Annotated in this window: 99 protein-coding genes and 1 tRNA gene (2 of these 100 cut by a window edge); 54 read left to right on the top strand and 46 right to left on the bottom strand. The window is 72.0% G+C overall.

Translation table 11 applies throughout. The annotated features are described in order from the left end of the window. The 4 genes from trpB to lgt form a co-directional block, all read left to right on the top strand. Positions 1-1,072, top strand: partial view of a tryptophan synthase subunit beta gene (gene trpB, locus ACZ3I3_RS03480; protein WP_467362183.1) — the 3' portion only. It extends 215 nt beyond the left edge of the window; only the last 1,072 of its 1,287 coding nucleotides appear in the window; its start codon lies beyond the left edge, outside the window; the stop codon is at positions 1,070-1,072. Next, a complete protein-coding gene (trpA, locus tag ACZ3I3_RS03475) occupies positions 1,069-1,887 on the top strand; it encodes a tryptophan synthase subunit alpha (RefSeq protein ID WP_467362181.1) in 819 nt (272 codons plus the stop codon). The genes trpB and trpA overlap by 4 nt, the downstream gene beginning before the upstream one ends. An 86-nt stretch (positions 1,888-1,973) precedes the next feature. Beyond that, positions 1,974-2,750: a DsbA family protein gene (locus tag ACZ3I3_RS03470; RefSeq protein ID WP_467362180.1), complete on the top strand. Its 777-nt coding sequence runs from the start codon at positions 1,974-1,976 to the stop codon at positions 2,748-2,750. Positions 2,751-2,834: 84 nt separating this feature from the next. Then, positions 2,835-3,785 (top strand): prolipoprotein diacylglyceryl transferase, encoded by a 951-nt coding sequence (lgt, locus tag ACZ3I3_RS03465; RefSeq protein WP_467362178.1) that lies wholly within the window; start codon positions 2,835-2,837, stop codon positions 3,783-3,785. A 58-nt stretch (positions 3,786-3,843) separates the two neighbouring features. On the opposite strand, the gene ACZ3I3_RS03460 is transcribed toward lgt, so the two are convergent. The 6 genes from ACZ3I3_RS03460 to ACZ3I3_RS03435 are packed head-to-tail and all read right to left on the bottom strand — an operon-like array spanning position 3,844 to position 10,776. After that, positions 3,844-4,665 (bottom strand): HpcH/HpaI aldolase/citrate lyase family protein, encoded by an 822-nt coding sequence (locus ACZ3I3_RS03460; protein WP_467362176.1) that lies wholly within the window; start codon positions 4,663-4,665, stop codon positions 3,844-3,846. Beyond that, complete coding sequence (locus ACZ3I3_RS03455) at positions 4,662-5,849, bottom strand: CaiB/BaiF CoA transferase family protein (protein ID WP_467362175.1); 1,188 nt, start codon at positions 5,847-5,849, stop codon at positions 4,662-4,664. Before ACZ3I3_RS03455 ends, ACZ3I3_RS03460 begins: the two co-directional genes overlap by 4 nt. Then, complete coding sequence (locus ACZ3I3_RS03450) at positions 5,846-7,303, bottom strand: ADP-ribosylglycohydrolase family protein (RefSeq protein WP_467362174.1); 1,458 nt, start codon at positions 7,301-7,303, stop codon at positions 5,846-5,848. Before ACZ3I3_RS03450 ends, ACZ3I3_RS03455 begins: the two co-directional genes overlap by 4 nt. Further along, positions 7,291-8,460 carry an ADP-ribosylglycohydrolase family protein gene (locus ACZ3I3_RS03445; protein ID WP_467362172.1) on the bottom strand — a complete coding sequence of 390 codons (1,170 nt, stop codon included), beginning with the start codon at positions 8,458-8,460 and terminating at the stop codon, positions 7,291-7,293. Before ACZ3I3_RS03445 ends, ACZ3I3_RS03450 begins: the two co-directional genes overlap by 13 nt. Before the next feature lie 7 nt (positions 8,461-8,467). Continuing rightward, positions 8,468-9,718, bottom strand: a complete 1,251-nt coding sequence (locus tag ACZ3I3_RS03440; RefSeq protein ID WP_467362171.1) for an ADP-ribosylglycohydrolase family protein — start codon at positions 9,716-9,718, stop codon at positions 8,468-8,470. Further along, positions 9,715-10,776: an ADP-ribosylglycohydrolase family protein gene (locus ACZ3I3_RS03435; RefSeq protein ID WP_467362170.1), complete on the bottom strand. Its 1,062-nt coding sequence runs from the start codon at positions 10,774-10,776 to the stop codon at positions 9,715-9,717. Before ACZ3I3_RS03435 ends, ACZ3I3_RS03440 begins: the two co-directional genes overlap by 4 nt. Positions 10,777-11,004: 228 nt before the next feature. Between ACZ3I3_RS03435 and ACZ3I3_RS03430 the strand changes: the two genes are divergently transcribed. The 3 genes from ACZ3I3_RS03430 (at position 11,005) to ACZ3I3_RS03420 (ending at position 18,181) form a co-directional block, all read left to right on the top strand. Then, positions 11,005-11,736, top strand: a complete 732-nt coding sequence (locus ACZ3I3_RS03430) for a VIT1/CCC1 transporter family protein (protein ID WP_467362168.1) — start codon at positions 11,005-11,007, stop codon at positions 11,734-11,736. Positions 11,737-12,117: 381 nt separating this feature from the next. Further along, positions 12,118-16,725, top strand: a complete 4,608-nt coding sequence (gene gltB / locus ACZ3I3_RS03425) for a glutamate synthase large subunit (RefSeq protein WP_467362715.1) — start codon at positions 12,118-12,120, stop codon at positions 16,723-16,725. Next, complete coding sequence (locus ACZ3I3_RS03420) at positions 16,718-18,181, top strand: glutamate synthase subunit beta (protein ID WP_467362167.1); 1,464 nt, start codon at positions 16,718-16,720, stop codon at positions 18,179-18,181. Before gltB ends, ACZ3I3_RS03420 begins: the two co-directional genes overlap by 8 nt. A gap of 133 nt (positions 18,182-18,314) precedes the next feature. Here the strand turns inward: ACZ3I3_RS03420 and ACZ3I3_RS03415 are convergent, their stop codons facing one another. The 4 genes from ACZ3I3_RS03415 to ACZ3I3_RS03400 all read right to left on the bottom strand — a co-directional run bounded on the left by ACZ3I3_RS03415 (position 18,315) and on the right by ACZ3I3_RS03400 (position 26,498). Next, on the bottom strand, positions 18,315-19,214 hold the full coding sequence (locus tag ACZ3I3_RS03415) for a chitosanase (RefSeq protein ID WP_467362166.1): 900 nt from the start codon (positions 19,212-19,214) through the stop codon (positions 18,315-18,317). A gap of 246 nt (positions 19,215-19,460) precedes the next feature. Further along, positions 19,461-20,429: an ABC transporter ATP-binding protein gene (locus ACZ3I3_RS03410; RefSeq protein WP_467362165.1), complete on the bottom strand. Its 969-nt coding sequence runs from the start codon at positions 20,427-20,429 to the stop codon at positions 19,461-19,463. After that, the gene (locus ACZ3I3_RS03405; protein ID WP_467362164.1) at positions 20,426-23,161 is read right to left on the bottom strand and encodes an ABC transporter permease; all 2,736 of its coding nucleotides are present in this window, start codon (positions 23,159-23,161) and stop codon (positions 20,426-20,428) included. Before ACZ3I3_RS03405 ends, ACZ3I3_RS03410 begins: the two co-directional genes overlap by 4 nt. A gap of 1 nt (position 23,162) precedes the next feature. Beyond that, positions 23,163-26,498, bottom strand: a complete 3,336-nt coding sequence (locus tag ACZ3I3_RS03400; RefSeq protein WP_467362163.1) for an FtsX-like permease family protein — start codon at positions 26,496-26,498, stop codon at positions 23,163-23,165. A gap of 138 nt (positions 26,499-26,636) precedes the next feature. Between ACZ3I3_RS03400 and ACZ3I3_RS03395 the strand changes: the two genes are divergently transcribed. The 3 genes from ACZ3I3_RS03395 to qcrB all read left to right on the top strand — a co-directional run bounded on the left by ACZ3I3_RS03395 (position 26,637) and on the right by qcrB (position 29,884). After that, a complete protein-coding gene (locus tag ACZ3I3_RS03395; protein WP_467362161.1) occupies positions 26,637-27,368 on the top strand; it encodes an ABC transporter ATP-binding protein in 732 nt (243 codons plus the stop codon). Positions 27,369-27,380: 12 nt separating this feature from the next. Then, positions 27,381-28,115, top strand: a complete 735-nt coding sequence (locus ACZ3I3_RS03390) for a vWA domain-containing protein (protein ID WP_467362159.1) — start codon at positions 27,381-27,383, stop codon at positions 28,113-28,115. Between the two features lie 110 nt (positions 28,116-28,225). Next, complete coding sequence (gene qcrB / locus ACZ3I3_RS03385; RefSeq protein WP_467362157.1) at positions 28,226-29,884, top strand: cytochrome bc1 complex cytochrome b subunit; 1,659 nt, start codon at positions 28,226-28,228, stop codon at positions 29,882-29,884. Here qcrB and ACZ3I3_RS03380 read toward each other — a convergent pair. Both ACZ3I3_RS03380 and ACZ3I3_RS03375 read right to left on the bottom strand, forming a co-directional pair. Beyond that, the gene (locus tag ACZ3I3_RS03380) at positions 29,856-30,857 is read right to left on the bottom strand and encodes an acyl-CoA dehydrogenase family protein (protein ID WP_467362155.1); all 1,002 of its coding nucleotides are present in this window, start codon (positions 30,855-30,857) and stop codon (positions 29,856-29,858) included. The two genes, qcrB and ACZ3I3_RS03380, sit on opposite strands and share 29 nt — an antisense overlap. Continuing rightward, positions 30,857-31,996 (bottom strand): acyl-CoA dehydrogenase family protein, encoded by a 1,140-nt coding sequence (locus tag ACZ3I3_RS03375; RefSeq protein ID WP_467362154.1) that lies wholly within the window; start codon positions 31,994-31,996, stop codon positions 30,857-30,859. The genes ACZ3I3_RS03380 and ACZ3I3_RS03375 overlap by 1 nt, the downstream gene beginning before the upstream one ends. A gap of 68 nt (positions 31,997-32,064) precedes the next feature. Between ACZ3I3_RS03375 and ACZ3I3_RS03370 the strand changes: the two genes are divergently transcribed. Genes ACZ3I3_RS03370 through ACZ3I3_RS03360 form a run of 3 tightly spaced genes read left to right on the top strand, consistent with a single transcriptional unit; the run spans position 32,065 to position 34,668 of the window. Then, the gene (locus ACZ3I3_RS03370; protein ID WP_467362153.1) at positions 32,065-32,847 is read left to right on the top strand and encodes an SDR family oxidoreductase; all 783 of its coding nucleotides are present in this window, start codon (positions 32,065-32,067) and stop codon (positions 32,845-32,847) included. Between the two features lie 13 nt (positions 32,848-32,860). Continuing rightward, on the top strand, positions 32,861-33,487 hold the full coding sequence (locus tag ACZ3I3_RS03365; RefSeq protein ID WP_467362151.1) for a TetR/AcrR family transcriptional regulator: 627 nt from the start codon (positions 32,861-32,863) through the stop codon (positions 33,485-33,487). 23 nt (positions 33,488-33,510) lie between these two features. Then, positions 33,511-34,668: an acetyl-CoA C-acetyltransferase gene (locus tag ACZ3I3_RS03360; protein ID WP_467362149.1), complete on the top strand. Its 1,158-nt coding sequence runs from the start codon at positions 33,511-33,513 to the stop codon at positions 34,666-34,668. On the opposite strand, the gene ACZ3I3_RS03355 is transcribed toward ACZ3I3_RS03360, so the two are convergent. The 4 genes from ACZ3I3_RS03355 to ACZ3I3_RS03340 are packed head-to-tail and all read right to left on the bottom strand — an operon-like array spanning position 34,652 to position 38,000. Continuing rightward, positions 34,652-35,701, bottom strand: coding sequence for an NAD(P)H-dependent flavin oxidoreductase (locus tag ACZ3I3_RS03355; protein WP_467362714.1), 1,050 nt, complete (start codon positions 35,699-35,701; stop codon positions 34,652-34,654). The genes ACZ3I3_RS03360 and ACZ3I3_RS03355 overlap by 17 nt on opposite strands. Then, the gene (locus tag ACZ3I3_RS03350; RefSeq protein WP_467362147.1) at positions 35,701-36,420 is read right to left on the bottom strand and encodes a CoA-transferase subunit beta; all 720 of its coding nucleotides are present in this window, start codon (positions 36,418-36,420) and stop codon (positions 35,701-35,703) included. Before ACZ3I3_RS03350 ends, ACZ3I3_RS03355 begins: the two co-directional genes overlap by 1 nt. After that, positions 36,417-37,253: a CoA transferase subunit A gene (locus ACZ3I3_RS03345; protein WP_467362146.1), complete on the bottom strand. Its 837-nt coding sequence runs from the start codon at positions 37,251-37,253 to the stop codon at positions 36,417-36,419. Before ACZ3I3_RS03345 ends, ACZ3I3_RS03350 begins: the two co-directional genes overlap by 4 nt. Then, positions 37,254-38,000 carry an enoyl-CoA hydratase family protein gene (locus ACZ3I3_RS03340; protein ID WP_467362144.1) on the bottom strand — a complete coding sequence of 249 codons (747 nt, stop codon included), beginning with the start codon at positions 37,998-38,000 and terminating at the stop codon, positions 37,254-37,256. 54 nt (positions 38,001-38,054) lie between these two features. On the opposite strand from ACZ3I3_RS03340, the gene ACZ3I3_RS03335 reads away from it, so the two are divergent. Beyond that, entirely contained in the window at positions 38,055-38,795 is a 741-nt protein-coding gene (locus tag ACZ3I3_RS03335) for an SDR family oxidoreductase (protein WP_467362143.1), read from the top strand. 69 nt (positions 38,796-38,864) lie between these two features. Then, positions 38,865-39,800, top strand: coding sequence for an SDR family oxidoreductase (locus ACZ3I3_RS03330; protein ID WP_467362142.1), 936 nt, complete (start codon positions 38,865-38,867; stop codon positions 39,798-39,800). A 101-nt stretch (positions 39,801-39,901) separates the two neighbouring features. Here the strand turns inward: ACZ3I3_RS03330 and ACZ3I3_RS03325 are convergent, their stop codons facing one another. Next, positions 39,902-40,789: a hypothetical protein gene (locus ACZ3I3_RS03325; RefSeq protein ID WP_467362141.1), complete on the bottom strand. Its 888-nt coding sequence runs from the start codon at positions 40,787-40,789 to the stop codon at positions 39,902-39,904. A gap of 121 nt (positions 40,790-40,910) precedes the next feature. Between ACZ3I3_RS03325 and ACZ3I3_RS03320 the strand changes: the two genes are divergently transcribed. From ACZ3I3_RS03320 to ACZ3I3_RS03290, 7 genes are all read left to right on the top strand, one after another. Further along, the gene (locus ACZ3I3_RS03320; protein WP_467362139.1) at positions 40,911-41,369 is read left to right on the top strand and encodes a GNAT family N-acetyltransferase; all 459 of its coding nucleotides are present in this window, start codon (positions 40,911-40,913) and stop codon (positions 41,367-41,369) included. A gap of 62 nt (positions 41,370-41,431) precedes the next feature. Next, positions 41,432-41,782: a chorismate mutase gene (locus ACZ3I3_RS03315; protein ID WP_399410021.1), complete on the top strand. Its 351-nt coding sequence runs from the start codon at positions 41,432-41,434 to the stop codon at positions 41,780-41,782. Between the two features lie 143 nt (positions 41,783-41,925). After that, positions 41,926-42,561, top strand: a complete 636-nt coding sequence (locus tag ACZ3I3_RS03310) for a response regulator (RefSeq protein ID WP_467362138.1) — start codon at positions 41,926-41,928, stop codon at positions 42,559-42,561. Positions 42,562-42,629: 68 nt separating this feature from the next. Next, positions 42,630-45,125, top strand: coding sequence for an aminopeptidase N (gene pepN, locus ACZ3I3_RS03305; protein WP_467362136.1), 2,496 nt, complete (start codon positions 42,630-42,632; stop codon positions 45,123-45,125). Between the two features lie 114 nt (positions 45,126-45,239). Then, positions 45,240-46,073 (top strand): NAD(P)H-binding protein, encoded by an 834-nt coding sequence (locus ACZ3I3_RS03300; RefSeq protein ID WP_467362134.1) that lies wholly within the window; start codon positions 45,240-45,242, stop codon positions 46,071-46,073. A gap of 134 nt (positions 46,074-46,207) precedes the next feature. Then, on the top strand, positions 46,208-47,614 hold the full coding sequence (locus ACZ3I3_RS03295) for a pyridoxal phosphate-dependent decarboxylase family protein (protein ID WP_467362133.1): 1,407 nt from the start codon (positions 46,208-46,210) through the stop codon (positions 47,612-47,614). Further along, positions 47,611-49,074 carry a lysine N(6)-hydroxylase/L-ornithine N(5)-oxygenase family protein gene (locus ACZ3I3_RS03290; protein WP_467362132.1) on the top strand — a complete coding sequence of 488 codons (1,464 nt, stop codon included), beginning with the start codon at positions 47,611-47,613 and terminating at the stop codon, positions 49,072-49,074. The genes ACZ3I3_RS03295 and ACZ3I3_RS03290 overlap by 4 nt, the downstream gene beginning before the upstream one ends. 13 nt (positions 49,075-49,087) lie before the next feature. Here the strand turns inward: ACZ3I3_RS03290 and ACZ3I3_RS03285 are convergent, their stop codons facing one another. After that, positions 49,088-50,884: a bifunctional metallophosphatase/5'-nucleotidase gene (locus ACZ3I3_RS03285; protein WP_467362130.1), complete on the bottom strand. Its 1,797-nt coding sequence runs from the start codon at positions 50,882-50,884 to the stop codon at positions 49,088-49,090. A 162-nt stretch (positions 50,885-51,046) separates the two neighbouring features. Here ACZ3I3_RS03285 and ACZ3I3_RS03280 point away from each other — a divergent pair, with 162 nt between their 5' ends. Together ACZ3I3_RS03280 and pyk are read left to right on the top strand one after the other, a co-directional pair. Continuing rightward, the gene (locus ACZ3I3_RS03280) at positions 51,047-51,766 is read left to right on the top strand and encodes an SIMPL domain-containing protein (protein WP_467362128.1); all 720 of its coding nucleotides are present in this window, start codon (positions 51,047-51,049) and stop codon (positions 51,764-51,766) included. A 168-nt stretch (positions 51,767-51,934) separates the two neighbouring features. Further along, a complete protein-coding gene (gene pyk, locus ACZ3I3_RS03275; protein WP_467362126.1) occupies positions 51,935-53,371 on the top strand; it encodes a pyruvate kinase in 1,437 nt (478 codons plus the stop codon). Between the two features lie 7 nt (positions 53,372-53,378). Here pyk and ACZ3I3_RS03270 read toward each other — a convergent pair whose 3' ends face one another. After that, positions 53,379-54,125, bottom strand: a complete 747-nt coding sequence (locus tag ACZ3I3_RS03270) for a helix-turn-helix domain-containing protein (protein WP_467362124.1) — start codon at positions 54,123-54,125, stop codon at positions 53,379-53,381. Positions 54,126-54,232: 107 nt separating this feature from the next. Then, a tRNA-Leu gene (locus tag ACZ3I3_RS03265) sits at positions 54,233-54,307 on the bottom strand. 102 nt (positions 54,308-54,409) lie between these two features. Here ACZ3I3_RS03265 and ACZ3I3_RS03260 point away from each other — a divergent pair. After that, complete coding sequence (locus ACZ3I3_RS03260; RefSeq protein ID WP_037668151.1) at positions 54,410-55,066, top strand: ANTAR domain-containing response regulator; 657 nt, start codon at positions 54,410-54,412, stop codon at positions 55,064-55,066. Between the two features lie 81 nt (positions 55,067-55,147). Here ACZ3I3_RS03260 and ACZ3I3_RS03255 read toward each other — a convergent pair whose 3' ends face one another. The 8 genes from ACZ3I3_RS03255 to ACZ3I3_RS03220 all read right to left on the bottom strand — a co-directional run bounded on the left by ACZ3I3_RS03255 (position 55,148) and on the right by ACZ3I3_RS03220 (position 65,450). Beyond that, positions 55,148-55,864, bottom strand: coding sequence for an ABC transporter ATP-binding protein (locus ACZ3I3_RS03255; protein ID WP_467362122.1), 717 nt, complete (start codon positions 55,862-55,864; stop codon positions 55,148-55,150). Further along, a complete protein-coding gene (locus ACZ3I3_RS03250) occupies positions 55,861-56,733 on the bottom strand; it encodes an ABC transporter ATP-binding protein (protein ID WP_467362120.1) in 873 nt (290 codons plus the stop codon). The genes ACZ3I3_RS03255 and ACZ3I3_RS03250 overlap by 4 nt, the downstream gene beginning before the upstream one ends. Positions 56,734-56,738: 5 nt before the next feature. Further along, on the bottom strand, positions 56,739-58,553 hold the full coding sequence (locus ACZ3I3_RS03245; protein ID WP_467362118.1) for a branched-chain amino acid ABC transporter permease: 1,815 nt from the start codon (positions 58,551-58,553) through the stop codon (positions 56,739-56,741). A gap of 4 nt (positions 58,554-58,557) precedes the next feature. Beyond that, positions 58,558-59,487, bottom strand: coding sequence for a branched-chain amino acid ABC transporter permease (locus ACZ3I3_RS03240; protein ID WP_467362117.1), 930 nt, complete (start codon positions 59,485-59,487; stop codon positions 58,558-58,560). A 138-nt stretch (positions 59,488-59,625) separates the two neighbouring features. After that, positions 59,626-60,858 carry a branched-chain amino acid ABC transporter substrate-binding protein gene (locus tag ACZ3I3_RS03235; protein WP_467362712.1) on the bottom strand — a complete coding sequence of 411 codons (1,233 nt, stop codon included), beginning with the start codon at positions 60,856-60,858 and terminating at the stop codon, positions 59,626-59,628. A 776-nt stretch (positions 60,859-61,634) separates the two neighbouring features. Further along, positions 61,635-62,507: a trypsin-like serine protease gene (locus tag ACZ3I3_RS03230; protein WP_467362115.1), complete on the bottom strand. Its 873-nt coding sequence runs from the start codon at positions 62,505-62,507 to the stop codon at positions 61,635-61,637. Positions 62,508-62,624: 117 nt separating this feature from the next. Continuing rightward, complete coding sequence (locus ACZ3I3_RS03225) at positions 62,625-63,113, bottom strand: PaaI family thioesterase (protein ID WP_467362113.1); 489 nt, start codon at positions 63,111-63,113, stop codon at positions 62,625-62,627. A 57-nt stretch (positions 63,114-63,170) separates the two neighbouring features. Beyond that, the gene (locus tag ACZ3I3_RS03220) at positions 63,171-65,450 is read right to left on the bottom strand and encodes an FdhF/YdeP family oxidoreductase (RefSeq protein WP_467362112.1); all 2,280 of its coding nucleotides are present in this window, start codon (positions 65,448-65,450) and stop codon (positions 63,171-63,173) included. A gap of 274 nt (positions 65,451-65,724) precedes the next feature. Between ACZ3I3_RS03220 and polA the strand changes: the two genes are divergently transcribed. Together polA and ACZ3I3_RS03210 are read left to right on the top strand one after the other, a co-directional pair. Further along, positions 65,725-68,451, top strand: coding sequence for a DNA polymerase I (polA, locus tag ACZ3I3_RS03215; protein WP_467362110.1), 2,727 nt, complete (start codon positions 65,725-65,727; stop codon positions 68,449-68,451). A gap of 354 nt (positions 68,452-68,805) precedes the next feature. After that, positions 68,806-69,393 carry a hypothetical protein gene (locus tag ACZ3I3_RS03210; RefSeq protein ID WP_467362108.1) on the top strand — a complete coding sequence of 196 codons (588 nt, stop codon included), beginning with the start codon at positions 68,806-68,808 and terminating at the stop codon, positions 69,391-69,393. Here the strand turns inward: ACZ3I3_RS03210 and ACZ3I3_RS03205 are convergent. Further along, entirely contained in the window at positions 69,305-70,168 is an 864-nt protein-coding gene (locus tag ACZ3I3_RS03205; protein WP_467362107.1) for a DUF4184 family protein, read from the bottom strand. The genes ACZ3I3_RS03210 and ACZ3I3_RS03205 overlap by 89 nt on opposite strands. 317 nt (positions 70,169-70,485) lie before the next feature. On the opposite strand from ACZ3I3_RS03205, the gene ACZ3I3_RS03200 reads away from it, so the two are divergent. The 3 genes from ACZ3I3_RS03200 to pgfA all read left to right on the top strand — a co-directional run bounded on the left by ACZ3I3_RS03200 (position 70,486) and on the right by pgfA (position 73,537). Then, positions 70,486-72,246 carry a lytic transglycosylase domain-containing protein gene (locus tag ACZ3I3_RS03200; RefSeq protein WP_467362105.1) on the top strand — a complete coding sequence of 587 codons (1,761 nt, stop codon included), beginning with the start codon at positions 70,486-70,488 and terminating at the stop codon, positions 72,244-72,246. 138 nt (positions 72,247-72,384) lie between these two features. Further along, a complete protein-coding gene (locus ACZ3I3_RS03195; protein WP_356923094.1) occupies positions 72,385-72,519 on the top strand; it encodes an SPW_0924 family protein in 135 nt (44 codons plus the stop codon). 25 nt (positions 72,520-72,544) lie between these two features. Then, complete coding sequence (pgfA, locus tag ACZ3I3_RS03190) at positions 72,545-73,537, top strand: cell envelope lipid trafficking protein PgfA (protein ID WP_467362103.1); 993 nt, start codon at positions 72,545-72,547, stop codon at positions 73,535-73,537. A 12-nt stretch (positions 73,538-73,549) separates the two neighbouring features. Here pgfA and hrpB read toward each other — a convergent pair whose 3' ends face one another. Together hrpB and ACZ3I3_RS03180 are read right to left on the bottom strand one after the other, a co-directional pair. Further along, positions 73,550-76,090: an ATP-dependent helicase HrpB gene (gene hrpB / locus ACZ3I3_RS03185; RefSeq protein WP_467362102.1), complete on the bottom strand. Its 2,541-nt coding sequence runs from the start codon at positions 76,088-76,090 to the stop codon at positions 73,550-73,552. Positions 76,091-76,094: 4 nt separating this feature from the next. Continuing rightward, the gene (locus ACZ3I3_RS03180) at positions 76,095-76,904 is read right to left on the bottom strand and encodes a class I SAM-dependent methyltransferase (protein WP_467362710.1); all 810 of its coding nucleotides are present in this window, start codon (positions 76,902-76,904) and stop codon (positions 76,095-76,097) included. Positions 76,905-77,269: 365 nt separating this feature from the next. On the opposite strand from ACZ3I3_RS03180, the gene rpsA reads away from it, so the two are divergent. The 4 genes from rpsA (at position 77,270) to ACZ3I3_RS03160 (ending at position 81,044) form a co-directional block, all read left to right on the top strand. Next, complete coding sequence (gene rpsA / locus ACZ3I3_RS03175) at positions 77,270-78,769, top strand: 30S ribosomal protein S1 (protein ID WP_467362100.1); 1,500 nt, start codon at positions 77,270-77,272, stop codon at positions 78,767-78,769. 173 nt (positions 78,770-78,942) lie between these two features. Then, positions 78,943-79,881, top strand: a complete 939-nt coding sequence (locus ACZ3I3_RS03170; RefSeq protein WP_467362098.1) for a PAC2 family protein — start codon at positions 78,943-78,945, stop codon at positions 79,879-79,881. Positions 79,882-79,992: 111 nt separating this feature from the next. Further along, on the top strand, positions 79,993-80,613 hold the full coding sequence (coaE, locus tag ACZ3I3_RS03165; protein WP_467362096.1) for a dephospho-CoA kinase: 621 nt from the start codon (positions 79,993-79,995) through the stop codon (positions 80,611-80,613). 50 nt (positions 80,614-80,663) lie between these two features. Continuing rightward, positions 80,664-81,044, top strand: a complete 381-nt coding sequence (locus ACZ3I3_RS03160) for a tetratricopeptide repeat protein (protein WP_467362094.1) — start codon at positions 80,664-80,666, stop codon at positions 81,042-81,044. 39 nt (positions 81,045-81,083) lie between these two features. On the opposite strand, the gene ACZ3I3_RS03155 is transcribed toward ACZ3I3_RS03160, so the two are convergent. After that, positions 81,084-81,347, bottom strand: coding sequence for a DUF6343 family protein (locus tag ACZ3I3_RS03155; protein WP_399410075.1), 264 nt, complete (start codon positions 81,345-81,347; stop codon positions 81,084-81,086). 161 nt (positions 81,348-81,508) lie between these two features. On the opposite strand from ACZ3I3_RS03155, the gene ACZ3I3_RS03150 reads away from it, so the two are divergent. The 3 genes from ACZ3I3_RS03150 (at position 81,509) to ACZ3I3_RS03140 (ending at position 83,839) form a co-directional block, all read left to right on the top strand. Continuing rightward, positions 81,509-82,207 carry a class I SAM-dependent methyltransferase gene (locus ACZ3I3_RS03150; protein ID WP_467362092.1) on the top strand — a complete coding sequence of 233 codons (699 nt, stop codon included), beginning with the start codon at positions 81,509-81,511 and terminating at the stop codon, positions 82,205-82,207. Next, positions 82,200-83,261 (top strand): protein kinase family protein, encoded by a 1,062-nt coding sequence (locus ACZ3I3_RS03145; protein WP_467362091.1) that lies wholly within the window; start codon positions 82,200-82,202, stop codon positions 83,259-83,261. The genes ACZ3I3_RS03150 and ACZ3I3_RS03145 overlap by 8 nt, the downstream gene beginning before the upstream one ends. Positions 83,262-83,374: 113 nt before the next feature. Continuing rightward, entirely contained in the window at positions 83,375-83,839 is a 465-nt protein-coding gene (locus ACZ3I3_RS03140; protein ID WP_467362089.1) for a DoxX family protein, read from the top strand. Positions 83,840-83,856: 17 nt separating this feature from the next. Here ACZ3I3_RS03140 and ACZ3I3_RS03135 read toward each other — a convergent pair whose 3' ends face one another. Then, complete coding sequence (locus ACZ3I3_RS03135) at positions 83,857-84,507, bottom strand: RNA-binding S4 domain-containing protein (RefSeq protein ID WP_467362087.1); 651 nt, start codon at positions 84,505-84,507, stop codon at positions 83,857-83,859. Positions 84,508-84,641: 134 nt separating this feature from the next. Here ACZ3I3_RS03135 and ACZ3I3_RS03130 point away from each other — a divergent pair, with 134 nt between their 5' ends. Genes ACZ3I3_RS03130 through ACZ3I3_RS03120 form a run of 3 tightly spaced genes read left to right on the top strand, consistent with a single transcriptional unit; the run spans position 84,642 to position 87,385 of the window. Then, positions 84,642-85,304 carry an ArsR/SmtB family transcription factor gene (locus ACZ3I3_RS03130; RefSeq protein WP_467362085.1) on the top strand — a complete coding sequence of 221 codons (663 nt, stop codon included), beginning with the start codon at positions 84,642-84,644 and terminating at the stop codon, positions 85,302-85,304. After that, a complete protein-coding gene (locus tag ACZ3I3_RS03125; protein WP_467362084.1) occupies positions 85,301-86,629 on the top strand; it encodes an MFS transporter in 1,329 nt (442 codons plus the stop codon). The genes ACZ3I3_RS03130 and ACZ3I3_RS03125 overlap by 4 nt, the downstream gene beginning before the upstream one ends. A gap of 51 nt (positions 86,630-86,680) precedes the next feature. Then, positions 86,681-87,385: a uracil-DNA glycosylase gene (locus tag ACZ3I3_RS03120; RefSeq protein ID WP_467362083.1), complete on the top strand. Its 705-nt coding sequence runs from the start codon at positions 86,681-86,683 to the stop codon at positions 87,383-87,385. Here the strand turns inward: ACZ3I3_RS03120 and ACZ3I3_RS03115 are convergent. Further along, entirely contained in the window at positions 87,382-88,095 is a 714-nt protein-coding gene (locus ACZ3I3_RS03115) for a GntR family transcriptional regulator (RefSeq protein WP_467362082.1), read from the bottom strand. The genes ACZ3I3_RS03120 and ACZ3I3_RS03115 overlap by 4 nt on opposite strands. 154 nt (positions 88,096-88,249) lie before the next feature. On the opposite strand from ACZ3I3_RS03115, the gene ACZ3I3_RS03110 reads away from it, so the two are divergent. Beyond that, positions 88,250-89,713 (top strand): NCS1 family nucleobase:cation symporter-1, encoded by a 1,464-nt coding sequence (locus tag ACZ3I3_RS03110; protein ID WP_467362081.1) that lies wholly within the window; start codon positions 88,250-88,252, stop codon positions 89,711-89,713. A gap of 5 nt (positions 89,714-89,718) precedes the next feature. Next, positions 89,719-90,441, top strand: a complete 723-nt coding sequence (locus tag ACZ3I3_RS03105; protein WP_467362079.1) for an aspartate/glutamate racemase family protein — start codon at positions 89,719-89,721, stop codon at positions 90,439-90,441. A gap of 22 nt (positions 90,442-90,463) precedes the next feature. Here the strand turns inward: ACZ3I3_RS03105 and ACZ3I3_RS03100 are convergent, their stop codons facing one another. Both ACZ3I3_RS03100 and ACZ3I3_RS03095 read right to left on the bottom strand, forming a co-directional pair. Continuing rightward, positions 90,464-91,072 (bottom strand): gamma carbonic anhydrase family protein, encoded by a 609-nt coding sequence (locus tag ACZ3I3_RS03100; protein WP_467362078.1) that lies wholly within the window; start codon positions 91,070-91,072, stop codon positions 90,464-90,466. Positions 91,073-91,089: 17 nt separating this feature from the next. Beyond that, positions 91,090-91,503: a RidA family protein gene (locus tag ACZ3I3_RS03095; RefSeq protein WP_467362076.1), complete on the bottom strand. Its 414-nt coding sequence runs from the start codon at positions 91,501-91,503 to the stop codon at positions 91,090-91,092. Between the two features lie 166 nt (positions 91,504-91,669). On the opposite strand from ACZ3I3_RS03095, the gene ACZ3I3_RS03090 reads away from it, so the two are divergent. Further along, positions 91,670-92,449: a nucleotidyltransferase family protein gene (locus ACZ3I3_RS03090; protein WP_467362074.1), complete on the top strand. Its 780-nt coding sequence runs from the start codon at positions 91,670-91,672 to the stop codon at positions 92,447-92,449. Positions 92,450-92,642: 193 nt separating this feature from the next. Beyond that, complete coding sequence (locus ACZ3I3_RS03085) at positions 92,643-94,730, top strand: FUSC family protein (protein ID WP_467362072.1); 2,088 nt, start codon at positions 92,643-92,645, stop codon at positions 94,728-94,730. Between the two features lie 49 nt (positions 94,731-94,779). On the opposite strand, the gene ACZ3I3_RS03080 is transcribed toward ACZ3I3_RS03085, so the two are convergent. Further along, complete coding sequence (locus ACZ3I3_RS03080) at positions 94,780-95,742, bottom strand: endonuclease/exonuclease/phosphatase family protein (RefSeq protein WP_467362071.1); 963 nt, start codon at positions 95,740-95,742, stop codon at positions 94,780-94,782. A 46-nt stretch (positions 95,743-95,788) separates the two neighbouring features. Between ACZ3I3_RS03080 and ACZ3I3_RS03075 the strand changes: the two genes are divergently transcribed. From ACZ3I3_RS03075 to ACZ3I3_RS03065, 3 genes are all read left to right on the top strand, one after another. Beyond that, entirely contained in the window at positions 95,789-97,153 is a 1,365-nt protein-coding gene (locus ACZ3I3_RS03075) for an amidohydrolase (protein ID WP_467362069.1), read from the top strand. A 146-nt stretch (positions 97,154-97,299) separates the two neighbouring features. Then, positions 97,300-97,989, top strand: a complete 690-nt coding sequence (locus tag ACZ3I3_RS03070) for a DUF899 domain-containing protein (protein WP_467362067.1) — start codon at positions 97,300-97,302, stop codon at positions 97,987-97,989. Positions 97,990-98,144: 155 nt separating this feature from the next. Continuing rightward, positions 98,145-98,327 (top strand): hypothetical protein, encoded by a 183-nt coding sequence (locus tag ACZ3I3_RS03065; protein ID WP_037674458.1) that lies wholly within the window; start codon positions 98,145-98,147, stop codon positions 98,325-98,327. A 23-nt stretch (positions 98,328-98,350) separates the two neighbouring features. Here ACZ3I3_RS03065 and ACZ3I3_RS03060 read toward each other — a convergent pair whose 3' ends face one another. From ACZ3I3_RS03060 to ACZ3I3_RS03050, 3 genes are all read right to left on the bottom strand, one after another. Continuing rightward, entirely contained in the window at positions 98,351-100,267 is a 1,917-nt protein-coding gene (locus tag ACZ3I3_RS03060; protein WP_467362708.1) for an ABC transporter ATP-binding protein, read from the bottom strand. A gap of 359 nt (positions 100,268-100,626) precedes the next feature. Continuing rightward, positions 100,627-101,061 carry a hypothetical protein gene (locus tag ACZ3I3_RS03055; RefSeq protein WP_467362065.1) on the bottom strand — a complete coding sequence of 145 codons (435 nt, stop codon included), beginning with the start codon at positions 101,059-101,061 and terminating at the stop codon, positions 100,627-100,629. Then, entirely contained in the window at positions 101,058-101,771 is a 714-nt protein-coding gene (locus ACZ3I3_RS03050; RefSeq protein WP_467362063.1) for an ATP-binding protein, read from the bottom strand. Before ACZ3I3_RS03050 ends, ACZ3I3_RS03055 begins: the two co-directional genes overlap by 4 nt. 217 nt (positions 101,772-101,988) lie before the next feature. Here ACZ3I3_RS03050 and ACZ3I3_RS03045 point away from each other — a divergent pair, with 217 nt between their 5' ends. The 3 genes from ACZ3I3_RS03045 (at position 101,989) to ACZ3I3_RS03035 (ending at position 104,025) form a co-directional block, all read left to right on the top strand. Beyond that, the gene (locus ACZ3I3_RS03045; protein WP_467362061.1) at positions 101,989-102,849 is read left to right on the top strand and encodes a helix-turn-helix domain-containing protein; all 861 of its coding nucleotides are present in this window, start codon (positions 101,989-101,991) and stop codon (positions 102,847-102,849) included. After that, positions 102,850-103,104: a DUF397 domain-containing protein gene (locus ACZ3I3_RS03040; protein ID WP_020277664.1), complete on the top strand. Its 255-nt coding sequence runs from the start codon at positions 102,850-102,852 to the stop codon at positions 103,102-103,104. It begins immediately after the preceding gene. Between the two features lie 108 nt (positions 103,105-103,212). Beyond that, a complete protein-coding gene (locus ACZ3I3_RS03035; protein WP_467362059.1) occupies positions 103,213-104,025 on the top strand; it encodes an SAM-dependent methyltransferase in 813 nt (270 codons plus the stop codon). Between the two features lie 74 nt (positions 104,026-104,099). Here ACZ3I3_RS03035 and pdxR read toward each other — a convergent pair whose 3' ends face one another. Further along, on the bottom strand, positions 104,100-105,512 hold the full coding sequence (gene pdxR, locus ACZ3I3_RS03030; protein ID WP_467362057.1) for a MocR-like pyridoxine biosynthesis transcription factor PdxR: 1,413 nt from the start codon (positions 105,510-105,512) through the stop codon (positions 104,100-104,102). Between the two features lie 47 nt (positions 105,513-105,559). Here pdxR and ACZ3I3_RS03025 point away from each other — a divergent pair, with 47 nt between their 5' ends. Then, positions 105,560-106,045 (top strand): carboxymuconolactone decarboxylase family protein, encoded by a 486-nt coding sequence (locus tag ACZ3I3_RS03025; protein ID WP_467362055.1) that lies wholly within the window; start codon positions 105,560-105,562, stop codon positions 106,043-106,045. 54 nt (positions 106,046-106,099) lie between these two features. Here ACZ3I3_RS03025 and ACZ3I3_RS03020 read toward each other — a convergent pair whose 3' ends face one another. The 3 genes from ACZ3I3_RS03020 to ACZ3I3_RS03010 all read right to left on the bottom strand — a co-directional run bounded on the left by ACZ3I3_RS03020 (position 106,100) and on the right by ACZ3I3_RS03010 (position 109,171). Next, positions 106,100-107,590 (bottom strand): glutamate synthase subunit beta, encoded by a 1,491-nt coding sequence (locus ACZ3I3_RS03020; RefSeq protein WP_467362053.1) that lies wholly within the window; start codon positions 107,588-107,590, stop codon positions 106,100-106,102. Positions 107,591-107,755: 165 nt separating this feature from the next. Further along, positions 107,756-108,235 (bottom strand): anthrone oxygenase family protein, encoded by a 480-nt coding sequence (locus tag ACZ3I3_RS03015; RefSeq protein ID WP_467362052.1) that lies wholly within the window; start codon positions 108,233-108,235, stop codon positions 107,756-107,758. 231 nt (positions 108,236-108,466) lie between these two features. Then, positions 108,467-109,171: a DUF2293 domain-containing protein gene (locus tag ACZ3I3_RS03010; RefSeq protein WP_467362706.1), complete on the bottom strand. Its 705-nt coding sequence runs from the start codon at positions 109,169-109,171 to the stop codon at positions 108,467-108,469. Between the two features lie 171 nt (positions 109,172-109,342). On the opposite strand from ACZ3I3_RS03010, the gene ACZ3I3_RS03005 reads away from it, so the two are divergent. Further along, positions 109,343-109,975 (top strand): nucleoside/nucleotide kinase family protein, encoded by a 633-nt coding sequence (locus ACZ3I3_RS03005; protein ID WP_467362051.1) that lies wholly within the window; start codon positions 109,343-109,345, stop codon positions 109,973-109,975. Between the two features lie 138 nt (positions 109,976-110,113). After that, complete coding sequence (locus ACZ3I3_RS03000) at positions 110,114-110,542, top strand: CBS domain-containing protein (protein ID WP_467362049.1); 429 nt, start codon at positions 110,114-110,116, stop codon at positions 110,540-110,542. A 42-nt stretch (positions 110,543-110,584) separates the two neighbouring features. Here ACZ3I3_RS03000 and corA read toward each other — a convergent pair whose 3' ends face one another. Next, complete coding sequence (gene corA, locus ACZ3I3_RS02995) at positions 110,585-111,712, bottom strand: magnesium/cobalt transporter CorA (RefSeq protein WP_467362047.1); 1,128 nt, start codon at positions 111,710-111,712, stop codon at positions 110,585-110,587. A 265-nt stretch (positions 111,713-111,977) separates the two neighbouring features. On the opposite strand from corA, the gene ACZ3I3_RS02990 reads away from it, so the two are divergent. Continuing rightward, positions 111,978-112,772 (top strand): methyltransferase domain-containing protein, encoded by a 795-nt coding sequence (locus tag ACZ3I3_RS02990; protein WP_467362046.1) that lies wholly within the window; start codon positions 111,978-111,980, stop codon positions 112,770-112,772. Between the two features lie 26 nt (positions 112,773-112,798). Here the strand turns inward: ACZ3I3_RS02990 and ACZ3I3_RS02985 are convergent, their stop codons facing one another. After that, positions 112,799-113,105 carry the 3' end of a carbohydrate kinase family protein gene (locus tag ACZ3I3_RS02985; RefSeq protein WP_467362044.1) on the bottom strand. Its footprint extends 659 nt past the window's final position, so only the last 307 of its 966 coding nucleotides appear in the window; its start codon lies off the right edge, out of view; the stop codon is at positions 112,799-112,801.

The following is a 113,105-nucleotide window of genomic DNA, read 5'->3' as shown; positions in this document are numbered from 1 at the left end:
CGAAGTGCCCCGGTTCGCCGAGCACGCCGGCGGTGCCCGGGTCTTCCTGAAGCGGGAAGACCTCAACCACACCGGCTCCCACAAGATCAACAACGTCCTCGGCCAGGCCCTGCTCACCAAGCGCATGGGCAAGACCCGGGTCATCGCCGAGACGGGCGCCGGCCAGCACGGCGTCGCCACGGCCACGGCCTGCGCCCTCTTCGGCCTCGAGTGCACGATCTACATGGGCGAGATCGACACCCAGCGCCAGGCCCTCAACGTGGCCCGCATGCGCATGCTCGGCGCCGAGGTCATCGCCGTGAAGTCCGGCAGCCGCACGCTGAAGGACGCGATCAACGAGGCGTTCCGTGACTGGGTCGCCAACGTCGACCACACGCACTACCTCTTCGGCACGGTCGCCGGACCGCACCCCTTCCCGGCGATGGTCCGCGACTTCCACCGCGTCATCGGCGTGGAGACCCGCCGCCAGCTCCTGGAGCGCGCGGGCCGGCTCCCCGACGCGGCCGTCGCCTGCGTCGGCGGCGGCTCCAACGCCATCGGCCTCTTCCACGCCTTCATCCCGGACGAGTCCGTTCGCCTCATCGGCTGCGAGCCGGCCGGGCACGGCGTCGACACCGGCGAGCACGCGGCGACCCTGACCGCCGGCGAGCCCGGCATCCTGCACGGCTCCCGCAGTTACGTCCTCCAGGACGACGAGGGCCAGATCACCGAGCCGTACTCGATCTCGGCCGGTCTGGACTACCCCGGCATCGGCCCCGAGCACTCCTACCTCAAGGACTCCGGCCGCGGTGAGTACCGCGCGGTCACTGACGACGCGGCCATGCAGGCCCTGCACCTGCTGTCCCGTACCGAGGGCATCATCCCGGCCATCGAGAGCGCCCACGCGCTGGCCGGTGCCCTGGAGGTCGGCAAGGAGCTGGGCAAGGACGGGCTGATCGTGGTCAACCTGTCCGGCCGCGGCGACAAGGACATGGACACCGCCGCGCGCTACTTCGGCCTGTACGACACCGACGCCGAGGTCGCCGCCGACACGGACACCGACACCGCGGAGATCGAGGGGGACGCCAAGTGAGCGGGAACATTCAGCTGCTGAGCGACACCCTCGCCGCGGCGAAGTCCGAGGGCCGGTCCGCGCTCATCGCCTACCTCCCGGCCGGGTTCCCGACCGTGGACGGCGGCATCGAGGCGATCAAGGCCGTCCTGGACGGCGGCGCCGACGTCGTCGAGGTCGGTCTGCCGCACAGCGACCCCGTCCTCGACGGGCCCGTCATCCAGACCGCCGACGACATCGCCCTGCGCGGCGGCGTGAAGATCGCCGACGTGATGCGCACGGTCCGCGAGGCCCACGCGGCCACCGGCAAGCCGGTGCTCGTCATGACGTACTGGAACCCCATCGACCGCTACGGCGTCGAGCGGTTCACCGCCGAGCTCGCCGAGGCGGGCGGCGCCGGGTGCATCCTGCCCGACCTGCCCGTGCAGGAGTCGGCGCTGTGGAGGGAGCACGCGGAGAAGCACGGCCTGGCCACCGTCTTCGTCGTCGCCCCCAGCAGCAAGGACCAGCGGCTCGCGCAGATCACCGCGGCGGGCAGCGGCTTCGTCTACGCCGCGTCCCTCATGGGCGTCACCGGCACCCGTGCGTCGGTCAGCTCGCAGGCCGAGGACCTGGTGGCACGCACCCGGGCCACCGGCACGGACCTGCCGGTCTGCGTCGGCCTCGGCGTCTCCAACGCCAACCAGGCCGCCGAGGTCGCCGGCTTCGCCGACGGCGTGATCGTCGGCTCCGCCTTCGTCAAGGCCATGCTGGACGCCCCGGACGACGCGGCCGGTGTCGAGGCCGTGCGCTCGCTCGCGGGCGACCTGGCCAAGGGCGTGCGCCGACAGGCGTAGGAAAGCCGGAAGTCATACAGGTCCCTCGTACGGGTGGACCTGGGGCCGGGGAGGCGCGGTGCGCCTCCCCGGTTCGTTTCCGGGGTGTGAGCGAGAAGAACCGTGAGGGAAAGCGCACCGCCCGGGAGAAGATGGCGGTCGAGCGTGAGAAGCAGAAGTCCGCTGAGAAGCGCCGGCGCGCGCTGATCGTGGGCGGGGCCGTCGTCGCCGTCCTGGGACTCGCGGCGGTGATCGGCGTCGTCGCGGCCAACGCCGGCAAGGACGATGACAGCGAGGCCTCGGGCCCGGTCGTGGCCCCCTCGGGAGCGCAGGGCAAGGACGGCCTGGCGATCCCGGTCGGCAAGGACAGCGCCAAGTCCACGCTCACGGTGTGGGAGGACTTCCGCTGCCCGGCCTGCAAGTCCTTCGAGACGGCGTACCGGCCGGTGATCCACGAGCTGACGAACGCCGGCCAGTTGAAGACCGAGTACCACCTGGTCACCCTCATCGACGGCAACATGGGCGGCAGCGGCTCCCGCAACGCGGCCAACGCCGCGGCCTGCGCCCAGGACGCCGGGAAGTTCCCCGCGTACCACGACGTGCTCTTCGACAACCAGCCCCAGGAGGTCGACGACGCCTACGCCAGGAACGCCAAGCTGATCGAGCTGGCCGGCAAGGTCGACGGCCTGGACACCCCCGCCTTCCGCAAGTGCGTCGAGGACGGCAAGCACAACGGCTGGGTCGCCAAGTCCCACCAGGCCTTCAACAAGGGCGGCTTCTCCGGCACGCCGACCGTGCTGTTCGACGGCAAGAACATCTACCAGGACCGGACGATGACCCCGGCGAAGCTGAAGCAGATGGTGCTGGAGAAGAACAAGGGGTGAAGGCTTTTCTCACCTGCCTGTTATGGACCCGTAGCCGGGCTGCCTGCCGCGGCCCGGGTCCGGCACGGTAGCGTCGACCTTGCCATGGAACTTGCCTTCATTCCCAGCCCGTCACGCGGGGTGCTGTATCTCGGCCCCATTCCGCTGCGCGGCTACGCGTTCTGCATCATCATCGGCGTCTTCGTTGCCGTCTGGCTCGGCAACAAGCGCTGGATCGCCCGGGGCGGGCGGGCCGGCACGGTGGCCGACATCGCGGTCTGGGCCGTGCCCTTCGGCCTCGTGGGCGGTCGGCTCTACCACGTGATCACGGACTACGAGCTGTACTTCAGCGAGGGCCGTGACTGGGTGGACGCCTTCAAGATCTGGGAGGGCGGTCTCGGCATCTGGGGCGCGATCGCGCTGGGCGCGGTCGGCGCGTGGATCGGCTGCCGGCGCCGGGGCATCCCGCTGCCCGCGTACGCCGACGCCATCGCACCCGGCATCGCCCTCGCCCAGGCGATCGGCCGCTGGGGCAACTGGTTCAACCAGGAGCTGTACGGCAAGCCCACCGACCTGCCCTGGGCCCTGGAGATCACGTCCTCCGCGGACGGGCGGGTGCCGGGCACGTACCACCCGACGTTCCTGTACGAGTCGCTGTGGTGCATCGGTGTCGCGGTCCTGGTGATCTGGGCGGACCGCCGCTTCCGGCTGGGACACGGCCGGGCGTTCGCGCTGTACGTCGCCGCGTACTGCACGGGCCGGGCGTGGATCGAGTACATGCGGGTCGACGACGCCCACCACATCCTGGGTCTCCGGCTGAACGTGTGGACCGCGATGCTCGTGTTCCTGCTCGCGGTGATCTACCTCGTGCTGTCGTCGAAGAAGCGGCCGGGCCGGGAAGCCGTGGTGGAGCCGGGTGCCTCCGGCGGTGAAGCCGACGGTGACGGCGAGTCCGTCGCCGAGGGCAAGGAAGGCGAGTCCGTCGGCGAGGGCGAGGACGACGAGTCCAAGGCCGACGAGGCCAATGACGAGGCCGGTTCGGCGAAGAAGACCTGACGATCAGCCGCACTGCATCGAGGGGTGTCCGGAGATGTCCGGGCACCCCTCGATGCGTCTAGTGGCGGCGAAGCAGGGACAGGGTGCGCTGGGCCGCCGCCACCACCGCCGTGTCGATGAAGCGGCCGTTCGGGAGGGCCTGGGCGCCCTGTTCCGTCGCCGCCGCCTTGACGATCGTCTCCGCCTGCTCGATCTCCTCCTCGGTGGGGAGGAAGGCCCGCTCGATGACCGGGAGCTGGCGGGGGTGGATCGCGGCGCGGCCCAGGAAGCCCAGGGCGCGGCCGTGGGCGCAGGAGGCGGCCAGCCCCTCCAGGTCACGGACGTCCGGGTGGACCGACTGGGCCGGCGGCGGCAGGCCCGCGGCCCGGGCTGCCACGATCACCCGGGAGCGGGACCAGTCGAGCCCCTCGTCGTCACATCCGCCCAGGTCGGCCCGGAGGTCCGCCTCCCCGAGCGCGATGCCCCGCAGGGACGGGTGGGCCGTGGCGACGGCGTACGCCTGTTCCACGCCGAGGGCCGTCTCCAGGAGGGCGTACAGGGGCAGCCCGGTGGGGACGGCGTGCTGGGCGATCCGGACGACCTCGGCGGGTGAGCCGATCTTGGGGAGGCGCAGGGCGCAGAGGCCGGGAGCCGGGGCGACGGCGGCGAGGTCCTGCCCGGACCAGGGGCTGTCCAGGGCGTTGACGCGGACGTGGACCGGGACCGGCGGCAGCTCGGTGAGCAGCTCGGCGGTGGCGGCACGGGCGTACGCCTTCCGGTCGGGGGCGACCGCGTCCTCCAGGTCGACGACGACGATGTCGGCGCCGGAGATGAGGGCCTTGGCGACCACGTGGGGGCGGTCGCCGGGGGCGTAGAGCCAGGTGAGGGGGAACGCCGTCACAGGGCGCCCTCCGCGCGCAGCGCCGTGAGGTCGGCCGGGGTGAGGCCCAGTTCGGTGAGGACCTCGTCGGTGTCGGCGCCGTGCGGGCGGCCGGCCCAGCGGATCGCGCCGGGCGTGGCGGAGAGCCGGAAGAGGACGTTCTGCATGCGCAGGGGGCCCAGCTCCGGGTCGTCGACGGTGGTGATGGTGTTCAGGGCCTGGTACTGCGGGTCCGCCATCACGTCGCGGACGTCCTGGACCGGGGCCACCGCCGCCTCGGCCTTCTCGAAGGCCGCCAGGACGTCCGTGCGGGTGCGTGCGGCGATCCAGGAGCCGACCGCCTCGTCCAGGACGTCGGCGTGGCGGGCGCGGTCGGCGCCCGTGGCGAACCACGGCTCGTCGATCAGTTCCGGGCGGCCCACCAGGTGCATCACGCGTTCCGCGACCGACTGGGCCGATGTCGAGACGGCGACCCAGGTGCCGTCCGCGGTGCGGTAGACGCCGCGCGGGGCGTTGTTGGGGGAGCGGTTGCCGGTGCGGGGCTGGACGTGGCCGAGCTGGTCGTACCAGAGGGGCTGGGGGCCGAGCGCGGCCAGAATCGGTTCGATCAGGGCCATGTCGACGACCTGGCCCTCGCCGGTGCGGTCGCGGGCGGCGAGCGCCGTCATCACCGCGTACGCCGTCGTCAGGCCCGCGATGGAGTCGGCCAGGCCGAACGGCGGGAGCGTCGGGGGCGCGTCCGGTTCGCCGGTGATCGCGGCGAAGCCGCTCATCGCCTCGGCGAGGGTGCCGAAGCCGGGGCGGTGGGCGTAGGGGCCGAACTGGCCGAAGCCGGTGACGCGGGCCAGGACCAGGCGGGGGTTGGCGGCCGACAGCTCCGGCCAGCCCAGGTCCCACTTCTCCAGGGTGCCGGGGCGGAAGTTCTCGATGATCACGTCGGCGCCGGCGGCGAGGCGCAGGAGGGTGGTGCGGCCGCCGGGCTTCGACAGGTCGAGGGTGATGGTGCGCTTGTTGCGGCCGAGCATCTTCCACCACAGGCCCACGCCGTCCTTCGACGGGCCGTGGCCGCGGGACGGGTCCGGTTTCGACGGGTGCTCGACCTTGACGACCTCCGCGCCGAAGTCGCCGAGCAGCGTGGCGGCGAGCGGGCCGGCGAAGAGGGTGGCGAGGTCCAGGACGCGGAGGCCGGTGAGGGGCGCGGTCATGAGCGGTGGGTCTCCCGGTGGGTGAGGTGGGCGAGGGTGTCGAAGCCGATGCCGTTGAAGTCGCCGATGGAAGTGGCCAGGCGGTTCTTGAGCGGGGCCGTCCAGCGGTCGGGGAGCGCCGCGGGGTCTCCGGCCAGCAGGCCGGCGATGCTGCCGGCGGTCGCGCCGCCCGAGTCGGTGTCCCAGCCGCCGCTCACCGCGCGGCAGATGGAGCCGGGGAAGTCGCCGTTCGCGTGGGTGAGGGCGGCGGCGATCAGGGCGGTGTTGGGGACGGCGTGCACCCAGTGGTGGGTGGCGGCGTGGGTGGCGTGCAGTGCGTCGACGACCGTGTCGAAGTCGTCGTGCTCCCGGGCCAGTTGGATGGCGTGGTGGACGGCTCGGGCGAGGCGGGAGCGGGGCGGGACGACGGTGAGGCCGGTGCGCAGGCAGGTGTGGACGTCGTGTTCGCCTGTCGCGGCGGTCGCGATGGTGGCCGCGGTGAACATCGCCGCGTAGACGCCGTTGGCGGTGTGGGTGAGGGTGGCGTCGCGGTGGGCCTGTTCCGCTGCGGCGGCCGGGTCGCCGGGGTTGGTCCAGCCGTGGACGTCGGCACGGATCAGGGCGCCGATCCATTCGCGGAACGGGTTGCGGTGGCGGGCGGTGTGCGGGGGTTCCAGGCCGGTGAGGAGGTTGCGGTAGGCGATGCGTTCGGCGGTGAAGGTGCGGCCGGCGGGGAGTTCGTCGAGCCAGGTGCGGGCCACGTCCGTGGTGGTGAAGGACTTGCCGTGGCGTTGCAGGAGGATCAGGTTGAGGAGGGGGTAGTTGAGGTCGTCGTCCTCGGGCATGCCGTCGATGTTCTCGGCGAGGGAGGTTTTCGCCGAGCGGCGGTTCCAGGGATGCTTCTGGAGGAGGTCTTCGGGGACGCCTCGGGCTGTGAAGTAGGTGGTGAGGGGCCAGTTGCCGGTGGCCTTGGCTAGTTGGCGGATGGCTTCAAGGGGGAGCTTTTCGACTGGTTTGCCTAGGAGGCAGCCGACGGCACGGCCGAGCCAGGCGGATTCCAGGTGCGACTGTGTTGTGGCTGAGCGGGGGTGGGTCGCGCAACCCGGCGCTGACGTGGTGCCGTCCGCGCCCACCCGTGCCGCCCCAGCGGCACGACTGCCCGCGGGGTACGGACTTCGGCTGCCCACAGGCGGTGGCCACTCCGGGCAAAGCGACCTGATCCTCTTCAGGTCCGTTGGCTCGTCGTCCGCCAAGGAGCTGGGGAGGTCTGCCAGTTCGTCCAGGAGGTCTTCTGCCAGCTGGCGTAGGTAGCGGGAGGCGGGGGACGGGGACGCTCCCGCTGCGAGAGGGGCGTCCGGGCCGCCTGCTGCTCTCCAGCGGGCCGCGATCGCTTTCGGCTCGCGGCCGTCCTGGGTCGCCTGGCGGAGTTCGTGGCCGAGCAGGTCCTCCGGCTGGACCCAGGTCAGGCGGAGCATTCCGGGCCTCCGAGGGATGCGACGGCCTGTTCGTGGGTGCGGCGGCGGGCGGTGTCCCGGGTGAAGATCTCGCGGGTGACGGCCGTGAGGGTCATGGCCGGTTCCCAGAGGTCCAGGCGGCTGGCCTCCGCGACCGTCTTGGCCCAGTCCTGGGGGACCGGCGAGCCCAGGGCGCCTGCCAGGGCGCCGGCCATCGTGGCGATGGAATCGCAGTCGCGGCCGTAGTTCACGGCGCCCAGGACCGCGTGCCGGTAGTCGCCCCGGGCCACGAGCAACATGCCCAGGGCCACGGGGAGCTCCTCGATCGCGTGGAGGCGGGAGGGGCGGCGTGCGCCGAGGGACGGGGCGCGGTAGTCGGGGCCGACCGTGTCGTAGGGGGCGACCGCCTCGCGCAGGGGAGCCAGTGCCGACTCGAAGTCCGTGTGGCGGGAGGCCTCCTCGCAGACCCGCTCGATCGCCGTGCGCGTGCCGTCCTTCGCCAGGGCGAGGCAGGTCGAGACGACCGAGTCCGGGGTGGCTCCCGGGGTGCACGCCGCCGCGACCGCCGCCGCCAGGACGCCCGCCGCCTCACGGCCGTACGACGACTGGTGCGCGCCGGCGATGTCGAGGGCCTCGGCGTAGGCCTCCCGCGGGTTGGCGGCGTTGACCAGGCCGACCGGGGACATGTACATCGCCGCACCGCAGTTGACGATGTTGCCGGTGCCGGCCTCGCGCGGGTCGGCGTGGCCGTAATGGATCCTCGTCACCAGCCACTTCTCCGCCAGGAAGACGCGGTGCAGGGGGAGTGCCTCGCTCTCCAGTTCCGGGATCCAGCGGGGCTCGGTCATCAGGTCGGGGACGAGGTGGTCGGCGATCGCGTAGGCGTCGAGGTGGTCGCGGACCCGGGCGTAGACGCGGATCAGGGCGTGCGTCATCAAGGTGTCGTCGGTGACGTGGCCGTCGCCCTTGTGGTACGGGGCGAGGGGGCGGGCGGTGCGCCAGTCGTCGCCGTGCCAGGGGCCGACGATGCCGTGGACGCGGCCGCCGTGGCGTTCCAGGATCTGCTCGGGCGAGTAGCCCTCGACGGGGCCGCCGAGGGCGTCGCCGACGGCCGCGCCGACCAGGGCTCCGGTGATCCGCTCGTCCAGGGTGGCGTTTTGGTGTGGTTTGGGCTTCATGGCCGCATCATCCACCGGGGCGTGCCGGTTGCGCGGCTTCCAGGAGTTCGGCGAGTTCCACGAGGTCCGTGCCGGTGAGGCGGGGGAGGACGCAGCCGGAGAGGGTGCGGCAGGTCTCCCGCCAGGAGGCGGGGATCGAGGCGCCGCCGCCCAGCGCGCCGGTGAGGGCGCCCGCCAGGGCCGGGGCGGAGTCCGCGACGCGGGACAGGCAGGCCGCGGCGGGGATCGCCTCCGCGATGCGGCCGCGGGCCGCGGTGGCCAGGGCGAGGGCGACCGGGACCGTTTCGGCGGCGGCGATGCCGTAGCTGTAGACATGGTCGACGATCTGGTGTTCCAGGGGCGGGACGAGGGCGAAGGCGCTGTCCGCGTCGGCCGCGAGGTGCAGTGCGTGCCGGGCGTTGCGGCCGATCTCCGTCTCCTCGGGAAGTTCTGCGAGCGCCGCCGTGACGCAGGCGGCGACGTTCGCGCCGGCCAGGGCGAGGGCGAGCGCCGCCGCCATGGCGCGGGCGCCGTGCACGCCGTCGCCGTCCTGGGTGTAGCGGGCGTCGAACTCGGCGAGGTCGGCGGCGCGCCGGGGATCGCCGGGGTGGGCCACGGCCAGGACGCACGCTCGGACGCAGGCGGCGTCGTCGAAGTAGTGCGGGTTGTCGTGGCCGGTGGCGGGCGGGCGCAGGCCGGTGGCGAGGTTGCCGAGGCCGGCGCGGACGGAGATGCGGGCGCGCAGGGGGAGGACGGCGGATTCGATCTCGGGCGCACGGTTCGCTGCGGCGGCCACCTCGCAGGCGATGGCGTTCCACGTGAGGTCGATCGCGGCGCGGATGCGGCGGTCTCGGCTGAGGTCGTTCAGGACGGTGTCGTCGCCGGCGCGGAGGAGGGCCTCCGCGGCGAAGGCGGCCCATTCGGCGTCGTCGGAGGGGCCGAGGCGGAGGGGTTCCGGGGGCTGGTTCAGGGCGATGGGGACGGGGAGGGTGGTCGTGGCGTTGTGTTCGGCGAAGGTGTCCAGTTCGCGGGTGAGGCGGCGGGTCCAGTCGGGCATGCGGGCGGCTCTGTGGCGGGCCGCGGGCCAGCCGGCGGCGTCGCCTGCGGCGAGTCCGAGCAGGAGGCCTTCGGCCTTTTCGTCTCCCACCCGCGCACCGCCCGTAACTGTCACCTGAGGGGTCCTGGTCTCCCGTGGGGCCACATCGCCGTCGGCGGCTGCGAGTGGTCCCTCCGGGGCCGCAGCGCCGGCCGCTGTCGCCGGTTCGTGCGGCGGCGTCATGCGGGGGCCTCCGTTCCGTCGCCCGCCAGGGCGAAGTCCGTCGGCACCGGCTTCTCGTTGCGTACCGCCGGTGTCAGCAGATCCGCCACGTCCAGGACGTGGTAGCCGGCCATCGCCGGCAGGCACCGGCCGCGGACCGGGCCGATGGGGGTCGTCCAGGCCTCCGGGATCGCCGAGACTCCCCGGGTCGCGCCCGCCAGGGCACCCGCGACCGCCGCCGTCGTGTCCGCGTCGCGGCCCATGTTCACCGCCGTCAGGACGGACTGTTCGAAGTCGCCGTCGGCTGCCGCGTACGCGCCGAAGGCGAGGGCGACCGCCTCGGGGGCGAGGTCGGTCCAGGGGTAGCCGCCGATGACGACCGCGGAGCGGACCGCGCGTTCGCCGCGGTGGGCCACCGCCACCGCGCGGCGCAGGCAGCGGGCCGTCCAGGAGTCGTCGGGCACGACGGCGAGGGCGGCGGCCACGACCGCGATCGGCTGGGCGCCCGCCATCGCCGCCGCCACACCCGCCGCCACCGCCTGGCCGCCGTGGATGCCCTCGCCGTCATGGCTCACCGAGCCGTCGATCGCCACCAGCCGGGCCGCCTCCGCCGGGCGGCCGGGCGCGAACACCCCGAAGGGGGCCGCGCGCATGGCCAGACCGTCGCTCCAGGCGTGCCGGTGCTGGGCGGAGATGGGGGCTGCCAGGCCCCGGCGGAGGTTCTCCAGTGTGCCGCGTTCGCTGAAGCCGGCGCCCCGGAAGGGGCCCTCGTCGCGGTCGGCGATCCACTCGTGCCAGGCCGCCTCCACGTGCGCGGGGGTCAGTGCCGAGCCGTGCCGGGCCAGGAGGAGGCCCGAGAAGATCGCGTACTCGGTGTCGTCCGTGCCGGCGGGGTGCTCGGCGACGTAGCCGGTGATGCGGCCCCAGCGCGCGCGGATCTCCGAGGGCTTCAGGTTCTCGGCCGGGGCGCCGAGCGCGTCCCCGACGGCCAGGCCCAGCAGGGCGCCCCGTGCCCGTGCACGGAGTTCGGTGGCGCCCCCGGGCGCCGGGGCTGAGGGGATGCAGGCGATCGATGCCATACGGGATGTGTCCCACTCCGGCGACCACCCCGAGCCTCGGGAGCCTCAGCATCACCCGGTCGACATCTGTGCAAGATCATCATCAAGTGAGCACTGAAGGGTAAAACCGCAGGTTAGCGCAGCCTTTCCTTGCTGGCGGCACCGGAATTCACGGCGTACTTTGTGTGTTGTAAAAATCTGGAACTCGTCCAGAGAAGCTTGGTTCGGTAAGGGGATCGGGGACTTTTCATGGCCATCATCGAGACCGAGGCGGCGCTGCACGAGGCGCACCGGGACAACCACACCCACCGGGACGTCAACGGCGGCTGGCTGCGTCCCGCGGTGTTCGGTGCGATGGACGGCCTCGTCTCCAACCTGGCCCTGATGACCGGTGTCGCGGGCGGCTCGGTCAGCCAGCACACCGTCGTCCTCACCGGACTCGCGGGCCTGGCCGCCGGAGCCTTCTCCATGGCCGCCGGTGAGTACACCTCCGTCGCCTCGCAGCGCGAGCTGGTCGAGGCCGAACTGGACGTGGAGCGGCGCGAGCTGCGCAAGCACCCGCAGTGCGAGGAGGCCGAGCTCGCCGCGCTCTACCGGGCGCGCGGGGTCGAGCCCCGGCTGGCCGACGAGGTCGCCCGGCAGCTGTCGAAGGACCCCGAGCAGGCGCTGGAGATCCACGCCCGGGAGGAACTGGGCATCGACCCCGGCGATCTGCCCTCGCCCACCGTGGCCGCGGTGTCGAGCTTCGGCTCCTTCGCGCTCGGCGCGCTGATCCCGGTCCTGCCCTATCTTCTGGGTGCGAGCAGCCTCTGGCCGGCCGTGCTGCTGGCGCTGCTCGGGCTCTTCCTGTGCGGCGCCGTGGTGGCCAAGGTGACGGCACGGACCTGGTGGTACAGCGGGCTGCGCCAGCTGTTCCTGGGAGGTGCGGCGGCCGGTGTGACGTACGCCCTGGGCAGCTTGTTCGGAACGGCCGTAGGATAGCTCGGCTCGGACTTATGCGAGGGACCGTATAAGTAGCCGTTACTTGCTGGTTTCGAACGCGCAATCACCGGGCATGAGCCGTAAGCGCTGCGGGCAACGACGCCTGTGGCCGCGCTCAGCGGGGTGGGCGAAGACGCCTGTCCCGCCTCCGGGCCCGACGGGCATCGATCTCACCCGGTCGTTCCGTACAGGCCCCCCATAGCTTCCACCGCCGGTGCGGTACCCCCGCCGCGAGCCGCCGGTGTCCGCATGTTGGAACGGGTTATCCCGGTACCCGAGAACCGCTCCATCATGTAACCTGCACGAAATTTTGCGATCACGCGAGGGCCAACGTCGTCCCTCGGCACTTGCACATGCCACATGACGACGACGGGAGAGCCGATGCGTACGCCGCGCCAGCCGTCCCAGCATTCCGCGAATGGCCAGAACTGGTCCTTCATGGATGCTCGCCCTGCTGCGCAGGGTATGTACGACCCCCGCAACGAGCACGACGCCTGTGGCGTCGGCTTCGTCGCCACCCTTACCGGCGAGGCGTCCCACACCCTGGTGGACCAGGCCCTGACCGTCCTGCGCAACCTCGAACACCGCGGTGCCACCGGCTCCGAGCCCGACTCCGGCGACGGCGCCGGCATCCTGTCGCAGGTCCCGGACGCCTTCTTCCGTGACGTGGCCGGATTCGACCTGCCCGAGGCCGGTGCCTACGCCGTCGGCACCGCCTTCCTGCCGGAGGACTCCGCCGCCGACGCCGTCTCGCAGATCGAGACGATCGCGGCCGAGGAGGGCCTGACCGTCCTCGGCTGGCGCGAGGTGCCGGTCGCTCCCCAGCTGCTGGGTGCCACCGCCCGGTCGACCATGCCGGTCTTCCGCCAGATCTTCGTCAGCGACGGCGCCGCCGTGCCCGCCACGGGCATCGCCCTCGACCGCAAGGCCTTCGTGCTGCGCAAGCGCGCCGAGCGCGAGGCCGGCGTGTACTTCCCGTCGCTGTCGGCCCGCACGATCGTCTACAAGGGCATGCTGACCACCGGCCAGCTGGAGCCCTTCTTCCCGGACCTGTCCGACCGCCGTTTCGCCTCCGCGATCGCGCTCGTGCACTCCCGGTTCTCGACGAACACCTTCCCGTCGTGGCCGCTGGCCCACCCGTACCGCTTCGTCGCGCACAACGGTGAGATCAACACCGTCAAGGGCAACCGCAACTGGATGGTCGCCCGCGAGTCGCAGCTCGTCTCGGACCTGTTCGGGTCCGACGAGAAGGCCATAGAGCGGATCTTCCCGGTCTGCACGCCGGACGCCTCCGACTCCGCCTCCTTCGACGAGGTCCTCGAACTCCTGCACCTGGGCGGCCGTTCCCTGCCGCACTCCGTGCTGATGATGATCCCGGAGGCGTGGGAGAACCACGACTCCATGGACCCGACGCGGCGCGCTTTCTACCAGTTCCACTCCAACCTGATGGAGCCCTGGGACGGCCCGGCCTGTGTCACCTTCACCGACGGCCAGCAGGTCGGCGCTGTCCTCGACCGCAACGGCCTGCGCCCCGGGCGTTACTGGGTCACCGACGACGGCCTCGTCGTCCTCGGCTCCGAGGTCGGCGTCCTGGACATCGACCCGGCCAAGGTCGTCCGCAAGGGCCGCCTCCAGCCCGGCCGCATGTTCCTCGTCGACACCGCCGAGCACCGCATCATCGAGGACGACGAGATCAAGGCCCAGCTCGCCGCCGAGCAGCCGTACGCGGAGTGGCTGGAGGCCGGCGAGATCGAGCTCTCCGACCTGCCCGAGCGCGAGCACATCGTCCACACCCACGCCTCGGTCACCCGCCGCCAGCAGACCTTCGGCTACACCGAGGAGGAGCTGCGCGTCCTCGTCGCGCCGATGGCCAAGGCCGGTGCCGAGCCCATCGGCTCGATGGGCACCGACTCGCCGATCGCCGCGCTGTCGGACCGCCCGCGCCTGCTCTTCGACTACTTCACCCAGCTGTTCGCGCAGGTCACCAACCCGCCGCTGGACGCCATCCGCGAGGAGCTCGTCACCTCGCTGCGCTCCTCGCTGGGCCCGCAGGGCAACCTGCTCGACCCGAGCGCGGCCTCCTGCCGCAGCGTCGTGCTGCCCTTCCCGGTCATCGACAACGACGAGCTGGCCAAGCTCATCCACATCAACGCCGACGGCGACATGCCCGGCTTCAAGGCCGCGACCCTGTCCGGCCTGTACCGGGTGCACGGCGGCGGTGACGCTCTGGCCGCGCGGATCGACGAGATCTGCGCCGAGGCCGACGCCGCGATCGAGAACGGCGCCCGGCTGATCGTCCTGTCGGACCGCCACTCGGACGCCGAGCACGCGCCGATCCCCTCGCTGCTGCTCACCGCGGCCGTCCACCACCACCTCATCCGCACCAAGCAGCGCACCCAGGTGGGCCTGCTGGTCGAGGCCGGTGACGTCCGCGAGGTCCACCACGTCGCCCTGCTCATCGGCTACGGCGCCGCCGCCGTCAACCCGTACCTGGCGATGGAGTCCGTCGAGGACCTGGTCCGCGCCGGAACCTTCCTGCCCGGCATCGAGTCCGAGAAGGCCATCCGCAACCTCATCTACGCCCTCGGCAAGGGCGTGCTGAAGGTCATGTCCAAGATGGGCATCTCGACCGTCGCCTCCTACCGCGGCGCCCAGGTCTTCGAGGCCGTCGGCCTCGACGAGACCTTCGTCGAGAAGTACTTCAACGGCACGGCCACCAAGATCGGCGGCGTCGGCCTCGACGTCATCGCCAAGGAGGTCGCCGCCCGGCACGCCAAGGCCTACCCGGCCTCCGGCATCGCCCCGGCGCACCGCGCGCTCGACATAGGCGGCGAGTACCAGTGGCGCCGCGAGGGCGAGCCGCACCTGTTCGACCCGGAGACGGTCTTCCGCCTCCAGCACTCCACGCGCTCCGGCAAGTACGACATCTTCAAGAAGTACACCGAGCGCGTGAACGAGCAGTCCGAGCGGCTGATGACGCTGCGCGGCCTGTTCGGCTTCAAGTCGGACCGGCAGCCGATCTCCATCGACGAGGTCGAGCCGGTCTCCGAGATCGTCAAGCGGTTCTCCACGGGCGCCATGTCGTACGGCTCCATCTCGCAGGAGGCGCACGAGACCCTCGCCATCGCCATGAACCAGCTGGGCGGCAAGTCCAACACCGGTGAGGGCGGCGAGGACCCGGAGCGTCTGTACGACCCGGCCCGCCGGTCGTCCATCAAGCAGGTCGCCTCCGGCCGCTTCGGTGTGACCTCCGAGTACCTGGTCAACTCCGACGACATCCAGATCAAGATGGCCCAGGGCGCCAAGCCCGGCGAGGGCGGCCAGCTGCCCGGCCACAAGGTCTACCCGTGGGTCGCCAAGACGCGGCACTCGACGCCGGGCGTCGGCCTCATCTCGCCGCCCCCGCACCACGACATCTACTCCATCGAGGACCTGGCCCAGCTGATCCACGACCTGAAGAACGCGAACCCGCAGGCGCGGATTCACGTCAAGCTGGTCTCCGAGGTCGGCGTCGGCACGGTCGCCGCGGGTGTCTCCAAGGCGCACGCGGACGTCGTCCTCATCTCCGGCCACGACGGCGGCACCGGCGCCTCGCCGCTGACCTCGCTGAAGCACGCCGGCGGTCCCTGGGAGCTCGGCCTCGCCGAGACCCAGCAGACGCTGCTGCTCAACGGCCTGCGCGACCGCATCGTCGTGCAGACCGACGGCCAGCTCAAGACCGGCCGCGACGTGGTCATCGCCGCGCTGCTCGGCGCCGAGGAGTTCGGTTTCGCGACCGCGCCGCTCGTCGTCTCCGGCTGCGTCATGATGCGCGTCTGCCACCTGGACACCTGCCCGGTCGGCATCGCCACGCAGAACCCGGTGCTGCGCGAGCGGTACACCGGCAAGGCCGAGTACGTCGTGAACTTCTTCCAGTACATCGCCCAGGAGGTCCGCGAGATCCTGGCGGAGCTGGGCTTCCGCTCCATCGAAGAGGCCGTCGGCCACGCCGAGACCCTCGACGTCACGCGGGCCGTCGACCACTGGAAGGCGCAGGGCCTGGACCTGGCACCGCTCTTCCACGTGCCCGAGCTGCCCGAGGGCGCGGTCCGCCATCAGCTGATCGCCCAGGACCACGGCCTGGAGAAGGCGCTCGACAACCAGCTGATCAAGCTGGCCGCGGACGCCCTGTCCGCCTCGGACGCCACCGAGGCCCAGCCGGTCCGCGCGCAGGTGCAGATCCGCAACATCAACCGCACGGTCGGCACCATGCTCGGCCACGAGGTGACGAAGAAGTTCGGTGGCGCGGGCCTGCCCGACGACACCATCGACATCACCTTCACCGGCTCCGCCGGCCAGTCCTTCGGCGCGTTCGTGCCGCGCGGTGTCACGCTGCGCCTGGAGGGCGACGCCAACGACTACGTCGGCAAGGGCCTCTCCGGCGGCCGGATCGTGGTCCGCCCGGACCGCGCGGCCGACCACCTCGCCGAGTACAGCGTCATCGCCGGCAACACCATCGGCTACGGCGCCACCGGCGGCGAGATGTTCCTGCGCGGCAAGGTCGGCGAGCGGTTCTGCGTCCGCAACTCCGGTGCGACGGTCGTCTCCGAGGGCGTGGGCGACCACGGCTGCGAGTACATGACCGGTGGTCACGCGGTGGTGCTCGGCGAGACGGGCCGCAACTTCGCGGCCGGTATGTCCGGCGGTATCGCGTACGTCATCGACCTGGACCCCGACAACGTCAACGTCGGCAACCTGGACGCGGTCCAGGCACTGGACGACACCGACAAGCAGTGGCTGCACGACGTGGTCCGCCGCCACCAGGAGGAGACGGGCTCCACCGTCGCCGAGAAGCTCCTGGCCGAGTGGGACACCGCCGTCGAGCGCTTCAGCAAGATCATCCCCAGCACGTACCAGGCAGTGCTCGCCGCCAAGGACGCCGCCGAGCGAGCCGGTCTCTCCGAGACCGAGACCCACGAGAAGATGATGGAGGCGGCGATCAATGGCTGACCCGAAGGGCTTCCTGAACCACGGGCGCGAGGTCGCCAAGTCCCGCCCCGTCGAGGAGCGCGTCAAGGACTGGAACGAGGTCTACGTCCCCGGCTCCCTGCTGCCGATCATCAGCAAGCAGGCCAGCCGGTGCATGGACTGCGGCATCCCGTTCTGCCACAACGGCTGCCCGCTGGGGAACCTGATCCCCGAGTGGAACGACTACGCCTACCGCGAGGACTGGGCCGCCGCCTCGGAGCGCCTGCACGCGACGAACAACTTCCCGGAGTTCACGGGCCGCCTGTGCCCCGCTCCCTGTGAGTCGGCGTGTGTGCTCGGCATCAACCAGCCGCCGGTCACCATCAAGAACGTCGAGGTCTCGATCATCGACAAGGCGTGGGAGACCGGGGACGTCGCCCCACAGATCCCCGAGCGCCTGTCCGGCAAGACCGTCGCGGTCGTCGGCTCGGGCCCGGCCGGTCTGGCCGCCGCCCAGCAGCTGACCCGGGCCGGTCACACGGTCGCCGTCTACGAGCGCGCGGACCGCATCGGAGGCCTCCTCCGGTACGGCATCCCCGAGTTCAAGATGGAGAAGCGGCACATCAACCGCCGTATCGAGCAGATGCGCGCGGAGGGCACCCGCTTCCGCACGGGCATCGAGATCGGCCGCGACCTGAAGGCCACGGACCTGAAGAAGCGCTACGACGCGGTCGTCCTGGCCGTCGGCGCCACCACGGCCCGTGACCTGTCGGTGCCCGGCCGCGAGCTCAAGGGCATCTACCAGGCCATGGAGTACCTGCCGCTGGCCAACAAGGTGCAGGAGGGCGACTACGTGGCGCCCCCGATCTCGGCCGAGGGCAAGCACGTCGTGGTCATCGGCGGCGGCGACACCGGCGCGGACTGCGTCGGCACCGCCCACCGCCAGGGCGCGGCCTCCGTCACGCAGCTGGAGATCATGCCCCGCCCGAACGACGACCGGCACCCGGTCAACCAGCCCTGGCCGACCTTCCCGATGCTCTACAAGGTCACGTCGGCCCACGAGGAGGGCGGCGAGCGCGTCTACTCGGTCTCGACGACCCACTTCGAGGGCGACGAGGACGGCAACGTCCAGTGGCTGCACCTCACCGAGGTGGAGTTCATCGACGGCCGGCTGACCCCGAAGCCGGGCACGGAGCGCAAGATCCCCGCCCAGCTGGTCACTCTCGCCATGGGCTTCACCGGCACCGACCGGGAGAACGGCCTGGTCGAGCAGTTCGGCCTGGAGCTCGACGAGCGCGGCAACATCGCCCGTGACGAGGACTACCAGACCAACGTGCCGGGCGTGTTCGTCGCCGGTGACGCGGGCCGCGGCCAGTCGCTCATCGTGTGGGCGATCGCCGAGGGCCGCTCGGCGGCGCGCGGGGTGGACCGCCACCTCACGGGCGCCAGCGACCTGCACGCGCCGATCCGCCCGACGGACCGGGCCCTGATGGTCTGACCGCACCGCACAAGACGTCCCGCACAACGGCGTGCGGAACACCGACAGCGCCTGCCCAACAGTCCCCGACCGGACGACCGGGCAGGCGCTGTCGCCTTCCCCGGCCGGCCACGGCACCCTGTACGGGCCAGGGTCACGGCACCTTGTACGTGTCCCCGTACACGGCCCACTCCAGCGGCGTCTCGAGACGCAGGTTGCCCTCGTTCAGGAAACGGCGCTGGGCGGTGTCGACGCGGCTGGTGTCCGTGCGCTCGGCGGCCATGGCGGTGCGCCGGATGTCGAGGAAGGCGTCCAGGTACGCCTTCTCGCTACCGCCCTCGGCCGGTGTGTCCGCCACGCGCAGCGCGCGTTCCCGCAGGCCGTAGAAGCCCTCGGGGCCGGCGTCGGGGCCGTGGAAGATCAGAGCGTCGTAGTAGACGAACTGGCCGAGCGTGCCCAGGCCGTCCAGCTTGGCGAGGCGGACCGCCGGGTCGAAGGAGAAACGGTCACGGTGCTCGTCCTGGGCCCTGCGGAAGGCCGGGAGTTTCGCCTCCGCCTTCCAGGCCGCGGTGAAGCCGGGGTCCAGGCCCTCGTGGGAATCCGTGCCGTCGACCTCGCGCAGGGCCGGCAGGTAGCGGGCCAGCCCGTTGTCCGGGTGGGTCTCGGTGTAGCGCTCGACAAGGGCGAGCAGGTCGTGGGTGCCGGTGCAGAAGCCGGCGATCCCTGCGGTGTAGCCCCGCCCGTCCTCCAGGTCCTCGATGGAGCCGTAGAGGGCGCGCCAGTTCAGCGTCGACTGCTGGGCGCTCGCCACGATCCGCTGCGCCAGCTCCTTCTTCTCCGGGGCGGCCAGGCCCGCGGGCAGCCCGGCGATCACCTTCTCGTCCTCCGCCCGCTCCTTCTCGGCCCGGTCCTTGGCCTCGTCCCGGGCCGCCTGGGCGGCGGACACGGAGGGCTTCGCCGTGGGCTCGGCGGAGTCCGTGGGTGCGAGGAAGTAGGCCAACGCCGTGGCGGCCACGGGAACGGCGAAGAAGAACGCCACACCGGCACGCTTCACTGGGATCACCCTGCCTGTCCGCTCCGTCACGTTCCCGCCCTGGCCGCCTGGAGCACCAGCGGCCCGACGTACGCCCCCGCCCGCACCGGCGCGCGGCGCCGGTCCGGGGGCGCGTAAGCGTACGCCAGCCTCCGCGCGCGTCCACCGGCAGGTCGCCGGGGCATACCTTCGGCATCGACGGACGCCGAGCCGTACGACCGGCCGGTGGGCGAGTTCCCGAAGGGGCTCGTGGCCGCCCGGGCGTCCTCAGCCGTTCCCGTTCCCGTTCTTGTCCGGCCACACCTGGATGTGGTCCTCCTCCAGCTCCAGCAGCACCCGGTCCGCCATGCCCAGGGCCGTCGTGTACTCGGCCGGCAGCTGGAGGCGTCCCGCGCGGTCGAGCATGGCGTACTCCCGGGCCACCAGGGACTCCTGGCCCGCCTCGTCGACCTCCGTGCGGCGCAGCACCTCCGTCGAGGTGCGGCCGTCGCGGATCGCGACCGTGCGGCGGACCTCGCCGGCGACCGCCTGGTCGTGCGTGACGATGACGACCGTCGTGCCCAGCTCCTCGTTGGCCCGGCGGAACGCGGCGAAGACCTGCTGCCCGGTCGCCGAGTCCAGCTCGCCGGTCGGCTCGTCGGCGAGCAGCACGGCGGGGGCGTTGGCCAGGGCGACGGCGATCGCGACGCGCTGCTGCTGGCCCCCGGACATCTGCCGCGGGCGCCGGTCCCGGCAGTCGGCGACGCCGAGCATGGCCAGCAGGTCGTCCGCCCGTCCGGCCCGCTTCCGGCGCGATCCGCCCGCCAGCTGCATGGGCAGGACGACGTTCTGCGCCGCTGTCAGATACGGCAGCAGATTGCGTGCCGTCTGCTGCCAGACAAAGCCGACCACTTCACGCCGGTAACGCAACCGCGCCTTCGCGTCCATCGTCAGCAGATCACGGCCCGCGACCTTCGCCGAACCAGCGGTCGGGACGTCCAGGCCGGCGAGGATGTTCATCAGCGTCGACTTGCCGCTGCCGGACGCCCCCACCAGCGCCATCAGCTCGCCTTCCCGCACCAGGAGATCGAGGCCCTGGAGCGCCTGCACCTCCACGGCGTCCCGGCCACCGCGCTTGGCGAAGATCCGCACCAGCCGGTCGCAGGCGATCAGGGCGTCGTGCCCGTACGCGGGCCGGTCGCGGTGCCGCGCCGCCCGCCGCTCCAGTTCCGCGAGCGACTCCGTCGTACCGCTCATCGCATGTCTCCTGCCCTGAGGTGAGTGACCGGTGTCCGGCGCCCCGCCAACCAGACCTGCGTGACGGCCACCGCCCCGGTCAGCAGCACCGCGCCCGCGGCGGGCAGGGCCAGCGACCACAGGTCGGCCCGCAGCGCGGCACCCTGCGGCGCCGTGACGCCGGACGCGCCGGCCAGAGCGAGCCGGTCCAGGTCGATGCCGGGGGCGAGCAGGCCTGTCGTGGCCCAGCCGACGGCCATGCCCCCGCCGGCCGCGAGCAGCGCCAGGGGCAGCGCCTCCAGGCCGAGCAGGTGACGCCCCTGGCGGGTCGTCAGGCCCAGGGTGCGCAGCCGGGCCAGCAGCGCGGCCCGTTCCGGCGCGGACCGCAGCAGGCCGAGCACCAGGGCGAGCACGGCGTAGCCCGCGCCCGCGAGGACGGCCCAGACGTAGATCCGTTCGGCGCCCGCCTGCAACGGCGAGTCGGACAGCGCCGCGCGTACCTCGCCGCGCAGTGTCACGGAGAGGTTCGACCCGGCGCCGCGCACGGCAGCCCGCAGCGCCTTCGCGTCGAGCCCGGTACCCGAGGCCAGCAGGGTCGTGGGGCCGCCGGAGCCCTTCAGACCCGCCGCGTCGACCAGCAGGAACTCGCCCTCGGGGACGGCCGGGGTGCGAGGGCGCACGGCGGTGATCCGCACCGTGACCGCTCCGCCGTCCGTCACGATCCGGCGCGGCACCCGCCCGAGCCGCTCGGCGACCTCGGGCGAAGCGACGGCGTCCAGCACCCCGCCCCCGGCTCCCAACCGGTCGGCCGCGAACCCCCCGAGACCCATCCGCCGGGCCAACTCCGCGTAGCTCTCCGGCTCGACGCCGACCACGGTCAGCGACCGTGTCTCGTCGGACGCGCGCTCCGAGGCGAACTCGAACCCCACGGCCGTGACCTGCCGTACGCCCGCCACCTCCCGGACCACCCGCGCCAGCCCCGCCGGGAGCGGTTTCGCGCCGGTCGTGTCGATCCGCGCGTCCGCGCCCGCCTCCAGCAGCGCGGCCCGGTCCCGGGCGCCGGCGACGCCCTCCAGCACGGACCCCCCGAACGCGGCGGTCGTCAGGGCCGTCAGCAGGGCGAGCAGCGGCAGCGCGGCGACCGCCGCCGGTGAGCGGCCCGCGCGGGCCAGCGACAGGAACCCGACCACGCCGCGCAGCCGCCCGGCAGGGCCGGCGGCCCACCGCAGGGGCAGCGGGTACAGCCGTACGAGGACCAGCGCGGCGACCAGCCCGACGAGCACCGGGGCGGCACTCACCAGCAGATCGCCCGCCCCGTCCGTGCCGCGGCGGCGCAACGCCGCCACCGAGCCGACGGCCAGCACCAGCAAGGTCAGTTCGGCGACCGTGCGGCGCCCGCCGGGCCTGGCGTCGGCGAGGTCGTCGCGTTCCTGGTGCGCCCGCGGCCTGCGATGGGCCACGACCGCGCGGACCGGCAACGCGGCACAGGCCAGCAGCGCCACGGCGCCCGCCCCGATCACGGTGGGCAGCGCCCGGGCCTCGTCCACGAGGAGCACCGCGAGCAGCAGACCGCAGGCCGCCGCGGGCACCGCCGGCACCGCGGTCTCGGCCAGCAGCCGCCCGGCGATGCCGCCCAGGGAGCCGCCCCTGGCCCGCAGCAGGGCGAGTTCGGCGTCACGGCGGGCGGCTGCGACACCGGCGCTCATGACCAACACGACGACGGCGATCGCGGAGATCCCGAAGGCCGCGACGGCGACCACGGGCGTGATCGCGTCCCGGGTCTGCGTGTAGGAGCCGACGACCTGCTCCAGGTCCGTGGACAGTTGCGCCGTCGGGCCGGCGGCCCCGCGCATCCGCACCAACGCGGGTCCGCCCTCGAGGGACGCGACCGCGTCGACGAGCGCCGAGGTGTCCCCCGCGGTGAGCCGCCCGGTCGCGGGCGCGAACCGCCAGTACTTCTCCGGCTCGCCCACACCGCCGAGCAGCGCGGGTGCGGCCCCGGGTGCCAGCAGGACGCCCGCCTCCCAGTAGTACCGCGGCGGACGGCTGCCCGTGGAGGCCAGGCCCGGTATGCGCAGGACCGGTTCGGCGGACCAGTAACTCCCCTGCGGATGCCGGGGTTCGAGAACGCCGGTGATCCGTACGGTCAGTGGCCCCTCCAGGAAACCGGCCAGGGTGAGCGTGGAGCCGGCCCGCAGCCGCAGCGCGCGGGCGGTCGCGGCGGTCACGGCGCCCTCCACCACCCTGGTGTCCACGGTCACCGGTGCGCCGGAGGCGGGCAACCGGCCCTGCCGCACGGTGGCGTGGCCGGCCGCTCCCGACTGCGCGAGCAGCGTGAACCTGGGCGGCAGCCCGTCGGGCCGGGGCAGCGACGCGTCCAGTGCCTCCAGGCTCTTCCCGGTCCGCACTCCGTACGCCGACTCGGCCCGGTCCGCCCGCAGCGGTGCGGGCAGCAGGGCCCGCGCCCGGCCGTCGACCGCCGCGAGCGCCTCCGGCCGCACCGCGTCCGCACGGGCCCGATCCGGCCGTGCGAGGCCGGGCTGCGGAGCCTTCAGCTCCAGCACGGTGGTCTCGGGGGAGGCGGTGGCGAGGGCCTCGCGCAGCCCGTCCGTCTCGTACGCCTCGACGGCCCGGGGCAGGACGGCCGCGAGGAACGCCGTGACCAGCACCAGCACGGCGAAGGCGACGGTGGACACGGGCGCGGTCCGCAGCCGGGTCCGCACCCAGGGCGCGCCCTGTGCGTTCGGCGGCATCTCAGTCCTCCCCCTGGTGGCGGAGCGCGGCCACCGGCTCGGCACGGCGCAGCGCCGACGCGGCGGTGATCAGCAGGAGCGGGGCGGCCACCCCCGCCAGGAGCAGGGCCACCCGGGGCACCGGGAGCTCGACCAGGACGGGCGGGACCGGACGCGCGGCATCGGAGGTCAGCACGATCAGCGGGACGACGGCCCGGGTCAGGACGGTGCCGAGACCGAGCCCGGCGAGCAGTCCGGCGCCGATGAGCAGACTCTGCTCCGTCGCGACCAGCCGGGCGAGATCACGCCGGGGCGTCCCCAGGGCGCGCAGCACCGCGAACTCCGCGGACCGCTCCCGCCGCGCACCGGCGGCGCTCACCGCGAAACCCCCGGCGGCCAGGGCCGCGGCGGCCACCGCCACGGCCGTCAGCGCCGAGCGCGGTCCGGCGCCGAGCGGATCCCGCAGCAACTCGGCCGCGGTCTCGTCCCGCACCAGCACCTGCTGCGGCCCGAGGTCGGGGCGCGCCCGCAGCGCGGCGGCGACCTCGGCGGCCTTGCCGGAGGCGGCGCTCACCCACCACTCGGTGGGGGTGAGCGGCGCGCTGCCCCGCTGCGCCAGCACGGCGTCGACGGCCCGCAGATCGAGCAGCAGCGCCCCGCCGGCCATGGCCTCTCCGTCCAGGCCGGTGGCGGTGGTCGGCAGCTCATCGACGGCCCGTACGATCCGCACCCGCAACTGCTCCCCGGACAGCGGTACGTCGATGGTGTCGCCGGGCCGGGCTCCCGCCGCCCGCAGGAAGTCCCGGGTGGCGACGGCCGAGAGGCTCCGCGGCGCCTCGGCCCCGGCGGTGTCGACGCGGACGGTGCAGATCGGCGCGGTGCCGGTGCTCTCGTCGGCGTCGGCACCGGTGCCGTACGACACGGTCAGCGGCGTGGTCCCCGACACGGTGGGCTTCGCGGCCGTACGGGCGACGACGGTGCCGTTCTCCGTCACGGTCCGGCCGCCCCGCCAACGTGTTCCGGAGGGCACGGGGACGGTCCGCGCGGAGCCGTCGCGGCCGGTGGCGAGCAGCCGTTCGACGGTGAACCGGTGCTGTTCGGGCCGGCCGACGGGAGAGGTGTCGTCGAGCTGCAGTCCGGTGAGGCGCAACGGTCCGGCCGGGGAGGCGCGGCGGCCGGTCGCCGTCCTGTCCAGTTCGAGCGTGACCCGGTGGACCCGGCCGTCCACCGGGACGTTCCCGGCGCCCAGCCGGTACGTGATGCCGTACCGGTCCTCCACGGCCGCCGTGACCAGGGGCGCGCGCTCGGAGGGAGAGCGTCCCGTCCGGGTCCGCGTGTCGGTGATCCGGACGTCGAGGGCGAGCCGCCGGGTGTCGCCGGGAAGCCGCACCGCCCGGTGTTCGTCCAGCGCGGGCGGTGCCAGTGCCCGCAGCAGCTTCGCCGGGGGCTCGTCGGCGAGATCGCCGCGCATCAGCATCCCGTCCACGGCGCGGGACGTGTCCAGGGCGAGGACTGTCGCGTCGCGGTCGCCGGAGAGGCCGAGGGCGCTGCGGTGCCCGGGAGCGGCGTCCCGGGCCCCACGCAGCGCGGAGTAGAAGCCGGTCTGCCCGGGGCTGCCCGGCCTGGGGTCGAGGACCCGTACGGCGGCGCCCGTCCGGAAGTCGGCCTGGTCGTGCTGCGACCGGTCCCAGGACGCGCCGTGCCCGATCGCCAGCATCCCGGTCGTCACGGCGATGACCAGCAGCAGCACCGGGCCCGCCCCGCGCAGCGGGCGCCGGCTGAACTGCCACCCCGCCAGCGCCGCCGGCAGCCCGCGCCCGCTCGCGGACCGCCGCTCCGCGAGACGGGCCGCGAGCGGCAGCAGACGCAGTGTCAGGACCGTGCCCGCCAGCAGCGCCAGCGCGGGCGCCCCGACCAGCAGCGGATCGATGCCCAGCTCCCCGGCCCGGTCCCGGCTGAGCACCCCGCCGCCGGCCGCTTCGGTCTGCCGGTCGAGCTGCCAGTACGCCACGCCCGCGATCAGCAGCAGCCCGACATCGGCTCCCGCGCGCACGGGCGCGGCCGACGTGGCGGCCCGGACGCGCCGCAGCCGTACCGGTGCGCTCGCCGTCGCCGCCAGCGCGGGCACCACGACCGCCGCCGCGCAGGCCGCCGCCACGCCGCCCGCGACCAGCCAGACCCCGTTCGCCGGGACGGCGTCGAGCCGCAGCCCGATCCCGTCGAGCGAGGACCACCGGGCCAGCAGCCCGGCCAGCGGGCCGGACAGCAGCGCGGCACAGACCGCGGCCGGTACCGCCAGCAGCAGCGCCTCCAGCGCGGCGAGTCCCGCGATCCCGCCGCGTGATCCGCCTCTGGCCCGCAGCAGCTCGGTCTCGCCCGCCCGTTCGGTGTCCAGCAGCCGGGCCACCAGCAGCAGCGCGTACCCGGCGAGCAGCACCAGCTGCACGGAGACGACCATCAGGGTGGACCGGGACACCAGCAGAGCCCGCCCGGCCCGGTCGAGCGTCTCGGGCAGCCCGGTGCGCACGTCCGCGTCACCGCCGAGCGCCGGGTCCTGGCGCAGCGCCCCGGCCGCGCGCAGGGCCGCCGCGCGGAGCGCGCCGATGCCGTCGGTGGTGAAGGTCCGGTAGTCGGCCGTCGCCACCCAGCCGGTGCCGTCCTCGGAGGTGCGGCCGGAGGCGAGTACCGACGCGTCGGCCAGCAGCGGCCCGTACGTGGTGAAGGCGACGGTGCGCACGCCCTGTCCGCCGAGTGCGTCCGCCTGCCAGTACGGATCGGAGCTGTCGGCCGCCCGGTACACGCCGGTCACCCGTATGCGGACCGGCTCGCCGCCCAGCCGGTCGGTGAGCGTGAGGTGCGCCCCGGGACGCAGCTTCAGCCGGCCGGCGGCCGCCTCGGGCAGGGCGACCGGCACGACGGCCGTGCGGGACGGCGGTGCGGCGCCCGGCAGCGTGCCCGAGACCAGCGTGATCCGGGACCGGTCGAGGGCGGCGAAGTGCGTGAGGTCGGGCTCTCCGGCGCGGGCGTCGGCGTCCTGGAGGGAACGGGGCAGCGCGTACGGCCCGGACCGCTCCAGCGTCCGCACGGCCACCGGCAGTCCGCCGAACGCGTCCCGCGCCCCGCGTTCCACGGCCCGCCGCGCCACGTCCCGCCGTGCCCGGGGCACATCCGCCTCGACGACGAGGGAGGCCGAGGCCGCGGCCCGGCCGCCCAGGGTGCCGCGCAGCGCCGCGTCCCCGACGGAGCCCGAGAAGGCGGTCAGGGCGGCGAGCACCGAGGTGGTCAGGAGGACGGCGAACAGGGCGGCCGTGAGGAGCAGCCGATGCGCACGCAGGCGCAGCAGCAGTAAGCCGGTCACTCTTCCCCCACCCGATGGCCGAACCTCTGTTCTCCCAACTCGGCATGCATATCACGGAGTTATCTGCCCGGCACATGAGTTCGAGCGCGGGTTGTCCCGCTCTTGACCGCCCGGACCGGTTCCGTATGGGATGCGGTGATGACCGAGAACACCAGCCCGGGGCCCGGTGCCGCCCTCGCCGACGACGCGGCCGGCGAGCCGATGCTGCGGGTGGAGGACCTGCACCACTCCTACGGCACGGGTGCGGCGACCGTGCACGCGCTGCGCGGGGTCTCCTTCGCCGTCCGGCGCGGCGAACTGGTCGCCCTCAAAGGCCGTTCGGGCTCCGGCAAGACGACGCTGCTCCATGTGATCGGCGGCCTCGACTCCCCGCAGCGCGGGCGGGCCGTCGTGGACGGCACGGACCTGTCGGCGCTGAGCGAGAGCGAGCTGCTGGAGCTGCGCCGCGACCGGATCGGTTTCGTCTTCCAGTCCTTCGGCCTCATCCCCATCCTCACCGCCGCCGAGAACGTGGGCGTACCGCTGCGGCTGCGCCGGACCGAGCCGCGCGAACGCGAGGAGCGGGTGGCGCTGCTGCTGGCCCTGGTGGGCCTCGCCGGCCACGAGACGCAGCGTCCCGCCGAACTCTCGGGCGGGCAGCAGCAGCGGGTCGCCATCGCCCGGGCCCTCGCCAACCGCCCGGCCCTGCTCATCGCGGACGAGCCGACCGGCCAGCTCGACGCCGCCACCGGCCTGGCGGTGATGGAACTGCTGCGGGCCGTGGTCCGCAGCGAAGGCGTCACGGTCCTCGTCGCCACCCACGACCCCCAACTCCTCGGCCTGGCCGACAGGGTGCTGGAACTGAGCGACGGAGTGGTCGTCGAGGAGTGAGAGGCTGGGGCCATGGCCGCGATCAGTCTGAGCAAGGTCCAGGAGACCGCCCCCGCGCTGGTGAACCTCTACAAGAGCGCCGGGGTCTCCCTCACGAAGCACGGCCTGGACGGGGTGCGGGCCGCGGTCTACCTCGTGGTCGACTACTCCGGCTCGATGAAGCCGTACTACAAGGACGGCAGCGTGCAGGCGCTCGCCGACCGGGTGCTCGGGCTGTCGGCGCACCTCGACGACGACGGCACCGTGCCGGTGGTGTTCTTCTCCACCGACGTCGACGCCGAGACCGAGATCGCGCTGGCCGGCCACCAGGGGCGGATCGACCGGATCGTGGCCGGGCTCGGGCACATGGGGAAGACCAGCTACCACCTGGCCATGGATGCCGTCATCGACCACTACGTCGACAGCGGGGCCAGCGAGCCGGCCCTCGTGGTCTTCCAGACCGACGGCGGGCCCATCAACAAGCTCGCCGCGGAGCGGTACCTGTGCAAGGCGGCGAAGCTGCCGCTGTTCTGGCAGTTCATCGGCTTCGGCGACCCGGGCAGCAAGCAGTTCGACTTCCTGCGCAGGCTCGACGAGCTGCCCGTGCCGGGCAAGCGGGTCGTCGACAACGCCGGGTTCTTCCACGCGGGCGAGGACCCGCGGAGGGTCTCGGACGCCGAGCTGTACGACCGGCTGGTGGCCGAGTTCCCGCAGTGGCTCGCGGCCGCCAGGGCCCAGGGGATCGTCCGGGGTCCTGACACGCCTTAGCTTGCCCGGCCCAACCGACCCGCCGCTTGGCCCAATCGCCCGTACGCCCCATTTGCGTGGCCGCGCTGTCGTGCCACGCTGGGAAGGATCCGACGGGGAGGCGACGACGTATGGGCGACGACGGCGCACGACGGGTGTACGGGACGGCTTCCGCTCGCCGGACGCCTCCGGCCGGCAAGGGCGAGAAGCTCGCCGACTGGGCGGACGGGCGGCTCGGGCTCTACGGGCTGGCCAGGGCCAACATGCGCAAGGTCTTCCCGGACCACTGGTCCTTCATGCTGGGCGAGGTCACCCTCTACAGCTTCATCGTCCTGATCCTCACCGGCGTCTACCTCACCCTGTTCTTCGAGCCGAGCATGCAGGAGGTCGTCTACCAGGGCTCCTACACGGAGCTCAACGGCGTGCTCATGAGCAGGGCGTTCGAGTCGACCCTGGACATCAGCTTCGACGTGCGCGGCGGGCTGCTCATGCGGCAGATCCACCACTGGGCGGCGCTGGTCTTCATCACCGGCATGATGGTGCACATGATGCGGGTGTTCTTCACGGGCGCCTTCCGCAAGCCGCGCGAGCTCAACTGGGTGTTCGGCTGGACCCTGCTGATGCTCGGCATCATCACCGGCCTGACCGGCTACTCCCTCCCGGACGACCTGCTGTCCGGCACCGGCCTGCGCTTCGCGCACGGCGCGATCCTGTCGATCCCGATCGTCGGGACGTACGTGGCGTTCTTCCTCTTCGGCGGGGAGTTCCCGGGCGACGACATCATCTCGCGCCTCTTCCCGGTCCATGTGCTGCTGCTGCCCGGGATCATGCTGGGTCTGGTGACCGTCCATCTGATCCTGGTCTTCTACCACAAGCACACCCAGTTCCCGGGGCCCGGGCGCAAGGAGCGGTCGGTCGTCGGGATGCCCTTCCTGCCGGTTTACATGGCCAAGGCGGGCGGCTTCTTCTTCCTCGTCTTCGGCGTCCTGACCATCATGGGCGCGATCGCCCAGATCAACCCCGTGTGGGCTTTCGGCCCCTACCGCCCCGACCTGGTCACCACCGGCGCCCAGCCCGACTGGTACCTCGGGTTCTCGGAGGGGCTGATCCGGGTGATGCCGGGATGGGAGATCAACTTGTGGGGACACACGCTGGTGCTCGGCGTGTTCATCCCGTTCGCGCTCTTCCCGCTGGTCATGCTCGCCATCGGCGTCTACCCCTTCATCGAGGCGTGGATCACCGGCGACAAGCGCGAGCACCACATCCTGGACCGGCCGCGCAACGCGCCCGTGCGCACCGGTCTGGGCGTGGCCTGGCTGACCCTGTACGCGGTGCTGCTGATCGGCGGCGGCAACGACATCGTGGCCACGCATCTGCATCTGTCCATCAACGTGATCACCTGGTTCGTGCGGATCGGCGCCTTCGTGCTGCCGGTCGTCGCCTTCATCGTCACGAAGAAGATCTGCATGGGCCTGCAGCGCCGCGACCGCGCCAAGGTGCTGCACGGCAGGGAGACCGGCACCATCAGGCGGCTGCCGAACGGCGAGTACATCGAGGTGCACGAGCCCCTCTCGCAGGCGGAGCTGTTCACCCTCACCCAGCACGAGCAGCGCCCGCCCTACGAGATGGGGCCCCTGGTCGACGCGGGCGGCGTCCGCCGCAAGGTCAAGCGGTCCGAGCGGCTGCGGGCCCGGCTCGCCAAGGCGATGTTCGGGCCGGACGCGCGGATCGAGAAGCCGACGGTGGAGGAGTACCGGCAGATCACCAGCGGCGATCACCAGCCGCACTGACGACCAGGGCCCGGCACGCGTCGGGATCGCCCCAGGCGGTGCGCAGGGCCCGGGCCTTGGTCAGCCACAGCGACAGGTGGCACTCCGCCGTGTAGCCGATCGCGCCGTGCAGTTGCAGCGCTGTGCGGGCGGTGCCGTACGCCGCCTCGCACGCGGCGGCCTTGGCGGCGGCGACCTCGGCCGGCCGCATGCTCAGGGCGGCTCCGAAGACCAGCGGGCGTGCGAACTCCAGGGCGATCTTCGCGTCGGCCAGCCGGTGTTTGACCGCCTGGAACGAGCCGACGGGCACCCCGAACTGGCGGCGCCGTTTCACGTGGGCGACGGTCTGGTCGAGGAGTGCCAGGCCCACGCCCAGCGCCTGGGCGGCCGTGGCGAGACGGGCCCAGGCGAGGGCCTGTTCCGTGAGGGGCCCGGGCAGGAGGAGTTCGCCGCCGGGGGTGAGGGGTGTGAGGCGGCGGGCCGGATCGAGGGAGGGCCGGACGGGGCCGTGGCCGGGGGAGAGGCGGATGCCGTCGGGGGAACAGGAGAGGCGGAGAGCGGCGGCGTCGCCGTCGAGGGCGTACGCCGTCTCGGTTTCCGCCTTCGCGGTTCCCGCCTTCCCGGTCCCAACCGTCGCGATCGTCCCGCCCGAAGCCAGCGCCGGCAGTAGTCGCTTGGCGGTGTCCGGGTCCGCGCTGCTGAGGAGCACCGCCGCCGTGACCGTCTCGACCAGGGGTCCCGGTGCCGCGTGGCGGCCCAGTTCGACGAAGGCGACGGCCAGTTCCACCGGACGCGGCCCCAGCCCGCCGTCGTACGTCTCCGGAACCGCCAGCGCGAACACGCCCGCCTCCGCGACACGGGACCACAGCGCCCGCCCGCTCGCATGGTCGCCCCGGCTCCAGTCCCGCACCACCGTCGGTGTGTCCGCCGCCGTCAGCAGGGCGTCCAGCGAGGCTGCGAAGGCGCGCTGCTCGGCGTCCAGGAGGAAGCGCATCAGCGGCGTCCCTTCGGCAGTCCGAGCAGGCGCTCGGCGATGATGTCGCGCTGGATCTCGTTCGTCCCCGCGTAGACGGGACCGGCCAGGGAGAAGACGTAGCGCTCGGCCCAGTCCGTGTCGGCGAGCTCGCCCTCCTCGCCCAGGAGGTCGAGGGCCGTCTCGTGCAGCGCGATGTCGTACTCCGACCAGAAGACCTTGTTCAGGCTGGACTCGGGGCCGATCGACGCGCCGTCCAGGAAGCGGGAGGCGGCGGCGTAGGTGAACAGCTGGTAGGCGCGGGCGCCGATCAACGCGTCGGCAACGCGGTCCCGGGTGTTCTCCGGGCTGCCCTGTGCCCGCCAGAGCCGGTGGAGCCGGTCGGCGGCGGCAAGGAAGCGGCCGGGGGAGCGCAGCATCAGACCGCGTTCGTTGCCCGCCGTCGACATCGCGATCCGCCAGCCCTGGCCGGGCTCGCCGATCACGTCCTCGTCGGGCACGAACACCTCGTCCAGGAACAGCTCCGCGAAGGCCGGCTTGCCGTCGAGGCGGGCGATGGGGCGGACGGTCACGCCGGGGGCGCGCAGGCCGAACATCACGTACGTAAGGCCCCGGTGGGGCTTCGGCACGTCCGGGTCGCTGCGGAACAGGCCGAAGGCGCGGTCGGCGAAGGCGGCCCGGGACGACCAGGTCTTCTGCCCGGTCAGCAGCCAGCCGCCGTCGGTGCGCACGGCCTTCGAGCGCAGGGACGCCAGGTCCGAGCCCGCCTCCGGCTCCGACCAGGCCTGGGCCCAGACCACCTCCGCGGTGGCCATGGAGGGCAGCACCCGGGCTCGCTGCTCCTGCGTGCCGTGATCGAAGAGCGTCGGGGCGAGCAGGTGGATGCCGTTCTGGCCGACTCTGCCGGGCGCCCCCGCCGCGTAGTACTCCTCCTCGAACAGCAGCCACTGGACCAGCGTGGCGTCCCGGCCGCCGTACTCCCTCGGCCAGTTCACCACCGACCAGCCGTCCGCGGCCAGCTCCGCCTCCCAGGCGCGGTGGGCGGCGAAGCCTTCCTCGGTCTCCAGGGAGGGGAGCGGCTCGGACGGCACGTGAGCGCGCAGCCAGGCGCGGGCCTCGGCGCGGAACGCCTCGTCGGCGGGGGAGAGGGTGAGATCCACGACCGGCGTCCTCCTTCCCTCACCGACGGGGCTTCCCTAACAAGTGTTTGGTAGGTTAGCGTGCTGCCATGAAAAACGTCGAGGCGCCGACGAGGGTTCCCGGACACGGGCTGCTCGACGGGCGCACGGCCGTCATCACCGCGGCGGCGGGCGCGGGGATCGGCGGGGCGACCGCCCGTCGCTTCCTGGAGGAAGGCGCCCGCGTACTGATCAGCGACGCCCACCCGCGCCGGCTGAAGGAGCACGAGGCGGAGCTGGCCCGTCGGTTCGAGGGCGCGGTGGCGTCCGCCGTGTGCGATGTCACCGACGAGGCGCAGGTGCGGGCGCTGTTCGACACCGCCGTCCAGGAGCACGGCCGGCTCGACGTGGTCGTCAACAACGCGGGCCTCGGCGGGACCGCGCCGCTCGTCGACATGACCGACGAGCAGTGGTCGAAGGTCCTCGACGTGACCTTGAACGGCACCTTCAGGTGCACCCGGGCCGCCCTGCGCCGGATGCGGGACACCGGCGGCGTGATCGTCAACAACGCCTCCGTCGTCGGCTGGCGCGCCCAGGCCGGACAGGCGCACTACGCGGCCGCGAAAGCGGGCGTGATGGCCCTGACCCGGTGCGCCGCCATGGAGGCCGCCGCGTACGGGGTGCGGATCAACGCGGTGTCGCCGAGCCTCGCCATGCATCCCCACCTCGCGAAGGTGACGAGCCCCGGCCTGCTGGAGGAACTGACGGCCCGCGAGGCCTTCGGGCGGCACGCCGAGCTCTGGGAGGTGGCCAACGTGATCGTGTTCCTGGCGTCGGAGTACTCCTCGTACATGACGGGCGAGGTCGTCTCCGTCAGCAGCCAGCACCCCTAGGACAATGGACAGCGTGCCGACCAAGAAGAAGCCCCAGGTGACAGCCCCCGAGTCCGCCGCCGCCCCGGACCGCCGCAGCGAACTCCTCGGCACCGCCGCCGAGGTCTTCGCCGAACAGGGCTACAACGCCACCACCGTCCGCAAGATCGCGGACCACGCGGGAATGCTCGCGGGCAGCCTCTACTACCACTTCGACTCCAAGGAGTCGATGCTGGAGGAGATCCTGCGCACCTTCCTCGACGAGCTCTGGGACGGCTACGACACCGTCCTGGGCGCCGGACTCGGGCCCCGCGAGACGCTCGAGGCCCTGGTCACCGAGTCGTTCCGGGAGATCGACCGGCATCGCGCGGCCGTCGCGATCTACCAGAAGGAGAGCAAGCAGTTGGTGGCGCAGGAGCGGTTCGCGTTCCTCGCCGAGTCGCAGCGCAGATTCGAGAAGGCGTGGCTGTCCACCCTGGAGCGCGGCGTCGCCGAGCGGGCCTTCCGCGCCGACCTCGACGTCCGGCTCACCTACCGGTTCGTGCGCGACACGGTGTGGGTGGCCGCGTCCTGGTACCGGCCGGGCGGCCAGCACAGCCCGGACGAGATCGCCCGGCAGTACCTGTCGATGGTGCTGGACGGGATCGCCGTACGCGAATAGCCCTTTGATGTGAGGGAGTTGCCATGGCCGAGGCCTACATCGTCGAAGCGGTCCGCACGCCCGTCGGACGGCGCGGGGGAGGGCTGAGCACGGTCCATCCGGCCGACCTCGGCGCGCATGCGCTGAAAGAGCTGATGACCCGCTCGGGCGTCGACCCGGCCGCCGTGGAGGACGTCGTCCTCGGCTGTCTGGACGCGGTGGGGCCGCAGGCCGGTGACATCGCGCGGACCTGCTGGCTGGCGGCCGGGCTGCCCGAGGAGGTGCCGGGCGTGACCGTCGACCGGCAGTGCGGTTCCTCGCAGCAGGCCGTGCACTTCGCCGCGCAGGCCGTGCTGTCCGGCACCCAGGACCTGGTGGTCGCCGGCGGGGTGCAGAACATGTCGATGATCCCCATCGCCTTCGCCACCCGGCAGGCCGCCGAGCCGCTCGGGCTGACCCAGGGGCCGTTCGCGGGCAGCGCCGGCTGGCGGGCGCGGTACGGGGACAAGCCCGTCAACCAGTTCGCGGGCGCCGAGATGATCGCCGCGAAGTGGGGGATCAGCAGGCAGGACCAGGAGGAGTTCGCCCTGCGGTCCCATCAGCGGGCGGTGCGGGCGATCGATGAGGGCCGCTTCGACCGCGAGACCGTGCCGTACGGGGACGTCACCACCGACGAGGGCCCGCGCCGGGACACCTCCCTGGAGAAGATGGCCGGGCTCAAACCCGTCATCGACGGCGGCACCATCACCGCCGCCTGTTCCTCGCAGGTCTCCGACGGGGCGGCGGCGATGCTGCTGGCCTCCGAGCGGGCCGTGCGCGACCACGGGCTCACCCCCCGCGCACGCGTGCACCACCTCTCGGTGCGCGGCGAGGACCCCATCCGCATGCTCACCGCCCCGATCCCGGCCACCGCCCACGCCCTGAAGAAGACCGGCATGACCATCGACGACATCGACCTCGTCGAGATCAACGAGGCCTTCGCCCCGGTCGTCCTGGCCTGGCTGAAGGAGACCGGCGCGGACCCGGAGAAGGTCAACGTCAACGGCGGTGCCATCGCGCTGGGCCATCCGCTCGGGGCGACCGGCGTGAAGCTGATGACGACCCTGCTGCACGAACTGGAGCGCACCGGCGGCCGGTTCGGGCTGCAGACCATGTGCGAGGGCGGCGGACAGGCCAATGTGACGATCATCGAGAGGCTGTGAGACGCCTGCGGGTGTCCTCGGCCTCCTTCATGATCCGCTCCACCAGCTCCGCGCACGAGGGCAGGTCGTCGATCACCCCGGCGACCTGCCCGGACGCCATCACGCCCAGGTCCGTACGGCCGTCCACCATGGACGCCTTGAGCAGCATCGGCGTGTTCGCGGCGAGCAGGACCTGGCTCCAGGTCAGGTCCTTGCCGTGCCGGAGGGCGAGGCCGTCGCGGACCATGCGACGCCAGGTGAGGCCGGTCAGCCGCCGGAAGCGGGACGCCCTGCGCGTCGCGTGGAACAGGGCCCGCACACGGCCCGAGTGCTCCAGCGCGTCCACCAGGTCCGTCCGCAGCATGCGGTGCGGAAGCCCGTCCACCGCCCTGGTGACCGTCACGTCCCGCACTGTCGCCGCCAGATACCGCGCCTTCACCGCCTCCGGCACCGTCGAGTCCGAGGTGAGCAGGAACCGCGTGCCCATGGCGACGCCCGCCGCCCCGTATGCCAGCGCCGCGACCAGTCCCCGCCCGTCGAAGAACCCGCCCGCCGCTACGACCGGCAGGTCCACGGCATCGACGACCTGCGGCAACAGCACCGTCGTGGCCACCTCGCCGGTGTGCCCGCCGCCCTCCGCGCCCTGCACGAGCACCGCGTCCGCGCCCCACGCCGCGACCTTCTCGGCATGCCGCCGCGCCCCCACCGTCGGCATGACCACCACACCGGCCTCCTTGAGCTCGCCGATCAGCTCCCGGGAGGGGGCCAGGGCGAAGGAGGCGACCCGGACGCCCTCCTCGATCAGGATCCGCACCCGCTCCCCGGCGTCCGCCGCGTCGGCGCGCAGGTTCACCCCGAACGGCGCGTCGGTACGGGCCCGGACCTCCCGGACGGCCGCGCGCAACCGGTCGAGCGTCATCGTCGCGGAGGCCAGGATGCCCAGAGCGCCCGCGTTCGCCGTGGCGGAGACCAGACGCGGCCCCGCCACCCAGCCCATCCCGGTCTGCACGATGGGGTGGCGGACACCGGTCAGCCGGGTCAGCGCCGTCTCCATCACGCGGCGACCTCCCTGGTGCGTGTGCCGGCCGGGTCGACGACCTCGCGGATCAGCCGGAGCTCCTCGGCGGTCGGCTCGCGGGTCGGCGGCACCTCGCCGGGGACGGCCAGCTCGAAGCCCGTCGCCTCCCTGACCTGCTCCACCGTGACACCCGGGTGCAGCGACGCCAGCCGCATCGAGCGGTCGGGGGTGGCGAAGTCGAAGACACCCAGGTCGGAGACGACCCGCGCGATGCGGTGGTGAGGGGCCCCGGCCGCATGGTCGTACCCGACTCCGCAGACCATGTCGACCCGCTCGACGAAGACCCGCCGGGAGTGCCGCGGGATCCAGTAACTGGTCGGATGGTTGAGGGTGTTGACCGGTGCGCCGCGCACCCCGAGCAGCTGCCGCCGCGGCCGCTCCCAGTCGCCGATGCACGAGATGTTCTGGTTGCCGAACCGGTCGATCTGGCTCGCACCCATCATCACGTGCCGTCGGCCGCCCGTGACCAGGGCCAGATGCTGCCGGTACGGCAGCCAGCCCTCCGTCGTCCCGTCCGGGCGGACCAGCAGCGCCTCGCCGTCGGTCAGCAGCAGGTCCGGCGCGAAGGTGAGCCGGGCGAGCCGGGCACCCACGGAGGGGATCAGCCCCATGGGGCTCGCGAGCACCTCACCTGCGCCCCGCCAGGCCTCGGCGCACGCGATCACGCAGTACTCCGCGCGGGTCACATCCGTCATATCCCCTCCCTGACGGCCGACCGGTACGCCTGCTCGTCCCCGGCGAGGAAGCGGGCCGCGAACTGAGGCCAGGGCGTCGTCGCGTACGTCTTCTGGAACGCCTCGTCCCGGCCGTAGTCGGGCGCGCAGGACGTGAAGTGCGCCCCGTTCGGCGCCTCCACGACGCCTGTCACCGTGTGCCGCTTGACCAGCAGGGTCTGCGGCGGGGCCGCCTTCGTCAGCTCGGCCGTGTCGACGACCCGTTCGCAGCTGACGTACGCCGTGTCCGCCGCCTCGCAGAACAGGTCGTCGAAGTACGGGTCCGGGCCCAGGTACTGCCCGTTGCCCAGCCGGTCGGCGCGGTTCACGTGCACCAGGGCCGCGTCGAGGCGCAGGGCGGGCATCGCCACGAACGTCTCCCCGTCCTCGTACGGCGAAGTGACCGTCCGCAGACCGGGGTTGACCCGCATCACGTCCGAGCCGAGGCCGGCCCGCACGGGCAGGAACGGCAGCCGGTGCGCCGCCGCGCGCAGGCCCCACAGGAACATCGCCTCGTCGACCTCCGTCAGTGCGAAGGCGCCCCGCTCGCGGGCCGCGCGGTAGTGCGGCTCCAGGGGGATCGAATCGAGGGTGACGAAGGCCGTGACCAGCTTCCGGATCCGCCCGGCGGCGGCCAGCATGCCGACGTCCGGGCCGCCGTACGAGACGATCGTGAGATCGGTGATCCGGGACCGGAGCAGTGCTCTCACCAGGGCCATCGGCTTGCGGCGGGAGCCCCAGCCGCCGATGCCGAGGGTCATGCCGCTGGACAGGCGGGACACGGCCTCGTCGGCCGTCATCGTCTTGTCACTCACCTACGTCCTCTCCTTCCCGAAGCCGGCGCGCACCTGCTGGGCCACCCCGCTGAGCCCCGCCTCGAAGGTGAAGCCCTGCTCGAAGCGGTAGCTGCGGCGCACGTCGACCGGGTCGATGCCGTTGAGGGCGGCCTTGGCCAGGCGCAGCAGCCGCCCGTCCTTGGCGGCGATCTCGCGGGCCAGTTCCAGGGCCGCCGGGCGCAGTTCGTCGCGCGGCACCACCCGCCACACCGAGCCGTGCGCGTGCAGTTCCGCCGCGCTCGCCGTGCGCGCCGTGTAGTACAGCGCCCGCATCAGGTGCTGGGGGACCAGCCGGGCCAGATGCGTGGCCGCGCCCAGGGCGCCGCGGTCCAGCTCCGGCAGGCCGAAGCGGGCGTCCTCGCTGGCCACGATCGCGTCCGCGTTCCCCACCAGGCCGATGCCGCCGCCCAGGCAGAAGCCCTGCACGGCCGCCACGACCGGCACCTCACACTCGTACACCGCCGCGAAGGCCTCCGCGCAGCCGCTGTTCGCGCCGAGCAGCGCCCCGTGCCCGCCGTCCGCCTGGATCTCCTTGATGTCCACGCCCGCGTTGAACCCCCGCCCCTCGGCCGTCAGCACCACGCACCGCACCTCCGGGTCGCGCCCGGCCGCGCGGACCGCGTCGGCCAGGGCGAACCAGCCGGCCACCGGCAGGGCGTTCACCGGCGGGAAGTCGACCGTGACGACGGCTATGCCCTTTTCCCCGCACGAGGTGGAGACACCCATGGCCGCATCAGCTACCTTTCCACCAAACGTTTGTTAGGTGGAAGGTAGCAGCGAATGGAGCTGGACGGGAAGGTCGCCGTCGTCACGGGCGGGACCCGGGGCGTCGGTGCCGGCATCGCGCGTGCCTTCGCTCGGGCCGGCGCCGAGGTCGTGGTCTGCGCCCGCCGCCCGCCACAAGTCCCGCTGCCCGGGACGGAGTTCAGGACGCTGGACGTCCGGGACGCCGAGGCCGTCCGGCGCCTGTGCGGCGAGCTGCCCCGGCTGGACGTCCTCGTCAACAACGCGGGCGGCAGCCCCCACCGCCCGCTCACCCACGCCGACGCCGACCGGCACGCGCGCGTGGTGGAGCTCAACCTCGTGGCTCCGCTGACCGTGTCCCTCGCCGCGTACGAGCACCTCCGGCGGGCCAGGGGCTCGATCGTCATGATCGGCAGCGTCAGCGGAGGCCGCCCCTCCCCGGGCACCGCCGCCTACGGCGCCGCCAAGGCGGGCCTGGAGAGCCTCGCCCGCTCGATGGCCGTGGAGTGGGCGCCCGACATCCGGGTCAACACCCTCGTCGTCGGCATGGTCCGCACCGAACTGTCCCACCTCCACTACGGCGACCAGGACGGCGTCGCCGCCGTCGCCCGCACCGTCCCGCTCGGCCGTCTCGCGGAGCCGTCCGACGTCGGCCGGGCCGCGGTCTTCCTCGCCTCGGACGCCGCCGCCTACATCAGCGGGGCGAGCCTGCTCGTCCACGGGGGCGGGGAGCGCCCCGCGTTCCTGGACGCCTCGACCGTCACCAAGGAGACCTGACATGAGAGGAGACCTGACATGAGAGGAGACCTGACTTGAGAGGAGAACTGGGATGAGAGGAGAACTGGGATGAGCGGAATCTGCGACGGCCGGGTCGTCGTCGTCACCGGCGCGGGCCGGGGCCTCGGCCGCGCCCACGCCCTCGCGTTCGCCGCCGAGGGCGCGCGGCTCGTCGTCAACGACCTCGGCGTCGGCCTCGACGGCACGCCCGGAGCCGACGGGACGCCAGACCCGGACCCGGGCCCGGGCAGCCCGGCCGCCCGCGTCGCCGAGGAGATCCGCGCGGCGGGCGGCGAGGCCGTGGCGCACGGCGGCGACATCGCCACGACCGAGGGCGCCGCCTCCCTCGTCCGGACGGCCCTGGAGATGTACGGCCGGCTCGACACGCTCGTCAACAACGCGGGCTTCCTGCGCGACCGGATGCTGGTCAACCTCGACGAGGACGACTTCGACGCCGTCGTACGCGTCCACCTCAAGGGCCACTTCCTCCCCCTGCGGCACGCCGCCGCGCACTGGCGGTCCGAGGCCAAGGCGGGCCGCCCGCCCGGGGCGCGGATCGTCAACACCAGCAGCGGAGCCGGCCTGCTGGGCTCGGTCGGACAGGGCAACTACAGCGCCGCCAAGGCCGGGATCGTCGCCCTGACCCTGGTCGCGGCGGCCGAACTGCGCCGCTACGGCGTCCAGGTCAACGCGATCGCCCCCGCCGCCCGGACCCGTATGACGGAGCGGACCTTCGCCGAAACCATGGCGGCGCCCGGCTCGGGCTTCGACGCGATGGCCCCGGAGAACGTCTCGCCCCTGGTCGTCTGGCTCGGCTCGGACGCGAGCGCCGGGGTCACGGGCCGGGTCTTCGAGACCGAGGGCGGCCGGATCACGGTGATGGAGGGCTGGCGCCCGGGCCCGAGCGCGGACAAGGGGCAACGGTGGGATCCGGCGGAGGCGGGGGAGGCGGCCCGGAAACTCCTGGCGGAGGCGGGCGAGCCGGGGCGCGTGTACGGGGCGTAGGAGGACTGGCGAGCGATCCTTTTCCCACATCGGCGCACACCGCCGCGGCGCGTACGCCTATGTGTCGCACACCTATGTGTCGCAAACCTCATGTCGCACACCTACGTGTCGCACTCCAGCACGCTCCGGCACAACGCACACCGCGCCCGGACGCGCCCCCGCACCGGCACCCTGATCCGCTGATGACAGGTCGGGCAGGGAAACGACACCCGCAGCCGCCCGCCCCCGTCCGGCGTGAACGAGTACCGCACACCCTGCTGCGGCGGCCCGGTCTGCGCATGCCGCCGGTCGTGCGCGTACCGCCGTCGCCCCGCCCACCCGGCCGCGGTCAACGGCGGCTGCTGCTCATCGCGTCGGGCCAGCTCCCGCCCCTTCACGTACGCCGTGTACGCCTGCGGACTGGTGAACCACACCGACGGGTCCTCCCCGAAGAGCAGCGCGCGCTTGGCCAGCACGTACCCGAACTCCTCCGGTGTGAGATACCCCAGCTTCTGGGACGACGCCCGGTCCTCCCGGTACGCGTCCAGCAGCAGCCAGCCCGCGCCCAGATACGTCGTCGCCGTGTCCGTGAGGATCTCGTTGTCCCGGACGCCGGGAAAAGACAGGTCGAGGCGGTGCAGGTACACGTGCATCACTTCGTGCGCCAGCGCCGCCCCGATGTCCCGCCGATGCGTACGGAACCGGTCGTTCAATTCCACGAAGTACTCCGGCCCGGCCGCCAGCTCGACATTCGCCGCATGCCGCATCTCCCGGAAGCTCACGATCAGCCGGGCGTCCGGCAGCCGGTAGTGCCGCACCAGCTCGTGCGCCACCCGCTGCGCCCCCAGATACAGGTCGTCGGTGTCGCAGAACGCCACGTCGGCGGGGAGCACACTCGTCGCGAACGTCTGGATCGTGTCGTACGACAGCCGCTTGTACAGCGCCGTGATCGCGGCCCGCACCGTCTCCAGATGCGGGTAGCCGTGCTCGACCGGCCCGTCGTTCGCCACGCGTCACCCCCAAGACGCCCTGAACCCGCTTCCACTGTACGAAAGTGTGCGGGCCACGAGGCCGCCCCGCCGCCGCGAAAACCGGTCGTCACGGCCCCGGGCCGCTGGCAGAATCCGGGCCGTGACCGGTGAACAGCACTCCGTCGCCACCTCCGTCCAGGTGGGCGGCCAGGACGACGCACTCGAGAAGCGGCTCGACGAGGAGCTGACCGCCTTCAACACCGCCGCCGTAGACGGCGTGACCACCGAGCCTCTCTCCGTCCACGTCACCGACGAGGCCGGCGACCTGATCGGCGGGCTCACCGCCTGGACCTGGGGCAGCCTGTGCTCCGTGGATCTGCTCTGGGTGCGCGCGGACCAGCGGCACGCCGGCTGGGGCGGCCGGCTGATGCGCGCCGCTGAGGAAGAGGCCGTCCGGCGCGGCTGCACGGACATGGTCGTCTCCACGTACAGCTTCCAGGCGCCCGGCTTCTACCCGCGGCTCGGCTTCCGGGAACGGGCGCGTATCGAGGGCGTGCCCGGCGGACACCAGGACGTCTGTTTCCACAAGCGGCTGGGCGGCGCCTCCCCGAGCGGCTGAGCGGCGCCGAGTCGTGAGACGGCCCGCGGCCGCCGGGCGTGCGCCCTTTAGGCTGACCTGCCATGACCACCAGCAACACCGGCACCGGTGACGTCGACCCTGCCGTCGTCACGGAACTCGCCCGCCTGCGCGACAGCATCGACAACATCGACGCGGCCGTCGTCCACATGCTCGCCGAGCGCTTCAAGTGCACCCAGCAGGTCGGCCACCTCAAGGCCCGGCACCAGCTGCCGCCCGCCGACCCGGCCCGAGAGGCCCGCCAGATCGCCCGGCTGCGCTCGCTCGCCGAGAACGCCAAACTGGACCCGGCCTTCGCGGAGAAGTTCCTGAACTTCATCGTCGCGGAGGTCATCCGCCACCACGAGCGCATCGCGGACGAGGCGCTCAACGGATCGGCCCCCGGCCGCGACTGACCTCTCACGACCACCCCCGGGGGGAGTGACACCGCGCCCCGCGCGCGGCATGCTGCGCTGTGCACAGCAAGTCAGCCGACCAGTACTGCGCGTCAGTGTCCGGGACTTACTCTGGATCCTCCACGAGGGAGGGGCGTCGGGCCATGCCGTCGGATACCAGGATCCTCATCGTCGACGATCATGAGGACACGCTGTACGCGCTGGAGAGCGCCCTGGCCCCGCTGGGCTACCGGCTCGGCCGGGCCACCAGCGGCGACGAGGCGCTCAAGGAGGTGCTGCGCGGCCAGGTCGGCCTGCTCCTGCTCGACGTGCGCATGCCCGGCGTCAGCGGACTGGAGGTGGTGCGCTACATGCGACGCGTCGAACAGACCCAGCACATCCCGGTCATCCTGCTCACCGGCTTCGGCCCCGACCAGGAACTGACCACCGCCGCCTTCGGCCTCGGCGTCGCCGACCTCGTCATGAAGCCCGTGGACCCCTGGGCCCTGCGCACCAAGGTCCGCTACCTCTACGACGCCCACCAGCACCACCTCGCCCTGGAACAGGAGGTGCGCCGGCTGCGCGCCCAGGTCCGGGAGCACACCGAGACCGCCGCACGCCCCGAGCGGCCCGCCCTGGCGCGTACCGAGAGCGCCGCACGCCCCGAGCGGCCCGCCCTGGCGCGCACCGAGACCGCCGCACACCCCCAACGGCCCGCCCTGCCCCACCCCGACGTGCGCGTGCCGCCCCAGCGGCCCTCGGGGGCGCACGCCGGGGAGCTCGAAAAGGACCGCACCTGAGACCGGACATCGGTCGCATACCGATCCGCCACTGTGCCATGCCGGTGCCATCAGGCAGCATGTCCTGCATGTCCGTACTGACGCGCGACGAAGCGCAGACCCGAGCAGGGCTCCTCGACGTCCACCGCTACACGATCGAACTCGACCTGACCACCGGGGACGAGACGTTCGACTCCCGCACTCTGATCAGGTTCGGCGCCCGCACGGACGGCGACACCTTCGTCGAGATCAAGCCCGCCGAGCTGCGCTCCGTCACCCTCGACGGACAGCCCCTGGACCCGGAAAGCCTTGACGGCAACCGGCTGCCCCTGAAGAACCTCACCGCCGGCGACCACGAACTGCGCGTGCACGCGCACATGCGCTACTCCCGCACCGGCGAGGGCATGCACCGCTTCACCGACCCCACCGACGGCGAGACCTACGTCTACACCCAGCTGTTCATGGAGGACGTCCAGCGCGTCTTCGCCGCCTTCGACCAGCCCGACCTCAAGGCCGTCTTCGAACTGTCGGTGCGGGCCCCGCAGGACTGGACCGTCCTCGCCAACGGCATCACCGAGCACACCGGCGACGGCCTCTGGCAGGCCGCCGCCACGCCGCTGATCTCCACCTACCTCGTCGCCGTCGCCGCCGGCCCCTGGCACTCCGTGCGCACCGAGCACCGCGGCCTGCCCTTCGGCCTGCACTGCCGCCGCTCACTGGCCCCCTACCTGGACACCGACGCCGACGAACTCCTCGACGTCACACGCGCCTGCTTCGACCGCTACCACGAGAAGTTCGACGAGCCCTACCCCTTCGACTCCTACGACCAGGCCTTCGTCCCCGAGTTCAACGCGGGCGCCATGGAGAACCCCGGACTGGTCACCTTCCGCGACGAGTTCGTCTACCGCTCCGCTGTCACCGACACCGAGCGGCAGACCCGCGCCATGGTCATCGCCCACGAGATGGCCCACATGTGGTTCGGCGACCTCGTCACCCTCAAGTGGTGGGACGACATCTGGCTGAACGAGTCCTTCGCCGAGTACATGGGCTACCAGACCCTCACCGAGGCCACCCGCTTCACCGATACGTGGACCGACTTCGGCATCAACCGCAAGGCCTGGGGCTACGACGCCGACCAGCGGCCCTCCACCCACCCCGTCGCCCCCGAGGCCGTCGACGACACCGCCTCCGCGCTGCTCAACTTCGACGGCATCTCCTACGCCAAGGGCGCCAGCGCACTGCGGCAGCTGGTCACCTGGCTCGGCGAGAAGGACTTCCTGGCCGGCATCAACACCCACTTCGCCCGTCACAAGTTCGGCAACGCCACCCTCGCCGACTTCATCGACTCCCTCGCCGGCGCCACCGAACGCGACGTCCACGCCTGGGCCGACGCCTGGCTGCGCACCACCGGCGTCGACACCCTCACCCCGACCATCGCCCCCGGCGAGAACGGCACCTGCGCCCTCACCGTCGACCGCACCGGCAGCCGCCCGCACCGCATCGCCGCCGGCCTGTACGACCGGGACCTCGGCGACGACGGCAGGCAGCTCGTCCTGCGCGAACGCCTCCACCTGGACCTCCCGCAGACCGACGCCCACCCCATCGGCAAGCGCCCCGCGCTGCTCCTCCTCAACGACGGCGACCTCAGCTACGCCAAGGTCCGCTTCGACCCCGAGTCCTTCGAGACCATCCGCAAGGACCTCGCCGGCCTGCCGGAACCGCTCACCCGCGCGGTCGTCTGGAACGCCCTGCGCGACGCCGTCCGCGACGGCGAACTGGCGCCCGCCGCCTACCTGGAGACCGCCCGCGCCCACCTCCCGCTGGAGACCGACCTCGCGATCGTCCAGGGCGTGCTCGCCTTCGCGTCCACGTACATCACCGACCGCTACGTCACGCCCGAGGAGCGGCCCGCCGCGCTCGCCACGCTCGCCGAGCTGTGCCGCGACCTCATCCGCCGCACCGAGGACGGCGACAACCCCGGCCTGCGCCTGATCGCCGTACGCCACCGCATCGACGTCACCGCCCACCCCGACACCATCGCCGCCTGGCTCGCTGACGGCACCGTGCCCGGCGGCCCGGAGCTCGACCCCGAGCTGCGCTGGCGCGTCCTGGGCCGGCTCGCCGTCCTCGGCGCCACCGACGAGGCCGCCATCGCCGCCGAACTGGAACGCGACCCGAGCGCCACCGGCCTGGAAGGCGCCACCCGCTGCCGGGCCGCCCTGCCCGACCCGGACGCCAAGGCCCGCGCCTGGGAGTCCATGTTCGGCTCCGACGACCTGTCCAACTACCTGTTCACCGCCACCGCCCAGGGCTTCTGGCAGCCCGAACAGGCCGACCTGGTCCGCGCGTACGTGCCGCGCTACTACACCGACGCGGTCGCCCTCGCCGACCGCCGCGGCCCCGCCATCGCCGAAGCCGCCGGCCGCTGGGCCTTCCCCGCCGACGTCGTCGACCCGGAGAACCTCCGCCTCGGCGAGGAGTGCCTGCGTCAGGCCGACCCGATCCCGGCGCTGCGCCGCAAGCTCGCCGACCAACTCGACGACCTGGCACGGGCGTTGCGGGTCCGCCAAGGACAGGAGGTCTAGGACCGGTGACGTAGGGCGCGGGCGGGCCGGCTGGTCCCTTTCGACGATGCGGCGGGCCGGCCTCCCTTCATAGCCTCGGGCGGACAAGGACGATCAAGCCCCGAGGAGCCCTTCGTGATCGCAGTGACCGGTCCCACCGGAAACGTCGGCCGCGCCCTGGTCGAACGCCTCGTCGCCGCCGGACGGCCCGTGCGGGCGCTCACCCGCGACCCGCAACGGGCCCGCCTGCCCGCGGGCGCCGAGGCGATACGGCTCAGCCTCGACGAGCCGGCCGCCCAGTTCGAGGGCGCGACCAAGCTGTTCCTGTACGTCCAGGCGGGCGGCGACCGCACCGCCGGCCTCCTGGCCGCGGCCCGTGCCGCCGGAGTGCGTCACGTGGTCCTGCTGTCCTCCGGGATCATCGGCTCGGGCGCCGACGAGAACCACCCCATCCACGTCATGCACGCCACCGCCGAGCAGCAGGTCCGCGACAGCGGCCTGGAGTGGACCTTCCTGCGCCCCAACGCGTTCGCCGCCAACGCCTTCCAGTGGGCCGGGCAGATCCGCACCGGCGACACCGTCCGGGGCGTCTTCGCCGACGGACGGACCGCCCCCGTCCACGAGGACGACATCGCCGCCGTCGCCGAACGCGCCCTCCTCGACGACGGCCACGAGGGCGCGGCCCACCGCCTCACCGGGCCCGAGGCGATCACCAACGCCCAGCAGGTCGCGGCGATCGGCCGGGCCCTCGGCCGCGAGCTGCGCTTCACCGAGATCCCGCCCGACGAGGCGGGCCCCGAACTGTTCCCGCACGTCCCGCCGGACATACTGCGGGCCCTGATGGACTCCTTCGCCGCGACGGTCGGCACACCGCCCGAAATCACCGGCACGGTAGGGGAGATCACCGGCCGGCCGGCCCGACCCTTCGCGGCTTGGGCCGAGGACCACGTGGACGACTTCAAGGGCTGAGGGGCCGCAACCCTGCCACAGGCTTTCCCGTCGGGAGGCACCTCCATCCGGTTTTCCCGTACGGAGGTACCTCCATCCGGGTCCGGTCGTTGGGCTTTCCGGGCGCGTCGCCCCCGCTCCCCGGAGGAACGCCCATGAGCACGCCACCCCTCGCCTCAGGCCCCGAAGGCCCGCGCGCCCTGCGGCCGTTGCTCGACACCGTGCTCCAAGCGCTGGACGAGGGCACCCGGGCGCGTGGCGGACCGCTGCCGACGGGCGGGCCGGAGGCGGTCGCGGCGCGGATGCGGGAGGCCGTGGGGGAGGTGCTCCCCGACCACGGCGACCCGCACGCCCCGCGCACCCTGGTCCACGCGTTCGCCGAAGGCGCCGCCGACCCGGCCCACCCCCTGTGCGCCGCCCACCTCCACTGCCCGCCCCTGGCCGTCGCCACAGCGGCCGACCTCGCCGCCTCCGCCCTCAACCCCTCCCTCGACTCCTGGGACCAGGCCCCGGCGGCATCGGAACTGGAGCTGCTGGTGGCTGAGGCACTGGCCAGGGAGATCTACGGGCCCGGGCACACCCCGGGCACCGCCCCCGACTCCTTGATCACCACCGGCGGCACCGAGTCCAACCAGCTCGCCCTCCTCCTCGCACGGGAGGCGTACGGCGGATCCGTACGGCTCGTGTGCGGGACCAACGCCCATCACTCACTGGCCCGGGCCGCCTGGCTGCTCGGACTGCCCGACCCCGCCGTCCTGCCCGCCCCGGCCGGCACGCTCCACCCCGCCGCACTCGACGAGGCCCTCTCCCGCCTGCCCGGCCCCCTGCTCGTCGCCGCCACCGCCGGCACCACCGACGCCGGACTCATCGACCCCCTGCCCGAGATCGCCGCCCGCTGCGCGGCCCACGGCGCCCGGCTGCACATCGACGCCGCCTACGGCGGAGGCCTCCTCTTCAGCGACCGCCACCGCCCCCGGCTCACCGGACTCGACACCGCCGACACCGTCACCCTCGACCTGCACAAACTCGGCTGGCAGCCGGTCGCCGCCGGCCTCCTGGCCGTCAAGGACCCCCGCGACCTCACCGCCCTGCGGCACCGCGCCGACTACCTCAACGCCGCCGACGACACCGAAGCCGGCCTGCCTGACCTGCTCGGCCGGTCCCTGCGCACCACCCGCCGCCCCGACGTCCTCAAACTCGCCGTCACCCTCAAGACCCTCGGCCGCAGCGGCCTCGCCGCACTCGTCGACCAGGTCTGCGCCCGGGCCCGCGAATTCGCCGCCCTCGTCGACGAGCACCCCGGCTTCGAACTGCACGCCCGGCCCGTCATCAGCACCGTCCTGTTCCGGCCCGCCGGCGCCACCGACGACACCGTGGCCGCCGTACGCCGAGCACTCCTCACCGACGGCCGCGCCGTCCTCGGCCGGGCCCGCCTCGACGGCCGGCTCTGGCTCAAGGCCACCCTCCTCAACCCCGCCACCGGGCCCGCCGACCTCGCCGCACTGCTGCACCTCGTGGCAGCACGGCAAGCGACACTCGTGGAAGGACACACCCCCCGATGAACCCCGTGCCGAGTCCCCAGCCGCACGACGAGCCGAACCCCGCCCCGGCCACCCCGCACCCGCACCACGAGCCCGACGCCCCCCGCGACCTGGTCGGCATCGGCATCGGCCCGTTCAACCTGTCCCTCGCCGCGCTCGCCCACCCGCTCGGCGAACTCGACACCGTCTTCTACGAACAGCGCCCCGCCTTCGGCTGGCACTCCGGCCTGCTCATCGACGGCGCGACCATCCAGGTGCCGTTCCTCGCCGACCTGGTGAGCCTCGCCGACCCCACCAGCCCCTGGACCTTCCTCAACTACCTCAGGTCCCGCGAGCGGCTGTTCCCCTTCTACTTCGCCGAGCGCTTCCACATCCAGCGCGCCGAGTACGACGCCTACTGCCGCTGGGTCTGCGACAACCTCCCGGGCCTGCACTTCGGCCACCAGGTCGACGCCGTCCGCTGGAACCCCGAACGGGACCTCTTCGAGGTCGACTTCACCCAGCTCGACGCCGACGGAGAAGCCGAGGCCCTCGGCCGCACCTACACGCACAACGTCGTCCTCGGTATCGGCACCGAACCCTACGTCCCCGACCCCCTCAAGCCCCTCGTCGAGGCCCCCGGCGTACCCGTCGTGCACGCCGCCGACTACCTCGACCACCGCGCGGACCTCCTCGCCGCCGGGCACGTCACAGTCGTGGGCATCGGACAGACCGGCGCCGAGATCTTCCTCGACCTGCTGCGGGGCAGGCCCGCCGGACGCGAGAAGCTCCACTGGCTCGGCCGCACCGAGGCCTTCGCGCCCATGGAGTACTCCAAGCTCGGCCTGGAGCACTTCACCCCCGACCACACCCGCTACTTCCACGCCCTGCCCGAGCCCGCCCGCGACCGGCTCCTCGCCGGTCAGTGGCAGCTGCACCAGGGCATCGACACCGCCACCATCGCCGCCATCCACGACGAGCTGTACCGCCGCACCCTGCACGGCGGCTGGCCCGACGCCGTCCTCACCCCCGGCGTCCACGTCCGCACCGCCGGCCGCGTCGCCACGACCAAAGTGGAACTGCACCTGGAACACGCCCGGCAGGACAGCCGCTCCCGCCTCACCACCGACGCCGTCGTCCTCGCCACCGGCTACCGCGAACGCCCCCTCGACCGCATCCTGGCCGGCCTCGACCCCTACATGCGCCGCGACAGCCGGGAGCGACCGCGCATCGACGAGGACTACCGCCTCGTCCTCGACCCGTCCGTCACCGGCACGGTGTACGTCCAGAACGCCGAGACCCACACACACGGCGTCGGCACCCCGGACCTCGGCCTCGCCGCCTGGCGCAGCGCCATCATCCTCAACTCCCTGACGAGCAGGGAGGCCTACACGCTCCCGCGCCGCACCGCCTTCACCACCTTCGGCCTCACACAGCGGCAGCAGGTCCCGCCGCCCCGGGAGGCACCGGCACTGACGCCGCTCGTCGACGACCGAAGGTGACGAAGCACCCGGCTCAGAAGACGGGCGTGCCGTTCCGCGTCAGCTTCCAGTCCACCGCCGCGAACCCGGCCGGATCGATGGACCCCTTCGCCTTCACCCAGGCGATCATGGTGTTGCGGATCTCCTCCGAGTTCGACCACAGCACCGGGGCCGCGGCGACGTGCGGGAAGTTGCCGCCTCCGTTGGCCCGGTAGTTGTTCACCGCGAACACGAACTTCGCGTCGTCCGCGAGCGGCTGACCCTCGAACCGCACGTCCGTCACCCGCGAACCGGCCGGCTTCGCGATGTCGATCTCGTACGAAAGCCCGCTCACCACGTCGTAGTTGTAGTCCGGCGTGCCGTTCGCGTTCGTCAGCTTCGCCGGATCCACCGGGGCGTCCGGCGCCGTCTGCACGAAGTAGTTCGCCGAGAACTCCAGGTACGCCTTCATCTGCGCACCCGTCATCAGACGCGCCTCCAGCGTGTTCTCGAAGACGTACAGACCCGCCACGTCCCGGATCGTCACCTCGCCCGCCGGAATCCGGGCGGACCGCGAGAAGCACGCCGCCTGCGACAGCACCGGCAGCGCGGCGTGCTCCGTACCCGCCAGCGCCTGCTTCACCGTGTCCGCCTGGATGTGATTGATCAGATCGATGATCGGCACGTCCTTGTACGGCGCCTCGGCCGACGTCATCTCCGCCGCGTTCGTGCCGATGACCTGGTTGACGTACGCCACGACCTTCTCGTGCTCGTCCGCCAGCAGCCGGACGATCTTCGGGTCCTCCTCCACCGTGTTGGAGTTCAGCACCCGCGCGCCCACCTTCTCGACCGTCCAGCGGCCCTTGGCCCACACCAGCTCGAAGTCGAAGAGCGTCAGCCGCTGACCCCACTTCAGCGGCTCGGACAGCACGACCTGCTTGCCCGTCTTCTTGTTCGTCACGAAGTACTCGGGGATCTCCGTGTGCGCGTGCCCGACCAGGATCGCGTCGATGCCCGGCACCTGCTCGGCCACCAGCCCGGCCGCGTTCTCGATGTACGGCAGCTGGTCACCGTAGGACGACGTCCCCGACGAACCGCTGTGCGCCGACACGATGACGACGTCCGCGCCCATCGACCGCAGCTTCGGCACCCACTTCGCCGCCTGCTCCTCCAGACCCGGGAACGTCATCTTCCCCTGCACGTTCGCCTTGTCCCAGATCGCGATGCCCGGGTTCGTCAGACCCAGCACCGCCACCTTCACGTCACGCCCGCACGGCGTGCGCAGCCGGTGCATGCTGTACGGCGCGAACGCCGGCCGCAGCGTCTTCGCGTCCAGCGCGTTCGCGCCCAGCAGCGGGAAACGGCACTGCTGCTCGAACTTCCGCAGCACCGGGATGCCGTAGTTGAACTCGTGGTTGCCGAGCGCCGCCGCGTCGTAGCCCATGGCGTTCATGGCCTGCGCCATCGGGTGCACCGGGCCGCCCTCGGCCGTGATCGGGTCGACCTTCGCGTAGTAGTACGACAGCTGCGTGCCCTGGATGGTGTCGCCCGCGTCGATCAGCAGCGTGTTGCGGCGGCCCTTCTCCTCACGGATCCGGTTGACGAGGGTGGAGACCTTCGCGAGACCGACGTCGTTGTGGTCCTTGTCGTCGAACTCCTTGTCCGTGAAGTAGTCCCAGTTGAAGACGTTGCCGTGCAGGTCCGTCGTCCCCAGCACGGTGAACGCGTACCGCTTGGCGCCGCGCTTCGCCTCGGCCGCCTGCGCACCCGGCGCCCCGACCGCACCGGCCAGCGCCACCCCCGCCCCGGTCACGGCGGACTTCTCCAGGAACTTCCGGCGGTTCAACGGCATGTCTGGCTCCTTGCGGAATCTGTGAACGACGCGCGTAGATAACGCGCGTAGATTCTGACCCGGACATGACCGAGCGCAACAGTCCCCCCAGGTTGCGATCTGATGACTCGCTCCCCCCGGCTCCACCCCTTTGGCCAGCCAAGACATGACAGAGTGGGGCGTATGACCGCGCCCACGTCAGACGCCTCCCAGCCCGCAGTCCCCTACGGCACACCCGACGCCCCCCGCATCGCCGTCCGCGGCGAAGCCCGCCTCGAAGTCGACCCCGAGATCGCCCGCATAGGCATCACCGTCGCCGCGCGCGGCCGCGACCGCCGCTCCGCCCTCGACGACCTCACCCGCCGCAACGCCGGCGTCCTCGACCTCGTCAAGTCCTACGGCGACGCCGTCGAACGCCTCGAGACCGGCGCCTTCTCCATCACCCCCGAACTCACCAAACACGGCCGCGGCGAACGCGTCCGCACCTACCACGGCACCGTCCACGTCACCGCCGAACTCACCGACTTCACCGCCCTCGGCGAACTCACCACCCGCCTCGCCGACCTCGAACTCACCCGCGTCGACGGACCCTGGTGGTCCCTGCGCCCCGACTCGCCCGCCCACCGCGAAGCCCGCAAGAAGGCCGTACGCGAAGCCGTCCAGCGCGCCCGCGAATACGCCGAGGCACTCGGCACCACCCTCGCCGCCCTGGTCGAACTCGCCGACATCGGCGCCGAGAACGCACCCCCGGCCTACCCCCAGGCCCCCGGCCGCGCACGCTCCGCCGCCTACGGCGCCGCCGCCGAGAACGCCCCGGCCGCCCCCCTCGACCTCGAACCCCAGCGCCAGCGCGTCCACGCCCAGATCAACGCCCGCTTCACCATGGTGCCGCCGGAGCTCTAGCCGGCCCCTTTTACGAAAACCCGACCGAATTCCCCCCGGGGTGCTCATGTGCTCATCGGAGCACCCCGCCGCACAATTCAACACTTGTCAATAACGTTTCATGCAAAGTCTGTTGAGCGGACACTCACGACCAATTCTCTACCGGTCGGTAACTCATAGGCTCGGACCATGCGCCGAGCAAAAATCGTCTGCACACTGGGACCCGCCACCGACTCGTACGACCAGATCAAAGCCCTGGTCGACGCCGGAATGGACGTAGCACGCCTCAACCTCAGCCACGGCGGGCACGCCGAACACGAGGAGCGCTACCACCGGGTACGAAAAGCCGCCGACGAGACCGGCCGCAGCGTCGGAGTCCTCGCAGACCTTCAAGGCCCGAAAATCCGCCTCGGCCGCTTCACCGAAGGCCCCGTACTCCTCGAACGCGGCGACACCTTCACCATCACCGTCGAAGAAGGCGTCGAAGGCGACCGCACCACCTGCGGCACCACCTACGCCGGCCTCGCCGACGACGTCACCACCGGCGAACGCATCCTCGTCGACGACGGCAAAGTCTGCCTCCAAGTCACCGGCACCGACGGCCCCCGCGTCCACACCACGGTCGTCGAAGGCGGCATCATCTCCGACCACAAAGGCCTCAACCTCCCCGGCGTCGCCGTCTCCGTCCCCGCCCTCTCCAAAAAAGACGAAGACGACCTCCGCTGGGCCCTGCGCACCGGCGCCGACGTCATCGCCCTCTCCTTCGTCCGCACCGGCCGCGACATCCAGGACGTCCACCGCATCATGGACGAAGAAGGCCGCCGCATCCCCGTCATCGCCAAAATCGAAAAACCCCAGGCCGTCGAGAACATCGACGACATCGTCGCCGCATTCGACGGCATCATGGTCGCCCGCGGAGACCTCGGCGTCGAAATGCCACTGGAACAAGTCCCCATCGTCCAGAAACGCGCCATCAAACTGGCCAAACGCAACGCCAAACCGGTCATCGTCGCCACACAAATGCTCGACTCCATGATCGACAACGCCCGGCCCACCCGAGCCGAAGCCTCCGACGTCGCCAACGCGGTCATCGACGGCACGGACGCCGTCATGCTCTCCGGCGAAACCAGCGTCGGCAGGCACCCGATCGAAACGGTCAGAACGATGGCCCGCATCGTCGAAGCGGCGGAAGAGGACATCCTCGCCAAGGGCCTCCCGCCCCTCAACGAACGCAACAAACCCCGCACCCAGGGCGGCGCAGTAGCCCGAGCGGCCGCGGAAATGGGCGACTTCTTGGGCGCCCGCTTCCTGGTCGCCTTCACCCAGTCCGGCGACACGGCCCGCCGCCTCTCCCGCTACCGCTCCCCGATCCCCCTCCTCGCCTTCACCCCCGACCAGGCCACCCGCTCCCAGCTCAGCCTCACCTGGGGCGTCGAGACCTTCCTCGGCCCGGAAGTCGGCTCGACGGACGCGATGGTCGACCAGGTCGACGAACTGCTGCTCCGCTCCGGCCGCTGCCAGAAGGGCGACACGGTCGTCATCACGGCGGGCTCGCCCCCCGGCGTCTCCGGCTCGACGAACATGGTCCGAGTCCACCACATCGCCGAGGACGACAGCCCGAAGTAGGGCGCCGTCAGTACTTGGGGCCTACGTGGGCGTCCATGAGGGTTACGGAGGCTTTGCGGGCGATGGAGATGTTGCGCGCGTTCGCCTGCTTCCAGTCGACGCCCACCTGGTCCAGGGTCCTGGTGAAGAGGCGGATGATGTCGGCCGAGTGGTTGATGAAGAAGTACCGGGGATATTCGTAGCGCTTCGGTTCACCGCCGACGAGCCGGGTGGTCCAGTTGGTGACCCGGCAGCCGTCGGAGTGAATGAGGCCGCGAATGAACTCCCAAGGGTGGGCCTCGATGATCGCCTGCTGCCAGGGTTCGAGTGTGATGCGTCGCTCGTGCTTCTTGCCGGGGCCGTGCTGGGGGAAGAAGTACGGCCAGTGCTTGCTGTAGCTGACCACTGAGACGTAGCCCTGAGCCTGGATGCGGTTCGCACGCCCGGTTGGGTTGATGGCGCGCATGGCGCTCTCGCAGGCGTCGATCAGGCCAGGCCATGAGTTCGCGCACGCGATTCTCAGGTAGTAGCCGACGCCGCGAGGGTGGCCGCTGATGCAACCATCGCCGAGGTAGAGGCCCAGTAGGTAGGCGTATGCGCAATGGTCGGCAGGGGGCCCGGGGTCTGGAGGCGCCAAGCGGGGCAGCGGCTCGATGCGGTCCTGCCAGGAGCGGATCGCGGCCCGCGAGATGCCCGTCTCACGGCTCACCGAATTCAGGCTGCGGCCTTGACCGACCAGCGCGAGCGCTCGCTTGCGTGTACTGATGTCGTACATGGAGGCCACTGTGAGGTGGTGATCACGACGACACGCAGAAAGAAGCGGATGTTCACGAGAACGTGGACATCCGCTTGTAAACAGTGACCTTGGAAATGAAGGAAAAGTGCCCCGGGTCGGACTCGAACCGACACTGTATGGGTTTTGAATCCATTGCCTGCTGCCAATTGGGCTACCGGGGCCCGGTGAATCGAAGGTTGACCTCGACCCTCCGCCTGACCACCATACCGCAGCTAGGTACGCTCTTGGGAGCAGTACCGGCCTGCCCCTACCAAGGAGCCCACGTGAGCGCCCCCGAGTCGCCCCAGCCTGTTGACGTGCCTGAAGACGACAAGTCGCACGTGCCTCCGATGACGACGCGGGTCGTCATCGCCGAGGACGAGGCCCTGATCCGGCTCGATCTCAAAGAGATGCTGGAGGAGGAGGGCTACACCGTCGTCGGTGAGGCCGGGGACGGGGAGCAGGCTGTGGAGCTGGCCCGTGAGCACCGGCCCGATCTGGTGATCCTGGATGTGAAGATGCCGAAGCTGGACGGTATCTCCGCGGCCGAGAAGATCGCCGAGGAGAGCATCGCGCCGGTGTTGATGCTGACGGCGTTCTCGCAGCGCGATCTGGTGGAGCGGGCTCGGGACGCCGGTGCGATGGCGTATCTCGTGAAGCCGTTCAGCAAGACGGATGTCGTGCCGGCGATCGAGATGGCCGTCTCGCGTTTCACGGAGCTGAAGGAGCTGGAGAAGGAGGTCGCGGACCTCACGCTGCGGCTGGAGACGCGCAAGCTGGTGGACCGGGCAAAGTCGATCCTCCAGACGGAGTACGGGCTGACGGAGCCTGCCGCGTTCCGGTGGATTCAGAAGACGTCGATGGACCGGCGGATGTCGATGCAGCAGGTCGCGGAGGCGGTCATCCAGGACGCCGAGGAGAAGAAGTCCAACAAGGGCTGATCCAGCAGAGCTGAGCAGAGCAAAGCGAGAGGCCCGCCCCCTGTGACAGGGGAGCGGGCCTCTTCGTGTCTGGGCCGGGCCTCAGTCCTCGCCGAGGTAGGCCTTGCGTACCGACTCGTCGTGCAGCAGGTCCTGCCCCGTGCCGGAGAGGACGACGTTGCCGACCTCCATGACGTGGCCCTGGTCGGCGAGGGAGAGCGCCGCCTGGGCGTTCTGTTCGACGAGCAGGATGGTCGTGCCCTGGGACTTCAGCTCGGAGATGGTCGCCATGATCTTCTGCATCATGATCGGGGAGAGGCCCATGGAGGGCTCGTCGAGCATGAGGAGCTTGGGCCGGGACATGAGGGCGCGGCCCATGGCGAGCATCTGCTGTTCGCCACCCGACAAGGTCCCCGCCGCCTGCTTGCGGCGTTCCCCGAGGATGGGGAAGAGGTCGTAGGCGCGCTGGATGTCCTTGTCGATGCCGTCCTTGTCCTTGCGGAGGAAGGCGCCGAGCTGGAGGTTCTCCGCGATGGTGAGGCGGGGGAAGATGTGCCGGCCTTCGGGGGAGTGGGCGAGGCCGAGGGCGACGATCTTGTGGGCGGGGACCCCGTTGAGGGGCTTGCCGTCGAAGAGGATCTTTCCGGATGTCGGCTTCAGCAGGCCGGACAGCGTGCGCAGCGTGGTCGTCTTGCCGGCGCCGTTGGTGCCGATGAGGGTGACGACCTGGCCGGCGTCGACGCTGAAGGAGATGCCTTTGACGGCTTCGATCTTGCCGTAGGAGACCCGGAGGTCTTCGACCTCGAGGAGTGCGGTCACTTGGCTTCTCCCTTGGTGCTGCTGGTGGTGCTGGGCGCGTCGGCGGCTTCGGCGGCGGCTTCGGCTGCTTCGACCTCCGCGGCTTCGGCCTCTCCGGGGTCGCCTTCGAAGGGTTCGCCGAGGTAGGCGGCGATGACGCGTTCGTCGGCCTGGACGACGTCGGAGGTGCCTTCGACGAGCTTTTCGCCCTGGACGAGGACGGCGACGCGGTCGGAGAGGTTGAAGACGAAGCGCATGTCGTGCTCGATGAGGAGGACGGCGATGCCCTTGTCGCGGATGGCGAAGACGAGTTCTTCGGTGGCCCGCGTCTCCTGGGGGTTCATGCCGGCGGTGGGCTCGTCGAGGAGCAGCAGGCCGGGCTCGGAGGCCATGGCGCGTGCGATCTCGAGCTTGCGCTGTTCGCCGTAGGGGAGGTTGCGGGCGAGGTGGTCGCGTTTGTGGGCGAGGCCGATGAACTCGAGGAGTTCCATGGCGCGTTCTTCGCTCTCGCGTTCGGCTTTCTTGAAGCCGGGGCCGCGCAGGAGGGCGGACCAGAGTCCTTCCTTGGTCCGGGTGTGGCGGCCGACGAGGACGTTTTCCAGGACCGTCATGTTGGCGAACAGGCGGATGTTCTGGAAGGTCCGGGCGATGCCGGCCTGGGTGACCAGGTGGGGTTTGGGCGGCAGGACGGTGCCCTTGTAGGAGACCGTGCCTTCGGTGGGGACGTAGAGGCCGGTCAGGCAGTTGAAGAAGGTTGTCTTGCCGGCGCCGTTGGGGCCGATGAGGCCGACGATCTCGCCGGCGTTGACCGTGAAGTCGACGGAGCGGACGGCGGTGAGGCCGCCGAAGCGCATCGTGACGTCGCGGGCTTCGAGTACAGGTGTCGTCATGGTGGTTACGCCCCCGCCTTGGTGACGGCCGGTTCGTCGGTCAGCGTGGTCTGTTTGGGTACGTCGAGTTGGCCGGTCTCGTGGAATTCGAGCTGGCGCCGGCGGTTGGCGATGATGCCTTCGGGGCGGAAGCGCATCAGCAGGATGAGTGCGATGCCGAAGGCGAGGAGCGACTTGTCCTGGAGGAAGACGAGCTTCTCGGGGAGCAGGTAGAGCAGGGCGGCGCCGAGGAGGGGGCCTGCGACCGTGCCCATGCCGCCGAGGACGACCGCGGCCAGGAGGAACGCGGAGTTGGGCGGGGTGGAGCCGGCGAACTGGTACGGCGTGGGGACCACGCTGTAGGTGACGTGGGCGCTGACGGTGCCGGCGAGGCCGGCGAGGGCGGCGCCGAGGGCGAAGGCGACGAGTTTGACGCGGAAGCCGTTGATGCCCATGGCGGTGGCGGCGGTCTCGTCCTCGCGGATGGCGATCCAGGAGCGGCCGATGCGGGAGTCGGCGGCGCGGGTGTAGACGAGGACGACGATGGCCATGATGAGGACCATCAGCAGGTAGTAGTTGGCGAACCGGCCGAGGGTGAATCCGCCGATGTCGTGGGCCTGGCCGAAGTTGAAGCCGAGGAGGTTCAGGTCGGGGATGTTGGCGATGCCGTTGGGGCCGTTGGTGACGTCGGGTCCGGAGTCGCCGTCCATGTTGTTGACGGCGATGCGGAAGATCTCTCCGAAGCCGAGGGTGACGATGGCGAGGTAGTCGCCGCGCAGTCGCAGGGTCGGGGCGCCGATGAGGACGCCGAAGACGAGGGAGGCTGCGGCGCCTGCCAGGGCGGAGGCCCAGAAGGGCAGGTGGACGCCGGAGATGGTGGAGAACTCGGAGCCGGAGACGAGGGCGGCGGTGTAGGCGCCGACGCCGAGGAAGGCGACGTATCCGAGGTCGAGGAGTCCGGCGAGGCCGACGACGATGTTGAGGCCGAGGGCGACGGTCCCGAAGATCAGGATGTTGACGCCGATGTTGGCGTAGTGGTCGTCGGTCTGGGTGAAGGGGAAGGCGATGGCCGCGGCGAAGCCCATGGCGAGGGTGAAGCTGCGGTTGCCGGCGATCAGTTGGGAGAAGCGGTCGAGCAGGCCGGCGGTGTGCAGCGCCCACATGGCGAAGATGACGACGAAGAGGTAGCCGACGAAGAGTTCGCCGTACTCGGTGTCGATGCCGTAGGTGAAGACGCCGAGGCCGATGATGGTGACGGCGGTGATCACGGCCCGCTGGACCCAGCCGTTGCCGAACTGGGCGGCGGGGATGCGGTCGGGTTTGGCGATGTAGGCCTTGAGGGCTGCCTTGGTGCCGTCGGTGCTTTTCTCCTGGGGGAGGGCGAAGGCGCCGAGGAGGGGCAGGAGGGAGGCGATGGCCGCGATCCAGCCGCCGGGTTCGAGGTTGATGACGCCGCCGAGTTCGGTGCTGATGGCGATGACGGTGAACCAGGTGACGGCGAAGCCGCCGAGGGCGGTGAGGACGAGGGGTGCGTTGTTGCGGGCGGGCAGCAGCCAGCCGAGGCCGCGGACGCCGTAGCCGGCGAGGGCGAACAGGGCGGTGAGGACGCCGGCGGTGAAGGTCAGCCACTGCAGGCCACCGGGGTAGCCGTTGATGGTGAGGTTGCCGGGGAACTCGGTGGTCCAGGTCCAGGCGAGGAACGCGGAGGCGGCGGTGGCGATGCCGCCGGCGAGCAGCAGGGCGCGGGCGGCCGCGGCGGGCAGGGGTATGAGACCGCGCAGGGCGGGCGTCGGGGTGGGGACGGCGTCCGGCGCTGGGGTCTTCTTGGTCGTGTCGGTCATGTGATCACGCCCTGTCCGCGACGCGCTCGCCGAGCAGGCCCTGGGGCCGGAACAGGAGCACGAGGATGAGGAGGCAGAAGGCCCACACGTTGGCCCAGCTCTGGCCGCCGAGCTGCGACATGCCGGGGATCTCGTCGATGTAGGCGGAGGCGAGGGTTTCGGCGATGCCGAGGACGACGCCGCCGAGCATGGCGCCGTAGATGTTGCCGATGCCGCCGAGGACGGCCGCGGTGAACGCCTTGAGGCCCATGAGGAAGCCCATGCGGTAGTCGACGTTGCCGTACTTGAGTCCGTAGGCGACGGCCGCGACGGCGGCGAAGAAGCCGCCGATGGCGAAGGCGATGACGATGATGCGGTTGGTGTCGATGCCCATCAGCTGCGCGGTGTCGGGGTCCTGCGCGGTGGCCTGCATGGCGCGGCCGGTGCGGCTGCGGCGCACGAAGACGGCGAGGGCGGCCATGCAGCCGACGGCGGCGAGGATGAGGAAGATGTCGGCGTCCTTGATGGTGACGGAGCCGATGTCGTGGGTGGCGTCGAGGCCGGGGAAGGCGCGGGCGCGGTCGGCGCCGGGGTAGAAGTTGCGGACGACTTCCTGGAGGGCCAGGGAGAGGCCGATCGCGGTGATGAGGGGTGCCAGGCGTGGGGCTCCGCGCAGTGGTCGGTAGGCGAACCGTTCCGCTCCGACGGCGATGAGGATGGCCACGATGGCACCGCCGAGGAGCATCAGGGGTACGGCGAGGGCCATCGAGGTGCCGTCGGGGAGGATGTAGAAGTAGACCGTGAGTGCGCCGAACGCGCCGGTCATGAAGATCTCGCCGTGCGCGAAGTTGATGAGCTGGACGATGCCGTACACCATCGTGTAGCCGATGGCGATCAGCCCGTACATCGAGCCTAGAAGCAGCCCGTTGGCCAGCTGCTGCGGCAGGGTGTTCACCGCATGGCCTCCATGTCGCTGGTGGTCGTGTGCACTGGATGAGTGCGTGGTCGCGTGCTGTGTGGGGGTGTGCAAACGGGCCGCGCGGTCGGGGTCCTCCTCCCGCGCGGCCCGTGGTGCGGCTAGTGGGGGCCGGAACTACTGGAGGTCGTCGGGGGTGCCGGTCTCGACGGCCTTCCAGGTGCCCTTCTCGACCTGGTACACCGTCAGCTGCTTGTTGGTGGTGTCGCCGTACTGGTCGAAGGAGACCTTGCCGGTGAGGCCTTCGAAGTCGGACTTCTGGACTCCGTCGACGACCTTGGAGCGCAGGTCGTTGATGTCGGAGGGCACCTTGCCGCCGTTGGCGTCGGCCGCGGCCTTGACGGCCTTGATGATGGCCGTGGTGGCGTCGTAGGCGTAGGCGCCGTACGCGCCGTAGTCACCCTTGTAGCCCTTGTCCTTGTACGTCTGGATGAACTGCTTGGCGGCGGGCAGGGTGTCGGCGGGGACACCGATGGCGGTGACGAGGTCGCCCTCGGCGGACTTGCCGGCGGCCTCGATGTAGGTGGAGGCGTACATGCCGTCGCCGCCGAACAGCGGGATCTTGACGCCGGCGTCCTTGAGCTGCTTGGTGATCAGCGCGGACTCGTCGTACTGGCCGCCGTAGTAGAGCAGGTCGGCACCGGAGTTCTTGATCTTGGTGACGAGGGAGCCGAAGTCCTTGTCGCCGGTGTTGACGTGGTCGGTGGCGACGACCTTGCCGCCGAGCTTCTTGAACTGCTCGTTGAAGATCTTCGCGAGGCCGGCGCCGTAGGTCTGCTTGTCGTCGACGACGAAGGCCTTCTTCTTCTTGAGGCCGTTGTACGCGTAGCCGGCCGCGAAGCTGCCCTGGAGTTCGTCGGTGGTGGCGGTACGGAAGTACGTCTTGAACGGACGCTTCTTGTCCGTCTGCCAGTTCTTGCCCTGGGTCAGCTCGGGGGCGGTGTTCGCCGGGGAGATCTGGACCATGTTGGCCGAGGCGAAGACCTGCTGCATCGTCTGGGCGACGCCGGAGTTCAGCGGGCCGACGGCGCCGACGGCGGTCTTGTCGCCGGTGAAGGTGGTGGCGTTGGACTGGCCGGTGGCGGGCTGGGCCTTGTCGTCCAGGGCCTTGAGCTTGAATTTCACGCCCGGGACCCAGTTGTTCTTGTTGGCGTCGTCGACGGCGATCTGAGCGCCGTACTGGATGCCGAGGCCGGTGGTGGAGTTCTCACCCGACAGGGGGGCGTCGACGCCGATGGTCAGCGTGGTGCCGTTGCCGCTGTCTCCGCTCTTGTCACCGCTGTCGTCTCGGGAGCCGCAGGCGGTGAGAGTCAGAGCTCCGGTCGTCAGAACGGAGGTAAGAATCACCAAGGAACGCTGTCGCACGATCAGTCCTTTCACAGGCAGGCCCGCCCTGGTCGGGGGGTGAGTGCCGCGCTGGTACCGAACTCCCGATGGAGCGGTGACTGGCCGTGACTCTAAGCCCGTGTGGAGGCAGGGTCAGCGGCGTGGGCTGGCTTGTGACTTTCTTGTTATGACGCGATGGATGCCCGGCTTCGGTGGCGGACCCTCTCGGCGGGTTTGGTGGATTTTCTCCGCGGTCCGCATTCTGAGAACGCGCACTTCCGGTTGGCCATGGCTGAGATCGTGCGGCCACCGGGGCGCGGGCGGCGTGAACGGGGGTCGGCGAGTTTCCGGGAGTGGGTGCGGCCGAAGGTGAAAGTGAGCTGTTCTATTGCGCGCGCGTTACGGAGCGTTACGCAGAGAAAGGGGAGAGGCCGCGTCCGGGGGAGTTTCGGCCCGGTGGAAAAGGCGGTTTTCGCGGTGATGCGGAGGGCGGCGGCTTATTGGCCGGCTCGGTGAGTGCCGGGTAAGCGCCGGGTGGGGCCTGGACTGCTCGCTCGTGCGGGACCCGGGGGGGCGTCGGTGGTGAGGCACGGGAAAGTGACCGTGGCGACGGCGATCGCGGGAGCGGTCGGCGAACCGGCAGGCCGGGCCTGTGGTGGTGATGTCCAACTTCGGCCCGAGAGGGCGGAGTTGCTGGGCCGGGGGGGGGCGAGGGGCGGACCCGCCGACCTGAGCGGTGCCCCGCCGCACCTGGTCGTGTGCGGTGCGGCGGGGCGGTCGGTCGTACCGAGGGCGCGAGGTTACGGCAGCTTCACGAACGGTGAGAGGAAGGCGCGGGCGCCGGGGGTGTCCAGGCGGTACGTCACGTTGGTCGCGTAGCAGGGGGTGTCGCCGGTGATGGTGGTGGCGGCGAGGATGCTCCTGCCGCCGATGACGGCGAAGTTGGGGCCGCCCGAGTCGCCGTAGCAGGCGCCTCCGTTGCCCTGCGGGGCGGTCATCGCCAGCCGGGCCCAGGAGTTGTTGAGGGCGTCGAAGGTGACGGGTGCCTTCATGCGGACGCCGCCGCCGGGGTGGGTCTGGCCGCCGGGGCCGTTGACGGCTTCCTGGGTGCCGTAGCCGGCGACCAGCCAGTTCGTGGCGTTCAGCCCCTGCGGGCCGAGTCTGCCGAGCTGGTTGGCGGTGGGCAGGGTGGCCGGGGTGAAGCTCCAGCGGTCCTCGACCTTGGCGGCGGGCACTTCGATCACCGCGATGTCGCGGGTGTCGGAGGCGGGCCCCGGGTAGCCGGGGTGGGTGTGAGCGGTGCCCGGGACGGCTACGGCGGCGGCCTGCGCGGCCGGGTCGCCCGGGTACTTCTTCGCCGCCGCGTCGAGCCCGGACTGCACGTCCTGGTCCAGGGACACGTAGAACCGCACGTTGTCGGGCCAGTCGGAAGTGCAGTGCGCGGCGGTCAGGAAGGTGTCCGCGTCGATCATGGTGCCCGAACAGACCCAGTCGACCCGGTCCGGGGTCGCGGGGTCGCCGTCGTTGTCCCAGGTGGCCACGAGCGCGCCGACCTCGGTGCGTTCGGGGGCGGGCGTCGCGTTGTAGGAGTTGATGGCGGAGGACGGCAGCGCGGTGGCGAGCACGGCGGCACCGGCCGCGGCGGTGACGGCGAAGGCGCGTACGGAGGTCAAGAGAAACCCTTCTACGGGTGGGACGGGTCTTCTCCTGTGGGGGTGGAGCGTCAGTGAAGCGCGCGGGGGCGGCCGCGACAAGAGCGCGCCCGCCCCTCCAGGGTTTTCCCTACGTCGTCAGCTCGCGGCGCGGATGAGCTGCTCGTCGCCCGGGTTCACGTCGCGCAGCAGACAGGTCAACCGGGCCGTACACACCCTTTTATCGCTTTCGTCCGTGATGACGATTTCGTACGTGGCGGTCGAGCGCCCCCGGTGCACCGGGGTGGCCACACCGGTGACGAGGCCGGAGCGCACCCCGCGGTGGTGCGTGCAGTTCAGGTCGACACCCACGGCGATCTTGGAGCTGCCGCCGTGCAGCATCGAGCCGATCGACCCGAGCGTCTCGGCCAGCACCGCGGAAGCCCCGCCGTGCAGCAGTCCGTAAGGCTGGGTGTTGCCCTCGACCGGCATCGTCCCGACCACCCGGTCCGCCGACGCCTCGACGATCTGGACGCCCATCCGGGTCCCGAGGTGGCCCGCGGAGAACAGGGCCAAGAGGTCGACGCCGAGCGCGGCGTACTCGTCGATGACCTCCTGCGGGAACTTCACATGCTGCTGCTCACCCATGGGGCCCGGTCTCCGTTCGTCCAGATCATGCGGTTACCACTGTGGCTGAGCAAACGCTCAGTCGGTCGCCGATTGTTCCAGACGCACCACGACGGACTTGCTGGCCGGGGTGTTACTGGTGTCCGCCGTGGCATCCAGCGGCACCAGCACGTTGGTCTCCGGGTAGTACGCGGCCGCGCAGCCCCGGGCCGTCGGGTAGTGCACGACGCGGAATCCCGGCGCCCTGCGCTCCACACCGTCCTTCCACTCGCTGACCAGGTCGACGTAGTCGCCGTCCGCCAGCTTCAGGGCCCGCGCGTCCTCGGGGTTGACCAGCACCACCCGGCGGCCGTTCTTGATGCCGCGGTAGCGGTCGTCGAGGCCGTAGACCGTGGTGTTGTACTGGTCGTGCGAGCGCAGCGTCTGGAGCAGCAGGCGGCCCTCGGGAAGCTCCGGGTACTCCACGGGCGCGGCCGTGAAGTTGGCCTTGCCGGTGGCCGTGGGGAAGCGGCGCTCGTCGCGCGGGGCGTGCGGGAGCGTGAAGCCGCCGGGGCGGGCCACGCGCGCGTTGAAGTCCTCGAAGCCGGGGATGACGCGCGCGATGCGGTCCCGGATCGTCGCGTAGTCCTTCTCGAACTCCTCCCAGGGCGTGGCGCTGTTCTCGCCCAGCACACGGCGGGCCAGGCGGCAGACGATGGCCGGCTCGGACAGCAGATGCCGGCTCGCGGGCTCCAGCCGGCCCCGGGAGGCGTGCACCATGCCCATCGAGTCCTCGACCGTCACGAACTGCTCGCCGCTGCCCTGCAGATCCCGCTCGGTACGGCCGAGGGTGGGCAGGATCAGGGCACGCGCGCCCGTGACCGCGTGCGAGCGGTTCAGCTTCGTCGACACGTGCACGGTCAGCCGGGCCCGCCGCATGGCCGCCTCCGTGACCTCCGTGTCCGGAGACGCGGAGACGAAGTTGCCGCCCATGGCGAAGAAGACCTTCGCCTCGCCGTCGCGCAGCGCGCGGATGGCCCGTACGACGTCGTAGCCGTGCTCGCGCGGCGGGGCGAAGCCGAACTCCCTCTCCAGGGCGTCCAGGAACGCCGGGGCGGGGCGCTCGAAGATGCCCATCGTGCGGTCGCCCTGCACGTTCGAATGGCCGCGCACCGGGCACACGCCCGCGCCCGGGCGGCCGATGTTGCCGCGCAGGAGAAGGAAGTTGACCACTTCCTTGATCGTCGGCACCGAGTGCTTGTGCTGGGTGAGCCCCATCGCCCAGCAGACGATGGTCCGCTCGGAGGCCAGGACCATGCGGAGGGCCTTCTCGATGTCCTCCCGGGTCAGGCCGGTCGCGGCGAGCGTCTCCTCCCAGTCGGCCGCGCGGGCGGTCTCGGCGAACTCCTCGTAGCCGTGCGTGTGCTCCCGGACGAACGCCTCGTCGACCGCGCCGTCCGTCTCGACGATCAGCTTGTTGAGGAGACGGAACAGGGCCTGGTCGCCGCCGAGGCGGATCTGCAGGAACAGGTCGGTCAGCGCGGCGCCCTTGAGCATGCCCTGCGGGGTCTGCGGGTTCTTGAAGCGCTCCAGGCCCGCCTCAGGCAGCGGGTTGACGCTGATGATCCTCGCCCCGTTGGCCTTGGCCTTCTCCAGGGCGGACAGCATGCGCGGGTGGTTCGTCCCCGGGTTCTGGCCGGCGACGATGATCAGGTCGGCCTTGTAGAGGTCTTCCAGCAGGACGCTGCCCTTGCCGATGCCGATCGTCTCCGACAGGGCCGAGCCGGACGACTCGTGGCACATGTTCGAGCAGTCGGGCAGGTTGTTCGTGCCGAGCTCGCGGGCGAAGAGCTGGTAGAGGAACGCGGCCTCGTTGCTGGTGCGGCCCGAGGTGTAGAAGACGGCCTCGTCGGGGGAGTCGAGGGCGGCGATCTCCTCGGCGACGATGTCGAAGGCGCGCTCCCAGGTCACCGGCTCGTAGTGCGTGCCGCCCTCGGGCAGGTACACGGGGTGGGTGAGGCGGCCCTGCTGCCCCAGCCAGTAGCCGCTGCGGCCGGCCAGGTCGGCGACCGGGTGCGCGGCGAAGAACTCCGGCGTGACCCGGCGCAGCGTGGCCTCCTCGGCGACGGCCTTCGCGCCGTTCTCGCAGAACTCCGCCTTGTGCCGGTGCTCCGGCTCCGGCCAGGCACAGCCCGGGCAGTCGAAGCCGTCCTTCTGGTTCACGCTCAGCAGCGTCAGCGCCGTGCGCTTCACACCCATCTGCTGCTGGGCGACGCGCAACGTGTGCCCGATCGCGGGGAGGCCCGCTGCCGCGTGCTGCGGTCCGGCGACCTGCGGCGCGTCCTGAACCGGATCACTCTTGGGCGGCTTCGTCGCCATCGCACACTCCCCTTCGACCGCGCTGTGAGGTACGTCTCCGATCCTCGCACGCTGCGGTGACATCGCGTGAGGGGAGGGCTGGGGCGGGGGCCTGCCTTGGGCGCATGCGTCGGGAGGGCCGGCGTGACGGCTGTCCCGGGCGTACGGCTCGGGGGGACCGGGGCGACGGCTGTCCCGGGCGGACGCGCCGGGAGGGCCGGGGCGGCGGCCGTCTCAGGCGTACCGGCGTCGGGGCCGGGGCCGAGTGTCAGTGGGGCGTGGCAGGATCGGGGGCGTGGCAGAGACAGCATCGAAGACGACCGACCAGACCTCCGGCGGCAGCCGCCCACGACTGATGCTCATGGACGGGCACTCGCTGGCCTACCGAGCGTTCTTCGCGCTGCCCGCGGAGAACTTCACCACCGCGACGGGCCAGCCGACGAACGCGATCTACGGCTTCGCGTCGATGCTGGCCAACACGCTGCGCGACGAGGCGCCCACGCACTTCGCGGTCGCCTTCGACGTCTCCCGCAAGACCTGGCGGTCGCAGGAGTTCACGGAGTACAAGGCGAACCGCTCCAAGACCCCCGACGAGTTCAAGGGCCAGGTCGAGCTGATCTGCGAGCTCCTCGACGCGATGGGCGCGGCCCGCTTCGCGGTCGACGGGTTCGAGGCGGACGACGTGATCGCCACGCTCGCCACGCAGGCCGAGGCCGAGGGCTTCGAGGTGCTGATCGTCACCGGCGACCGGGACTCCTTCCAGCTGGTCAGCGAGCACACGACCGTGCTGTACCCGACCAAGGGCGTCTCCGAGCTGACCCGCTTCACCCCCGAGAAGGTGTTCGAGAAGTACGGGCTGACGCCCGCGCAGTACCCCGACTTCGCGGCCCTGCGCGGCGACCCGTCCGACAACCTCCCCGGCATCCCCGGCGTCGGCGAGAAGACCGCCGCGAAGTGGATCAACCAGTTCGGGTCGTTCGCGCAGCTCGTCGAGCGCGTGGACGAGGTCAAGGGCAAGGCCGGGCAGAACCTCCGCGACCACCTGGAAGCGGTCAAGCTCAACCGCCGGCTCACGGAACTGGAGCGCCAGGTCGAGCTGCCCAAGGGCGTCATCGAGCTGGAGCGGACCGCCTACGACCGCAAGGCCGTCGCGATGGTCCTGGACACCCTGGAGATCCGCAACCCCTCCCTGCGCGAGCGGCTCTTCGCCGTCGACCCCGGCGCCGAGGAGGCCGAGACCACCCCGATCAGCACGGACGGCGTGCAGCTGGACGGCACGGTGCTCGGCACCGGCGAGCTGGCCGGCTGGCTCACCGAGCACGGCACCGGGCCCCTCGGCGTCGCCACGGTCGACGCCTGGGCGCTCGGCGCGGGCTCGGTCGCCGAGGTCGCGCTCGCCGCGCCCGGCGGGGCGGCCGCCTGGTTCGACCCCTCCCAGCTCGACGAGGCCGACGAGAAGGCATTCGCCGGCTGGCTCGCCGATACCGCCCGGCCCAAGGTCTTCCACAACGCCAAGGGCGCCATGCGGGTCTTCGCCGAGCACGGCTGGAGTGTCGAGGGCGTGAGCATGGACACCGCGCTCGCCGCCTACCTGGTCAAGCCGGGCCGCCGCTCCTTCGACCTGGACGCGCTGTCCCTGGAGTACCTGCACCGCGAGCTGGTGCCCGCCGCCGCGGCCGACGGGCAGCTCGCCTTCGGAGCCGACGAGGGCGCCGAGGCCGAGGCCCTGATGATCCAGGCCCGCGCCGTCCTCGACCTGGGCGAGGCCTTCGAGGGCCGCCTGGAGGAGGTCGGCGCCGCCGACCTGCTGCGCGACATGGAGCTGCCCACGTCCGCGCTGCTCGCCCGCATGGAGCGGCACGGCATCGCGGCCGACCGGCCCCACCTGGAGGCCATGGAGCAGATGTTCGCCGGAGCCGTCCAGCAGGCCGTGAAGGAGGCCCACGCGGCAGCCGGGCACGAGTTCAACCTGGGCTCGCCCAAGCAGCTCCAGGAGGTCCTCTTCGGCGAGCTGGCCCTGCCCAAGACCAAGCGGACCAAGACCGGCTACACCACGGACGCCGACGCGCTCGCCTGGCTCGCCACGCAGACGGACAACGAGCTGCCGGTGATCATGCTCCGCCACCGCGAGCAGGCCAAGCTGCGCGTCACCGTCGAGGGTCTGATCAAGACCATCGCCGCGGACGGCCGCATCCACACCACGTTCAACCAGACGGTCGCCGCCACCGGCCGTCTGTCCTCGACGGACCCGAACCTGCAGAACATCCCGGTCCGCACCGACGAGGGCCGCGCGATCCGCCGTGGCTTCGTCGTCGGCGAGGGCTTCGAGTCCCTGATGACGGCCGACTACAGCCAGATCGAACTGCGCGTGATGGCCCACCTCTCCGAGGACGAGGGCCTGATCGAGGCGTTCACCTCCGGCGAGGACCTGCACACCACGGCCGCCTCCCAGGTCTTCTCGGTCGAGCCGACCGCGGTGGACGCCGAGATGCGCCGCAAGATCAAGGCCATGTCGTACGGCCTGGCCTATGGACTGTCCGCCTTCGGCCTCTCCCAGCAGCTGAACATCGAGGCGGCGGAGGCCCGCGCCCTGATGGACGCGTACTTCGAGCGGTTCGGCGGCGTACGGGACTATCTGCGCCGGGCGGTCGACGAGGCCCGGGCGACGGGCTACACGGCGACCCTCTTCGGCCGCCGCCGCTACCTCCCCGACCTCAACAGCGACAACCGCCAGCGCCGCGAGGCGGCCGAGCGCATGGCCCTCAACGCGCCCATCCAGGGCACGGCGGCCGACATCGTCAAGATCGCCATGCTCAAGGTGGACAGCGCGCTGAAGGAGGCCGGCCTCGCCTCCCGCATGCTGCTCCAGGTCCACGACGAAATCGTGCTGGAGATCGCCCCCGGCGAGCGGGCCGCCGCCGAGGAACTCGTCCGCCGAGAGATGGCGAACGCCGTCCACCTCCGCGTCCCCCTGGGCGTCTCGGTGGGCGCGGGCCCGGATTGGGAGTCGGCGGCGCACTGAGCCCGGCGCCGGGTGCCTTCGGCCGAGTCTTGAGCCGGGGGCACCCGCCTACCACCGCGCTGGGCCCGCGCTGAAGCCGCTCGCGCGCGGGATGGCGAGCGCGTGCACTTCCGCGTCGTCCTGGGCGTCTGGGTGGGCGCGGGCCCGGACTGGGAGTCGGCGGCGCACTAGGCCCGGTCGCGGGGTGCCCTGGGCCGAGTCTTGAGCCGGGGCACCCGCCCTCCACTTCGGGGCGCCCCGGCCAGGCTCTGAGCTGGGGCTCCCGCCCCCCACACCGCTGAACCCCCGCAGAAACATCACTCGCGTGGCCCCCGACAAAGGGCCCCCGCACCGGGCGGTCGCAAAGATGCGGGCATGGGTATACGCACGCTCCTTCGCCGCACGGCCCCAGGCGTGGCACTCCCGCCGGTCCCGCCCTTCGCGGCCGCCGCAAGCACGGTCCGCGTCCCCGCCGGCCTCACCACGGCCCTGCACCGCGCGACGGCGGACCTCCGGCAGTGCCTGGCCAAGGGCCGGCGGCCGGCCGATCCCACGCGCGCCGCCGAGGCGTCCGCCGCGACCGGTCGCACCGGCGCCGGTGGCGTGACGGCCCTCCCGGGTCTCACAGACGCCGGCGGTCTGCCGACCATCACAGGTCTCACCAGCCCCGACGACGTGGCCGAAATCCTCGGTCTCACCAGCGGCACAGCCCCTGCCGCCCAGCATCCGGGCCATGCCGACCGCCCGGGCAGGACCGGCCGCCCCTGGGCGGACCTGGCCCGCAGCTACCTGACGCTCGTCCTGACCCTGCTTCCACGGCCTCGCCGCCCCGCGCACACCACCATCACCGTGTACATCGCGACGACAGCACCCCTCAGCGAGCGGCCGACCGGCTCGGCTCCACGTCATCGAGGCGGTCAGGACCGCCCGGGGCCGGGGTCGGAGCCGGACGCCACGCCCTGACCCCCACGGCGTACAGCAGCAGCGCCGGGACGAGCCCCGCGCCCGCCCCGAAGCACACCGTCGGAATGATCTCCCACGGTTTCGCGCTCGAACCCCAGTAGGCCCACCACCGCGACGCCCGCTGCACCGCCCCCGCCAGCGCGAAGCCGCCGATCACCGCACCGGCCAGCCACCGGTCCCGTACCGACAGCGCCGGGACCCCCACCGGCTCGCGCACCGGCGCCCGCCGCACGGCCCGCGCCACGAACACGGCGATCACGACAGCGGCCACCGCCGAACCGCCGTACTGCAGGTACCAGTACAGCGGCGAACCCGCCACCTCCCGGCCCAGCACCGGAAACAGCCGCATCCCCCACCGGTCGAGATGCGTGAACGCGTCCCACACGACATGTGTCAGCGCGCCGAGCACCGCGGACGCGTACCAGCCCAGCACCAGGGACGGCCGCACACGCGCGCGTGGCGCCCCGCACCGCACCAGCGCGGAGACCCGCCCCTGGCGGGCCCGCGGCAGCAGCGCCACCAGCGGTTCGCGCAGCAGCAGCCACAGCCCCACCAGCGCCCAGGCGATGAGCACATCGACCGTGAACACACCCGGGAACGAGTGCGTGACGTCACCGAACTCCATCGCACCCGACACCGCACTCGCCGCGTAATAGGTCATGTCGGGCGCGAAGGAACCCGCAACGAGCACGGCGGGCACCAGCGGGCCCCGGCCGGTGCCGTTGGTGCGTACGGCGGGCAGTACGGCTGCCGCATGGCTCAGCGTGAACGGCAACTCGGCTCCTCGTGACGGTCGTTGCCCGGGCGATGGGAGAGCCCAGTATGCGGGATTCCGAACACCGGCCCGCCCACCGCGCTCGCTGCATGACCAACTGGTGAAAAACGGGCACGAACGGGTGCCCGAGCAAAGGAAGTTGTCGTAGGGTCGCCAGGGTCACCGTGCCGGTGGCAGGAGACAGGCCTGTCGGAGGGCAACCACTCGGGCCGGTCGATCGTCACAACAGAGCGAGCGCAACAGAAGTACGCGTACGCAACACAAGCGCGCGACAGACAGAGACGGGCGCTCGGGCGTCCACGGGAGGGGTTCACTCTATGGCGGCGCAATTCGGCAGGAGGCTGCGCAAGGGGGCGGCAACCACCGCCGTGGCCGCGGTAGCGGTCGCGGCCCTGTCCGCCTCCCAGGCTCCGGGCGTGAACGACCACGGCAGACAGACCGCCGCGGACGCCACACCCTCACCCGACGCGAGTGCCTCCGACGGCAGCGCCACCGGCAACTCGCCGTACTACACGGACCTGCCGCCGCTCAACAGCCCGAGCCCGTCACCGAGCACCGGGACGGGGCCCACCACCCCCGGCACCTCCGAGGCGGGCATCCCCGCGACCGTCCTCGACGCGTACAAGAAGGCCGAGGCCGCGCTGCGCGACTCCAAGCCCGGCTGCAACCTGCCCTGGCAACTCCTCGCGGCCATCGGCCGGGTGGAGTCGGGCCAGGCCCGCGGCGGCCGCGTCAACGCCGAGGGCACCACCATCTCGCCGATCCTCGGCCCGCAGCTCGACGGCAACGGCTTCGCCCTCATCAAGGACACCGACAACGGCGCCTACGACGGCAACAGCACGTACGACCAGGCCGTCGGCCCCATGCAGTTCATCCCGTCCACCTGGGCCTGGGCGGGCCGCGACGCCAACGGCGACGGCAAGAAGGACCCCAACAACATCTACGACGCCGCGCTCGCCGCCGGCCACTACCTGTGCCGCAACAACTGGGACCTGTCCGACCAGAACGACCTCGACCGCGCGATCCTCAGCTACAACAACTCGCGTGAGTACCTGAACCTGGTCATGCGGTGGCTGGAGTACTACCGCAAGGGCACGCACGAAGTCCCCGACGGCACGGGCACGCTGCCCGGCAACCGCAGCGACGACGGGGCCGGGGCGAGCCCCAGCCCCTCCACGCCGAACACACCCGGCACGCCGACCGGGGGCGGCTCCAAGCCTCAGCCGAGTCCCAGGCCCGGCAAGCCCGGCGGGGGCGGCACCAAGCCCTCGAAGCCCACCACCCCGCCCGCCACTCAGCCCACGACCCCGCCCACCACCCCGAGCACGCCGCCCTCGACGTCACCCACCCCCACCGACACGGTGCACCGCCTGGAGGACGCCGGGACGGCGAAGCTCACCGCGATGGCGGGCGACGCGTTCACCAAGCGGATCAGCACCCGCGCCGAGACGAAGGCCGGCAAGGCCGTCGCCAAGGTCAGGATCCGCTTCACGATCGTCGGCGACACGGACACCACCTTCGCGGGCGGCGAGAGCGTGGCCACGGTCGCCACCAACAGCTCCGGAGTGGCCGTCGCGCCCGCGCTCCAGGCGGGCGAGAAGACGGGCGACGTCACCGTCCGGGCCACCGTCGTGGGCCGTATGATCGCGGGCCTCGACTACACGGCCACCGTCACCGAGCGCGCCGCCGACAAGCTCACGCGCACCGGCGACGCCGCGCTGACCTGTGTTCCGGGCGGCGAGTTCGCCAACCGGGTCCAGGTGAAGGCGACGTACCAGGGCGCCGTCGCCGACGGTGTCGCGGCCACCGCCACCCTGATCAAGTCGGCCGACGACCCGACCGCCAACGACAAGGGCCCCTACTTCAAGGACGCCGACGGCAAGGCCGTACGCACCCTGACGGGCCTGAAGACGGACGCGAAGGGACTGCTGACGCTGCCCAGGCTCTACGCGGACGACACCACCGGCACGTTCCTGCTCCGCGTCAGCACCGAAGGCGGAGCGACCCTCACCGTCGAACTGACCGTGGCGGCTGCCGAGACGTCCTCACCGAGCCCTTCGGCCAGCCCGAGCGCGTAGCTCTCAGGTACGACGGACGACGCCCCTCTTTCAAGAGGGGCGTCGTTGTGTGTGCAACGTGTTCTCATCTCCGCCGCGCGTTGCTACGGTGCCGAGAAACCTGACGGTGTATCAGCTCCGTCCGTGGGGAGGCCCCGTATGCGTGCACTCGTCGCCGCCGCCATCGGTCTCGCCGCCGCGTTCGCCGTGGTCCTGACGCTGACCGCCCTCGCACAGCCCTCGGGCGGCACGTCCCCGAAGCCCCTGCTGACGACGGTGCCCGCACACCCCTGACCGCCCGCCCGGGAGGGAGGCCGAGATGCGCCGCAAGGCCGGCCTGGTCCTGCTCGCCCTCGCCGTGTTCTTCGCGGCCCTGTCCCCCCTGCTGCGCTGGTACGCCTTCCCGCGCCTCGCCAAGGTCCCCGCGAACCAGTACCAGGACATGGTCCTGGAGGCGCAGAACGCCACCCTCCTCGACTACGGCACGATGCGGGCCCGCACGGTCCCCGAGGTCACCATCGTGCAGACCCTCAAGGGCAACGTGGAGGCCTCCGAGCGGATCGAGGAGTCGGCGGGCCGCGACGTGGTCGTCTGGGACGGCCTGTCCTACGTCGTCGGCCCCGGCGGCGAGATGGTGTCGAAGATCCCCGAGCGCTACATCTTCGACGCCTACACCCAGGCCCCCGTCCACGCCACCGGCGAGATGGTCGACGGCGACCCGGTGCGCCGCGAGGGCATCGAGTTCAAATGGCCGTTCCTCACGGAGAAACGGGACTACGAGTACTTCGACGCCCAGGCCCGCGTCACCGCCCCCATCCACTACAAGGGCACCCAGGACTTCCGCGGCCTGGAGGTCTACTACTTCGAGCAGACCATCCCCTGGACCAAGGTGCGGATCCCGAAGACCCTGCCCGTGGAGGGCCTCACCCCCGAGTCCGTCGCCGAGACCGGCACGACCCGCTGGTACACCACGGTCCGCAAGTTCTGGGTCGAACCCCTCACCGGCGCCCCCGTCTACGGCGAGGAACTCCACAAGGAGGAACTGCGCGGCGGCACCCTCCTCGGAGACCGGGACAAGGTGACCGCGTTCGCCGGGCACGTGAAGATGCGCGAGGACTACATCACGCACACCGTCGACCTGGTGAAGTCCCAGCGCCTGCTCATCCTGCTGATGACGTCCTACCTGCCGTGGGGCTTCCTGACCCTGGGCGTCCTCCTGCTGGCCCTCGCGCTGTACCTGGAGGCCCGCAGCCGCCGCCCGTCCGGCCCGGCCCCCACGGAGGCCGAGGAACCGTCACCGGTCGGCGCCTGAGCCGTACGGTGGTCAGCGCCTGAGCCGGGCGCTGGTGTACCGGGTCGGTTCCGCCCCGGCCGGGTCCTCGGGCCAGGGATGCTTCGGGTAGCGCCCGCGCAGCTCCGCCCGCACGCCCTTGTAGCCCTCCTTCCAGAACGAGGCCAGGTCGGCCGTGACGGCGGCCGGACGCCCGGCCGGGGACAGCAGATGCACGAGCAACGGCACCCCGGCGATCCGTGGCGACTCCTGGAGCCCGAACATCTCCTGCAACTTCACCGCCAGTACGGGCTGCTCGGGCCGGGAGTAGTCGACGCGGATCCTCGACCCGCTCGGCACCGTGATCCGCTCCGGGGCGAGTTCCTCGAGCCGCCCGGCCTCACCGGAGGCCCAGGGCAGCAGCCGCGCGAGGGCCTCCCCGGCGTCGATCCGCGCCAGATCGGCCCGCCGCCGGGCCCGGCTCAGCTCCGGCTCCAGCCACTCCTCCACGCGCGCGTGGAGCGCGTCGTCGGACACGTCGGGCCACGGTTCGCCGAGATGCAGCCGCAAAAACGCCAGCCGCTGCCGCAGGACACCGGCCTCCGGCGACCACCGCAACACCCCGAACGCCTCTCGCCGCAGCCCGTCGAGCAGCGCACGGCGCACCAGCCCCGGATCGGCGTCCTTCAGCGGCCGCACCGCCAACTCCACGGCCCCCAGCCGCTCGACCCGCCGCGCCACGACGTCCCCGCCGTCCCACCCGACCTCGTCCCGCTCCTCCAGCAACGCGCCGGCCGCGAGCCGGGCCGTCTCGTCGTCCACGACAGCGCCGAGCTGCACGCGCGCGTGGCCCTTACCGACGGGCCGGTCGGCCATGGCGACAGCGATCCAGGGGCAACCGCGCAGCGCGCTCCCGTCCCCGGCCTCGGCACGGGTTCCGGACGCCATGAGATATGACCCACCGTCGGCCTTGGCGACACGCTCGGGAAAGGCGAGAGCGGCGACGAGCCCGACCTGGCGTTCCTCCGAGGAGGTGGCCCACGCGTCGATCTGTGCTTCTGGACGCGAGATACGGGTGGGTGGGTGGGAAACGCCTGAAACGACGGCCCGCAGTCGCCGAACCTCCGCCCGCCACCGTCCGGAATAGGCGTCACCCCCACGCCGGGCGCGACGCAACGCACCGGCCAGATCATCCCCGTACTCCCGCGGAGCCTCCTCACTGAGCAACGCGATGACCTCAGCGGCCCTCTCCGCTCCCACCAAGCCGGACCCGTCCAGCAACGCCCGCCCCAGCCGGGGATGCAACCCCAGCCGAGCCAGCGCAGCGCCCCGCTCCGTGGCCCGCCCGACGGAGTCAACGGCCCCCACCGCCGCCAGAACATCCCGCGCCGCCGCCATCGCCCCACTCGGCGGCGGATCCAGCAACGCCAGCCCGGACGCGTCAGGATCCCCCCAGCAGGCCACCTGAAGCGCGAACGCCGTCAGGTCGGCCACCTTGATCTCCGGTGAGGGAAAACGCGGCAGACGCGCGTCCTCGGCCTCCGCCCAGCACCGGTACACGGCCCCGGGCGCCTCACGCCCGGCCCGCCCTGCCCGCTGCCGCCCGGCCGCCTGCGACGCCCGTACCGTCGTCAGCGCGCTCAGCCCGCGCGCGTGGTCGACGCGCGGTTCCCGCGCCAGCCCGGAGTCGACGACCACGCGCACACCGGGAACCGTCAGCGACGACTCCGCCACCGACGTGGCCAGCACCACCCGGCGCCGCTCCCCGCCGGCCAGCACGGCGTCCTGGACGGCCGCGGGCGCCCGCCCGTGCACCTGGAGCACTTCCACGTCCCCGAGCCTCCCGAGCTGCCCGGCGACCCGGGCGATCTCGCCCACGCCCGGGAGGAAACACAGCACGTCCCCGTCTCGTTCGGCCAGTGCCCGCCGCACCACCGACGCCACATGTGTCAGCAGCGCCGGATCCACTCGCATCCCGTGCGGCGGCCGTACGGGCCGCACCGGCGGCGCCCACACGACCTCCACCGGATACGCCGTCCCGCGGGCCTCGACCACCGGAGCACCGCCCAGTAGCTCCGCCCACCCCTGCGCGTCGGTCGTCGCCGAGGCGGCCACCAGCCGCAGTTCCGGACGGAGCGTCTGCCGTACGTCCCACAGGAAGGCCGCCGCCGTGTCCGCGTCCAGATGCCGCTCGTGGCACTCGTCGAGCACCACCACGTCCGTACCGGCCAGCTCCTGGTCCCGCTGGACCCGCTGCACCAGCACACCGGTCGTGACGACCTCCACGCGCGTGTGCCGCCCGACGACGCGTTCCCCGCGCACGGTGTAGCCGACGCTCTCGCCGACCTTCTCGCCCAGCAGCCACGCCATCCGCCGCGCCGCCGCCCGGGCCGCGATCCGCCGCGGCTCGGCGACGATCACCCGCCGCCGGGGCCCCTGGCCGAGCAGCCCCGCCAGGGCCAGGGGCACCAGCGTCGTCTTGCCGGTGCCGGGCGGCGCCACGAGCACGGCGGTGCCGTGCCCCTCCAGGGCGTCGTCCAGGGCGGGCAGGGCACCGCGTACGGGCAGGGCGTCCAGGGCGTCGTAACGGATCACGCACTCAGTCTCGTACGCACACGAAGATCGCCGTCCCCGGGATCAGGTTCCCGCGCAGGGGCGACCAGCCGCCCCACTCGGAGCTGTTCCAGGCCGGCCACTCCGGCTCCACCAGGTCCACCAGCCGGAAGCCGGAGGCCACCACGTCCCGGACGCGGTCGCCGAGCGTGCGGTGGTGCTCGACGTAGACCGCGCGGCCCTCCTCGTCCTGCTCGACGTAGGGCGTGCGGTCGAAGTACGAACCCGACACCGACAGCCCCTCCGGTCCCGGCTCGTCCGGGAAGGCCCAGCGGATCGGGTGCGTCACCGAGAAGACCAGCCGGCCCCCGGGCCGCAACACCCGGCGCACCTCCCTCAGCACCAGGCGCGGATCGGCGACGAAGGGCAGCGCCCCGTACGCCGAGCAGGCCAGGTCGAACGAGCCGTCCGCGAAGGGCAGCGCGCCGGCGTCGGCGCACACCAGGGGAAACGGTCCGCCGATGCGCAGCGCGTGCTGCAACTGCCGGTGCGAGATGTCCAGGGCCACAGGGCGGGCTCCCTGCCCGGCCAGCCAGCGCGAGCACTGCGCCGCGCCCGCGCCGAGTTCCAGGATGTCCTTGCCCTTCAGCTCTTCCGGCGGGCCGAGCAGCTCGGCCTCCACCTCGTCCAGGCCTTCGGGGCCCCACACGAAGCGGTCGTCGCCGAGGAAGGTGCCGTGCTCGGTCTGGTACTCGTCCGCGTTGCGGTCCCACCAGCCCCGGTTGGCCCGGGAGCTCTCGGTGACATCTGCGTCACGCCGGGTGGCCTCCGGTTCGGACGCTTCGGGCTCTTGGATGATCGGCTCCCTCGTCGTACTCTTCCGTCCAGCCGGTCCCGGAGGTGTCCCGAAAGGGGCGTCACACGCCCTGCGTGGCCTCGGACGACACGACTTGTGCCGGGTATGCGGTGTTCCGCCCCGGGTGGGCGGCTTCGCGCATTGACCCTGCCCGGCTGCCCCCGTATGCTACAAGTTGCGCTGCGGGCCTGCGCACCTCAGACGTAGCAGGCTGCGCTCGCATCTGTATGTATGTCCCCTCGGTTGTCGAGGCGCCACCGATCTTGTGTGGCGCTTCCTTGGCTGTCCGGCTTCTGCAGAGCGAAACGGGCTCCCGGCGTAGCAGTACCTACGACTTCAATGTCCGTACCGGAGCCCTTTCCCACATGACGAGCAGCACCGAGACCACCGCCACCACTCCGCAGGTAGCGGTCAACGACATCGGTAACGAGGAAGCCTTCCTCGCCGCGATCGACGAGACGATCAAGTACTTCAACGACGGCGACATCGTCGACGGCGTCATCGTGAAGGTCGACCGGGACGAGGTCCTGCTCGACATCGGTTACAAGACCGAAGGTGTGATCCCGAGCCGCGAGCTCTCGATCAAGCACGACGTCGACCCCAACGAGGTCGTCGCCGTCGGTGACGAGATCGAGGCCCTTGTTCTCCAGAAGGAGGACAAGGAAGGCCGCCTGATCCTCTCGAAGAAGCGCGCCCAGTACGAGCGTGCCTGGGGCACCATCGAGAAGATCAAGGAAGAGGACGGGATCGTCACCGGTACCGTCATCGAGGTCGTCAAGGGTGGTCTCATCCTCGACATCGGCCTCCGTGGCTTCCTCCCGGCCTCCCTGGTCGAGATGCGCCGCGTTCGCGACCTCCAGCCCTACGTGGGCAAGGAGCTCGAGGCCAAGATCATCGAGCTGGACAAGAACCGCAACAACGTGGTCCTGTCCCGCCGTGCCTGGCTCGAGCAGACCCAGTCCGAGGTCCGCCAGACGTTCCTCACGACCCTCCAGAAGGGTCAGGTCCGTTCCGGCGTCGTCTCCTCGATCGTCAACTTCGGTGCCTTCGTGGACCTGGGTGGCGTCGACGGTCTGGTCCACGTCTCCGAGCTGTCCTGGAAGCACATCGACCACCCCTCCGAGGTCGTCGAGGTCGGCCAGGAGGTCACGGTCGAGGTCCTCGACGTCGACATGGACCGCGAGCGCGTCTCCCTGTCGCTGAAGGCGACCCAGGAAGACCCGTGGCAGCAGTTCGCCCGCACCCACCAGATCGGCCAGGTCGTGCCCGGCAAGGTCACGAAGCTGGTTCCGTTCGGTGCGTTCGTCCGTGTGGACGAGGGCATCGAGGGTCTGGTCCACATCTCCGAACTGGCCGAGCGCCACGTGGAGATCCCGGAGCAGGTCGTCCAGGTCAACGACGAGATCTTCGTCAAGGTCATCGACATCGACCTCGAGCGCCGTCGCATCAGCCTCTCGCTGAAGCAGGCCAACGAGGCCTTCGGTGCCGACCCGGCGTCGGTCGAGTTCGACCCGACCCTGTACGGCATGGCCGCGTCGTACGACGACCAGGGCAACTACATCTACCCCGAGGGCTTCGACCCCGAGACCAACGACTGGCTCGAGGGCTACGAGACCCAGCGCGAGGCCTGGGAGACCCAGTACGCCGAGGCGCAGCAGCGCTTCGAGCAGCACCAGGCGCAGGTCATCAAGTCCCGCGAGGCGGACGAGAAGGCCGCTGCCGAGGGTGGTGGCGAGGCCGCCGCTCCGGCCGCGTCCGGCGGTGGCGGTTCGTACTCCTCCGAGGGCCCGGACAACTCCGGCGCGCTGGCCTCGGACGAGGCGCTGGCCGCCCTGCGAGAGAAGCTGGCGGGTGGGCAGAGCTGAACGCCCACTGAGCTGTAGCTCCTGACTGAGGGCCCGTACCTTTCGAGGTGCGGGCCCTCAGCGTGTGTCAGGGAGCGTTGTCCCAGCCGCCAAGATCCATGTTCTCCTCCTCCGGGGAATGCCCATGCCCGCAACGGCGTTGTGGAGTATGAACACGAGGAGGAGCGGTCACTGTGCTTGATCCGCAGAGCTTGTACGCATGGGAGCCGAAGGGGCTGGCCGTCGTCGACATGGCGCTGGCCCAGGAGTCGGCCGGTCTTGTCATGCTCTACCACTTCGACGGATACATCGACGCGGGTGAGACGGGCGACCAGATCGTCGACCGGCTGCTCGACTCGCTGCCCCACCAGGTCGTCGCCCGCTTCGACCACGACCGGCTCGTGGACTATCGCGCGCGCCGCCCGCTGCTGACGTTCAAGCGCGACCGCTGGAGCGACTACGAGGACCCCGCCATCGAGGTGCGCCTGGTCCAGGACGCCACGGGAGCGCCGTTCCTGCTGCTGTCCGGCCCCGAGCCGGACGTGGAGTGGGAGCGTTTCGCCGCAGCCGTGAAGCAGATCGTGGAGCGGCTCGGCGTCCGCCTGTCGGTGAACTTCCACGGCATCCCGATGGGCGTCCCGCACACCCGGCCCGTCGGCCTGACCCCGCACGGCAACCGCACCGACCTCGTGCCGGGCCATCGCAGCCCGTTCGAGGAGGCGCAGGTGCCCGGCAGCGCCGAGTCCCTCGTCGAGTACCGCTTGCTCCAGGCGGGGCACGACGTCCTGGGCGTCGCCGCCCACGTCCCGCACTACATCGCCCGCTCCCCGTACCCGGACGCGGCCCTGACGGTCCTGGAGGCCATCACGGCGGCGACCGGTCTGGTGCTGCCCGGCATCGCCCACGCGCTGCGCTCGGACGCCCACCGCACCCAGACGGAGATCGACCGGCAGATCCGCGAGGGCGACGAGGACCTCACCGCGCTCGTCGAGGGCCTTGAGCACCAGTACGACGCGGTCGCGGGCGCCGAGACCCGGGGGAACATGCTCGCCGAGCCGGCGGACATCCCGTCGGCGGACGAGATCGGCCGGGAGTTCGAGAAGTTCCTGGCGGAGCGAGAAGGCGACGGCTGACAGCCGTGCCCCGGCAGGGGCGCGGGGAACAGCGCGACCAGCCCACCGGTCCAGCCCCACCGGCCCGCACCCTCTACGCGGCATCCCCAGCGGAGCGTCTAGGCTCGGCTCATGCTGAAGGTGGGTCTGACCGGCGGTATCGGCGCCGGCAAGAGTGAGGTGTCGCGGCTGCTCGTCGAGCGCGGTGCCGTGCTGATCGACGCGGACCGCATCGCGCGGGAGGTCGTCGCACCGGGGACGCCGGGGCTCGCCGCGGTCGTGGAGGCCTTCGGCGAGGAGGTGCTCGCGGCCGACGGCAGTCTGGACCGGCCCAGGCTCGGCTCCATCGTCTTCGCCGACGCGGCGAAGCTCGCCACGCTCAACGCGATCGTGCACCCCCTCGTGGGCGCCCGCTCCCGCGAGCTCGAAGAGGCCGCCGCCGACGACGCGGTCGTCGTGCACGACGTCCCGCTCCTCACGGAGAACGGCCTGGCACCGCTGTACGACGTCGTGATCGTCGTCGAGGCGAGTCCCGAAACCCAGCTCGACCGGCTCGTCCGGCTGCGCGGCATGACCGAGGAGGACGCACGCGCGCGGATGGCCGCCCAGGCGACCCCCGAGCAGCGCCGGGAGATCGCCGACATCGTCATCGACAACGACGTCCCGCTGGCGGACCTGGAGCGCCGCGTGAAGGACGTGTGGGCCGAGCTGGAGCGCAGGTCGCAGGCGTCCCGGCCGTCCCCGCAGGAATAGCGGCACCGCCCGGGGGCGTTGAACCCTTGCAGTGAGGGAAGGACTCTGCCGTGCCCGAGACCAGCGGTTCCACCGGACGTACACCGGAGACGCACGTCATCGACTTCCGTGCCGCCGAGCGACTGCTCGCCGCGCGGGACCCGCGGGGCGCGGTGAAGCTGCTCGACCGCGTCATCGCCGCGCACCCGGAGAACACGGCCGCGCGGCTGCTGCGCGCCCGTGCCTTCTTTGCCGCGGCGCAGCTGCGGCCGGCGGAGCTGGAGTTCTCGATCGTCCTGGAGCGAGAGCCGGACAACGCGTTCGCGCACTTCGCGCTCGCCCGCACGTATGAGCGGCAGAACCGCCCCGACCAGGCCAAGCGCCACTTCCGCCTGGCCGCCGCGCTGGATCCGAACCCGCGGTTCCTGAAGGCGGCGCGCTTCGACGCGTGAGCGGCCGCCCCTGTCCGCCTCGGACGTGATCCGTCTTCCTCAGGGATGATCTTCCGGTGGACGGTAGGGCGGGATGTCGGGGCCCGGCTGGTAGTGCGGGCCCTGGCGGATGTGCCTGAGGACGATGACGAGGTCGACCGTGACGACCAGCAGCAGCGCGCCACAGGCGATGGCCCAGCCGGTCCGCCCGGCCAGCGTGAACGCGACCGTCCCGAAGAGCGCCCAGACCAGCCCCCACAGGCTCAGCCAGAAGCGCGCCCGCAGGGCACTGCGCGCCGTCCTCGGTTCACTGCCTGTACGCATCACGATCTCCACTCCTGTTTGCAACGTACTCCTCACCGCGGATGCCCACCAACAGGGGGAGCAGGGGCCGGCGCGCGACGTCGTTCACTCGGGCGGGTGAACGCGGGCGGGATGGGAACGGGCGTGCGGGTGTGGTCCGTTGGGCGGGCATGGAGCTGAAAATGCGTGAGGGGTACGAGGGGACGGGACCCGGGGCCATCACCCCGGACGGCTGCGCAGTGGAGTTCTACTCACGGCTGCCCGTCGGGGACGAACCGGAGATCATCGCGGCGGCGGTGCCGGCGGGCGCGCGCATCCTGGAGCTGGGCAGCGGCGTCGGGCGCATGACCCATGCGCTGCTGGAGCGCGGGTTCGAGGTCACGGCGGTGGACGAGTCCGCCGACATGCTGGAGCGGGTACGCGGGACGCGGACGATATGCAGCCCGATCGAGGACCTGGACCTGGGTGAGACGTTCGACGTGGTGCTGCTCGCGTCGTTCCTCGTGCACGCCGGGGACGCCGAGGTGCGGCGGGGCCTGCTGCGCACGTGTGTGCGGCATGTCGCGGAGGGTGGCTCCGTGCTGATCCAGCGGGAGGGCGAGGACTACCACGTGAACGTGCCGCGCGAGCGGGTGGACCCCAGCGGCTTCACCATGCGGATCGTGTCGTCGGAGCCGGTCGGCGACGGCGTCAACTCGGTCCGAGCGGAGTACGAGTTCCCGGACGCGGTCTGGACCCAGACGTTCCGGGCCCGACCACTGACGAGGCAACAGTTCGAGGAGGCGCTGCGGGAGACGGGCCTGAGGGTGGACCGGTACCTGACGGAGGACCGGATCTGGGTGCGGGCGGTGCAGGACGGGCCAGGCAAGCAGGGTGCGTGAGGCACCGGACGGTGCGGGGGAGTCCGGGCGGCTGACCGGCTACGACGCGGTGTCGACATCCCTGGCGCTGTGCGGGGACACCGAGTTGCGTGAGCTGGTGGACGCGGCCGTGCCGCTGGGGACGGGCATCGGTGGCAAGTCGGCCCGGACGGAGGTGGCCGGCACGCCGGTCTTCGTGAAGCGGGTGCCCCTGACGGACCTGGAGCGGCGGCCGGAACACCTCCGGTCCACGGCCAACGTGTTCGGGCTCCCCACCTTCTGCCAGTACGGCGTCGGCGGGCCCGGGTTCGGGGCATGGCGCGAGGTCGCCGTCCATACGATGACGACGAACTGGGTGCTCTCCGGGCAGTTCCAGGGATTTCCGCTGATGTACCACTGGCGCGTGCTGCCGGACGAGGCGCCCACCCTGGCGGAGGAACTGGCCGATGCGGAACGGGCCGTGGCGTACTGGGGAGGGAGCGCGGAGGTGCGGCGTCGTATCGAGGCACTGCGGGAGTCCTCGGCGAGCGTCGCGCTGTTCCTGGAGTATGTCCCCCAGACGTTGCACGCGTGGCTCACGGAGCAGGTACGAGCAGGCGGCGCGGCACTCGACCGGGCGTGCTCGCTCGCGGAGAGGGAACTGCGGGCCGGTACGTCCTTCATGAACAGCCGGGAGCTGCTCCACTTCGACGCCCACTTCGAGAACGTCCTGACCGACGGCCGGCGCTTGTACTTCGCCGACTACGGCCTCTCCCTGTCCAGCCGCTTCGACCTCTCACCCACCGAGACCGACTTCTACGAACGGCACGCCGGCTACGACCGCTGCTACACGGCCAGTTATCTCGTCAACTGGCTCGTCACCGCCCTGTACGGCGCGGACTGGGAGATACGTGGGTCACTGATACGGGCCTGGGCCGAAGGGCAGCAGCCCACCGGGGTGCCGCCCGGGACGGCGAAGATCCTCACCCGCCATGCCCCGGTCGCGGCCGTGATGACGGACTTCTACCGCGCGATCCAGGAGGTGAGCAGGACGACGCCCTACCCAGCGGAAAGACTCCGGCGGCTCTGCCCGTGACGGGCAAGGGCGGAGCGGGTCGGGTGACATTCGCCGGGCGGCGATGAGTTCGAGGGGGAGGGGCGGTCTACCCCTGCGACATCTTCCCGGACCGCTTCCCCCAGGAGACCTCCATGTCCGAGACCAACCCTGCCGCCACCGCCATTCCCTCGGCCCCGGCCGGTGTCGTCGTCGCCGAGTCCGCGACCGCCCGCGGGCGGCGTGCCCGGATCGCACTGCGCGGACTCCAGGTGCTGCTCGCCCTCTTCTACGGGATCGCGAGCGCCGTGCCCAAGCTGATCGCGCACCCGTCGGCTGCCGAGTCGTTCGAGGAGCTCGGCTGGGGCAGCGCAGGGATGTACACCATCGGCGTGCTTGAACTGGCGGGAGCGGTCGCCCTGTTGATCCCGGTGCTCCAGTCGGTGGCGGCGATGGCGCTGGGTGCTCTGATGGTGGGCGCGTTCGTCGTCCAGATCGCCGTCATGGACGGGCAGTACGCGGCGACGCCGATCATCCTGATGGTGCCGCTCGCTCTCATCGCCTGGGCGCGGCGGGGGCACAACGCGGATCTGCTGCGCCTGCTGCGGCTCCGGGCGTGACCGTGCAAGTGCGCTGCTCACGGCCTCGGTTTGCCGGACCCTCCGCGGGGACCGGGACCGGGACCAGGACCGCGGCCGAAGCCGGCGGCGGGGCCAGGGCCGGGTACAGGGCCCGGACCGGGGCCGGCCAGGCCGCGCAGGCGTTCCATTTCGCGGCGGTCCCGCTTCGTCGGGCGGCCCGCGCCGCGGTCGCGGATGCCGGCCGGGGCGACGGCCTCGCGGGGCGGGGGCGGCGGGGAGTTGTCGATGTAGCACTGGGCGGCCACCGGGGCGCCGACCCGCTTGCGGATGAGCCGTGTCACGACGACGACCCGCTCCCGGCCCTCGTGCCGTACGCGCACCTCGTCGCCGACGCGCACCGCGTGGGCGGGCTTCACACGCTCGCCGTTGACGCGGACGTGTCCGCCCCGGCAGGCGGTGGCGCCCAGGGAACGGGTCTTGACGAGGCGCACGGCCCAGATCCAGCTGTCGACACGGACGTTCTGGCCGCTCTGGGGCCCGGCGGCCTCGGCAGCGGCGATGGCCGCAGCGACCTTCGGGTCCATGGTCTTCGGGTCCGCGGCCTTCGCGTCCATGGTCTTCGCGTCCATGGTCTTCGGGTCCACGGTCTTCGGGTCCACGGCCTCCGTGTCGCCCGTCCCGTGGTACTCCGTGCCTTCAGAAGCCATGTCCCCGACCTTAGTCCTTCCCGTCATCCGATTTCGGGCCGTCCGGGCAGGGGACCAGCCTCCCGCCCCACTCTACAAAGCAAGTTTTGCAAAAACTCTTTTGTTGAATACCGCTGGCGGCCTACCCTCCCGGCATGGACAGCGACGAGCACAAGCGCGTACTGGACCCCGAGCACGACACCGACGCCCTGAAGGCCCTCACCCACCCCCTGCGCATCCGGCTGCTCGGGCTGCTGCGTCAGGACGGGCCCGCCACGGCCAGTGAGCTCGCCGCGCGGACGGGGGAGTCGTCGGCGTCGACCAGTTACCACCTGCGGGTGCTGGCGAAGTACGCGTTCATCACCGAGGCCCGGCATCGTGACGGGCGGGAGCGGCGCTGGCGGGCCCAGCACACCGTGACGTCCTGGAGCAACGAGGCGATGGAGTCCTCCGAGGCGGGCCGTGCCTTCGTCAGCCTGGCGAGGCGGCGGCAGCTGGAGCACCTGGAGACGTCCCTCGCCCGGCATGAGGCGGACATGGCCGAGGGGCGGTTGGGCCAGGAGTGGGTGGAGCCGTCGGGGATCAGCGACCTCATGCCCCGGCTGACGGCCGAGTCGCTCACCGAGCTCTGGGAGGCCGTGGCCCGGAAGCTGGAGGAACTGACGGCCCGGGACGCGGACGACCCCCGCGCCGAGAACGTCCTGTTCCTCACCGCCGGGTTGCCGCTCGCGCCGCACGACCGTGGGGGCCCCGACCGTGGTGACGCGGACCGCGAGGAGACGGACCGTGAGGAGACGGACCGCGGGGACGTCTCGTGACCGAGCCGACCCAGCTGCGGACCGTTCGCCGCCGCTACGTCACCGTCTGCGCGCTCTTATGGCTGCCGTCGGGCCTCGGCCTGGCCTCGATGGTCCTGCTGTTCAGCGAGCGCGGCATGTCCCTGGCCGCGGTCGCTGGGCTCTTCGCCGTCCACTCGCTGACCGTGGCCGCGCTGGAGCTGCCCACGGGCGGGCTCTCCGACGTCCTCGGGCGCCGGCCGGTCCTGGCCACGGCCGGTGTCCTCAACATGGTCGCCTGCCTGCTGGTCGGCCTCGGCACCACCGCGTGGGTGCTCACCGCCGGCATGGTGCTCATGGGTACGGCCCGGGCCCTGGCCAGCGGTACCGCCGAGGCCTGGTACGTCGACACCGTCCAGGACTGCTCCGGCCCGGATGCCGAGCTGCGTACGGGCCTGGCCCGCGGCGGCTCCGCGACCTCCGCCGCGCTCGCGGCCGGCCTGCTGCTCGGCGGTGCCCTGCCCTGGCTGCTCGACGCGGGGCCCGGTCTCGGTACCGGGCTGAGCGAGGCGACGGCCGGGGCGGTGCTGCCCTTGTCCGTCCCCATGCTGCTGGGAGCCGTGGTCAGGGTCGTCCTCGTCTGCTACGTGCTGGCCGTGCTGCGGGAGCCGCCGCGACCGCCGGCCACCCTGCGTGCGGTGCTGCGCGGCGTCCCGGTCACCGTCCTCGACGGGCTGCGGCTGGGCGGCCGGGACGCGCTGGTCCGCCGGGTCCTGCTCACCGCCGCGGCCGTCGGCGGCGCCCTGGCCGCCGTCGAACTGCTGGTCCCGGGCCGCACCGTCGAGCTGACCGGAGCGCCCGGCTCCGGAGCGATGGTGTACGCCGTGCTCGCCTGCGCGGGCTTCGTCTGCAACGGTGCCGGCAGCCACCTCGCGCCGCTCGCCGCCCGGATCGCGGGCAGTGGCGAGCGGGCCGTGCTGGTCTGTCTCGTGACGGGCGCGGGCGGCATGCTGCTGCTCGGTGTCACCGCGACCACCACGCACCCGCTCGCCACGGCCCTCGCGGTCGTCGGCTTCTGTCTGCTCTACCTCGGCATCGGCGCCGCGTCCCCGAACCAGAACGACCTGCTGCACCGCCGCGTCACCAGCGCCGGCCGCGCCACCGCCCTGTCCGTCCAGTCCCTCGCCCTGCAACTGGTCGGCGCGCTCGCCGGCCTCGTCGTCGGCGCGTTGCGGCCGGGCCCGCTGCCATGGCTGCTGACCGGTGCGGTGCTGTTGTCCGGGGCCCTGCTCTGGCTACGCCGCGTTGAGACACGGTCCGCGCCGGACACGACCATCACTCCGGGCTCGCGTGCCGGCCTGTCCTGAGCCTTCCACCTCCCGGTGAGGGGCGGCCCCACCGCCGCCTACGGTGGAGTCATGGACGCCAGCGGTCTCCCCCTCCTCGACCGGCGCATCACGGACTGCCGGGCGTGCCCGCGGCTGGTCTCCTGGCGTGAGGAGGTGGCCCGGACCAAGCGAGCCGCCTACGCGGACTGGACGTACTGGGGGCGGCCGGTGCCCGGCTTCGGGCCGGCGGACGCCCGGCTGCTGATCGTCGGCCTCGCCCCCGCCGCGCACGGCGGCAACCGCACCGGCCGGATGTTCACCGGCGACCGCTCAGGAGACGTCCTGTACCAGGCGCTGTACGACGTCGGCCTCGCCTCCCGGCCCACCGCCGAGCACGCCCACGACGGCCTGGAGCTGTACGGCGTGCGCGTCACCTCGCCCGTGCACTGCGCCCCGCCCGCGAACAAGCCCACCCCCGAGGAACGGGACACCTGCCGCCCCTGGCTCGTGCAGGAGCTGCGGCTGCTGCGCCCGACGCTGCGGGCCGTGGTCGTGCTCGGCGCCTTCGGCTGGCAGGCCGCGCTCCCCGCGTTCGCGGAGGCGGGCTGGTCCGTGCCCCGGCCCCGGCCCGCCTTCGGCCACGGGGCCCGGTTCCACCTGGACGGCCTGGAGCTCTTCGGCTGCTTCCACGTCAGCCAGCGCAACACCTTCACCGGCCGGCTCACCCCGGCGATGCTGCGCGACGTCCTGCGGACGGCCGCGCGGGCGGCGGAACTGCCCACCGAAAGCGGCTAAGGAGCCTTCTCCCTGTAAGTCTTCTCCACGTAAGCCTTCTCTCCGTAAGCCTTCTCCCGGGAAGCCTCCTCCCCGAACAGGTGCCGCACCGTGGAGCGGTAGTTGGTGCGTACGTGCGTGAGCGCGTGCGCGCGGGCCCGGTCCGGGTCGCCCGAGGCGATCGCCTCGTACAGCTCGCGGTGCTCCACCAGGAGCTGCGGCCACTCCTCGTTGCGCCGGGTCATCCAGCGCAGCCGGCCGGCGACCGGTTCCAGGGCCTCGGTCAGCAGGCTGTTGCCGGCCATCGCCACGATGCGGTCGTGCAGGCGGCTGTTGAGGTCCGTGATCAGCTCGGCGTCCCCGGCCTCGGTGGCGGCGGCCGCGCGGTCGAGGAGCTCCTGGACCTCGGCCAGGTCCCGCGGTGTGGCGCGGGACGCGGCGAGTCCGGCGGCGTAGACCTCCAGGGCCTCGCGCAGTTCGAACAGTTCCTTCACGTCGGTCGGGGTGAGACGGCGTACCACCGTGCGCCGGGGCGTCTCGAAGTGGACGAAGCCCTCGGCGACGAGCGCCCGGATCGCCTCCCGGACCGGAACGCGCGAGACGCCGAAGCGCTCCGCCAGCTCGCGTTCGACCAGGCGGTCGCCGGGACGGAGGCTGCCCGCGATGATCTCCTGCCGCAGGTCCGCCGTGACGCGTTCGCGCACCGCTCCGAGGGGTTCGATCTTCGTCATGAAGCCCATCTTCGCCGACGCGGAGTGTCTTTTACGGAGCGTTAACAAGAGCGACATCGGTCAGAACGGTTGACGAGGAGACCATGTGCGCAGTTTGGTATACCAAACCCCTCGCAGAGCAGTCCTCCTTCGTCCCCTTGCTCATGGAGGCCCCGTGTCCCTCGCCGACCGTGCCGCAACCACCGGCACCCCAGCGTTCGTCCCCGATCCCCGGCTCACCAACGAAGACCTCGCGCCCGCGAAGAAGCGCAACTGGAAGGTCTTCGACCTCTTCGCCATGTGGATGTCCGACGTCCACAACCTCGGCAACTACACCTTCGCCGCCGGACTGCTCTTCCTCGGGATGAACGTCTGGCAGATCTTCACGTCCCTGCTCGTCGGCTTCGTGATCATCTACATCGGCATGAACTGGATGGGGAAGATCGGGCAGCGCCACGGCGTCCCCTTCCCGGTCGTGAGCCGGATCGCCTTCGGTGTCTGGGGCGCCAACATCCCGGCGCTGATCAGGGCCGTGATCGCCATCATGTGGTACGGGATCCAGACCTACCTGGCCTCCGTCGCCGTCAACGTGATGCTGCTCGCGGCCTGGCCGGGCCTGGAGTCGTGGACGCACAACTCGTTCCTCGGGCTGGACGCGCTCGGCTGGGTCTCCTTCGTCGCGCTGTGGCTGGTCCAGGCGGCGATCATCAGCCGGGGCATGGAATCGGTCCGCAAGTTCCAGGACTTCTGCGGTCCGGCGATCTGGCTCGTGATGATCGCGCTGGCCGTGTGGATCCTCGCCAAGGCCGGCTGGACGATCTCGCTCACCTCCACCCCGCACCCGGTCTCCGTGGGCGAGCAGTGGCGCCAGTGGTTCGGCGCGATCGGCCTGGTCCTCGCCACGTACGGCACTCTGATGCTCAACTTCTGCGACTTCTCCCGCTTCTCGCCCGACTACAAGTCCGTCCGGCGCGGCAACTTCTGGGGTCTGCCCGTCAACTCCACGGCCTTCGTGATCGTGTCGGTCATCGTCACGGCGGGTGCGTTCGAGGTGTTCGGCAAGGAGATCACCGACCCGGCCTACCTCGTCGCCGAGATCGGCAACACATGGGTGCTGGTGCTGGGCGCGCTGACCTTCGCCATCGCCACCATGGGCGTCAACATCGTCGCCAACTTCGTCTCACCGGCGTACGACCTGGCCAACGTCTGGCCGCAGAAGATCACCTTCAAGGTCGGCGGCATGATCAGCACGGTCGCGGCCCTGCTCGTCACGCCCTGGAACCTCTTCTCCAACCCGACCGTCGTGAACTACTTCCTCGGCGGCCTCGGCGCCTTCCTCGGCCCGCTGTTCGGCGTGATCATGGTCGACTACTACTGGGTCAAGCGCGGCCGGGTGAACGTCGACGAACTGTTCGACGCCACGCCCGGCTCCCGCTACCACTACCGCAAGGGCGTCAACCCGAAGGCACTGTGGGCGTTCCTGCCGGCGGCCGGTGTCGCGGCCGTCCTCGCGCTGGTGAAGACCTTCAGCGACGCCGCCCCGTACTCCTGGTTCATCGGCACGGCCCTCGCGGCCGGGCTGTACGCGGCGCTGTGCCGCAGCGAACGTGCCGCCGAGCGCCCCGCCGTGGAGGTCTGAGAGACGTGCGGATCGTCGTCACCAACTGCAACACCACGCAGGAGATGACCGAGGAGATCGTACGAGGTGCCCGGGCCGCCGCAGGCCCGGGCACCGCCGTGACCGGGCTGACCCCGGCCTGGGGGCCACAGTCCGCGGAGGGCTGGCTCGACAGCTACCTGTCCGCCGCGGCCGTCCTGGACACGCTGCGCACGTACGACGGACCGCCGTACGACGCCGTCGTCATGGCCGGCTTCGGAGAGCACGGGCGCGAGGGCGTCCGGGAACTGGTGGACGTACCGGTCGTCGACATCACCGAGGCGGCCGCGCATCTGGCCTGTCTGCTGGGCCGCCGCTACGGCGTCGTCACCACGCTGGAAAGGTCCGTCGGCCAGATCGAGGACAGCCTGGAGACGGCGGGCGTGGCCCGGAACTGCGCCGCGATCGTCGGCACGGGCCTGAACGTGCTCGACCTCGGCGACGACGAGCGCACCGAGACGGCGTTCCTGGCCGCCGCCGAGCGGGCGTGCGCGGCAGGTGCCGAGGTACTGGTGCTGGGCTGCGCCGGGATGACGGGGCTGCAGCGGCTGGTGGGGGAGAAGCTGGGCCTGCCGGTCGTCGACGGGGTCGCCGCCGCGGTCAAACTGGCGGAATCGCTGGTGGCGCTGGGGCTGACGACGAGCCGCGCGGGGAGCTACGCCGAGCCGCTGGCGAAACGGAGGGTGTGGGGGCGGCCCGCACGGGACTAGGTGTCGCGGGGGTCATGCCGCGTCAGGCCGGGCCGTCGTCGAGTGTGACGTCGTCGCGATGTGCCCCGTAGAACGCCACCTGGCGGGTCATGACCTCCCGCATCGACGTGCCGCGCGGGATGCCGTAGACCGTGCCGGGGAAGTCCAGCGCCTCCTGCACCTGCCACAGTTCGTCGTGCTCGCCGGGGGCGAAGAGCCGGGCCCGGGGCGCCCCCGCCGCGATCCAGCCGATGGGCAGGACGGTGCCGGGCGGCAGCACGGAGTTGACGTGCAGCACGCTGTGGATCCGCAGTTCGGATCCGGCGCTCGCGACGGCGCCCGGGAAGACGCAGGCGCCGGTGGCGACGAAGACCTCGTCCTCCAGCGTCGCCCCGTTGACATGGGCGTGCGGGCCGACGAGCACGGCGTCACCGATCACCGCGGGGTGCCGGGCCCGTCCCCGCACCAGGGCGTTCTCCATGACGACGACGTCCGAGCCCACCCGCACCTCCCCGTCCTCGGCGGTGAGCACGGCCCCGTGCAGCACCCGGCTGCGCTCACCGAGGACGACGGCCCCGCACAGGACGGCCGTCGGGGCGACGTACGCGGACTCGGGGACGACGGGGCGCCGCCCGCGGTGCTCGATCAACATGGCGTTCTCCTCAGGCCTCAGGCCGGCGGCTCGCCGGGCACGACCGCTGTCGCCGTAATCTCCACCAGCTGTCCCGTGTACCCGAGGCACGCCACGCCGATGAGCGTCGACGAGTGCGGCCCGGTACTGAGCCCGGACGCCTCGACGACCTCCCAGACGGACGACAGCACGGCCGGCTCACCGCTCACGACGTACACGTCGGTCGCCACGACGTGCGCCAGGTCGCTGCCGACGGCCCGCAGTTGCTCGCGCAGGTTGTCGATCACCTGGTCGGCCTGCCGCACGGGATCCCCGGGGCCGACGAGCTCGCCGGCGGCGTCCAGCGGCACGGACCCGGCGAGGAAAGCGAGCCGCGTGCCGGCCTCCACGACGGAGGCGTGGGAGTAGGTGGGCGGCGGAAACAGGCTCGGGACAGTGACTCGCTGGATCACGGGGGTCTCCGATCTACCGGTGACGGATCTACCGGTGGCGGTCGAGGGCAACCCACCGATCATGCGAGGTTCAGCCCCGCGGCCGCACCCGTATTTCGGTTGCGCCCTCACCCGAGCGCTCCCCTACGCTTTCCGGGCATCACCCGCCGGCCCAGGAGCGACGCCCGTGCCCACCCGCCCGGACCAGACCTTCCTCGACACCACCGCCGACCGCCTCGCCGCCCTCCCCGCCGTCGAGGCCGTCACCCTCGGCGGCTCCCGCGCCCAGGGCACCGAACGCCCGGACAGCGACTGGGACATGGCGATCTACTACCGGGGAGCCTTCGATCCGGAGGACCTGCGGGCCGTCGGCTGGGAGGGCGAGGTCTCCGAGCTGGGCGCCTGGGGCGGCGGCGTCTTCAACGGCGGCGCCTGGCTGACCGTCGACGGCCGGCGCGTGGACGTGCACTACCGCGATCTCGACGTCGTCGCACACGAGGTGGCGGAAGCGGAAGAGGGCCGCTTCCGGGTCGAGCCGCTGATGTTCCACCTTGCGGGCATCCCGACGTACCTGCTCGTCGCCGAACTCGCCATCAACAAGGTGCTGCGCGGCGAACTGCCGCGCCCCGCGGCCTACCCCCCGGCCCTGCGCGAGACCGCTCCGGCCCACTGGCACGGCATGGCCACGGCCACCCTCGCGTACGCGAAGGCGGGCCACGCGCCCAAAGGCGCGGTCACCCAGGTCGCGGGCGCGATCGCCCTCGCGGCGACACAGGCGGCGCACGCGGTGCTGGCGGCACGGGGGGAGTGGGTCACCAACGAGAAGGGTCTCGTCGCGCGGGCGGGGCTGCGGGACGTGGACGCGCTCCTGGGCAGCACCCTCACCGGCGCTCCGGACGAGCTCGTGAAGAGGATCACAGACGTGGAGACGCTCCTGAACCAGGCCGTGGCGGCGGCGCGCAGCTGACCGGTAGTCGTACGGCCGTCGCCGATTGCGTTCCTGCCGATTGCGTTCATAAAGAATCCGGCTTTCCCGGACTCCGTCACGTTCCGGCAACCTTTCCTCCAGGAACCCCGCCTACTGTGGGCACCCATACCCCCGCCCCGGCCACCGTCGCCCGAAGGCCCACCCCTGCCCTCGACGAGTCGACAGGAGCCCCGTGTCCCGGTCCCGCCGTGCCTACCTCGCGTTGCCGCCCTGGCTCGCGCACGCCCTGCGCGCCCAGCGGGGGCCGGTGCCCTGGAGCGCGGTGACGCGGGGGGCCCTGTCGGCGGGGCCGCTGCTGCTGGTGGCCGTGCAGGTCGGGCGTACCTCGCTCGGGGTCGTCGCCGCCATCGCCGCCATGCTCGCCGGGATCAACGACCGGCCCGGGAGCCGGCGGGCCTCGGTCAAGCGGATCGGGGTGCCCGCACTGGGCGGTGCCCTGGGGCTGGTGGCCGGGACGTACGCCGGGCAGCAGACCGGCGCGGTCGTGCTGACGGTGATCCTCACGTTCGTCGGACTCGTCGCCGGGAGCATCAGCGCGATCGGGCCGGTCGCCTCCGCCGTGGGGACGCAGTTGCTCGTCGCCTCGGCGATCGGGGCCGGGATGCCCCTGCCGGAGGAGGGGTGGGAGCGTGCGCTCGCCTATGTCGCGGGCGCCGGGTGGCTGATCGTGCTCCGGCTCGTGCTGCCCACGCCCGGCTCCCTCGCCGGGGACTTCCGGTTCGACGGGGAGCGGAAAGCCGTCGCCGCCGTGTACGACGCCGTCGCGGGGCTGCTCGACGCCGTCGGCGGGCCCGAGGCCATGCGCCGCCGGGCCGCGCTCACCGCCGCCCTCGACCACGCGCAGGACGCCCTCGCCGGGCCCCGGCTGCGGCGGTACGCCTCCTCCTCCGCCGAGCGGCGGCTGCACGCGCAGTACGCCGCCGCTCTGCCCCTCGCCGAGGCCGCCACCGCGCTGGCGTGGGCCGGAGAGGCCGTCGCCGAGCGGGCCTCCGAAGGACCACGGCGGCTCGCCGCAGCCGTACGCGGCAACAGTCACACCGGGCCCCTGCCCGCGCCCTCCCGCTCCGCACCCGCCCTGCGCGCCCTCGACGACGCCCTCCTGCACGCGGCCGAGGTGTTCGACCAGGGCAGGGGCGGCGATCTGCACACCCGGCCCCGTACGCCCAGGGACCGGATGCGCGCGCTCTTCGGCAGCGCCGGTCGCGAGTACGGGCTGCGGGTCGCCCTCTGCTTCGGAGCCAGTTCGGCCGTCGCCCAGGCCCTGCACCAGGGCCAGTGGTACGGGCAGCACGAGCACTGGTACTGGCTGCCTGCCACCGCCGTCTTCCTCGTCAAGCCCGACCTGGGGCCGCTCGCCTCGCGGGTCCTGAACCGGGCCGCCGGGACCGTGCTCGGCGCCGTCGTCTTCGCCGGATTCGCCGCCGTCCTGCCCCGGCCCGAAGGGCTCATCGCGCTCGTCGCCCTCAGCGGAGCGCTCATCCCCGTCGCCACCCGGCACTTCGCCGCCCAGACCGCCGTCGTCACCGTCCTCGTCCTCGCCCTGGTCATGGTCGGCGGCGAGCCGCAGGCCTCCATGGGGCGGATCGGCGAGACGCTGCTGGCCTGCGCGATCGTGCTGATCACCGGGCACCTGCCGATGCCCGGACAGCGGGGCGGGGGAGTGCGCGCCCGGCTCGCCGCGGCGAGCGATGCGGCGTACGCCTACCTCACCCACGTACTCGACGAGGCCGACACCCCGCGCATCGGGCCGCCCGGCACGCCCTCCGAGCGCCCAGGCACGCCGTCCGAGCACCCAGGCACGCCCTCTGCACGCTCCGGCACGCCCGCCCAGTGCTCCCGGACTTCCTCCGGGCGCTCCGGCACGCCCTCTGGGCGCTCCCGGACTTCCGCCGAGCGCTCCCGCACTACCTCCGAGCGCCCCTTCACGCCCTCCGCCCCCCGCGCCACCCCCTCCGACCACCGCGCCACCCGCTGGACCCTGCGCCGCGAGGCCTACCGCACGCTCGCCGAGGCTCGGACGGCCATCTCCCTGTCCGCGCACGAACTGCCCGCCCTCGCCCGGCACACCGAGGGCGCGGACGAGGTGGCCGACCTTCTCGAACGCCTCGTCGACACCACCACCGCCTGTGCCGTCCACCTCGACGACACCGGACGGATCGGTCCCGAGCACACCGAGCGCCTCACCACCCTGCTCGGTGAACTCGCCGGACCGGGAGACCGGTTGGGGCTGCGGCTGCCCGGGACGCGCCGCGCCGGATGACCCCTCGGCCGGCCCTCGACCGACCCTCAATCCACCTTTCAACCGGCCCTCAACCGACCCGTATCCACACCGGCGCGTGGTCCGACCCGGGCGCGTCCCGCCGCTCCGAGGGGTCGGGGCCGATCGACGGCAGACCGGGCGGGCCGTCGCCGGGCAGGCCCGTGCCCGCCGCCGTCACCCGGTGCACCAGGCGGTGGCTCACCAGCACATGGTCGATCAGTTCGCGGCGCCCGGAGTTGACGCGGGAGTAGCGCTGCCCGGGCGGGATGAGCGGGGCCACGTCCCACAGCCGGGTCGCGTCGCCCCGGTCGGCCTGCTCGTAGCCCGGCGTGCCGATCTCGGAGCCGGGCGGGCCGAGCAGGATCTGGGTGGTCGCGGCCTGCACCTCGTCGTTGAGGTCGCCCAGTACGGCTACGTCCCTGCCCTGTCCGTCGCCGTGCAGGAGTTCGTCCGCGAGGGCGCGCAGGGCCGTCGCCTCGGCGGCCCGCCGGTACAGGGCGTAGGCGCCGTAGCGGGCCCGTTCCCCCTCGTCGCGCGGCTGGAAGCGGTCGTTCGGGTACGACAGCAGCTTCGACTTCAGATGACAGACGGCCACCCGCAGCGGCCCGCCCTCGGTCGCCTCGGCCTGCTCCACCTCCACGGCAAGGAAGCCCCGCCCCGCCCGCGTCACCGCCACCCCGGAGTCGTCCACCTGCACGGGCCGCAGCTCCGCCGGGAAGGCCGTCGTGTCGGCCAGCACCGTCATGGCCGTACGGCTCAGGAACCCGACCCGTATGCCCCGGCCGTCCGGATGCCCGGACAGGGCGAGATGCCAGTCGTCGTCGAGCATCCCGGCCAGGTCCTCCAGCGCCTCGGGGTCCCCGACCTCCTGCACGCCGAGCAGCGTCGGGTCGAGTTCCGTGATCACGGCGGCGAGCGCGGCGAGTTTGGCCTGGTACGCGGCCTCGTCCTTCGGGCCGTACGGGCCGCCGGGCCGGTAGAGGTTCTCCAGGTTCCAGGTGCCGAGGAGCATGCCGGGCTCCTTTCAGAAGCCGACAGGTCGGTCGTACGTTGGCGCGATGACGCCTTCCGCCGCGGGCAGTCCCGCCGACCTCATCATCAGCGCATGTACCGTCCTCGTGCACGACGATCAAGAGCGCATCGGGTTCGAGGAGGACGCCGCGATCGTCGTACGGAACGGTGTCGTCGAGGCCGTGACGACCACCGCCGCGGTCGCGGACCTGCCCGCCGCCGAGCGCCTCGACGCCCGGGGCCAGGTCGCCCTGCCCGGTCTGATCAACTGTCACACGCACGCGCCGATGGTCGCCCTGCGCGGTCTCGCCGAGGACCTGCCGACACAGGAGTGGTTCAACGACGTCGTCTGGCCCGTGGAATCCAACCTCACGGGCAAGGACGTCGAGTTGGGGGCGCGGCTCGCCTGCGCCGAGATGATCCGCGCCGGCGTCACGTGCTTCGCCGACCACTACTTCGCCATGGACGCGGTGGCGGACGTGGTCGCGGACTGCGGCATGCGGGCGCTGCTGGGGGAGGCCTACTTCTCCTCCCAGGGCCCCGAAGGCCGGGAGCGGTCACTGGAGTTCGCGCTGCGGTACCGCGGTTTCGCCGACGGCCGCGTCACCACCGCCCTCGCCCCGCACTCCCCTTACACGGTCGATGACACCGACCTCGCCGCCACCGCCCGGCTCGCCGGCGAACACGGCCTGCCCGTGCACCTCCACGCAGCCGAGAACCGCGACCAGACCGAGACCAGCCTCGCCCGCCACGGCGTCACCCCGGTCGAGGTCCTGGAACGCACCGGCGTCCTCGACACGGACGTGCTCCTGGCCCACGGCACCGGCATCGTCGACCGCGACCTGCCCGTCCTGGAACGGGCGGCGGGTCGTACGGCCGTCGCCACCGCGCCCCGCGGCTACCTCAAGTTCGCCTGGCCCGACACCACACCGATCCGCGCCCTGCGCGACATCGGCGTCGACGTCGGACTCGCCACCGACGGCGCCGCCTCCAACAACTCCCTCGACGTGTGGGAGTCGATGGCCCTGACATCCCTGGTCCAGAAGTCCTCCGAGGGCGACCCGCGCTGGCTGACCTCCCGCCAGGCCCTGCACCACGCCACCCTCCAGAGCGCGCGTGCCGTGGGACTGGGGGACAGCGTCGGCGGCATCGCTCCGGGGCGGCGGGCGGACATCGTCCTGGTCGACCTCACCGGGCCGCACACCCAGCCGGTCCACGACCTCGCCGCCACCCTCGTGCACAGCGCCCGCTCCGCCGACGTCCGCACCACGATCGTCGACGGACGGATCCTGATGCGCGACCGGACGCTGCTGACGATCGATGTGCCGGCGGTGGTACGGGAGCTGGAGCAGCGCCTGCCCGCCCTCGTCGACCGCAGCCACGGCCGACGCATCCAGGACTACGACACCTGACCGTCTGGACGGACTGCGACACCTGACCGTCTCGAAGGACCCTGACGAAAGTCCTTCCCTCCCCCGAGATTCCTTCCGGGGCAGCGATGAGTTCCGTCCCTCCCGCCGGTCACCACCCCGGACGGACCGTTGCCACAGGAGGGCCCATGTCGCTTCCGGAGATCGTCTCGCGTGAGGAGTGGCGCGCGGCGCGCGCGGAACTGCTGGTCAAGGAGAAGGCCGCCACCCGCGCGCGGGACGCGCTCAATGCCGAGCGGCGCGAACTGCCCATGGTGGAGGTCGACGAGGAGTACGTGTTCGAGGGCGGGGACGGCAAGGCCACCCTGCTCGACCTGTTCGAGGGCCGGCACCAGCTCGTCGTCTACCACTTCATGTTCGCGCCCGAGTGGGACGCCGGCTGCCGCAGCTGCTCCGCATTCCTGGACCAAGTGGGGCATCTCGCCCATCTCAACGCCCGTGGTACGTCGTTCGCGGCCGTGTCCCGGGCGCCGTACCCGAAGATCCTGCCGTTCAAGGCGCGGATGGGCTGGACGGTGCCCTGGTACTCGTCGTACGGCAGCGACTTCAACCACGACTTCGAGGTGACCCTCACGCGCGAGGGCGAGCTCGTCGAGCGCCCGGGCCTCAGCTGCTTCCTCCGGGACCGCGACCGGATCTTCCACACCTACTCGACGTACGAGCGCGGCCTCGACGGCCTCGGCTCGACCACCAGCCTGCTGGATCTCACCGCACTGGGCCGCCAGGAGGAGTGGGAGGAGCCCAAGGGGCGTGCATCAGCTCTTGGGGCGCCTGCGGGAAGTGAGCGCGTCCGCTATCACGATGAGTACGACGACTGATACGGAAAGTGAAAAGATAGACCAATCGGCTGAGAGTTTGGTCACACTCGGTGGTGAACGAGTGTCAACTACGTCTCAGAACCGTCACTTCGCGAGCCGTTCACCCCATGGTTGGCGTTTAACTCTACGAGTACAGCGCGACATGGAGGTGCAGGGTGAACGGGCGAACGGTGCTCGAGAGCTTTCCCGCCGGTGGGCCGCGTGGCTCCTGGCCGGCGGAGGAGTTCGCGCAGGCGCGGCGTCTGGAGGGCCTGCCTGCCGAGGTCGTCATGGATCTCGCCACGGACATGTTCCTGGTGATCGTGCGCAGCGGGGACGGTGCCGACGCGGCGGCCTGACACGTGCCGTGCCCCGAGGGGGCTCAGCCCGCCTTCGGTGACGGCACCTTCGGGACCGGCGCGACGGGCTGCACCGGCTGCACCGGCTGGACCGTCGTGGATGACGTGGCGAACTGCTCCGCCTGGAGCGCGTACAGCTCGGCGTAGAGACCGCCCGTCGCCAGCAGCTCGTCCGGAGTCCCGGACTCCACGAGCCGGCCCTGGTCCAGGACGTGCACCAGATCCGCGTGCCGTACGGACGCCAGCCGGTGCGTGATCAGGACGACCGTCTGGCCGCTGTCGGCCAGGGCACGGATCCGCTCGAAGACCTCCAGCTCGGCCCGGGCGTCCAGGGCCGCCGTCGGCTCGTCCACGATCAGGATGCGGCCCCTGCGGTAGGCCGCACGGGCGATGCCCAGCCGCTGCCACTGGCCGCCCGACAGTTCGTGCCCGCCGCTGAAGTTGCGGGCGAGCAGGGTGTCCAGCCCGCGCGGCAGGTCCTCGATCACCGTCTCGGCCCCGGCCTCGGCGATCGACGCGGCCAGCCGCTGCTCGCACACCGGCACCGACGTGCGCCCCAGGGCGACGTTCACCCGGGCCGTGAACGGCCACCGCTTGAAGTCCTGCGCCACCATCGCGATCCGCTCGGCCAGCCGGTGCCGGTCGGCGGTCGCCGCGTCCACCCCGTCCCACAGGATCCGCCCCTTCTCCGGGGTGTAGAGCCCGGCGAGCAGCTTGACCAGGGTCGTCTTGCCCGAGCCGTTCTCGCCGACCAGCGCCACGATCCGGCCCAGCGGGAGCGTGAGCGAGACGTCGTCGAGGGCGGGGCGGGCGGAGTCGCCCGGGTAACGGAACGTGACGTTCTCGAAGCGGATCTCGCGCGGGTTCTCCGGCAGCGGCAGGCCGCCCACCGGGATGGCCCGCTGGGCCGCCTCCGTGTACAGCCGTTGCAGGTCGCCGACGAAGAGGGCCTCCTCGTGCAGCGCGTTGACCTCCACCACGAGCGTGTCGAGGCTCTGCGAGCCGGTCCGGATCGCGATCACGGCCGTACCCGCCACCGACAGGGCCATCGCGCCCGCCAGCAGCAGCCCGCCGAGCGTCGCGTACGTCGCCACCGTCGCCAGGCCCGTCCACGCCGCCGCGATCAGGCCGGTACGGGCGGCGAGCCGGGCCAGCCGGGCCTGCTCGGCCTCCGCCGTCTCCGACATCGCGCGGAAGTGCCGCAGCAGGAACGCGCCCACCCCGTGCACCCGGATCTCGGGGGCCGCCTCGGGCTCGATCAGGAGGTTGCCGATCAGCCGGCCCGCCCGGGCGTGCTGCACCCAGGCGTGGAAGGACTCGTAGCGCCGCCGGGCCACGGTCAGCGCGCTCCAGGCGCTCGGCAGGGTCATCGTGACCAGCAGCGGCAGCAGCGCCGGATGCAGCACGGTCAGCACGCCTGCCGCCGCGACCAGCGAGATCATCGCGTTGATCACGCGGGTTCCGTAGGAGATCATCCGGCGCGCGGAGGCGGCGCCGTACTGCGCGGTGTCCAGCAACTTGTGGAAGGCGTGGTCCTCGATCGCGGCCAGTTCGACGGCCGCGGCTCGCTCCAGATACTGCTCGGTCGCCACCCGCTCCACCTTGGGCTCCAGCCGCCCGGTGGCGTAGGTGCTCGCGGCCCGCAGCAGCGCCGCGAGCAGCATCACGACGGCTACGGTGACCAGGGCGGGCAGGGCGCCGCGCAGCCGCTCCTCGATGGCGCCGCCGCCCATCAGCCGGGCCAGCACGCTGTTGACCGCGAGCAGCGCCACCGCCTGCGCCACGCCCCGGCCCGCCTCGGCGGCCAGCACGATCCGCGCGGCGCCCCGGTCGGCCTGCCGGGCGAGCCGCAGACTGGACGCCAGCAAGGACGGCAGCCGGGTGATCATGGCGCGGAAGTTCAGCTCCAGGAACGCGTCGGCGTGCTGGTTCCAGCCCATGTCGTAGCGCAGCGGCCCGCCGAAGAGCAGCCGCTCCGACTCGGACACCTCCGGCGCGGTCCGCTTCTTCGCCACCGTCGACCGACCTCCCTGCTCATGCCCCGCTCGTGGACGAACGGTCACTATGGCGGGGGCGGAGCCCGCCCGGGCAGGGCGCAGCCCGGGGCGCCGGAGGCGCGCGGGCGCACGAATCGGGCGGGGAAGGCATGAGGCGGCGCGGAGTCGCAGGGGTGGTGCCCAGGCCTCGACCGAGCCGTGTCCGGCGGGCTTGTCGGGCCCTGGCGTGGTGAGGGGCTTGTCGAGCCCTGGCGTGGTGAGGGGCTTGTCGGGCCCTGGCGTGGTGACGGGCTTGTCGAGCCCTACGCGGTGACCGGCCGCGACCAGGACGGGGCGGTCCCCGTCACCCGGCACAGGGCCAGATACAGCGGTATCGGCGGGGTGTACGGCAGCGTGCCGTCCGGGCGGTGGATCAGTTCGGGCAATTCGGGGACGTCCGGGACGACCGCGCCGGTGGCGTAGTGCGCCGGGGCCGGCCATTCCAGGGCGTGGTCGGAGTCGGACGGCACCAGCCACCACCAGTGCGTCGCGTCGGCGTACACGCAGCCCGTGCGGGGCAGCCGGGGCATGACCAGCGGGCCGAGACGGGCGGGTACCGCGACCGCGTCGCAGCCGAGCGGGGCGGTCATGCCGTCGGGCACGGGCAGCCGCAGAGCCGGGCCCGTCGTCCGCAGCTCGCGCCGGAGCCGGGCCAGCGTGTCGAGGTTCAGGACGCGGCCACCGCGCCCGGGGCTCATGCAGGCCCTCGCTTTCGGCGTCGCTCCTGCGCCGGGACTTCATGAGCGGGGACTTCCTGAGCGCCCTGCGTACGGCGCGTCCGGCGTGCTCCGTCCCCGTCGCCCGAGTCGCCCGAGTCGTCGGACGGCCCCGGCTTCGGGCGGGTGCCCCAGCCCAGGTCGTTCCGGGGCTCCGCCGGGTCGTGCGGGGTGTCGGCCTTGCGCGGCAGCTCGGCCCAGACCAGCAGCCCGGGGCCGTGCTCATGGGCACCCCAGGCGTCGCAGAGGGCGTCGACGAGAAGCAGTCCCCTCCCGTGCTCCTCCTCGGGCCGGGTGCGGCCGGCCGCATGGGGCTGACCCGGAGCGCAGCCCTCGTCACGCACGGCTATCCGCACCAGGTCGCCGCCGTCGTGCAGCTCGCACACTATGTGGGTGCTCGCCGTGTGCACGATGGCGTTGGTGACCAGTTCGGACACCACCAGGGCCGCGCTGTCGCACGTGTCCTCGCACACCGACCAGCCGGTCAGCCGGGCCCGCGTCAGACGTCTGGCCTGTGCGGGAGACCCCGGATGTGCGGCCAGCTCGAAACGGAACCGGCGCTCGGCAGCGGCCCCCACGGGGCCTGCTTCCGGGCTGGCACCCAGACCGTAAGGGCCTGCGGCGGCGTCTGTTCCTAAGGGCGCGGACGGAATCACGCTTGCCACTATCGCCCCGCCGTGAACACTTGGCAAGTGTCACTCTGAAAATTGCAGAGTGCTGTGTGACGGTCTGGAAGGCCGTGGCACACTGCTCGCAACAGCACCCCGTGCGGCGCCAGTTGAAGCTGTCGAAGTTTTGTTCGGAACATCTGTTCGGGTGGCCGGCTCTTCGAATAGGTCTTCGCATGGCGCCGCCGGACTGTCAGCTTCTTCTGTGGCCGGTCGTCAGAACTCTTGGTGGAGGTGGAGCGTGAGCGAACCGCGGTCCGCTCCGACGGTGGGTCAGGTCGTCCTCGGCCGGCGCCTGCTGGACCTGCGCGAACGCGCGGGGATGAAGCGCGAGGAAGCCGCCCGCATCCTCCGCGTCGCCCCCGCCACGGTCCGCCGTATGGAGATGGCCGAGGTCGCGCTCAAAATCCCCTACCTCCAACTCCTCCTGAAGGCCTACGGAATCTCCGACGAGGAGGCAGACGCCTTCGTCCTGCTGGCCGAGGAAGCGAACAAACCCGGCTGGTGGCAGCGTTTCCACGACATCCTGCCCGGCTGGTTCTCGATGTACGTGAGCCTGGAGGGCGCGGCCGGCGTCATCCGCAGTTACGAGCCCCATTTCGTCCCCGGGCTGTTGCAGACCGAGGACTACGCGCGCGGTGTGCTCCGCTCGGGCGCCGTCGGCCAGACCCGGCCCGAGGACATCGAGCGCCATGTCGCCCTGCGGATGCAGCGCCAGGAACTGCTCACCCGCAAGGACGCGCCCCGGCTGTGGGTCGTGATGGACGAGACCGTGCTGCGGCGCCCGGTCGGCGGCCCGGAGGTGATGCGCGCCCAGATCGACCGGCTGCTCGAGGCCACGGAACTGCCCCATGTGACGTTGCAGGTCGCCCCGTTCGCGACCGGGCCGCACCCGGGCACGTACGGGCCGTTCGTGCTGTTCCGATTTGCCATGCCCGAACTGCCGGACATGGTCTACAGCGAGTACCTGACCGGCGCGGTCTACCTCGACGCGCGCGCCGAGGTGGCGACCCACCTCGAGGTCATGGACCGCATGGCGGCGCAGGCCGCTACGGCACAACGCACGAAGGAGATCCTCAGGGATCTCCGCAAGGAGCTGTGAATGGATCGCATCAAGCCGCGCAAACACGTCTACAACGGCATGCCCGCGCGCGACTTGGGCAGCGAAGGCTGGCACAAGCCGTGGAGCGGCGGGAACGGCGGGAACTGCCTGGAGGCGATGAAGCTCGCCGACGGCCGGATCGCCGTCCGGCAGTCCACCGACCCGGACGGTCCGGCGCTGATCTACACCACCGACGAGATGACGGCCTTCATCGAAGGGGCGAAGGCGGGGGAGGCGGACTTCCTGCTGTCCTGACGCGATTGCCTTTCTGACGCTCGACTTTCTGACGTTCGACTTTTCTGACGCTCGACTTTCTGACTGTGGTGCTGAATTGACCATCCTTTGTGCCTTACGGAGTGCCTCATGACCGGGCAGGACCCCACACCGGCCGTCCAGATCGACACGACCAGACCTCACCCCGCGCGGATGTACGACTGGTACCTCGGCGGCAAGGACAACTACCCGGTCGACGAGGAGATGGGCCGGCAGATGCTCGCCCTCGACCCGAGGGTGCCAGTCATGGCGCGGGTCAACCGCGCGTTCATGCACCGGGCCACGCGCTGGCTGGCCGCGAACGGCGTACGGCAGTTCCTGGACATCGGCACCGGCATCCCGACCGAGCCGAACCTCCACCAGGTCGCCCAGGAGATCGCCCCCGACGCCCGGGTCGTCTACTGCGACAACGACCCCATCGTGCTGGCCCACGCGGCGGCCCTGCTGCGCGGTACGGACGAGGGGGTGACCGAGTACCTCCAGGCCGACGTGCGCGACCCGGACGCCATCCTGGAGGGCGCGAGGAAGGCTCTGGACTTCTCCCGGCCCGTCGCGCTGTCGCTCATCGCGCTGCTGCACTTCGTCTCCGACGACGACGGCGCGCACGACCTGGTCCGCCGGCTGCTCGCCGAACTGCCCTCCGGAAGCCACCTGGTCATCACCCACGCCACGGCCGACTTCACTCCTCAGGAGTCGAAGGCGGCCACCGAGAAGCTCCGCGCCGCCGGCGTCACCCTGGCCCTGCGCTCCCGCAAGGAGTTCACCCGCTTCTTCGACGGCCTCGACCTCGTCGAGCCCGGCGTCGAGGTGCCCCACCGCTGGCACCCCGAACTGGGCGAGCCCGTACCGGGGCAGGACGACGGGGTGATTCCGGGGTACGGGGCGGTCGCGCGCAAGCCGTAGCTCCAGGTGGTCGCGCGCAAGCCGCAGCTCCACGCGGTCGCGCGCGCCGTAGCTCCTCGCGCTTCATGGGCCGGTCACGGCGGCGGCAGTGCACGGCACAGCGCCTCCAGGGCCGGTCCGTACGCGTGCTCGGAGGGCGTCGCGTACCCCACGACGAGGCCGTCGCCCGCCGCCATGTCCGTGTCCGGGTGCCGGAACGCGGCGAGGCCGTCCAGGGCGATGCCCTGCCAGGAGGCTGCCTTGACCGTGGACGCCTCGGTGCCGGGCGGCAGCCGCAGCACCGCGTGCAACCCGGCCGCGATACCGGTGGCCTCGACGTGCGGCGCGTGCTCGGCGAGCGCCGCGACGAGCCGGTCCCGCCGGCCGCGGTAGCGCTGCCGCATCCGCCGTACGTGACGGTCGTAAGCCCCGGAGACGACGAAGTCCGCGAGGCTCAGCTGGTCGAGGACGCTCGCCCACGCTTCCCGGTCCCCCTTGGCGGCCAGGACGGCGTCGACGTACCGCTCCGGGAGCACCATCCAGCCCAGCCGCACCGCCGGCGACAGGCTCTTGCTGACCGAGCCGATGTGGATCACGTGCTCGGGGTCGAGGCCCTGGACCGCGCCGACCGGCTTGCGGTCGTAGCGGAACTCCCCGTCGTAGTCGTCCTCCAGGAGCAGCCCGCCACGCGCGCGTGCCCAGTCGATCACGGCGGACCGGCGCGCGGGGTGCAGCGGCCCCCCGGTCGGGAACTGGTGTGCCGGAGTGAGCAGCACGGCCCGTTCGCGCCCCAACCGGTCGACCCGGGCGCCGTCTTCGTCGAGGGGGAGCGGCACGGTCCGCACCCCGGCCGCCGTGAGGATCTCCCGGTGGAATCCGAGCCCGTACGCCTCCACCGCCAGGGGCCCGCGCAGCACGCCCCCGCCGAACAGCAGCCGCAGCGCGTGCGCGAAGCCGGAGCAGATCACGATCCTGCCCGGCTCGGTGCGCACCCCACGCGCGCGTGCCAGGTACTCCGTGAGTGCCTCCCGCAGTTCGATCCGGCCGGCCGGATCACCCGGGCCGAACACCTCGTTGGGCGCCTGCTGGAGAGCCCTGCGGTAGGAGGCCAGCCACGCGGTGCGCGGGAACGACGAGACGTCCGGCGTGCCCTGCGTCAGGTCGTGCCGGGGTCCACGCGCGCGTGGAGGTGCCTTTCGGGGCACGCGGGCCGGGGGCCGCAACAGCCCGGCACGCTCCGCGACCCGCGTGCCCGAGCCCTGCCGGGCGGTGAGCCAGCCCTCCGCGACGAGTTCCGCATAGGCGTCGGCCACCGTGTTGCGGGCGACGCCGAGATCGGCCGCGAGCGAGCGGTACGGCGGCAGCCGGGTGCCTGGAGCGAGCCGCCCGCCGCGTACGGCCTCCCGCAGGGCCCGGATCAGCGCCGCGCGCCGCCCGCCCGGTCCGGTCAGCTCCAGATGCAGGTCGGACCCGATCCGTTCCGCCGAATTGACCCACGAATCCACCATGAAAATGCACCCTACAGTGGGTCTTTGCGGCCCGTAGGTTGAAGGACATGACGACGCACCCGAGCACGAACAGCACGCAGGTGAAGGCGCCCCGGCTGGAGTTCGCCAAGTCCGCCCCGAAGGCCTTCCGGGCCCTCGTCGCCTTCGACGCCGCCGCCCGCGAGGGCCTCGATCCGGCCCTCGTCGAACTGATCCAGATCCGCGCCTCGCACCTCAACCACTGCGCGTACTGCCTGCACATGCACACCAACGACGCCCGCAAGGCCGGCGAGAGCGAGGACCGGCTGCACATGGTCGCCGTGTGGCGTGAGGCCCGGCACTTCTTCACCGAGCGGGAACAGGCGGCCCTCGCCCTCACGGAGGCGATGACGCTCGTCGCCGACGCGGGTGTCCCCGACGAGGTCTACGCGGAGGCCGCCGCGTTGTTCGACGAGCGCGAACTGGCCCAGGTCCTCGCCCTCATCTGCACGATCAACACCTGGAACCGGGTGGCGCTGTCGACGCGGAAGGTGGCGGGGACGGACGAGCGGTGATCGGCCCGTCGGGGGGGGGAGAGGGGGAGAGGGGGGACCGGACCGGCCGTACGCCTAGACCGTCATGGGCCGGTCGTACGGTCCGATCGGCGCCGGGAGCCTCGAACTGCCCGTCAGATGGCGGTCGACCGCCGCCGCCACGGCCCGCCCCTCGGCGATCGCCCAGACGATGAGCGACTGGCCGCGGGCGGCGTCTCCGGCGGCGAACACGCCGGGCACGTTCGTGGCGAAGCCGGCGTCGCGCGCGATCGTGCCGCGGGGCTCCATGTCCAGCCCCAGCTGGTCGACGAGCCCGTCGTCGCGGTCGGGCCCGGAGAAGCCGAGGGCGAGCAGCACGAGGTCGGCGGGGAGTGTCCGCCCGGTGCCCTCCATCGGGCGGCGCCGCGCGTCCACCTCGACCAGGTGCAGTGACCGCACACGGCCTTCCTCGTCACCGTCGAAGCGCAGCGTGGACGCCGCGAACAGCCGCGCGTCCGCGTCGGCCACCGGGGCCGTCCGCAGGTCCCGGGCCTCCTCGTGCGCGGCGGACAGCCGGTAGACCCGCACCGGGTACGTCGGCCAGGGCTCCCTGTCCTCGTCGCGCTCGGTGTCCGGCAGCGCGTAGATGTCCAGCTGCGTCACGGACGCGGCACCCTCCCGGACGGCCGTGCCCAGACAGTCGGCCCCGGTGTCGCCGCCGCCGACGATGACGACGTGCTTCCCCGCGGCCGACAGCGGGGACGTCTCCAGATCGCCCTCGCGCACCCGGTTGGCCAGCGGGAGGTACTCCATCGCCTGGTGAATGCCCGTCAGCTCCCGCCCCGGCACGTCGAGCTCGCGCCACGCGGTCGCGCCCGTGGCGAGCACCACGGCGTCGTAGCGGGTCCGCAGGTCGTCGGCCCCGATGTCCCGCCCGACCGCCGTCGACGTACGGAACTTGGTCCCCTCGGCCCGCATCTGCTCCAGCCGCCGCTCCAGATGGTGCTTCTCCATCTTGAACGAGGGGATGCCGTACCGCATCAGCCCGCCGAGCCGGTCGTCCCGCTCGTACACGGCGACCGTGTGCCCCGCCCGGGTCAGCTGCTGGGCCGCCGCCAGCCCGGTGGGCCCGGAACCGATCACCGCGACCGTCTTGCCGGACAGCCGCTCCGGCGGCCTCGCCGGTGTGAAGCCCTCCTCCCAGGCACGGTCGGCGATCGCGCACTCGACGTTCTTGATGGTGACGGCCGGCTGGTTGATCGCCAGCACGCATCCCGTCTCGCAGGGCGCCGGGCACAACCGGCCGGTGAACTCCGGGAAGTTGTTCGTGGCGTGCAGCCGGTCGGCGGCCGCCCGCCAGTCCTCCCTCGACACCAGGTCGTTCCACTCGGGGATCAGGTTGCCCAGCGGGCAGGCCTCGTGGCAGAAGGGGATGCCGCAGTCCATGCAGCGGTCGGCCTGCTTGCTGATGATCGGCAGCAGCGCCCCGGGGACGTACACCTCGTCCCAGTCCCGGACCCGCTCGTCGACGGGCCTGCGCGGCCAGTCCTGGCGGGGGGTGGTCATGAAGCCCTTGGGGTCGGCCATGGCCGTCTTCCTTGCGTGCGCGTGTGACAGGCCGTGCGTCGTCGGTCGGCGCTCCTACCGGCCACGATACGTCCGCGGCGGCAGCCCCGCAGAGGGGCGGCCACGCACGCAGGAGGGCGGGACACGGGGCGCGGCCGAGCGCGGCCGGCGCGTCTGCCGGCGCGCTCAGGTGAGTGCCAGCACGTATGCCACCGCCGCCCCCGCCGAGGCGGCCGTGCGGATGTGGTTCCACATCGTCCACTCGCGCACATACACCGGCCAGTACGCGGCCGCCTCCGAGGTGCCCGGCGCGAGCTTCAGCAGCGCGTCGTTGCGCGGCACGTTCGCGACCATGGTGACCCCGAACGAGCCGAACAGGTACAACGCGCTGCCGACCAGCAGCTCCACCGTCCCCTCGTCCGGCCACAGCACGAACGTCACCACGGCGATCACCGCGCACAGCACGGCCGACCCGAGGAACACCGCCATGAAGGGCGGTCTCACCGCGGCCACGTTGATCGCGTTCATCGCGGCGACCCCCTGCGCGGGCGGCACCGTGGCGAGGCCCCGCATGACGAAGGTCGAGAAGCCGCAGAACACCCCGGCCACCAGGCCGGTCCCGAGCACACCCAGCACCGTCAGCACGAAGTACGGTCCGTCGATCATGTCAGCCTCTCCCGCCGTCGAGCCGGGATCCTGCCCCGGCGCCGCTCCTCACCACAAGTGAATTCCCGTACGAGAACAGTGACCATGGCCGAGTGGCGCGGGGCCATACGCGTACGTCCACGGCCCACCGGTGGCCGGACCACGCGAGGGTCACCCGTCCACCGATCGACCGGCTGACCGATTGACCAGTTGACCGGCTGACCGGCCGATCGACCGGCCGGCCGGCCCGGCTCACCCGGTGGAGCCGAGCCGCGCCTCGGTCCATCCCCTCAGCACCGTCTCCACCACCGCCGCGATCCGCCGTCGCGCCTCGTGCCGCGGTACCCCGCTCATCAGCAGCCGGTCGTACGGCGTGTCCAGATGCCGTACGGACGCCACGACCGCCGACGTCACCGCCCCCTCCGTCAGCGCCCGCCCGGCCGCGCTGCGGCCCACCCGCCCGCTGCCCCGCTCCGAGGCGTGCGCGGCGATGTCCCGTGCACGGTCGGCCGGACAGCCGGGAAACAGCCGCTGTATCTCCGCCGCGAACGCCTCGGCGAACCGGGCGTCCTGGGCCGCCCGCCGCCGCGCGTCCCGCACCCGGCGCCGCCGTCGCGCCTCGGCGTCCGCCAGACACCGCTGCTCGGCCCTGGCGAGTGCCGCCTCCTCGACCAGAACGCCCTGCCGCTCGTAGCGGCTCTTGCGCCGGTTGAACCGCACGACCACCGCCGACAGCGCGCTCTCCTCCCGCGCTCTGCGCGTCAGCGCGGTGTCGCCGCGCGGCAGGAACACCAGATGTGCGAGGTCGGCACAGTCGAGGCAGCGCGGGGTGGCGTCCTCCAGGACGAGCAGCGGCAGCGGCCCTCGCCGGCACTCGGCGCAGTGCCGCCGCTTGAGGGGCTGGAAGACGAGCAGTCCGGTGGGGGTGCGGGGCGGGAGTGTCGCGTGCGGGGCCATACGGCGGTCCGGGACCATAGGGGGTTCCTTCCCGCCGACGGCGGCGCGCACCGCGTCCGCCGGGGAGACCTCGGCGGCCTCGGCGCCTCCGCTTCTGCCGCGTCCTTCCCGGTGTCCGTGGCGTTCGCCGGCCTGACACGTCCTGCCGCGGCCTGACGCATCATGGGCCGTGTGCGACTCGAAGCGATCACCTGGGACCGGCTCGGCGACACGCTCGCCGAGCGCCTGCTCGACCTGAAGCCCGCCGACGGCAGTCCCTGGCCGCGCATCGCCTTCGACGGCGCCCCGGCCGCCCGCCCGGGAGACCTCGCCCGCCGGGTCTCCGAGGCGCTGCGCATACGCGGCCGCTCCTCGCTCGTCGTGGGCACGGAGGGCTTTCTGCGCCCCGCCTCCGTGCGACTGGAGTACGGCCACCGGGACGTGGAGTCCTACTACAGCGGCTGGTACGACACCAGCGCCCTGTGGCGCGAGGTGTTCGGCCCGCTCGAAGCCGGGGGTGACGGCCGTGTCCTGCCCGATCTGTGGGACCCGGACGCCGACCGGGCCACCCGCAGCCCCTACGTCCAACTCCCGCCCGGCGGCGTGCTGTTGCTGCACGGTCCCTTCCTCCTTCGGCACTGGTTCCCCTTCGACCTGAGCGTCCACGTCCTGCTCTCCCCGGGCGCCCTGCGCCGCCGTACGCCCGAGGCCGAGCACTGGACCCTGCCGGCCTTCGAGCGCTACGAGCAGGAGACCGACCCGGCGGGCACGGCCGACGTCCTGGTACGGGCCGACGATCCGCGCCATCCGGCATGGGGCGGCTGAGTCGCAGCCCTGTCCGCCGGGGGGCTCGGGGGCCGCTGTTCCGTGTGCGGGCGCCGGGTGACGCGGCGAGAATGAAGGGCGCCGGGACTCGCGGTGCCTCCCGCGCCGCGCCGGCCGTCCGGCACCGGGAGGTACTCCATGACCACCGCCGGAGACATCATGCACCGCGGCGCCCAGTGGATCCCCGCTCACGAAACCCTCGACCGCGCGGCCCAGCTCATGCGCGAACTGAACGTCGGCGCCCTGCCCATCAGCGACGAGAACGAGCGGCTCTGCGGCATCCTCACCGACCGCGATATCGTCGTCGGCTGCGTCGCCATGGGCCACGACCCCGCCGAGGTCACCGCGGGGGAGATGGCCAAGGGCACGCCTCGCTGGATCGACGCGGACGCCGACGTCGGCGAGGTGCTCCACGAGATGCAGGAGCACCAGATCCGCAGGCTGCCCGTCATCCAGGACAAGCGCCTGGTCGGCATGATCAGCGAGTCCGACCTGGCCCGGCATCTGGCGGGCGACCAGATCGCCTCCTGGGCCGAGAGCGTCTACGCCAGGAGCACCCCGCGCTGAGCGCGCCTCACCCCGCCACGACCCCGCAGGTCACGGCCCTCGTCACAGCCAGCCGCTGCGCCGGAACCCCCGGTACAGCGACAGGCACGCGATGGATATGACGCCGATGACCATGGGGTAGCCGTATCGCCAGTGCAGCTCCGGCATGTGGTCGAAGTTCATGCCGTACACCCCGCAGACCATCGTCGGCACGGCCACGATCGCGGCCCACGCCGTGATCTTGCGCATGTCCTCGTTCTGCGCGACCGTGACCTGCGCGAGGTGCGCCTGGAGGATGGAGTTGAGCAGTTCGTCGAAGGAGGCGATCTGCTCCTTCGCCCGCAGCAGGTGGTCCGAGACATCGCGGAAGTAGGCCTGTATCTCCGGGTCGACCGCCCGGATCGGCCGGGTGGCGAGATCCTCCAGCGGGCGGCTGAGCGGCACCACCGCCCGCTTCAGCTCCAGGAGTTCACGCTTGAGCTGGTAGATGCGCCCCGGGTCGGCCCGCGCGCCGGTCTCCGCGAACACGTCCGCCTCGACCTGGTCGATGTCCTCGTGCACCGAGTCCGTGACGGTCAGGTAGTCGTCCACCACGTGGTCCGCGATCGCGTGCAGCACCGCGGACGGGCCCTTGGCCAGCTGGTCGGGGTCGGACTCCAGCTCTTCGCGCAGCGGGCCCAGCGAGCCGTGCCGGCCGTGCCGCACCGTGATCACGAAGTCCTTGCCGACGAAGACCATGATCTCGCCGGTGTTCACCACCTCGCTGGTGGCCGTGAGTTCCTCGTGCTCGACGTAGCAGACCGTCTTGAACACCGCGAAGAGCGTCTCGCCGTAGCGCTCCAGCTTGGGGCGCTGGTGGGCCTCGACGGCGTCCTCCACGGCCAGGGGGTGCAGGTCGAAGAGCTCGGCGATGCCCGCGAACTCCTGGTCGGTCGGCTCGTGCAGGCCGAGCCAGACGAAGCCCTCGCCCTTCTTGCGCACCCACTCCATGGTGTCCTCGAGATCGCCGCGCGCCTCGGTGCGCGCACCGTCCCGGTAGGTCACGCAGTTCACCACCGAGGAGCCCAGCGGGGAGCGGGCCGGGTGACTCAGGTCGACGCGCGGGCGCCGCCGGGCCAGCCGAGCCACCTTGCGGAGGCCGCCGACCCCGCCGAGGCTCGTGACCTTGCGCAGATTCCCTGCCATGGACATCTGCATCTCCTTGCGTGGAGCTCCTCGCGCCGTCCCGCGCCTTGCCGCGTCAGTCTGCCAGGCGGACGTGAGCTGCGGGTAAGCCTGTGGAAACGGCTCGTTCCGCTTTGTTCCCGGCTGTGGATGACCGACTCCGGGTGCCCTCGCCCCCAGACGTTCGGGGTGTCCTTGTCCTCGAGACTTCGACGCGTGCCGGCGCCGGGCGGTTCTCCGCACCGGAGCGTCGACCATCACGGACAAGTCAGATAAATGGGATGATCGCGGCATGACGCGAACCGACGGGTACCTCCTCGACAACCGGCAGACCGAGGCGGCAGAGCACTTCAGCGCCTTCGCCGCTCTCTTCGACCCCACGACGTTCCGGCATCTCGAAGCGCTCGGCATCGGATCCGGCTGGCGGTGCTGGGAGGTCGGAGCGGGCGGCACCTCCGTGGTGTCCTGGCTGGCGAAGAAGGTCGGCCCGACCGGACGCGTCGTCGCGACCGGCACCGACACCTCACGGCTCGTCCCCGCTGCCCGGCCCCCCGTGGAGGTGCGCGTGCACGACCTCGGCGCCGAGGAGCCGCCGGGGGAGGGCTTCGACCTGGTGCACGCCCGTCTCGCCCTCGTCCACGTGGCCGACCGGGCACGGGCCATGCGGTCCATGGTCCAGGCCCTGCGCCCCGGCGGGCGCATCCTCGTCGAGGACGCCGACCCCGCCCTCCAGCCGCTGCTCTGCCCCGACGAGCACGGCCCCGAGCAGCAGCTCGCGAACCGGCTGCGGCACGGCTTCCGCAGACTGCTCGCCGACCGCGGCACCGAACTCCCCTGCGGCCGCGTCCTCCCGCGGCTGCTCCGGGAGGCGGGCGTGACCCGGGTGCACGCCGACGCCTACTTCCCGGTCGCCTCGCCGGCCTGCGCCGCCCTGGAGTCCGTGACGATCCGCCAGATCCGCGACCAGCTCGTCACCGCCGGCCTCGCCACGGACCAGGACATCGACCGGCATCTCGCGAACGTCACGTCCGGCGCCCTCGATCTGACGACGGCTCCGATGATCTCGGCGTGGGGGCGCAAGCAGTAGTCAGAGGTGGTGCGGCGCGCCGGGTATCAGCCGGGCAGGGGCGGTCGGCCGCCCACCTGTTCCACCGCGCTCGCACCCGCCCGGCAGCCCTCTTCCGCCGCCTCCTCGGGCCCGGCACCCGCGAGCAGGGCGGCGAGGAACGTGCCGGTGAAGGCGTCACCGGCGCCCGTGGTGTCCCGTGGCGTCACCGGTACGGCGGGGACGCGGGCGCACACCTTCCCCGAGCGGGCGACGAGCGCCCCCTCGTGCCCCTGCTTGGCCACCACCAGCGGCACTCGCAGGCTCAGCTCGGCCGCCGCGTCGGCCGCGTCGGTCAGCCCCGTCAGCAGGCAT

The organism is Streptomyces sp. NPDC016851, assembly GCF_055562795.1.
The sequence above is the reverse complement of the archived record's forward strand: the minus strand, read 5'-3'. Positions and strand labels throughout refer to the sequence as shown.

Excerpts from the sequence above, each read along its gene's own strand:
- lgt (WP_467362178.1), top strand. The coding sequence starts at position 2,835 with ATGGAACTTGCCTTCATTCCCAGCCCGTCACGCGGGGTGCTGTATCTC.
- ACZ3I3_RS03455 (WP_467362175.1), bottom strand. The coding sequence starts at position 5,849 with ATGACCGCGCCCCTCACCGGCCTCCGCGTCCTGGACCTCGCCACCCTC.
- ACZ3I3_RS03450 (WP_467362174.1), bottom strand. The coding sequence starts at position 7,303 with ATGCTCCGCCTGACCTGGGTCCAGCCGGAGGACCTGCTCGGCCACGAA.
- ACZ3I3_RS03445 (WP_467362172.1), bottom strand. The coding sequence starts at position 8,460 with ATGAAGCCCAAACCACACCAAAACGCCACCCTGGACGAGCGGATCACC.
- ACZ3I3_RS03440 (WP_467362171.1), bottom strand. The coding sequence starts at position 9,718 with ATGACGCCGCCGCACGAACCGGCGACAGCGGCCGGCGCTGCGGCCCCG.
- ACZ3I3_RS03435 (WP_467362170.1), bottom strand. The coding sequence starts at position 10,776 with ATGGCATCGATCGCCTGCATCCCCTCAGCCCCGGCGCCCGGGGGCGCC.
- ACZ3I3_RS03430 (WP_467362168.1), top strand. The coding sequence starts at position 11,005 with ATGGCCATCATCGAGACCGAGGCGGCGCTGCACGAGGCGCACCGGGAC.
- gltB (WP_467362715.1), top strand. The coding sequence starts at position 12,118 with ATGCGTACGCCGCGCCAGCCGTCCCAGCATTCCGCGAATGGCCAGAAC.
- ACZ3I3_RS03420 (WP_467362167.1), top strand. The coding sequence starts at position 16,718 with ATGGCTGACCCGAAGGGCTTCCTGAACCACGGGCGCGAGGTCGCCAAG.
- ACZ3I3_RS03410 (WP_467362165.1), bottom strand. The coding sequence starts at position 20,429 with ATGAGCGGTACGACGGAGTCGCTCGCGGAACTGGAGCGGCGGGCGGCG.
- ACZ3I3_RS03405 (WP_467362164.1), bottom strand. The coding sequence starts at position 23,161 with ATGCCGCCGAACGCACAGGGCGCGCCCTGGGTGCGGACCCGGCTGCGG.
- ACZ3I3_RS03395 (WP_467362161.1), top strand. The coding sequence starts at position 26,637 with ATGACCGAGAACACCAGCCCGGGGCCCGGTGCCGCCCTCGCCGACGAC.
- ACZ3I3_RS03390 (WP_467362159.1), top strand. The coding sequence starts at position 27,381 with ATGGCCGCGATCAGTCTGAGCAAGGTCCAGGAGACCGCCCCCGCGCTG.
- qcrB (WP_467362157.1), top strand. The coding sequence starts at position 28,226 with ATGGGCGACGACGGCGCACGACGGGTGTACGGGACGGCTTCCGCTCGC.
- ACZ3I3_RS03380 (WP_467362155.1), bottom strand. The coding sequence starts at position 30,857 with ATGCGCTTCCTCCTGGACGCCGAGCAGCGCGCCTTCGCAGCCTCGCTG.
- ACZ3I3_RS03370 (WP_467362153.1), top strand. The coding sequence starts at position 32,065 with ATGAAAAACGTCGAGGCGCCGACGAGGGTTCCCGGACACGGGCTGCTC.
- ACZ3I3_RS03360 (WP_467362149.1), top strand. The coding sequence starts at position 33,511 with ATGGCCGAGGCCTACATCGTCGAAGCGGTCCGCACGCCCGTCGGACGG.
- ACZ3I3_RS03355 (WP_467362714.1), bottom strand. The coding sequence starts at position 35,701 with ATGGAGACGGCGCTGACCCGGCTGACCGGTGTCCGCCACCCCATCGTG.
- ACZ3I3_RS03350 (WP_467362147.1), bottom strand. The coding sequence starts at position 36,420 with ATGACGGATGTGACCCGCGCGGAGTACTGCGTGATCGCGTGCGCCGAG.
- ACZ3I3_RS03340 (WP_467362144.1), bottom strand. The coding sequence starts at position 38,000 with ATGGGTGTCTCCACCTCGTGCGGGGAAAAGGGCATAGCCGTCGTCACG.
- ACZ3I3_RS03335 (WP_467362143.1), top strand. The coding sequence starts at position 38,055 with ATGGAGCTGGACGGGAAGGTCGCCGTCGTCACGGGCGGGACCCGGGGC.
- ACZ3I3_RS03330 (WP_467362142.1), top strand. The coding sequence starts at position 38,865 with ATGAGCGGAATCTGCGACGGCCGGGTCGTCGTCGTCACCGGCGCGGGC.
- ACZ3I3_RS03315 (WP_399410021.1), top strand. The coding sequence starts at position 41,432 with ATGACCACCAGCAACACCGGCACCGGTGACGTCGACCCTGCCGTCGTC.
- ACZ3I3_RS03310 (WP_467362138.1), top strand. The coding sequence starts at position 41,926 with ATGCCGTCGGATACCAGGATCCTCATCGTCGACGATCATGAGGACACG.
- pepN (WP_467362136.1), top strand. The coding sequence starts at position 42,630 with ATGTCCGTACTGACGCGCGACGAAGCGCAGACCCGAGCAGGGCTCCTC.
- ACZ3I3_RS03295 (WP_467362133.1), top strand. The coding sequence starts at position 46,208 with ATGAGCACGCCACCCCTCGCCTCAGGCCCCGAAGGCCCGCGCGCCCTG.
- ACZ3I3_RS03290 (WP_467362132.1), top strand. The coding sequence starts at position 47,611 with ATGAACCCCGTGCCGAGTCCCCAGCCGCACGACGAGCCGAACCCCGCC.
- ACZ3I3_RS03285 (WP_467362130.1), bottom strand. The coding sequence starts at position 50,884 with ATGCCGTTGAACCGCCGGAAGTTCCTGGAGAAGTCCGCCGTGACCGGG.
- ACZ3I3_RS03280 (WP_467362128.1), top strand. The coding sequence starts at position 51,047 with ATGACCGCGCCCACGTCAGACGCCTCCCAGCCCGCAGTCCCCTACGGC.
- pyk (WP_467362126.1), top strand. The coding sequence starts at position 51,935 with ATGCGCCGAGCAAAAATCGTCTGCACACTGGGACCCGCCACCGACTCG.
- ACZ3I3_RS03270 (WP_467362124.1), bottom strand. The coding sequence starts at position 54,125 with ATGTACGACATCAGTACACGCAAGCGAGCGCTCGCGCTGGTCGGTCAA.
- ACZ3I3_RS03250 (WP_467362120.1), bottom strand. The coding sequence starts at position 56,733 with ATGACGACACCTGTACTCGAAGCCCGCGACGTCACGATGCGCTTCGGC.
- ACZ3I3_RS03245 (WP_467362118.1), bottom strand. The coding sequence starts at position 58,553 with ATGACCGACACGACCAAGAAGACCCCAGCGCCGGACGCCGTCCCCACC.
- ACZ3I3_RS03225 (WP_467362113.1), bottom strand. The coding sequence starts at position 63,113 with ATGGGTGAGCAGCAGCATGTGAAGTTCCCGCAGGAGGTCATCGACGAG.
- ACZ3I3_RS03220 (WP_467362112.1), bottom strand. The coding sequence starts at position 65,450 with ATGGCGACGAAGCCGCCCAAGAGTGATCCGGTTCAGGACGCGCCGCAG.
- ACZ3I3_RS03210 (WP_467362108.1), top strand. The coding sequence starts at position 68,806 with ATGGGTATACGCACGCTCCTTCGCCGCACGGCCCCAGGCGTGGCACTC.
- ACZ3I3_RS03200 (WP_467362105.1), top strand. The coding sequence starts at position 70,486 with ATGGCGGCGCAATTCGGCAGGAGGCTGCGCAAGGGGGCGGCAACCACC.
- ACZ3I3_RS03195 (WP_356923094.1), top strand. The coding sequence starts at position 72,385 with ATGCGTGCACTCGTCGCCGCCGCCATCGGTCTCGCCGCCGCGTTCGCC.
- pgfA (WP_467362103.1), top strand. The coding sequence starts at position 72,545 with ATGCGCCGCAAGGCCGGCCTGGTCCTGCTCGCCCTCGCCGTGTTCTTC.
- rpsA (WP_467362100.1), top strand. The coding sequence starts at position 77,270 with ATGACGAGCAGCACCGAGACCACCGCCACCACTCCGCAGGTAGCGGTC.
- coaE (WP_467362096.1), top strand. The coding sequence starts at position 79,993 with ATGCTGAAGGTGGGTCTGACCGGCGGTATCGGCGCCGGCAAGAGTGAG.
- ACZ3I3_RS03155 (WP_399410075.1), bottom strand. The coding sequence starts at position 81,347 with ATGCGTACAGGCAGTGAACCGAGGACGGCGCGCAGTGCCCTGCGGGCG.
- ACZ3I3_RS03150 (WP_467362092.1), top strand. The coding sequence starts at position 81,509 with ATGCGTGAGGGGTACGAGGGGACGGGACCCGGGGCCATCACCCCGGAC.
- ACZ3I3_RS03140 (WP_467362089.1), top strand. The coding sequence starts at position 83,375 with ATGTCCGAGACCAACCCTGCCGCCACCGCCATTCCCTCGGCCCCGGCC.
- ACZ3I3_RS03135 (WP_467362087.1), bottom strand. The coding sequence starts at position 84,507 with ATGGCTTCTGAAGGCACGGAGTACCACGGGACGGGCGACACGGAGGCC.
- ACZ3I3_RS03130 (WP_467362085.1), top strand. The coding sequence starts at position 84,642 with ATGGACAGCGACGAGCACAAGCGCGTACTGGACCCCGAGCACGACACC.
- ACZ3I3_RS03120 (WP_467362083.1), top strand. The coding sequence starts at position 86,681 with ATGGACGCCAGCGGTCTCCCCCTCCTCGACCGGCGCATCACGGACTGC.
- ACZ3I3_RS03115 (WP_467362082.1), bottom strand. The coding sequence starts at position 88,095 with ATGACGAAGATCGAACCCCTCGGAGCGGTGCGCGAACGCGTCACGGCG.
- ACZ3I3_RS03100 (WP_467362078.1), bottom strand. The coding sequence starts at position 91,072 with ATGTTGATCGAGCACCGCGGGCGGCGCCCCGTCGTCCCCGAGTCCGCG.
- ACZ3I3_RS03080 (WP_467362071.1), bottom strand. The coding sequence starts at position 95,742 with ATGCTCCTCGGCACCTGGAACCTGGAGAACCTCTACCGGCCCGGCGGC.
- ACZ3I3_RS03075 (WP_467362069.1), top strand. The coding sequence starts at position 95,789 with ATGACGCCTTCCGCCGCGGGCAGTCCCGCCGACCTCATCATCAGCGCA.
- ACZ3I3_RS03070 (WP_467362067.1), top strand. The coding sequence starts at position 97,300 with ATGTCGCTTCCGGAGATCGTCTCGCGTGAGGAGTGGCGCGCGGCGCGC.
- ACZ3I3_RS03060 (WP_467362708.1), bottom strand. The coding sequence starts at position 100,267 with ATGGGCTGGAACCAGCACGCCGACGCGTTCCTGGAGCTGAACTTCCGC.
- ACZ3I3_RS03055 (WP_467362065.1), bottom strand. The coding sequence starts at position 101,061 with ATGAGCCCCGGGCGCGGTGGCCGCGTCCTGAACCTCGACACGCTGGCC.
- ACZ3I3_RS03040 (WP_020277664.1), top strand. The coding sequence starts at position 102,850 with ATGGATCGCATCAAGCCGCGCAAACACGTCTACAACGGCATGCCCGCG.
- ACZ3I3_RS03035 (WP_467362059.1), top strand. The coding sequence starts at position 103,213 with ATGACCGGGCAGGACCCCACACCGGCCGTCCAGATCGACACGACCAGA.
- pdxR (WP_467362057.1), bottom strand. The coding sequence starts at position 105,512 with ATGGTGGATTCGTGGGTCAATTCGGCGGAACGGATCGGGTCCGACCTG.
- ACZ3I3_RS03025 (WP_467362055.1), top strand. The coding sequence starts at position 105,560 with ATGACGACGCACCCGAGCACGAACAGCACGCAGGTGAAGGCGCCCCGG.
- ACZ3I3_RS03020 (WP_467362053.1), bottom strand. The coding sequence starts at position 107,590 with ATGGCCGACCCCAAGGGCTTCATGACCACCCCCCGCCAGGACTGGCCG.
- ACZ3I3_RS03015 (WP_467362052.1), bottom strand. The coding sequence starts at position 108,235 with ATGATCGACGGACCGTACTTCGTGCTGACGGTGCTGGGTGTGCTCGGG.
- ACZ3I3_RS03010 (WP_467362706.1), bottom strand. The coding sequence starts at position 109,171 with ATGGCCCCGCACGCGACACTCCCGCCCCGCACCCCCACCGGACTGCTC.
- ACZ3I3_RS03000 (WP_467362049.1), top strand. The coding sequence starts at position 110,114 with ATGACCACCGCCGGAGACATCATGCACCGCGGCGCCCAGTGGATCCCC.
- corA (WP_467362047.1), bottom strand. The coding sequence starts at position 111,712 with ATGTCCATGGCAGGGAATCTGCGCAAGGTCACGAGCCTCGGCGGGGTC.
- ACZ3I3_RS02990 (WP_467362046.1), top strand. The coding sequence starts at position 111,978 with ATGACGCGAACCGACGGGTACCTCCTCGACAACCGGCAGACCGAGGCG.